A 112382-nucleotide genomic window follows, 5' to 3' on the forward strand; every position below is an offset into this window, starting at 1 on the left:
CCTAAAAATAGATGAGATTTAAGCGTGTTTATTTGCGAAAATAACTATATTATGTAATCTTAGGTTATATTAATCTTAATAGGAAAATATTAGCTATGGATTTGAACACATTCTAGAGAATATCTCGGACTTATCCTTGTAATAAAAGTAAGACTAGGAGTTTTTCTAATTCTTAGGCCGGTGTCTATACACTGTTCACCTCTCCCATAACTAATCCTTTTATAGATGAAGGCATAATAACCTCATTAGGCGATTGTGATTTGGGAGATCCAGATTTTCTAAGGAACATCGCAAGCAGAATATTGACTCCTACGACCCTTGACCTGAAAAGATTGGATGATGTGAGAAGATTGTTGGCAGCAGCCGAATCTAAGTACAAGTTTTCGTCATATGGAGGCGACCCTAAGAGGCTTGTTGAATACTTCCAGAGCCCTGATTTTACGGAACTTGTACTTGTCTTAGGTGTAGATCTTTCTAAGAAGTTACTTCAAGAAGTGATATCCAGTTATTCTGATAAGGATATTCAGGCTGCGGCCAAAAAGGCTTTAGACGAGATAGATGGATACAAAGACTTGGAAGATTCAGATACTCTTCTAATGTATAAAAAATTTTGAGCTTTAGCCGAAGGAAGGAGCTCCTCCCATTCCAGCTCCTTCTCCTTCTTCTCCGCCAGGACTCTTACCTTTGCCACCCTCGGACTTCAACTGAGATGCGGCAATCAGATCATCAATCTTCAGCACTGAGGTAGCTGCCTCTGTTGAGCTCTTGAGAACTTGCCTCTTCACCCTAACCGGCTCTAGTACATTGATGGAGAACATGTCGTCGACTATCTTTCCGTTTATCACATCCACACCGGCATTGGCAATTCCCTTAACGTGCCTAGCCCTCAGGTCCATTAGGGTGGATATGGGCTCCATTCCGGCAGTTTCAGCCAATATGCTTGGGATCTCCTCTAGGGCATCAGCGTAAGCCTCTATGGCAAGCTGCTCCTTTCCTCCAACTGTCCTAGCATATTCCCTCAGCTTCATTGCAAGTTCCACCTCTATTGCTCCACCGCCTGGCACTATCATGGGCTCCAATAGGATGTTTCTAAGTGCGTGAAGCGCGTCATTTATACTTCTCTCGGCCTCATCGAGGGCCATGTCATTGGATCCTCTCAATAGGATGTTCACAGCTCTTGGGTTCTTGGCGCCCTCAATGAAGACCATCTTGTCATTTCCAATTCTTCTCTCCTCAACCAATTCAGCGTATCCTAGGTCCTCGGGAGTTGCATCCTTGATACTACTGATTATCCTAGCTCCCAACGCCTTCTCTAGCTTCTCAATATCGCTCCTCTTAACCCTTCTAACAGCCAGGATTCCCTTCTTGGCAAGGAAGTGCTGAGCTATATCATCAATTCCCTTCTGGCACACTACCACATTGGCCCCAATGCTGGCCAGCTTGTCAACCATCTCCTTGAGGTACTTGGTCTCCTCGTCTAAGAAGGACTTAATCTGCTCCGGGCTAGTGATGCTTATCTTAGCCGAAATCTCCGGCTTCTCTACCTCTAGGGCTGCGTCTAGAACGGCTATCTTGGCCTTCTCTACTCTCCTGGGCATGCCAGGGTGAACAACTTCCTTGTCAAGAACTAGACCGTGGACTAGGATGCTGTCCTCTATTGTTCCTCCCTTCTTCTTGTCTATCTTAACCAGGTCAAGGCTCACATTGTAACCACCGTTGGGTAGGGGCTCAGCTACCTTGGAAACTGCATCAATGATTATGTCCATGATCTTGTTCATTTCGGCCTCAGATTCTGCAATGAACTTGCTTGCCATTGTGGTGTAAACTATCTTCTTGAGGTTGGCCTTAACTGCAGGATCCTGAAGGTTCTTAACATCTATCTTGGTGGAAATCTGAGTCAGGAGCTCAAGGGCCTTATTGAAGGCCTTCTTGTACCCCTCAATAATTATGGTGGGATGAATGTTCTGATCTAGAAGGGCCTCCGCCTTCTCCAAGAGAAGGCCTGCGAGAACCACTGCACTGGTTGTCCCGTCACCCACTTCAGCGTCCTGTGCCTTTGCGGCCTCGACTAGAAGCTTGGCAGCTGGATGCTGAATCTCCATTTCCTTGACAATTGTAGCTCCGTCGTTGGTAATGGTCACGTCGTTGAAGCTGTCAATCAGCATCTTGTCCAATCCCTTTGGACCCAAACTCGATCTGAGCATTTCAGCCAAAGTTCTTGCAGCAAGTATGTTATTCCTAAGGGCATCCCTGCCGGTTGACCTTGAAGTGCCTTCCTTGAATAGAAGAACTGGAACTCCAGCCATTCATTATCACCTTTTCTGGTGTCCATTCAGATCGCTTATATATAAATCTAACTCATCCTTAACAACCGTGTTCCTATGCCTAACTAAGTTGAGGAGCTTACGAGAATTTTTTTCCTAGTGTTCATGGAAATGGATGTGAAATGCGTAAGTTGCGGAGAAGATGGGGCGGAGATACTAATAAGCGGTAAACTGCTCTGTCCCAGATGCTCCAGGCAGGAGATCTTACACAGGGTCAGGAAGAACCTTGGGAAGGCAGGAGTAAATCTAAGGGGGTCACAGGTCATTCTGGCTTATCCAAAATTCTACTCTGAAATAAGTCAATTTCTAAAATACCTGATAGAAAAGGTTTGTCAAAATTGTAACTTTATGATTAGTGAAGTTATTGTGGAAAATGGAAGGGAAATAAATTCTGTGATCAGGAACCTGATCCTAGAGGTCGAGAGACACCCAGAAAACCTGGTTATCCTACCCTTTACCGCAGACTTCTACGGAGCCTATCTGGTTTACTCTTCATCTTCTCTTGAAAACTCCTATCTCTCGTTATATGGCCTGAAATCTGAGGTGGCTGGCAAAACCCTGGTCTCTCCCCTTTACGACACCCCAATCACGGAGTTGAGGGGGTTTCAGGAGTTAACCGGGGAGTTAAAGACTGGGGATGAGGTGTTCGACACGATCTTGAAATGGCTTCACTCGAGCTTCGGCGATAACGAGGTTTTTCACACCTTCCCTCCCTCTATTCTGGCGATTCTAGGTAAGTTCTCAAGGTGTAGAAGGTGTGGAGCTGTGATTAGACCTGATTCTGGTGAATATTGTAAAGCTTGTTTAACTGAGCTTTCTCTTGGGAGGTAAGGGTTATCTCGTAATAGATCTCCGAACCCGATGGTTTAAACCTGGATGGGGGAATAGGTCCCGTGGAAATGTAAATCAAGTAGCCGGAAGTGACTATCTCCTTCAATCCCTCTGGATCATATGAGTACATCTCCTCCAGCTGCGACATGAGATTAATTGCCTCCTTTATCTCCCTCGTTGATAGGGAGTAACCACAGACTCTACATGAGTAGTCAGGCATGACTGCCTCAAACCCGCATTTTGGGCACTTCACGGGGGATCTAAGTCCAAACAAGTTCCAGTTATACTGAAGAATGTCTATCAGATCCTTCCTCCCCCTCTTCTTGGCCTCGGCGTATAACTGGGGGGCCAGATCCACGATCGGCTTCTTGATATTTACCACAACGAATTCCAGCTGATCGTCAGACAGTTTACTTACCTCGACCTCCCTGATTATTCTAACAGCAAGGTACTCCATCATTTCGTCCTTGGAGGCATTTAGCCTGTTTATGATCGTCCTCGCCTTAGGTTTGGACTTCACCTGGCCTACTGCCGAGATAAAGGGCTCCTTTAGGATCTCCTTAAGGAGCTCCTTGTCCAAGTTGAGATGTGAAATTCCCAGTCCTACCTCAACCTCATCAAGGTACTCGTCGAGAAGCTTCTCGGCGTCCACATACTTCTCTTTCTTAGCCTTCTTCTCCTTCTTTGGTTCTTCCTCTTCTTCCTCCTCTCTTTCTTCCTCTTCGGCTTTCTTTCTAGGCACTTTTAATTACACGCCTCTTCCTTAAACCGATTGAGCCAAATCCAGAAAGTCCAATGGCAAAATTTTCTTCTTGGAAGTGAACTCTTGGTATTTATTGTCCAGAAACTCCAGAAATACTGGACAATTCTCGTATTTTCCATCTCTATTACATTTGTTTGAAAGTGACAGGAAACATTTTGAAGTTTTCTTATCGTAATAGGGACAAACCTTATAGTAGGCCTTTGCGCTCTTCATTATCTTCTCGACCCAGATCTTCTTATGATCCTTCTTCTCCGCCTCCTTTTCCGCCTTCGCTAAGGCCTTATTGATCTCGTCTTCAGACATTTTTATCGATTTATTTGACGACAACGGAAACACCTCTTTACATTACCATCTCTTCAACTGGACCAGTTATATAGATTACTACTACTCTTTTCATATTTTCTTGTCAGAGCAATCATATCACGTTTGTATAATAGTTAGTAAAACAGCTTAGAAGTCAACAAAACTTCACAGCTGGTAGAAGTAAATATTAGCAGTTTTCGAGTTTCCTTTTAACGTTTTGAGAGAAGCCTATTCTAAACCCTAGCTTAGGGTCATTATACAGGTAAAGGATCTTCTTGGTCTGGAGGCCCCTCAAGACCTTGAACAGCCATGCCGAATCCGCCTTATACTCCTCCTGCAATTGATCGATGTATATATATGTGGAACCCCATTGTTTATATCTCTCTAGAAGGAACATCAGAATATCTCTCTCTTCTTTATCTAATTTTTCTGAAATATCCGATAGACAAACCGTCGGATCCTTGTTTTGTGATTTATTGTCTCTAGATCTGGTTTTGGAGTCAATAAACGACAAGACTTCCTTCTCCTGTTTTTCCGAACTTTGTTTACCTTTGTTGTTTATTGTCTCCTTAACCTGTTCACCAAGCATTTGTTTAGCTATGACGAGCATTTCCTTAAACCTAGAGTTGGAGTACGATTCAATGATAGCAGTTGCGAGGGACTCTCCTTGAGGGGTAAGGTACCATCTTCCACCCTCAAGGTATATGAGGCCTTTCTTCTTCCAGTAGCTCAAGTAACTGCTCACGTACTTGGTCTCGTACCCCAGGTTTGAGGAGATCTCCGAGGTCCTCAGGGGCCTAGCGTGGAGCAAAACTAGGATAGCCTCCATAAGCTTAGATCTGGGAGATCCTCCAGCCTCCCGCGAGACCTGAATATCCTCCACGCTATGCTCCCTATCGGACACTGCAGTAAAGTATGTGCGAGTTTGCTTTTAATGGATAGCCAAATTATCCCCTAGGGAATACCATGGCTTTTTTGTCTAAGTGATACTGCACGTGGATATGGCCACATACTCATCATATCCCACAATTACCCTGTACACTCCACTGAACTTGAGGTCTAGAGATAGGTCCCCTGTGTCAAATCTGAGACAGTCTAACTTGTTTATCTTTGCCCTAGAGGAGACAAGAATCAGATCCTCTTTCCCTACTCTCCTTAACACCTCTGGCCCCAGCTCCTGGTTACCTCTACCTATAACGAAACCTTGTCCTCCGATAGGCGTTAGGACCAGCTTTAACTCCCCGGTTAATGACTTCAAATCCTCATAGTTTGCGTTGTATTTTACCACTTTCTTTCCCTTGATGATATCAATAGACAGAAAATTTGGTGAAAGCCCTAGAATCTGTTCTATTCTTTTAACCGTGGCTCCCGGTCCCATGATGTAGGTGACGTCGTCTTTCATTATTTTTTCTAGAAAAAAATAGGCAATCGAGTCTATTTCGTCTGAATAGTTGTATTCTTCCTTACTTGGAGTAAGTAAATTTGCAAATGAAATAGTGTTAGCCACATGAAACAGTTTAACCACATATCTACCTTTCCTATATTCCTCTTCGTCCAGGTCCAAAACCTCAGCCTTTACAACCCTAGCCTTTCCTTGAACGAATAGGGTTAGGAGGGTTCCAGCACTCTCGGGGGTAGTGGCAAACACCCCGCTATGCATCTTGACCCCGGCCGGAACGCCAAGGATTGGTAAACTCCCGGCGACCTCAGCTACGTCCCTGGCAGTACCGTCTCCGCCGACGAAGGTTATTATGTCCACGCCTTTCTCCTTCATCTCCTCTACGGCAATCAACGTGTCTTGCCTGGTTGAGTCGTCCCTGCCGGAGTTGAGGAGAGTGTATCTTTTCCTGAGTTTCACGTATTCCTCTCCCATTTTCCCCCTTGGGACCAAGTACTCGACGTCTGGGGCTCTGGACAGGAACCTGTAAACCCTACCTGGGATTTCGGGATTCAGTAGCCTAATTCCATCGCTTCCCTTGAGGCCTATTCTACCGCCTGAGCCGGCGTATGGATTAACTAGAAATCCTACTCTCATGTTCTAGGAGAGAAATTCCCACCTTATATGCCAAATGAATGTCCTGTGGGATAAGGTAAATGATGAGACTGCCCACAGGTAATGAGGAGGAGAGAAGGCTTACCTCCTGTAAAAGGGATTTTATGGAGAAGTCCTCAGTCTTTGGTGGAATCTCTATTCCCTGGTTCTCCTTAATGGTGATCAGGGTAGCCTCAGCTCCAGTTCTAATAATGAGATCTCTCAACTGGATTACCCCCTCCCTCTCCACTAGGTTTTTCCCACCTAGAATCACCAGTTGGATAGCCTTCCAGTTAAGCGAGTTAATGTAGACCTCAGATATTCTTACCCTCGATCTCCACCCTTCCACCAGTCTCTTCCCACCCTCCGTTAATTCAGTTCCCCCGATCCTATCAACAGTTATCAGGCCCATCTCCCTCAATCTCTTCAACATGGTTTTCACCGAGGCCTCGCTCAACCCAAGCTTCTTCATGAGGGTTAACCTACCCATTGGCGGTTCGTCATGAATCAAGTTCAAAGCCCACATAACGTAAGCCTCATCGTAGCTGGGCCTATTTCCCTGCCTGGGTTTGGTGGCCTCTTGGAGGGCGGAGATACCACTCATACTTTATAATTGCCGTCCTTGACTTTTAAATGATGCTAAAAGGGAATAATCTTCTGTGCCTGCTAGATCTTGATAGATACGATCTGCAGAGGTTACTTGACGTCTCCTTCTCCATGAAGGAGAAGGTGATGACTAACTCCGTCCCAAAGGCGTTAGAGGGAAAGAGAATCGCACTTTATTTCGAGAAACCCAGCACCAGGACCAGGATTAGCTCAGAGTTAGCCATCTCGATGATGGGTGGAACGGCAATAGTCCTGAGTAAGAACGATGTTCAGCTTTCCAGGGGAGAGCCCATAGAGGATACTGCAAGAATACTGGGAAGAATGGTTCACGGAATAGGTGCGAGAGTCCTGAAACATGATACCCTTCAGAAACTCGCGGAGTACTCAGGAAGGCCCACGGTAAACCTGCTAAGTGACCTGTCACATCCTCTTCAGGCAATTACCGACTTCATGACCATAAAGGAGATATTCGGGACACTTGACAAGCCCATAGCCTTCGTAGGTGATGGCGGAGATAACGTTCTTGTTAGCCTGATGGCCTTTGTGGCCAAGTTCGGGCTAGAGCTCAGGGTTGCCTCCCCGAAGGAGATGAGACCAAGGCCTGAGATATGGAAGAGAATAGAGGAGGAGGCCGAGGCCAGTCAAGCTATCATAGAGTTCTACGAGGATCCTTACGATGCAGTGAAGGGAGTATCAGTGGTCTACACTGACGTGTGGGTAAGCATGGGCCAGGAGGCCGAGGCACAAAGGAGAAAGGAGATCCTCTCCAGGTATAGGGTTACTGAGGACCTCATGAGATACACCTCCTCAGACTCCATTTTCCTCCATTGCCTCCCTGCTGTTAGGGGAGAGGAGGTGGAGCAAAGCGTCATTGACGGGAAAAAGAGCAAAGTTTGGGATCAGGCTGAGAACAGGTTATATACAGCAATGTCCGCGTTTTCCCTAATTTATTGAAAGAACTCGTCTATCTTTCTCTGCGAGAGGATACTCCTAATGGTTCTGATCTCCCTAAGGTTTACCCTTTTCTCCTTGAGCCTGGACTGAACAAGGTCTAAGGCTTCGCCCAAGCTAGATGTTTTAGCTATCCTGTTCTGAAAAGCCCTTTTCACAGTCTCCCTGATGTGCCAGTTTCCCAGTGGCGCAAAATAGTCCTTTGTGATCTCTCTTATAATTATGACTCCCGCAGACCTTGAGATCGAGTTAAGATACTCGAGCACCGATGTTCTGGCTGCCATGTATCCCCCGTCGAGGGTGTCATAGTTTCCCCAGTAATCTTCTTGAAGGTCAGTTATCACGAGCTCGCTGGACCAGAGGGCCATCTGATGCCAGATCTCTACCCATGAGGTTGAGTAGGAGGAGGGGTAAAGGATCACGTGAAAGTGATTTCCTAGATATCCTTGATAGAACACCAACACCTCGTTTATTGCCGGCAGTGACACGACGCGATCATGAAGTTCCTTCCCCACGATTGAATCCACAGCCGTAATTGCCCATCTAGTGGGGACTAGCTTCCTCCCCTTTCTGGTGCCCAACAATCCCAGTGATAGGGCATCAATAATCCTGTATACATCCTGCCCGCTTTCGTAAAGTGAAACTACTCCTTCTATAGCCTTCACGTCGTCTTGTATCAGTTTCTCAAGCATCCTAGGGACTTTAGGGTTCTCCACCACCCTGATCTCCTCAGCCTTAACCGAGGGTCCTCGAGGTAACACGTAACCATCGAATCTCAACTTGGCCTCAAGCTTACCAGAGATCTTGCTCTCGGATTGAACAGGTCTCTCAGATACCACGGCTAGGGAAAGCTCCCTTTCATACAACTTCCACACGTCTGTTATCTGAATTGAAGAGAAATTAGAAATAAGAGACGAGCGGTAATTTATAATATCATATATGGTCGCCTTACCCCACCAATTCACGGGATCTTCGTAAACCCTGGCCTGTTCGCCCACTACACCGGGGGCAAGGTTGAAACTGAGGGATACCCTTGGATAACCCTTCTCTCCAACCACTGCACTTGGAGGCGTGGATCCGTCTACAACACCCTTATCCAGGGATATCCTTGACGTGGCATTAACCACTGCCCTAAATCTCTCGGTGATGGGGCACGAGGAGAGGCCACACAAGAACTTAGTTCCCTTGCACCTGATGCATAGTTCTGCGGGAATCTTTCTCAAATCCCAGTTTCCTCTCTATATACCATTGGGCTATCTTCAATTTAGCGGTTACTGTGAGCCCCACAGGTACGGGTGACATTTCCCCCTTTCTCAACTTCTCAAGTATTTCGTCCACGTTAAACTCCTCCAGAGCTACCTGATTGTACGCGGAGCCCAACGACTCCTTCACGTGAGCGTCACTGTTGGCAAGCCCAGGTAAGGAGAGCGTTCTAGCAACGCTCTCTGCCTTCATGTTTGCCCTTCGTGGGGCCTTTGAATTATATATCTCAATAGCATTAAACTTGAATTTATACACCTGCTCCCCTATTCCATCCCTGAAAATATCGAAGGGATGCGAAGGGAAAACTATGCACGAGTTATCGCGCGAATAGTCCACGAGAAGGGAGAGGTCTTTCGGAGGATTTGGAGGGAAGTTACAAAGGACCACTACATGTCCAAATTGCGTCGTAACTTCCTGTCCAGGTATAACCTCTCCCTCAACGCGGGCAATACCCCTGGAGGTATCGTGATCTGTTAGGGCAATAACCAGGTTCAGTTTCTTGGCGTACTTAACTAAGGTTTCAGGGTCGTGCTTTCCATCGCTAAAAAATGAGTGAACGTGAAAATCCACTCTCATACGTAGCCCAGCTCTTTCATGACCTCCAAAGTGAGAATGGTTATTCCTGCTGCGCCCCTAACCAAGTTATCCCCTAGCACAACCATTCTGAGAGTCCCATTTTCGTTCTTTACTCTCCCTACGCTAATGGCCATTCCCCTCTCCGCATTAACGTCTATCTCAGGTTGAGGCCTATCCTCGCCCTCAAGTACTCTGATTGGGGTCTTGGGAGCCGTGGGTAAGTTCCTCTCTTGGGGCAAGGATTTGAAAGAGGAAAGGTCCCTCTTAACCTCCTCAGCATTAACCGGGGAGTCAAAGAACAGGTACATTACCCCCATATGTCCCACCTTGACCGGAACCCTCGTGGAGGTTACCAATGCTTTGAGCTCCACGTGGCGGATCGAGTCGTTCACTAGCGTCCCAAGCATCTTCCCAGATTCCTTGGGGATCTTTTCCTCCTCCCCCTTTATGAAGGGTATAACGTTGTTTGTGATCGACATGAAGGAAAGACCGTTATATCCTGCACCGCTTACCGCCTGGAGGGTGGTTATGATCATGTGATTTAAGCGGTACTTAAGAAGGGGTTTGATTGGCATGCTCATTATGGCAGCGGTACAATTGGGGTTCTTTACCAGAAGACCCTTCCAACCCCTTTTCTGTCTTTGGGTTTCGAGAAGCTTCAGATGATCCCAGTTTACCTCAGGATTTATGAGTGGAACCTCTGGGTCCATTCTGAATGGACTCGCATTTGAGACCACGGTTATCCCTTCCCTAACAAGTTTGAGCTCTATCCCCTCAGCTAGCTCATTGGGTAAGGCCGAAAGGACAACGTCTACGTCTTTATGATCCTCTGGCTCGGTAGACACTATTCTGAGGTCCCTAGCTTGTTCTGGTACCTCTCCGCCCTCAACCCACTTCACTGCCTCAATGTATCTTTTCCCTATCTTGCCCGGGGAAGCGCTAACCTTGGTGAGTTCTATATAGGGATGGGAAGAGAGCAACCTAACCATCTTTTGCCCTACCATCCCCGTAGCTCCCAGAAGAGATACCTTCAGTTTATCCATTTTACAACAACCTCATGTAAGTCTTTAGCAAGATTAAAACCTTCATCTTTTTTCACCACAAAGGTAGCGCTCACATTCCTAAGTCCCCTGGATATGGAGGCCACCTCAAAGGACGAAGCCTCCCTCAACACTTCCCTGAATAGCTCCTTGTTTCTCAGTCCACATCCCACAACGCTTACTGCACTCGCGTCTTGGATGTTAATGCTATCCACATCCCTTAGCTCCTGTAGCCTAGAGGATAGCCTTTCTGCATTCTTGGAGTCAACCACGATGTGAATGGTGGTCTCTGAAGCTGGCTGAGATAACGAAATGATGTTAACTCCCGCCTCTCTAGCCTTTTCCATTACCCTAGCTGCCGAACCTATCTTCCCCACAATGTTTGTACTCTCCACAGAGATCAACTTTAAGTCGTCGAGGACCGCTATTCCCTTCAATTTATCTGACGAGTCGCACGTTCCCTGGACCAGGGTGTAACCCTCGTCGTAGAGTCCCTCTATGTAAACCCTTATATCCCTATCGAACATGGGCTCGAATGTTCTTGGATGAAGCCTCTTGGCACCCATTTGCGCCAGCTCCATGGCCTCCTCTAGGGAGAGCCTAGATATGGTCTTGGCCCCAGGGAACTTCCTAGGATCTGCAGTCATGATACCTGGAACCTCGGTTACTAGCCTAACCTCCGGAAATCCTAGTAACTTACCGAGAAGAGTAGCAGTATAGTCGCTTCCTCCCCTCCCAACAGTAGTGTATCTCTCCGTTGGGGTCTTGCCTATGAAACCTGGAACCACAACAATCTTAGATGGGATATCTAGGACCTTCCTCGCCTCCATGGCAGAGAGATCCTCTATAACGTTGGCCTCTCCGAACGAGTCATCCGTTACAAGTAGTGGTTCTGGGTAGGATTGAGCGTCCATTTTCTTGCTTCTTAACATGGCCCCTAAGGTTATGCTAGCCATCCTTTCACCAAAGGAGAGGATGTAATCCCTCACTCTCGCCGATATCTCATCGAGCACCTTGATGGACCAAGCTATCCTGAATAGCTCGTCCGCCAGCTTCGATATGGACTTGAACGCATTGTCAAATTCAGGTCCGTCCACAATCTTGGACAAGAGCTTGACGTGTCTATCATATATCTCGCTAACTATTTCCACCGCCTTATCCCTATTCTCCGTGGCTTCAATCAAGCTGTTGGTTACTCCCTTGAGGGCCGAGGTTACCACAATGGTCCTATCCCTCGATGAGTATTGGCTTATCCTGTCGGCTATGAGTTCGAAGTCCCTTTCATCCTTCTGAATTGATCCGCCAATCTTAACCACTAACATTCAGATCACCTAGAATTATATTTTCTAAATGATCAGGATTTACAATTATACGTCTTGCTGAAGACTTTATCATGGAATCGGGGTCCTTTAATGCATGTCCAGTTAGTATCATGACGGTCTTGCTTGTCTTGTCCACAAGTCCGTGTTCCAAGGCCTTCTTATATCCAGCGAAGGACGCGACCGATGCCGGTTCAGCCCCTATTCCCTCCTTCCTGGCCAGTTCCCTCTGTGCCTCCATTATCTCGTTATCGCTGACGTAGATTGCAGTTCCCTGCGATTCCTTGATGGCCTTCATAGCCTTCTTCCAATTTACTGGTTTCCCTATCCTGATTGCTGTTGCCACGGTTTCTGGGTTCTCCACAAACTGGGGCGTGTCCTGGTTGTTTAGAATTGCCTTGGCAATTGGTGAAGCCCCTTCAGCTTGTACTCCAATCATTCTTGGTACCCTGTCAATTACTCCGGCATCCCTTAATTCTGTGAAGCCCTTCCAAATTGCATAAATATTCCCAGCATTCCCAACTGGTACGAACACGTAATCGGGAACACCTATCTCCTCCGTAATCTCATACGCAATAGTCTTCTGGCCCTCAAGTCTCCAGGGATTGAATGAGTTCAGCGGATAAACTATTCCCACGTCCTTATACAGTTTCATCACTGCCTTCATACCGACGTCGAAACTCCCCTCGACCTCTAGGATCGTAGCACCATATAGGATAGATTGGGCCAACTTACCTATGGCAACTTTGTCCTTAGGTAGAACAAGGTAAATCTTGAGTCCAGCCCTCGCCGAGTAAGCTGCGGCTGAGGCTGCAGTGTTTCCCGTGGACGCTGCAACCACAATCTTGTATCCCTCGCTTACCGCGGAGCTTATGGCAACTGTCATTCCCCTATCCTTGAAGCTACCAGTGGGGTTTGCGCCCTCAAACTTATAATACACCTCACTGTTCTCCCTTGATCTGATTAGGGGTGTTCCGCCTTCACTTATACTCACAATCTTCTTGTAATTTCCAGCTATAGCAGGGGAGTATCTCCAGACTCCTCTACCTCTTAACTTCGAGAACGAGAATGTAGGGGGTAACTTTACTGATATCTCGAGTATCCCCCCACATCTTGGGCAAGTGATCATTTTTTGATCCAATTCGCTCTGGAACCCACATTCAATACAACGCATGGATCCCTCTAGTTTGTTTCCAACGACATGTCACCAGCCTGCATGATCGCTGTATGTAAAAATTTAAACTTTATGGGACCTTAGACTCCAATGGGCTTCAAGGATCTTCGAGACTATCTAGAGAATATGCGTTCCAAGGGCAAACTTATCGAAGTGGAGCACGAGGTTGATGTGAACCTGGAAATAGCCGAGCTAGGGAGAAGGGCCACATATTCTCATCTCCCACCGCTACTCTTCACCAGGGTTAAGGGTTACCCTGGCTGGAAAGTGCTCACTAACGTTTACTATTCAATGGAGGGAATCTATGAGTTGTTTGGGACCAAGAACCTTGAGGGGATAGCGGACAACTTTCTAGCGAGTTTCGGGGAGGTACCAGTCACAATTCTCGATAAAGCGAAATCTCTCCCATCACTTCTGAAGATGGGAAAGTACATGCCGAAGGGTAAGAAGGCCTTGTTCAAAGAGGACAAGAGCCTGAACCTGGAGGCATTGCCTGCAACAAAAACTTGGCCAAAGGATGCAGGCCGATACATGACGTTTTCTATTGTAATAACGAAGGATCCAGAAAAAAACACAAATAACTTAAGTATATATAGAGTACAAATATTGAATGAAAGGGAAGCGTTAGTACACTGGCAAGCGTTCAAGAGAGGATCCCTGGCAGCCTCCAAGTACAGGGATCTGGGCTTGTCTAAGGTACCGGTGGCGATAGTCAATGGAGTGGACCCCATCATAACTTTCACTGCTGCGTCTCCTGTGCCTCCTGGACTAGACAAGTATCTGTTTGCCGGGATACTGAGGGATGAGGGCGTGGATGTGGTAGAGTTGGACAACGGAATGCTGGTTCCAGCCCACGCCGAGTCAGTACTTGAGGGTTACGTAGATTTAAACGATATGAGGCCCGAAGGACCCTTTGGGGATCACCTAGGATACTACACTCCTCAGGATTACTACCCAGTGTTTAAGCTTGAGAAAGCCTACGTAAGGGAGAACCCCATCTACCATGTAACTTCTGTGGGAAAACCACCGCTCGAGGACACTTGGATAGGGAAGGGTGTTGAGAGGATATTCCTGCCTTTCCTGAAGATGATAATTCCAGACCTAGTTGACATGAACCTGCCAGAGTATGGTCTTTTCACTAGTATAGGAATATTTTCAATACGGAAAAGGTATCCAGGACAGGCCAGGAGGGCCATGATGTCAATTTGGGGTACTGGGCAACTTAGCTTCCTAAAGCTGGTGATCATTGTCGATAGCGACGTTAACATTCATGATATGAACCAGGTTCTTTACGCCATTGCCAGTACGGTGGATCCTCAACGCGACGTCATGATAGTTACCAATGCCCTAAATGACAGTTTAGATCATACAGTTCCTAATCCCCCTCTTGGGAGCAAAATGGGGATAGACGCAACTAGAAAGTTTAAGGAGGAGTTAGGGAAGGACTGGCCAGAGCCTGTAGAGAGTGATCCAGGCGTGGTTAAGAGGATATCCGAGGTCTGGGAGAAGATAGCCTCTAAATGGCCAAGTCCTCCCTCAAGGTAGACTCACCCTTCTTGTAGATCACTGTAACCTCTACTACGTCCAGACCCCTTGTGGGAATTTCGAGCCTATTGGTCACCTTCTCCACCCTAGTTTCGTCGGTAATTGTTCTCCTACTCCTCTCGTCCGATGGAGAGAGCGAGGTAACGCTATACTTTACTATTACCTCCCTGATAAGGAGGGGAGCCCCACTAACCGTTTCCAATATAATCCTTTCCCCATCTAACCTAGCCTTAAACTCGGTCATATTATCACGCACAAGCTAGCCTGTATTATGTATATTCTATCTTAAACGTTATTTTTCCTTAAGATAAGTAGTAGAGCTTACATGACCAGTAAAGTAGAGGATTTCGTGAGGAACTGGAATGGAAGACAGGAAGCTGGTATCGGAGAGAGAGTTAAGAATGCCTTCAAGCCTAAGCAACCCCTGAAGTACAAGCTGGTCACTGCAAATTACAAGCTAAGGACTACAATTAACAGACTAGAAGTGTATATCTCCAAGATGCAGGAGAGAGATAGAGTTCTATTTGAAAGAGTTATCTCGGCGCAAATGGCTAAGGACAACGCTAGAGCCTCAATGTATGCCAATGAGATAGCTGAGATTAGAAAGATGACTAAGCAAATAATGGGTGTACAGATCGCCCTTGAACAGGTTCAGCTCAGGTTGGAGACAGTAACTGAGGTTGCTGATGTGTTCAACAACCTTATCCCAGTGATTGGCGTAGTTAGGGAGCTCAAGAATGCAATAAAGGGAGTTATGCCTGAGATCAGCATGGAGCTGGCGGAAGTAGAGGAAGGATTGCAGGAAGTAGTAATTGAGGCGGGAGACTTCACTGGAACAAGTGTAGAGCAGGCCGCTACGAGTCCAGAGGCAAGGAAGATATTGCAGGAAGCTAGCATGATAGCTGAGCAGAGAATGAAGGAGAACTTCCCTGACCTTCCTGCCTTGGTCACCACAACTCAGAAGGCAGAGAACGGGAACGGTTCTAAATAACTCTCATTCTTTTAATCTTTTCGTGTTTTATATCATCTATTTTTTATTCGCTTTAACCTTCTAAGCAGATTTTTAAGTTTTGATGCGAAAATGATAGTGGGGATATCTTATTGGTTACTCAAATTTTGAAAGAAGAGGGTATCCTTCCGCTATCGAGAGTAAGGAAAGAAATGGTAGAATTGGCTGGAGGAAAGGGAGCTAATCTCGGGGAGCTCCTTAGCCAGGGGATCCGCGTACCCCCTGGCTTCGTTATTACCTCAAAAGCTTACTCGTACTTCTTGGATTATAATGGTTTAAGGGATAAGATTGTTTCAATTTTGAAGGAAGAAGACTCGTCTGAAAAGGCGAGCGAGAGGATAAAACACCTGATTCTCACCTCTCAAGTTCCCCATGACCTGGAGGAAATGATATACGATTCCTTTGACGAACTTTCTAGGGCTGTGGGTAAGGAGATACTTGTAGCTGTCAGGTCATCAGCCACTGCAGAGGATATAGAGAGCGCAAGCTTCGCTGGCCAGCAGGACACCTACCTTAATGTTAAGAGGGCAAACCTAATCAATATGGTCAAGGCAGTTTGGGCTAGTCTCTATAACGAGAGGGCCATAGAGTACAGGAAGAGTAAGGGCATTGATTCCTCCAAGGTAGAGATGGCTGTAGTTGTACAGAAAATGGTGAACTCCAGGTCCTCCGGGGTCATGTTTACGCTTAATCCTTCAAACGGTGATAGGAATTTCATTGTAATAGAGTCGTCTTGGGGACTAGGTGAGGCAGTGGTTGGAGGTAAGGTCACGCCTGATGAGGTTATTATCTCCAAACACGATCTCAAGATCCTGGACAAGAGGATAGCCAAGAAAAATATGAAAATCGTATATAACCAGGGCAATAACGTTGAGGTTCCGCTTAACGGTGAGGAGAGCGAGAGCCCAAGTATCTCCGATGAGGAGGCCTTGGAATTAGCTAAACTGGCCCTAAAAATTGAGAGTCATTACGGGATGCCCATGGATATTGAATGGGCAATAGATGCTGACCTGAAGTTCCCCGACAACGTTTTCATAGTGCAGGCTAGGCCTGAAACCTTCTGGGCTTCTAAGGAAAAGGAGAAGGTAAAGACCACAAGCGCGACCCAACCCACCGAGAGAAAGATCCTCGTTAAGGGTCTGGCAGCCAGTCCAGGTATAGCTAGCGGAAAGGCCAGGGTTCTTATGGATGTAAAGGAATCCAAGGATTTCCAGAAGGGAGAGATCCTTGTGACCAGAATGACCGACCCTGACTGGGTTCCAGTGATGAAGATTGCTTCCGCAATAGTTACGGATGAAGGCGGGATCACTAGTCATGCAGCAATAGTTTCTAGGGAGCTTGGGATACCGGCCATTGTAGGGGCCAAGGACGCTACGAAGGTTCTAGAGACTGGCCAAGAGATCACCGTAGATGCCACAAGGGGAGTCGTGTATGAGGGCAGGATAATTGCAGAGGAACCAAAACAGGAGCACCAGGGTACCTCAATTTCCGGATTGTCTAGGGATGTACTCCTAAGCCTCTTCCCAGTCACTGGTACTAAGATATACATGAATTTGGGCCAACCGGACGTGATTGAGAAATATCTGGACCTTCCCTTCGATGGAATTGGACTCATGAGGATAGAGTTCATCGTAAGCGAATGGATAAAGCATCATCCTCTCTACCTCATCAAAATAGGTAAACCTGAGGAGTTTGTGAATAAGCTCGCTGATGGAATTGCTAGGGTCGCTTCCGCAATATATCCTAGACCGGTGGTGGTGAGATTCTCCGATTTCAAGACCAACGAGTATAGGGGACTGATAGGAGGAGAGGAGTTTGAACCCGAGGAGAGAAACCCAATGATAGGATGGAGGGGAGTCTCGCGTTACGTGAGCCAGCAGTACGAACCAGCCTTTAGACTAGAGGTTAGGGCAATTAGAAAGGCTAGGGAGGAGATGGGTCTTAAGAACGTCTGGGTTATGTTCCCCTTTGTCAGAACCACGTGGGAGTTGAACAAGGCAATAGGGATAATGGAGGATGAGGGTCTCAGGAGGACTGCCGACTTCAAGGTCTGGATAATGGCAGAGGTTCCCTCAGTTATAACCATGGCCGATGAGTTCTCCAAGATGATAGATGGGTTCAGCATAGGTAGTAACGACTTAGCTCAGCTGACTCTAGGTGTGGACAGGGACTCAGAAATCCTAGGAAGAATGGGTTACTATGACGAAAGGGATCCAGCAGTATTGAGATCGATGAAAAGATTGATCAGAATAGCCCACAAGTATGGAAGGACAGTTTCCATATGCGGGCAGGCTCCTAGCGTATACCCAGAGGTAACCGAGTTCCTGGTGAAGGAGGGAATAGATAGCGTAAGTATAAACCCAGACACCGTTATATACACAAGGAGACTGGTGGCCAGCATAGAGCAGAAGCTTCTTCTAAGAAGGAGGTAAACCTGCACATTTTTTGCATATCCTTCTGGAACCGTTGGAATAGGCAACACATTCCTCGCAGATCAAGCTTCCGCAGGACTCGCAGTAACCTATGGAAAGGTTTTTCTTGCAGAGTTCACACATGGACATTTCGCAAATGGAGCATATCCCTTCCTTGAAATGAAGATCACATACTGACCTACCGCAGATACTGCACGTGTTTCTAGCTTCTCTTTCCTCGCAGATTTCACATTTCAATGAACTTCTTAAACCAAAGATAGGCCTCCTCATCATCCTTAGCCTGCTTAGGTGGATGTTTGAAGTAGAATGCAGACACCTCGTTCAGGGGACCTCCTATTCCCCTGTCCTTAGCTAACTTTACTGCCCTTATTACATCTACCAGTACTGAGGCACAGTTAGCCTTATCGTCAACCTCTAGTGTTGCCTCCACCTTCACTGGCCTTCCAGCGAACCCAGACCCGTTAACGTAGATGTATGCCACCTTAGTGTTTCCCAGGAATGGAACGTAATCACTGGGCCCTATCCTTATCCTTCCTTGGATCTCTATTTCCTGTTCATTTTCAAGGGTACTCGTTACGGCCTTGGTCTTGCTGATCCTCTTGGAGTGAAGCCTCTCTTCAGTTTTCATGTTGAGGAAATCCGTGTTCCCTCCTACGTTTAGCTGATAAGTCTCCTCTACCTTAACCCCCCTTAATCTGAATAGCGAGGTGATGGCCCTATGAAATATGGTTGCGCCAACTTGTCCCTTCACGTCGTCACCAGCAATGGGTAATCCAAGCTCTCTGAACCTCCTTGGGAATTCACCTGTGGGGTCGCTCGCTATGAAGACGGGGATAGCGTTAACAAACCCTATTCTGGCCTCAAGTGATGCCCTCGCATATGCCCTCGAGGCCATCTCGCTACCCACTGGCAACATGTTGACGAGCAGATCTGCTCCACTACTTTTGAGTTTGTCCACAACGGACTCAATCTTCCCCTCGCTTGAGGGATTAAACACGTTCATCATGTGTGGGGCAACGCCATCCAATACAGGACCTGGAGAGACCTCAACTCCCAGCTTGTCCATCTCAACTATTCTAGGAGTTATGTTAGGCTTCTCAAATATCGCCTCAGCCACATCCTTTCCTATCTTGTTGACTGAGACATCAAAGGCAGCTACCACCTTAATGTCAGTTACCTTGTAACCGCCTATGATGGGTGTAATCAATCCATCAAAGTAATTCTCGCCCATTTTCCTGTAGTACTCTATTCCTTGCACAAGCATGGATGCACAATTTCCAAGGCCAGCGATTGCTATCTTGATCATTGGCTTTTTAGGTTTGTTAGGCAGTTAAAAATATAGTGATGAAAGGGATTTAGCCGAGTAGTGAGGAAGTGGAGCGACTCTGAGGTGATATAGTGGGCTTAGCAAGGCTTCACGCAATAGTCGAAGGAGAAGTGCAAGGGGTAGGCTTCAGGAGGTATGTGCAAATTCACGCAGTTAGGCTTGGGCTAAAGGGCTATGCAAAGAACCTGCCAGACGGAACAGTTGAGGTTGTGGCCGAGGGTTATGAGGAATCCATTCAGCAATTTCTAAACTATTTGTGGAAAGGACCACCTCTAGCTCTTGTAACTAAGGTGACGCATAAACTCGAGAGTTATAAGGGTGAGTTTACTTCCTTCGACACGTATTAGCCGGAAATCCTATACATTTAAAAAGGACAAAATTATTTAATACGCGGTGTTCTTGTTGCACCAATGGCAAATAGTGAGGAAATAATACCAAGCTATTGGTATAACATAATACCCGATTTACCCAAACCTTTACCTCCTCCTAGGGATCCCCCAGATGCGGAGTTCTCTAGGATTGACCTTTTGAGAAAGATAATGCCTAGTGAGGTTCTAAGACAGCAGTTTACAGTGGAGAGGTTTGTTCCAATTCCTAAAGAAGTAAGGGAGGCTTACATCAATATAGGCAGACCTACGCCTTTAGTCAGAGCTAGAAGGCTTGAGGAATTCCTGAACACTCCGGCTAAAATATATTTCAAGTATGAAGGGGCAACTCCCACTGGTTCCCATAAGATAAACACAGCCCTGCCGCAGGCTTACTTTTCCATGAAGGAGGGAGTGGACCACCTGGTCACTGAGACTGGGGCTGGCCAGTGGGGAACAGCTGTAGCTCTATCCGCGAGAATGTATGGACTAAATTCCACTATTTTCATGGTAAAGGTGAGTTATGAACAGAAACCGCAAAGGAGAACCATCATGCAATTGTATGGTGCACGAGTTTTCGCCAGCCCAACCTCACATACTGAGTACGGCAAGAAGGTTCTAAACGAGAACCCGAATCATCCAGGCTCCCTTGGAATAGCAATGAGCGAGGCAATAGAGTACGCTCTCTCCAACGGCTATAAGTATCTCGTCGGGAGCGTGTTAGATGTTGTGGTGTTGCATCAAAGCGTAATAGGGCTTGAGGCTATGAAGCAGTTGCAGGAACTAGACGAGGAACCAGACGTGTTAGTGGGCTGTGTGGGAGGAGGGAGTAACTTTGGAGGCTTTACCTTCCCGTTCATCGGGTCCAAGAAGGGATCGAAGTACATTGCAGTTGGATCTTACGAGATACCAAAGTTCAGTAAGGGGGCCTATAACTACGATTTCCCAGACAGTGCTGGGCTGTTACCCCTTGTCAAGATGATTACCCTAGGAAGGGATTACGTACCTCCACCAATATATTCGGGCGGGCTCAGATATCATGGGGCTGCGCCCTCCCTAAGCATGCTAATCAAGGAAGGGATAGTGAATTGGAGGGAGTACAATGAGAAGGAGATATTCGAAGCAGCTCAAATATTCCTTCAAACCCAAGGAATAGTTCCAGCACCAGAATCCTCTCATGCAATTAGGGCAGTGATAGAGGAGGCACGCGAGGCCAAGATCAAGAACGAGAAAAAGGTGATCGTATTCAACCTGAGTGGTCATGGATTACTGGATCTACCCAACTACGAGTCTATGATGAAGAGGATTGGTCAAGATTGAAGATGTTGGTATCCTATGCAACGTTGGGTTACCCCAACAAGGAGGATTATCTGAGACTAGTGAAGGGACTAGTGGAAGCGGGATCAGATATCCTTGAAATTGGTCTCCTTCCCAAATACGCTAAATATGACGGACCCGTAATAAGGAGGAGTTATAAACAGGTTTCTACGTGGTTGACCGATTTCTGGTCACTTCTTGAGGAAACCAGGAGAGCAGTGGATGTTCCTCTAGTGATTCTAACCTACCTAGAAGACTGGGTGACATCTCTTCCCGACACTCTCGCCAGAATGAAAGATGTGGGAATTAACGGCGTGCTATTTCCAGATCTTCTCATAGACTTCGTTGACGAGTACGAAAAATACGTTAATGAGATAAAGAGCCATGGACTGAATGCAGTAATTTTTACCTCTCCCTCAGTTCCCGATCCCCTGATACACAAGGTATCCAAGATCTCAGATATGTTTCTCTACTACGGCGTTAGACCCACCACTGGAGTTCCCCTACCCGTCAGTGTAGATTCCCTCATAACTAGGGTGAGGACCCTGGTTAACAACAAGTTGGTGGTGGGATTCGGCCTTTCTGACATAGAGGACATGAAGAAGGCCCTTAGGGCTGGGGCAGATGGAGTAGCCATAGGCACGGTTTACATCGAGGAGATAGAGAGGAATGGAGTGGAATCCGCGATTTCATTAGCGAGGAAGTTCAGGGGGATATTGGATGGATCCTAAGGAGGTCCTCAAGAGATTAACTGAAGGCGTATCCTTGTCCCAAGAGGAGGCAAAGAAGTTAGCCGATTTAATCATGGAGGGATCAATACCAGAACCCTTAGTTGCTGGTATCTTAGTTGCACTAAAGATGAAAGGAGAGACCCCAGACGAGATAATAGGATTTGCCAATTCCATGAGGCAACATGCGCTAAAACTGGACTTGAGGAACACCCTCGACACGGCTGGCACGGGAGGAGACGGTATAGGAACAATTAACGTTAGCACGGCCACTGCTCTGGCCGTTAGCTCTGTCTTTCCTGTGGCGAAACATGGTAATAGGGCTGCAAGTAGTAGAAGCGGAAGCGCGGACTTCCTTGAATCCCTTGGGTACAATATCCAAGTTCCTCCAGAGAAGGCCAAGGATCTACTTTCGCGGGACAATTTCGTGTTTCTCTTTGCTCAGCTATATCATCCTTCCATGAAGAACGTTGCACCTGTAAGGAAGGTTCTAGGAGTCAGGACTATCTTCAATCTCCTGGGCCCTCTCACCAACCCAGCAGGATCCGAGAGGCAGGTCATGGGAGTATACTCTCTGCCTTTCATGAGAAAGCTAGCTGAAGCAGCACTTAAGCTAGGTTACGTCAAGCTTGTACTTGTTCACGGGGAGCCTGGACTGGATGAGGTCAGCCCTCAAGGGAAGACATATATCACAGAGGTAACGGGGAGTAAGGTTGAGGAATATACCTATGATTTCTCTGAAATTATAGGTCAACCAGTTCCTGTTTCCAGATTGACGACCACAGATCCTCTCGACTCCGTGAGAAGAGTTCTGATGGCGTCCATGGGGAGGGATGAAGCCGTAGAGAAGTTCATCAGAATAAACGTGAGCGTCGCACTTTACACTGCGGGACTTGTTTCTGATTTTAAGGATGGATTTGAATTATCAGAGGAACTTGTAAGAAAGTTGCCAGATCGAATTGAGACTTTGGTAAGGGACAATGGAGATCCTAGTAAGATCAAGGCCATAAAGGGATCCCTATGACCAAAGTAAAGATTTGCGGAATAGCTACACTGGATGATGCTGTGGACATATCTAGGCTAGGAGTTGATATGCTTGGTTTCCTAGAGGACCCAGTTAGCCCTAGGTACGTTAAGCCCGATTTCTTGAGGATTGTGAGAGACAATGTTTCTGTCCCCCTTGTTTCGGTTAACGTTTTACGTCCGCTTCTCGTTGCCCTTAAGAACCCATACGCCGATATAGTTCAGATACATAGGGTCTTGAAGGAGGAAGAACTGGAACTACTTAGATCGTACTTTAGGAAGTTCATTCTCTATGTACCTTCGTCGGAGAGATACTTGGATTACCTAAGGAGGGTCCTAGATATCACCAACATGGTTCTGCTAGACTTGGAGAGGAAGGGAGATAGACCTAACTTTGGATTCTTAGCACAGGTTCTAAGGGACTACCCAGGACTAGGCGTTGGAGGAGGTATCTCCCCTGATAACGTTCACGATTTCCTGAAACTTGAGCCTGGTTGGTTGGACATATCCCGGGGAGTTGAGGACTATCCGGGGAAGAAGAACTTGGGTAAGGTAAGAAAGATTTTGGAGGCGATTAGATGAAGACCTACCCTATCACGGCATTTGCTCAGCCCTATGAGGTTTATCAGTGCATTGAGAGAGATCAGGAGATTGCTGCTCTCATGGAGAGTGTAGAGGGCTCTCAAAACACCGCCAGATATAGCGTAATTGCCTGGGGGGTTAAGAGGAAGGTACAGGTGAACAGGGGAGATGACCTGGAGGAATCGATACTGAACGCTCTAAGAGGTGTAGAGGAGGGCGAGCTTAGGTTTTCAGGTGGTCTTCTAGGTTACATATCGTACGACGCGGTGAGAAGATGGGAAACAGTTAGGGACTTGAAGCCTGCAATAGAGGATTGGCCAGACGCCGAGTTCTTCCTTCCAGAGAACGTTTTGGTCTTCGATCATGCACTGGGAAAGGTGTTTGTGGAGGGAGATATACCATCAATAGCTGGATGTTTTGAACAGGGGGAATTCAAGGTGACTCCCCATGACGAGTCGATGACTAAACAAGAGTATGAGTCAGGGGTTAACTCGATACTAGAATACATCAAGTCAGGATACGCATTTCAGGTTGTCCTCTCCAGGTTCTATAGATACGCTGTCCAGGGTGACCCAATGAGACTTTACAGAAACTTGCGAAAGATTAATCCATCTCCCTACATGTTTTACATTAAATTTGGGGAGAGGAAACTCATTGGATCCAGTCCGGAGCTTCTATTCTCAGTTCAAAGGGGGATCGCTGAAACTTTCCCGATCGCGGGCACTAGACCTAGGGGAAAGACCAGTGAAGAGGATTTTGAACTGGAACAGGAACTTCTATCCTCTGAGAAGGAGATGGCCGAGCACCTAATGCTTGTGGATTTGGCCAGAAACGACATAGGAAAGTCCTGTGTACCAGGAACTGTGAAGGTCCCAGAATTCGCCTACGTCGAGAAGTACAGCCACGTACAACACATTGTTAGTAGAGTGGTGGGAACCCTGAGGAAGGATGCAAATTCCTTGGATGTTCTAAAGTCTATGTTCCCTGCCGGTACAGTCAGCGGTGCTCCAAAGCCCATGGCAATGAACATAATAGAGTTGCTAGAGCCTTACAAGAGGGGCCCCTATGCTGGTGCAGTGGGTTTCATCTCAAGGAATTCAGCGGAGTTTGCAATCACCATCAGAACCGCAATGATTAACAGGGATATTCTTCGCATCCAGGCTGGAGCTGGGATAGTCTACGATTCAGTTCCTGAGCAGGAGTACTATGAAACTGAGCATAAAATGAGAGCCCTTAAGGTGGCACTTGGGGTGAGCTAATGGACATAACCCTGATAATAGACAATTACGACAGTTTCGTTTACAACATTGCGCAGAGCATAGGCGAACTTGGAAGTTATCCTCTAGTGGTTAGAAACGACGAGATATCTGTGAAAGGCGTGGAGAGATTAAGGCCTGATAGAATAGTGATATCGCCAGGGCCAGGATCCCCAGAGAAAGCTGAAGATGTAGGGATAGTTCCTGAGGTTATAAGGATCCTGGGAAAGAGAATCCCAATCCTGGGTGTCTGCTTAGGGCATCAGGCCATAGGCTATACGTTCGGTGCTAAAATTAGGAGGGCAAGGGTAATATATCACGGGAAACTGAGTACAGTGGTTAGGACTGGCGATAGTCCCCTATACACCGGCTTACCGACAGAGTTCAAGGCAACCAGGTATCACAGCCTAGTTGTGGACAATGTGAGCTCTCCTCTTATGGTGGACTCCGTTTCCAAGGAGGACGGAGAGATAATGGGTCTACATCACGCAGAGTACAGGATTTACGGGGTTCAGTTTCATCCTGAGAGCGTGGGAACTACGCTCGGACAAAAAATATTTTACAACTTCCTCAACAGAATCTGATAATGCCGAGATATCTTGAAGGATGGATCAAGGATGTGGTTGAAAATGCTAAGAGGAGGCCTTACGTTTCCAGGAGCAGAGAGAAACCGGTTCTACAGATAATTCCAAGAATAAGGGCAGTAAAGGGCGCGGGGCTAAATCCTGTCATTGCTGAGTATAAGAGGAAATCGCCCTCAGGATTTTCCGAGGACAGGGATCCCATATCCTATGCGAAGTCAATGGAGCAAGGAGGCGCTGTTGCGATCAGCGTGATTACCGAGAACACCGTGTTCGGAGGCTCTTACGAGTATCTGGAGAGGATAGCGAGGAACGTCAAGATTCCGTTACTCATGAAGGATTTCGTAGTCAGTGAGAACCAAGTGGATACTGCATATGACCTTGGAGCCGATTTTGTTCTACTAATTGTCAGAATTCTCACGGAAAGGGAACTCTCGGGCCTTCTAGAATACGTGAGATCTTACGGGATGGAGGCCTTAGTCGAGGTTCATGATAGGGAGGACTTAGATATAGCTTTAAGGTCTGGCGCAAGCCTCATAGGTGTTAACTCAAGGGATCTCTTCTCTCTCACAATTCAGAAGGAGATGGCCATGAAGCTACTGGAACAGATACCTTCCACAGTTACCAAGGTGGCCGAGAGTGGGATAGAGTCCGCCGAAGAGATCAGGCTCTTGAGGGAGAAGGGAGCGGACGCCTTTCTCATAGGATCCAGTCTAATGCGCAATCCAGATAAGATTAAAGAGTTTGTTCAAGGGTAATAAAAGGGGAAAAATGGAAAATTTCGCTGGTTCGCTTTCAAGATTAACTGGAGAGTCAACCCTCCTTTATCAGGAAATAGCCAGAAACGTGGAGAGGACCAAGGGAATAAATACCATCAACTTCGGCATAGGCCAACCTGATCTACCAACTCCTCAGAGAATAAGGGAAGAGGCTAAACTGGCACTGGATAAGGGTTTCACCGCATACACCCCAGCACTGGGGTTAGACGAGTTAAGATCCAAGATAGCGGAATTTCTTACCCAGAGATACGGGGATCAAATAAGGAAGGAAGAGGTAGCTGTTACGCCTGGGGCTAAGACTGCACTCTTCCTGGCATTTCTTATGTATGTTAACCCTGGCGATGAGGTAATCCTATTCGATCCTTCCTTCTACTCCTATGGAGAAGTGGTTAACCTTCTAGGGGGGAAACCAGTTTATGTCCCTCTCAGCTTTAACGAGAACTCGGGTTTCAGTGTCGACATGGATGAGTTAGTTTCCAAGATCACTCCCAGGACCAAGATGATAGTTTACAATAACCCTCATAACCCGACTGGAATGAACTTCAACGATAAACTTGCGAGGGAACTAGTTGAGATAGCTAGGGAGAAGAGGTTAATCCTTCTTTCAGACGAAATTTACGACTACTTCGTCTATGACGGCGGTTTCAGGAGCGTGCTTCAGGAAGCTTGGAGAGATAACGTGATTTACATAAACGGGTTCAGCAAGACCTTCAGCATGACAGGTTGGAGACTGGGATATATTGTTGCCAAAAGGGAGGTCATTAACAAGGTTGGCATATTAGCGTCCAATATATACACATGTCCCACTAGCTTTGCCCAAAGGGGTGCATTAGCCTCCTTTGATACCTTCGACGAGGTGAGACGCATGATAGACCTGTTCAAGAGAAGGAGAGACGTTATGTTCTCGGAGCTTAAGACCCTCAAGGGAATTAGGGTTTACAAGTCGTCTGGGGCATTCTACATGTTTCCAGACGTTAGCGAAATCCTGAAGACGACTGGAATGGATTCAAAGGCCTTAGCGGTGAAAATAATTGAGGAGGGGGGTGTGGTAACTATCCCAGGTGAGGTGTTTCCAGAAAAGGTTGGGAGAAACTTCCTGAGATTGAGCTTTGCCCTAGATGAGGAGAAAATTAAAGAGGGCGTGTCAAGGATGAAAATGGCACTGGAGAAACTCACAGGTTGATGAAAAAGTTACGGGTGATCGATGATCAAAACTCCCATGGTCTGAATTAGGTGGGAGATATCTTCACGTCGAGTTGGTCCGCCTCACGGTAGGCGATCTCAGTTATTTTCAGCGTTTTCTTCAGGTCGTCTTCGACCTTCATTACATCCTCTAGGAACTGCTTAGGTCCCTGTAGTTCCACCCTTATTTGGGAGTTCATGGACATTCTCATTTTTACCTTGTTGGTTCTCACCAGCGAGTTGAACTTCTTGACAGAGTCCCCCATTCTCACAACTTCCTCCGCTATCTTGATATCTTCAGTTGACGGTAAGGTCTCCAGAAGGACGCTCTGCTTCTCACCGAAGATAAGGGAATAGATTTCCTCTGTTATGTGGGGGGCAATTGGGTGTAGTAAGATAATTAGATCCTTGAGTATTCTCCCCAAGGTATAGGTGGCAGATCTATCATCGCTGAACAATCTATGCTTGATAAGCTCAAGGTATTCATCTGCTATGGTCTCCCAGAAGTACTCATAAAGCATGGAAAGGATCACGAAGAAGTCCTGGTTCTCATAGGCCTGGATAGCCTTCTCCACAAATTCCTTGTGTTTAGCCAGTATCCATTGGTCAATTGGATGCAACACCTCAGGTTTCTCCAATTTCCTACCGTGTATGAACGGATATGCTAGCCTGCTCGCGTTCCATAACTTCTGAAGGAGTAGTTTCTTCCCCTTGACCGTATCCCACTTGAAGGGGAAATCGTCGCCTATTGAGGCGTCCAGCAGGGTCATCCTAATCGCATCAGCTCCAAACTCATCTATTCTGTCCATTGGAGATACGCTGTTACCCTTACTCTTGCTCATCCTCGTCCCATCTGGACCTAGAACCTGTCCGTGAACTATTACTCTCTTGAATGGCACATTCCCTGCCAACATCAGGGTTCTAAAGAAGGTATAGAATAGCCAGGTTCTAATTATGTCAGTACCCTGAAGTCTCACATCAGCCGGAAAGGTCTTGCTAAACCTCAACTTATTCTCATAGAACCCAGAGAGGTATAGCACAGTCACACTTGAGTCTACCCACACATCAGCCACATGAGTAAGTGGTTTTAGGGGAAGTCCGCAATGCGGGCACTTTTCCACAGGCGGGTTACTCTTGGTGGGATCCACAGGTAAAGACGATATGTCGGCCGGAACTAGGTGAAGGTTATCGCAATACCAGAAGGGTAAGGGGGTCCCGTAAAGCCTTTGTCTGCTTATGTTCCAGTCCCACTCAATGTTATTTATCCACTCCTCAAGTTTGCTTGCCATTCTCTGTGGCTTAAAGTTCATTTTCTTATACTCCTCAAGGAGTTTTCCTTTGTAGGGAACAACATCTATGTACACCTGCTCCTTCACCAGGAACTCTATTGGCGAGAGGCAGTCGCTTCTCTCAGTGTGAGAAAGCACGTTGTGTTTTATGCTTTCAATTTTCCTAACGTATCCCCGCTCTTTTAATAGTTCGACGATCTTCTTCTTAGCCTCTTCTACTTTCAATCCATCCAGGAAACCAGTTCCCTTTATTCTACCTCTCTCATCCACGAGTTCCGTGACGGGAAGATTATACTTTAGTTGCCACCTTATGTCCTGGGGGTCACCGTAGGTGCTTATCATCACTGCCCCGGTTCCGAAGTCCTTTTCCACGTCTGGATCAGCTATTATCTGAACTTCCTTTCCAAAGAGCGGAAGAATTGCCTTCTTTCCCACGAGGTGCTTGTAACGTTCATCCTGAGGATTTACTGCAACGGCCTGAGTGGCCCCTAGAAGTTCTGGACGTGTAGTGGCAATAACTATCTCCCCACCTTCTTTCAGAGGGAAGCCAATGTACACAAGGATACCCTGCTTCTCTAGGTATCCAACCTCGCTCTGTGCCACAGCAGTCTCACATTTGGGACACCAATACACTGGTCCTTGTTTCATCCTTATCATGCCCTTTTGATGCATCTCAATGAGGCTTCTCTGTATGACCCTCCTGTAATTGGGGTGATATGTTCTATACTCAAACTGCTCCCAGTTGGGCCTATATCCCAGTCTAATCATGGCAGACTTCATTTTTCCTATCATGTCCTCGGTCCATTCCACGCACTTCTTTAGGAAGAGGTCCCTGTTCTCCTTGGGTATCCCGAGCTTATACTGAACCTTGAGCTCAGTTGGTAATCCTTGGGTATCCCACCCCTGAGGGAATAGAACGTTATAACCCTGAAGCTTCTTGAACCTCGCCATTGCGTCAGCTATGGTAACCCAATAGGCGTGGCCCATGTGCAGTTCTCCGCTGGTAAATGGCGGAGGGGTATCAATGAAGAAGACTGGTTTTTCAGAGTTCTCATCAAACTTGAAGATCTTTTCCCAGTACTCCTGGGTCAACCAGAGCTTCTGCCACTTTGGTTCAATATCCTTGGGATTATAATGCTTGGGCCATTCCTCCATTCTCTTTAAAATCTCATCCTGGGACAACAATAACGGATCACCGCTAACTAGAATATAAAAACGAGCTTACAAAGAACCTTTTATACTTTTCGACAATGTATAGTTGATGTTAAGGGTTGCCGTAATAGGTGGAGGAGTTGGTGGGTCTCTGATAGGTTCCCTCCTTCATGATGCCGGTCACGACGTTACCCTTTTCGACATTAAGGACAAGTACTTCAAACCTTGCGGTGATATAGTTCCCAATGTTTACAGACCTCCGTTCCCTTGGAGGGTTGAATATGAGATTAAGGACTTTGCGTTCTACCTCGATGGGGAAAGGGTTTATGACGTGAGTTATAGGAGTCCCAAGTGGTTGACGATTAACAAGAGCGAATGGATTAACTCCATGAGAGCTAAGTTAAGACAGGTGGTGGGGAATGAAAAACCCAAGCTTGATAACTACGACGTAGTCCTGGATTCCAGAGGCCCCTATCCCATGGATAGGGAAGTGGTCTACACAACCAGGGTAATAATGAAGGTAGAAAATTTCAACCCTGAGGCCATCCTAGAGTTTAACACAAGACTGACGGGGTTCTATTGGATATTTCCGGCTGGAGAGGGTTTACTGAACGTTGGAGCTGGCTTCCTTGAGGACAAGAATTCAAGGAAACTCCTCTTGGAGTACTTAAGGGAAAGGTTCACCAAGTATGAGATCCTCGATATTAGAGGCGCCCCCATCTCCATAGGTAAGGTTGCCAAGAAAGAGGGCAGAATTGGGGAGGCCAGGGGGCTGGTCTTTCCCCTAAGCGGGGAAGGGATAAGGCCCTCGGCTATCTCTGCTGAGATAGCCTTCGGCGCACTGAATAAGGGAAAGCCTTTGGAGCAGGAATTGAGGAAGGGACTGTCCACAATCGAGTCCAGAATATCCATTCAATCCCTGTTGCTTAACTGGTACAGAAGCTCCAATATCTCCATGAGGAGAACCATGTTGAGGCACTTCCTCAAGAGTGAAATCTTAATAGATGCATTCCTCGAGGATAAACTAGATTTTCAGGGGATCAAGGAATCTATGGAGTTGATTAAAAGTGGTGGAATTAGTACTTGAGCAATCTAAGAGTAAGTCAGGAAAACATGCTGTAAGATCCTTGTTATTCAAATGGGATAATGAGCCAAAACAGGTTAATCCTAAGGGAACTAAGATATCCCCACTTTACAGGGACGGCGAGGCAGTGTTAGTTAACCTCAAGGAGAAGGGAATATTCATCTATGCAAGGTTCGTCAGGAACCTCAGGGGAAGAGTCAAGGGCAAGTTAGTGGTGATCAAGGATGGTGCGGTGTCCCTCGAGATGAATTATAGAAAACTTAAGCTAAAGAGAGTATCAGGCGACGCCAATCTTTACCCCTATGTTAAGGCAGTGATGGATTCACTCAAAATACCCATAAAGAGATCTAACCTAAAGTGAGGGGAAAGATTTGTTCGAAGTTCTTTTAGGAGTTCAGACTGACCCTCAGCGTATAAGGGACATCTTCAAGGATATGGTTAATGTTCTCGAGGGCATTTGCTCTCCTGTGAGGATTGGAGCGTCTTTCCTGTGTTCCCCTTCACCTTCATCCTTGATTACGGTTTATCTTGCTGAGCAGGAAATGAGACCCATGTATTTGGCATTTAGAATAAAATCCAAGGATTCGCAGGATATCGTCAATTTCTCAGAGAAGATTAACCTCAAACTCAAGGATTACGGGGTACATCCAACTCTCATTAATTCTGATTCCACTTCCCTATGAATCTCCTCCGCTGAAGGACTCGAGGAGTTCAACTCAACAACTGCGTTACATATAAACGCTACCCCGTTCACGGGACAAATCACTACCTTTCTAACTGTGCCATACTTGGTTTCGATAGAAGTATCTAAATATTCAAGTTCCTTTATTCTTCTATTGCAAGGTATGGAGAGGTCTAGAAAAACCAGCCTTTTGTCCCCATCCGTAATGAATGAAACCTTAAAATGATTCACGTAAAAATTCTCTATCATACTGCAGGTACCAGTTCAGTGTTGCAGTATGGGCATCTTCCCTTTAACCCTCTCTTATCGGCTTCACAGAAATATGCCCTATATTTTTTCTCGCACTTAGGGCATTTGTATACCACGTCTATACCAAGCCTCAAAGTTCTGTCGCATATGGAACAGTAAACCTCAAACCATCCAAGATGACCATAAGCGTTAGTTCCCTTTAACCTCAAGCTCATTTTTATCGTGAATGTATGAAATCTCTCCTGGTATAAAAGTTTCCGGGTGTGGTATACAAAGACTCATGAAGGAGAAATAGAGTCTTCACATTCGTATCCCTTATTAGTAGTGGGCACAAGTCCTTATTGGAAGTTCACGAGTCTCACGTGCCGATCAGAAAAGTCTGAAGAAGTGTTGATCCTATTTCTAATCACGTGGGCTCAAGATCTTCAAGCCTTAACACCTGCTGGCCTTCACGCGTCAAGACCCTTATTACGTTCAGATTTTACTTTATTGAGATGTCCCGAAGGTCTTACCAACTAGTTACATGAGAAGTTTAATTACACACATTTGCTGTTGTTATTTTGAGTCAGTTTGGATGCTACTATAATTTACTATGATCCAGTGACTGTGCCAGTCTTTCCTGATGTCTCCCTTATAGGGATTAAGTATGAGCGAGAGGAGAAGAGGTCAGTTAATTCTGTTGAGGAAATGGAGCAACTAGCTGTAGAGGGAAAAGTAGTATTGGTGAGAGCAAAGGGTACAATAGTCCTTAACATAGGTCTTAAGGTTACTTACCCTTTCAATGAGATAGTAAATGTGAAACGGGTTGGTGTTCCGCGCGAGTTTACCAATGATGGAGTAAAGGTAGAGTATAAGGAGGTCCTTGAACCCTATGGATATGTAGGCGTGAACATCAATTTCTCACCATCACTTCCGTTTATAATTGTGGAAACGGAGCAAGGTGGCAGAATAATCTCGCTCTCCTCTATACAGGACACCAAACCCGAAGTACCGAGAGAATCTAAAACCCCAGAGAAGAAGAGAAAGAAACGTGCTAAGAAAAGTCGTAAGAGACGCAAGGTTAAGAGCAAGGGTTCTAGAAAGAGTAGAGGAGTTTAGACTAAATAAAAGGGCAAGCGAAAGGGTTTGGTTTAGGGAACTGGTGCTCTGTATACTCACCGCCAATTCTAGTTTCATCGGCGCTTTCACAGCGCTTCAGTACTTGGGGGATCTCATACTATATGGGTCTATAGAGGAGATCTCCAGTGCTCTGAAAAATGCGGGCTATAGGTTTCCAAACCTTAAGGCGAGGTATATCGTCGAGAGCAGATCTTACTACGGTAAACTTAGGGAGATTGGGCGAGTAGCTGACAGAGATCAGATTGAGGCAAGGGAAATGTTACTTGAAATTAAAGGACTTGGAATGAAGGAAGCGAGTCACTTTCTCAGGAACATGGGTTATCTGGACTTGGCGATAATTGACAGGCACATCCTGCGCTTTTTCTCTGACTACCTAGAGGATCAGAAGATCTCCTCGAAATCCAAGTACTTGGAACTGGAATCTGTGTTCAGGAGTATCGCGTCTGCCCTGGACCTTCCAGTGGGCGTCCTGGACCTATACGTCTGGTATCTCAAAACGGGTAAGCTAGCTAAGTAGACTGCTCATTTACTCTAGTTAGAAAAAAGTATATAAACTAGTGAATATCGATTAAAGTGACTAAACATGAATGGTGAATTAGTTACTGCGAGAGGTCAACGTGATTTTAACCAAGTTTATGTTTCTGGATACTTCTATTTCTCTATTTCTCTTTCATCTATTTCATCATCACTCTCATCCTGTTAAATAAATTCTTTACAAGGTGAACCAGAATGGCAGACAACTTTATGGATGTTTCTCTAAATAAAGAAAATCTAGCCATATTAATAACAGATCCTATAGACGAGTATATGATCAGGACGCTGAAGACTAAAGGGCTAAAGATTAACTATCAACCTGACATAGAAAGGGAGGAGCTACTTAAGGTAGTCGAGAACTACGACGTACTTGTAGTAAGGAGCAGAACTAAGGTTGACAAGGAGGTCATAGAGAGGGGAAAGAGGCTAAAGGTTATAGCGAGGGCAGGAATCGGAGTGGATAACATCGACACGGAGGAGGCGGAAAAGAGAAAAATTAGGGTAGTATACGCTCCAGGAGCTTCCACCGATTCTGCAGCAGAGTTAACCATAGGTCTCATGCTAGCTGGAGCTCGCAACATGTTTACGTCTATGACCTTAGCGAAATCTGGAATCTACAAGAAGACTGAAGGCGTGGAGTTGAGCGGAAAAACAATTGGAATAATTGGATTCGGAAGAATAGGGTATAAGGTTGGGCTGATCGCAAGGGCAATGGGAATGAATGTTTTGGCATACGACGTAGTCGATGTTTCCAAAAGAGCTGCGGAGATAGGGGCAAGAGCAGTTTCCCTTGACGAATTGGTTACCCAATCTGACGTGATTAGTATTCATGTGACTGTGGGGAAGGACGCCAAACCAATACTAACCTCCAGAGAGTTCGAAATGATGAAAAAGGGTGTTATAATAGTTAACACGAGCAGGGCAGTCGCTGTTGACGGAAAGGCCCTCCTCCATTACATAAAGGAGGGGAAGGTAATGTCCTACGCTACAGATGTATTCTGGCACGAACCCCCGAAGGAAGAGTGGGAATTGGAGTTACTTAGGCATGAGAGAGTTACTGTTACCACCCATATAGGAGCCCAGACCAAGGAGGCCCAATACAGGGTAGCTGTTATGACCACGGAAAACCTACTGAAGACTCTTCAGGAGCTCGGTGTTAAACTTTGATGTTAATTCCAGGTCCAGTAAACGTTCCTAGAAGTGTAGCCCAGAACTCCACGGTTATAGTTAATCATAGATCCGAGAAGTTCAGGGGAGTAGTAGCCCAGCTTGAGCAATTGTTGAAGGGCGCATTTTTCTCCTCTAGGGTTGCCTTGCTCTCGGGATCGGGAACTCTCGCTGTGGAGTCGATGGTGTTCTCCCTTCTAAAGAGGGGAGAGAAAGTTATTGTGTTAACCTATGGAGAGTTCAGCGAGAGGTTATTGGACTCAGTGGTGAAAAGGGGAGCCTCCCCAGTTGTGTATAGGAAACCCTTTGGGGAAATATTTTCGGAAGATGAGATCAAGGAGATCCTTGACACCAATAAGGACGCTACGGCCATTGCCTTTGTTCATAATGAGACTAGCACTGGAATGGCCTTCAGGAACTTAAGGAGAGTTGTGGGATTAGCTAAGGATAGGGGGCTAAAGGTTCTCGTGGACTCCGTTTCTGGTTTCGGCGCATACGAGATAAGGGTGAACGACTGGAACATAGACGCAGTTGCAACGGGTAGCCAGAAGGCGCTAGCCTCTGTACCAGGGATGGGTTTAGTGGGTTTATCAGAGGAGGGTATCCGTAACTTGCAGGATGATGCGCCGAATTATCTCAATCTAAAGCTTCACCTTAAGTTTCAGGACAGGAGAGAGACGCCATTCACTCCAGCAGTAGGCGTGTTCTTTTCTACGCTAAGAGCTACGGAGCTTCTACATCAAGAAGGTGTTGAAAGGAGATGGAAGAGACATGAGGCCTGCGCTAGGTTCGTAAGGAGCATAACAAGCAAGGCAGGTTTCTCGTTGCTTGGAAATGAGAGTAACTTTTCCAACACTGTAGTAGCTGGAAGTCCCCCAATTTCTCCCAAATCCATGATAGACGAACTTGCGAAAAGGGGAATAGAGATCTCTGGGGGTATGGGTGAGCTAAAGGATAAGATTGTAAGGATAGGGACTTTAGGCATGATAGACGACAGGGCTGTGCTTAGGCTAAAATACGCACTGTCTGATATACTTAAGCTGGACTTGAACGAGGTTCCCACATCGGATTGTAAGCTTCCAGAGGTTATAGCCCAGGAAATCGATTGGGATAACTAATTTTTTATTTATTTAAAACAGGTGTTCCGTATGAGTCAAGACGAAGGCAAAGGAATTAATCCTTTGACAGAGGTTTATGTGGAGAGCTGGAGAAATAGGCTCACTTCTTACGAGAGGGCTAGAATAATAAGCGCTAGGGCACTTCAGTTAGCCATGGGCGCTTCACCTCTTATTGATGTTTCCTCGACAGGACTAGAGGGGGCAAGTTCCATTAGAATAGCCGAGGAAGAGTTTAGATCTAACCTCCTACCCATAAGTGTAAGGAGGAGGTTCCCCAATGGGAAAGTTGAGCTTATATCTGTAATGAAGATTATCTCAAAAAAGTCCTAGGCCTTTAGCTGATGATGTGAGTCATGCCGAATGATCGGTGAAGACAAACCTGGGGTATCTGATTTTAACTAACCCCAGTAAGGTCAAGAAGACTCGAAGGTATCTTAAAAGAAAGTTATAATGCCTTAAACTTTTCGTGCCACGCTGCGTATGCCTTCAGCATATCTTGATTTACGCTTGGTTTTCTCACCTTTAGTACTTCTCTAAAGTCGTCCATGTTTATTGCTCTAGGCTCCTGAAGGTTCTTCTCAAACATTTCCTTTACAACCCTCATATGAGCTGACTGCACTATGTCCCTGATGTCGCTTGCAGTGTATCCATCAGTTAGCTCGGCTAGTTCCTCAAGATTCACATTTGGATCTAGCTTCACCTTGGAAGAGTAGTGCTTCAATAGTTCTAGCCTATGAGCCTTATCTGGAAGGGTAATGTATATCCTCTTCTGGAATCTCCTCAAGAAGGGTTCATCCAATCTCCATGGCTTGTTAGTAGCTCCTATCACGTACACCTTAGAGATCTCGTTCTTATCAGCCAGTCCGTCCATCTCCTTGAGGAATTGGTTTCTCACCCTAGCTTCTCCTCCTACCTCTGATGTGTAAGAGGCCAATAATGCGTCAAGTTCGTCAATGAAGATGATAGCTGGTTTGTTCTCCTTCTTGGAGAGCTCCCTGGCAGTCTTAAATATCTTCGCTACGTTCTTCTCTGCCTCTCCAAGCCATTTTGACATAATTGACGCAGCATCTACGTGGATGAACTCAGAGTCCAGCTCGTTGGCCACTGCGGCAGCTATCATGGTTTTCCCACATCCCGGAGGTCCGTATAGCAGTATTCCCCTTGGCCAACCTAACGGGAATAGGTCGGGTCTCTTACTGGGATAGACCACCGCTTCCTTCAGTGCCTCCTTTACATCCTCAAGTCCCACAATCTCGTTTAGCGTTACCTTGGGCTTCTCCTTCATTACTATGTCTTCTTCGGCTTTTTCGGTCTCTTCTCCCCCTTCAGGAACCATCTGGTTTAGGGTCTCTAGTCTCTTCTTGTATTCGTTAATCATCTGCTCATATGCGTTCCTCGCAACCATGTCGGGGTATAGGGTTACAATCTGGGTCAGGACTTCTATGGCCTTCTTGTAATTGTTAATGGCGTCCTCCCTTCTGCCCTCCTTATCTGCCCTGACTGCAGCGATAGCATATTTTCTAGCCATTTCCTCGAGCATTACTTGGGCACTCATCTGGATTACGCCTCCAGTGCAATCAGACCCTTTCTGGCCAGATTGTTCAGTATCCCGAGTACCTCCTCCTTATCTACGCCGTATTCGGCTGCCACTAGGGACACATCCAGTATACCTCCACTGTTCCTGATAAGGTTCAGCAGTTCCTGCTCTCCTATCTTTCTTCTGACTATCTTGGGTTCAGATGAGGGAGGATGGGGAAGCCCTATTGCGCTGGGCACAGGAACGTCCTTGGGGGGGTGAGGCAAATCTAGTTTGGGCATTCTTTCGCTGATCTTAGTCTCTGCAGTCTTCCTTGCCTCATCAAGGATTCTCCTAGCCTCATCGTCCACTGTGGGGACTAGAGTTCTGTCGCTCACTGCAGTTCCTGTTTCCACCGCAATGCTGTTTACGCTACTGATAATTGAGTCCAAAGATATGGCCACTTCTGGAGCCACTCCCCTTACCTGCTCCTTTAGACTCTCCAAAGTCCTTCCCACAGGTCCAATAACCAAAGATACCCCTTGGATATCATGGATGGTTTCCAATCTAATCCTGACCTTCTCTATGGCCAGTCTGGCAGTGTAAACTATTTTCATGATTTTTCTTATCTCGGAGATTTCCTGGGCGTAGATTGTGGCCCTGGTCATCTCTCCATTCTCTTGTGATCGCACCACCTTATCGAAAAGATCTCTGTCCCTTTCCTCCAGCTTCCTCATGGTCTCATCAAGCTTGTCCTGTTGATCTTTCAATTTAATAGAAATTTCAGTTATTTTAGAAGCTAACAATCCCTGTTCATCCTTCTTTCTTGTAATGTTGAAAAGTGAGCTTAACTTCATCCTAAAGAAATAGGTTGATCACTGTGTGCTTAAGACTTTAACAGGTATTGGTGTTGGTAATTCCGTCCTGCTAAGATCGGGTTTTGCTGACGACTCTGCTCCATTAGTTAGGGACCCTGCTCCTTTTATATCTAACCCGGTATCCCTATCACTTAAGTCTAGTTTCTCCATGGTCTTTCTTATATCGTCCTTCTCTATGATGTAACTCTCCTTAGCCTGCCTCAGTATCTCAATGGAGCCTTTATAGGCACTTTCAGTCAGCTCAGCAGCTATGTAGCTCATCTTAACGGCAATCATTGCCCTATCTATATGCGTGATCTGGTCCTCTACTTCGTTTAGTCTACTCTTCAGCTTGCTCTTAATTTTCGCGTAATCCTCCCTAATTTTCACCATTTCAGAATCAAGTTTTCTTTTCATATCATCATAGGAAGATTTTGGAATTTCTTGCTTAGCGTATAATTCTTCTAGGGCCCTTTGCCTCTTCCTTATTTTTTCCATTTGCATGATGGATTTCATAGAGTCGGCCTTCCAGTCAGGTAAGATGGCCAGTACATCATTAACTAAGGATATTCTAGAAGGGTCCAACGTGGAGAAGGTATTTCCATAAGCCACCTCTATCCCAGTGACAGTTCCATCAACCTCGGTGTACACGTGGACTATGTACCCAACTTCTCTTCCATAGACATCCTTCACCTTTTGACCTATAAATTTCATTAAATTATCATACGATATAGCCATAGGTATTACTCCTCAAAAATACTGGTTACTCCAAGAATAGTTTAAAAGGCTTAGTGCCCCTCAGAGTAGGTTTTTCTTCATCCAATACGCGCTTTTAACCTTCATCACTGGCAGACGTAATTCCGGGGGGCAATTTAAATAAACTTTCCATGAACAATCTATGGTTTGATCATGACGTTACAGACGCTTGTAAACGTAACAAACCAGTTATTCCATCCCTTAAGCTTCAACACTGAACCGTTATCAATAACGCTGATAGCAATGGGATTAATAGTACTGTTCCTCGTGGCCATAGGAGGAATGGTCTACGGTCTCTTCAAGGCAGTTAAGGCAGTACCCAATCTTACCACTAAACAATTCATCCTCTTCCTCCTACTATTGGCCGCTGGCTTAGTCGTAGTCGGAATATTATTGCCATAACTAGAGCCTTCTACCGAGATATTCAAGTCCGAACTCATTTTCAATTTCAAGTAATCTATTATATTTTGATGTCCTTTCTCCTCTGGAGGGGGCTCCTGTTTTTATGAAGTCGCTGTTTAGGCCTACGGCGAGGTCGGCAATGAAGCTGTCTTCGGTTTCACCGCTCCTATGACTAACTACGGTCTTAATGGAGTTGTCCTTAGCTAGATCGAAGAATTGAATGGTTTCAGTCAGCGTTCCAATCTGGTTAGCCTTAACAATAACTCCTCTAGCGGATTTCATCTCGATTCCCTTTCTAAGGTATCTCACGTTAGTGGTGAACAGGTCATCCCCAGTGACTATCACGTTCTTAATTCTGCTCTGCAACTCTGAATATCTGCTGAAATCGTTCTCCTCGAAAGGATCTTCCAGATATAGTAAGGGGTAACGGCTAGCTATATCAACATAAAACTCTATCATTTCGTCCGGGGACTTAGTTACGTTATCTATTTCATACACTCCTTTCTCGGGGTTGTAAAAATCTGAGGCAGCAGCGTCCATCCCCATGAAGACCCTACCCTCCATTCCTGACCTCTTAATAGCTTCATGCACCAGCTTTAGCGCGTCCTCAGTAACGCTGAGCGGTGGGGAGATACCCCCTTCATCTCCTAAAGCTGTGTATATCTTTCCGTATCTCTCTGTAACAAGCGACTTCAGGGTCTTGTAAATCTTGGTGGATGCGATTAAGGCCTCTTTTAGCGTGTCAAATTTCACTGGAATAATCATGAACTCCTGGATCTTTAACATGTTACCAGCGTGCAGACCCCCGTTTAAGATGTTGAGGAGGGGTACAGGCAAGGTATGCGTCCTGGCTCCGCCAATATACATGAAAGGTTCCAATCCCATGGAAATTGACGCAGTTTTGGCGACTGCGATAGACGTAGCTATGGTTGCATTGGCTCCCAGCCTGGACTTATTCTCGGTCCCGTCCAACTCTATCATTATCCTGTCTATTTTTCCCTGTTCCCTCACATCTAGACCCATGAGGGCAGGTGAAATGTAGTAGTTTATGGAATCCACGGCTCCCTTAACCGAGCCGTCCTTGTCCCTAAGTTCCACGGCCTCCCGAGTCCCCTTTGACGCTCCTGAGGGCGCATCTCCAGTAGCCCTTATCCCGGACTCCAAGGTAACCCTGGCCCTAACAGTTAAATTTCCTCTAGAATCAATAATTTCATATCCCTGGACCTTAGCTATCGAGAAACCGTTCATCATTTTAATTCATCTCAACTCACCATACATAGGCTAAAATGTTAATGGTACCAATAGCTCTCTTCCTGTTTTACGGCATTATGTCACCCATTTACTATCATCTGTTGAAGGACAAGATGAGCAATCAGACCGCGTTTGCGGTAACATGGGTTACAGCTCCTTTTTTAGCCTCTTATCCTTATCTTTCATCTTATCTGTACATTCTTCCAATTATTCTAGCATTAAATATAATAGGTTATATCCTAATAATAAAAAAGAGCTACAAATATATTTATAATGGATTACTTTTCCTTACTGCATCCGTTATAACGATACTATTTTTTAAACTGTTACCTTACATATAACCCCGTATGCCCAAGAAGAAACAAAGTGAACCGGACGTTTGTCCTAACTGTGGGACTAAGGTTGAGAAGCCAATAAAGACGTGGAACCTAGTGTCACCCCTTCCTGATGCCTACGGTAGAATAACCATAACAGTGATGGGTTCATACGAGTGCCCCAATTGTGGTCATAGATGGAGGGCAGTGGTTTCCAAAATAAGGGCAGGCGGATCGGAGGTAGAGGTTGAGGGTAAGAAAGGCGTGAAGAAGTTCGGTGGGGAGAAGAAGGAACAGAGGACAGATGAAGGGGAAATAATAGAGCTGGATCTAGGCGATCTGGATGAAGAAGAGTGATATAGCGATCATCATTCTTATCGCCCTAGTTTATATCGTGTTCTATTCTAACATTGTAAGCTCCGCGAGCGTAGAGGGAGTATCAATGTATCCCATTTTTCAGAATGGCGCCCTCACTTTCTATCAGTCTCCCACACACATTACGTATCACTCAATCATAATATACAGGTCACCCCAACTACACACCTATGTGATCCATAGGGTCATTAGAGTAGACGGAACGTATTACGTAACCCAGGGGGTAGATAAGATATCAAACCCGCAACCTGATAATCAAATAGGGTTAGAACCGGCCCCTGGCGTTCCCTCGAGTGATGTAATAGGAAAAGTTACTGAGATAGATGGGTATGTGATTTCCATTCCTTACTTGGGTTACCTATCCATTCTGCTTTCTTCCTTGGCTCGCTAACCTAGACTTGAGAACCCTATAGGTTGGGGTCAGAGTGCTCGGATGATTTGCCTTAACCTGATCAAGTCTACCCACTGACGTGTTTTGGGGAGCTGAGGTAATGGAGGAAGGGTTGGAATATGCTTTCTCCACAATATCCTTGATTGCGTTGGCGAACTGATCCAGGACTTCTATGGGCTCAGTTTCTGTGGGCTCGATCATCAGAGCCTCCTCCACATTGGGCGGGAAGTATATGGTGGGCGCATAGAAGCCCCTGTCGAGTAAAGCCTTGGCTATATCAAACGCAGTCACCCCAGTTTCCTCTGCCAGTTTCTTTGCACTGAATACTGCCTCATGTTTTCTGAACCGGTGAGGAGCCATCAACTCCAGTCCCCTCACTCCTCTAAGTTTCGCTATCAGGTAGTTTGTGGCCAGTGTACTCATTCTCCCAATCATGGAGACTCCCTTTCCGCCAAGACCAAGAATGTAGGCATAGGACCTCATCAGGTTACCAAAATTTCCGTTAAACACCGAGATCTTCCCTATGGACCTCTCAGGCTTAACAAGATAGTATCTCTCTCCCTTGGACACTATGGGGTACGGGAGATACTTAGTCATCTTACCCTTGGCACACACGGCTCCAGCCCCTGGACCTCCACCCCCATGGGGGACTCCGAAGGTCTTGTGAAGATTGAGATGAACTATATCAAATCCCATGTCCCCTGGTCTCACTATTCCCAGGATTCCGTTTAGGTTAGCGCCATCATAGTAGAGGACTCCATCCACTGAGTGAACCAGTTCGGCTATCTTCTTGATGTTTTCCTCAAAGAGCCCCAGGGTATTAGGATTCGTCAACATGAACCCTGCAACGTTATCTGATATTGTCCCTTTGAGCACGTTGAGGTCAACCAAGCCCTCCTGGTTAGACTTGATATAGATCACTGAGAAGCCAGCCATCGCCGCGCTTGCCGGATTTGTTCCGTGGGCTGAGTCAGCAACAAGCATCTCCTCCCTCCTCCTATTCTGATCCCTGTGGTATTTCCTGATCATGAGCACGCCAGCCAGTTCACCAGCTGATCCCGCCGGAACCTGTAAGCTACATTCGTCCATTCCCGTGGCCTCAGCAAGCCACCTTTGCATTTCGTACATTACCTCTAGGTTCCCCTGAACGGTGTCCTGATCCTGTAATGGGTGAGTCCTCTCTGCAACCCCTGTCTCTTCCTCTATCTTTGGATTGTACTTCATGGTGCATGATCCCAAAGGCATCATTCCAGTGTCAACGCCAAAGCTCATCTGGGATAGTCTCACGAAGTGCCTAACGACCTCAAGCTCCGAAACCTCGGGAAGTTCAGGCTCCTTTCCCCTCTTGATCTTTTCAGGTAACTTAATTTCCACGTCTAGGTCTTCCTTAGGTACGAGGAAGCCTTGTCTTCCCTTCCCCTTATACTCCGTGATTAGAGGTTCATCCCAATATGCCTGCCTCCACATTTAGGCCACCTCCTTCATGGCATTAACTAGATCATCTATTGCCCGCTTGGTATGAACTTCAGTCACACAGAACAGGGCTTCCCTAGGACCTAGTCTCAACCCGCCGTGGATGCCCCTCCTGAGCAACTCGGAGTGAATCCTATCATAATCTGACCTAAACATAAATGTGAACTCCTCAAAGAAATCCGACTCCCACTTCCTCTTGCCCAGTTCCTCATCCTCCATCCTCTTTAGGGCGTAATGAGACCTCTTATAAATTTCCGTAGCTAACTCCCTGATACCCTCTTTCCCAAGGAGGGATAGGTACACGGCGTTGGCCAGAGCAATCAGGGCCTCATTTGTGGTAATGTTGGATGTTGCCTTCTCTCTTCTCGCGAACTGTTCCCTGGTCTGGAGAATTAGGGTGAAACCCCTTCTCCCTTGAGAGTCCTGTGTCATACCCACGATCCTTCCGGGCATCTGTCTCACGAGTTTCATGTCCATCCTGGTGGCGAGAATACCGCTATACGGGCCTCCAAAGTTGAGCGGTATTCCTAGTTCTTGTCCATCTCCAACAGCTATATCGAATCCAAGTTCACCTGGCGTCTTTATTAATCCCAGAGAGAGTGGACTAACCCCCATGATGCTCACCACATTATTTTTCCTGGCCCAGTCGGTAATGTACTCCAGCTCTGTCTCAACTACTCCAAAGAAGTTGGGTTGTTGAATGTAAATCGAGGATATCTCGTCCGAGTTGAGCGATGACAGGAAATCCAGGTCTATTTTACCGTCCTTCCCAACAGGGATCTTGACCACTTCTAGCTCTCTCCCTGATATCCAAGTCCTCAGAACTTCTTCGTGAAGCGGGTTGATGGATTCTGGGATTACTACCTTTCTTTTGCCATTGATTCTGTACCCCATCAGGACTGCTTCAGCCAGACTACCTCCCCAATCATAATGCGACGAGTTTACCACGTCCATCTCGAGGAGCTCAGCCATGAGGCTCTGGTACTCAAATAGGCCCTGCAGAAGACCTTGATTGACCTCAGGTTGATAGGGAGTGTAGGCAGTGTAAAACTCAGACCTGGATAGGATGAACCTTATTACCGAAGGAATCGAGTGGGGATAGGCTCCAGCCCCAAGAAAAGGGGGATATCTTAACTTTAGGTTCCTTTCGGCCACTTGGTTTAGTCTCCATCTTATATCCTCCTCCGGCAAGGGAGAGTCGTAGCCTACCTTCAATTCCCTCTGCAGTATCAAATCCCTTGGAACGTCTTGAAAGAGCTGTTCTACGTCGTCTATCCCAATCTCCCTCAACATATCTTTAATCCTAGATATATTTGGAAGCCAGGGATGGTTGTCCATTTAAACTCCATCAGCAAATATCAAACAATAGAAGGCGGTTATGAATGTTTTGGACTCCCTTGATTAACTTTGAGGAAAAGTTAGGAGCAAATCTAGGTGAGTTTGCAGGCTGGAAAATGCCCATGACCTACACCTCCTACCAAGAGGAGCATATGGCGGTCAGGACAAAATCTGCCTTTTTCGATTTGTCCCACATGGGTAGGCTAAGGATAACTGGAAAACTCCAAGAGTTTGAAAATCTTGTTGCAAAAAAGGTTTCAGATTCCTCACCTGGGACCATGGTTGGTCCCACGGCCTTTCTCAACGATAGGGCAGGCTTTGTGGATGACGTGATGACCTACAAGGTATCAGAATCCGAGTTCCTTGTGGTGACCAACGCGATAAACAGGGAGAAGGTAATAAACTGGATCAGGAAGAACTCCTCCCTCGAGGTTGAGGACTTAACCTTTGACCTAGTCATGATAGCTCTTCAAGGACGTGGGATCTGGGAAGTGGCGGAGAAACCTGATCTGTCTCCTCTGCAGTTTAAGCTGAACGCTAAGTTTGAGGGACATGAGGTTTTCCTTTTGAGTAGGTCAGGTTGGACTGGAGAGGATGGATTAGAGTTCTGGGCTAAACCCGAAGTAGCTCAATCCATCCTGGAGAGGCTCATAGCTCGAGGAGTGAAGGGGGCTGGCCTAGTAGCTAGAGATAGCTTAAGGCAGGAGATGGGTTTCGTCCTCTACGGAGAGGACATAGGAGAGGATGTGAACCCCGTGGAAGCTAGGTACTGGGTTTACTCGCTGGATAAGGACTTCATAGGGAAAGGTGCCCTTTTGGATATCCTGAGGACGGGTGTGGACAGATTAAGAATTGGTATAAAACTACCCAAGAACCAGAGGGTGATTCCTAGGAACTCCTCCAAGATCAAGATAGCAGGGAAAGAAGTAGGTTACGTGACCAGTTCGACCTTTTCTCCCTATCTATCAAGGGTTATAGGCATGGGCTACCTAAGTTCCAGGCATTTCCTCATGGGTGGAAACGCAGAAGTTGAGGTAAGAGGGAAGGATTATAGCGTTAAATTGTCGGATTTCCCACTATTTAAGTGAGGCGCTTAATTTGAGCGAAATAAGGGTTGGTAAATACGTTCTCAAAACTGATCTGCTTTACACTGAAAGTGATGAGTGGGTTAAGCTAAACGGTGTGGAAGCAGTAGTTGGGATAACGGATTATGCTCAAAAGAAGCTAAGGGATATCGTGGGAGTGGATTTACCTAAGAGAGGGCAGAAGGTAACCCTTGGGGAGGTGGTAGCGGTCGTGGAGTCTGTTAAGGCTGCTGCCGACATATACTCACCGCTTTCAGGGGAAGTAACTGACGTTAACGAGGAGCTAACTTCGAGCCCAGAGCTAATAAACAAGGATCCTTACGGCTCTGGTTGGCTATTCAAGTTAAGGATCAGTAACCCAGAGGAAAGTAAAAAGCTTCTCTCTCCAGAATTATATGCAGAGAAGATTAAGGGTGATTAATGTGGAGGAAGGATTTGAGATAGAGGAAAATTATGTCCCTGATATAAGGAAACCCGCGTACATGATCGTAGGTATACCTGATGCTGGTCTAGTTGGGGAGATAGCCACAGAGTATATGATCGGTAAGGGTCTAGTTCAAGAATACGGCCAGGTGTTTTCCAGAAAGTATCTTCCACCAATACTTCACGTTGATGATGGTGTTGCTAAGTCTCCCCTAAGGCTCTATTACGGAAAGGATATCAACGTCATAGTCCTTCACTCGTGGACCGCCCTCCCGGTGAATTCAGCCTATCCCCTAGCTAGGTTCATTACAGATTATGCAATAAGGTATGGCATCAGCTCAATAATTTCCATTACGGGACTTCCCATACCCAACAGACTCGATATAGATAAACCATCAGCTTACTGGATAGCTAACTCGAAGGATTTAGCTTCTAGTTTGAGCGGGCTCGACAATGTTCAGAAATTTGGTCAGGGTTATATCTCCGGTCCATATGCCCCCATTCTCTATGAGACTGCCAAGAAAAACATTGGCAACTTCGCCATTGTGGTGGAGTCTTTTCTGGACATACCGGATCCGGAGGCCTCAGCTGTAGCCCTAGAAATAGTCGGAAAATACCTGGGCTTCACCATTGATACGAGCGCTCTCTTGCAGGAGGCAGAAGAGATAAGGTCCAGGATCAAGGGTCTAATGGAGCAAACCAAGAGGGAGCTTCCCACCTACTCCTCAGGAAAACCAATGACCTACGCGTGAAAGACATGCCAGCATATAAGGATCTATACGACATGGTAAAGAAGGCGATAGAGTTCGAAATGAGAGAGATGGAAAACTTGGTAGAGTTAATGTCAAACGAAATAAGGGAGTCTGTGGAGAGGGAGAGTTGCCTTGTCCCACTCTACAGTGAACAGAGAAGGGAAAACGAGCTGATCTACATTGTGGATGTGCCCTACCTGAAGGAGGAAACCGTTTACGTCAAATTGGACGGACAGAACCTTGAACTTTCCTGCACTAACTCGAGGGGAGTAAAGTATAGATTGAAGGTAAAAATTCCCAAGGAACTCGAAGGATCAGAGGTTAAGGTCTCCAGGGTAAAGGGACGTATAACCCTAAGGTTACTCAAGAGAGAAACTAAATGACAATTTCAAAGTTTCAAGGTTACTTTAAATTTACTTTCTAACTTTATTTGCGATCATATAAAGTATCAAAACTTTACGAGTAATAATAAAAGCCCCTTTTTCAAAGTCTTATGAAGACGTTGCAACATGTTTATAAACGGCGTTTAAGATAACTAGTTAAGGGATCATTTTGGAGGAGCTTAACAACGCCAAGGACATAGAGACCAGGAAGGTACAGAAGCTTGGTTCATCTTCCCTGTTCATTACTCTGCCCAAAAAGTGGATTAACAAGTGGAACGTGAAACCAGGCGATAAAATCTTGATCGAGGTCTCAAGCGACGGTTCACTTAAGCTGATTGCAGAGAAGATAAAGATGGAGAACAACCATAGGTCCATTAAGATCGACGTTGACTCACTGAAGCAACCCATCCCCAGTATAATCCCGTGCCTCTATACTCTTGGATATGACGAAATTATCCTGGAATCCAAGAAATCTATCCAGCAAAAGGACGTTGAGGACCTAATTCAGGTAACAAAGCAGATAGTTGGAGTCGAGGTAACTGAAACCTCGGAGACAAGAATTAAGGTGGAATGCCTTTTAGACACCGAAAAGGTGGGGATAGAGTCTCTCCTCAGGAGGATGTTAAATACCGTGGCCAAGAGGGTAGACGAGGTTATTGCACTCATATCAGGGGAAACGCCAAAGGAGAACGCGGGTAACCACGAGGATCTACGAAGGCTCTATTACATGCTAATGAGGAGAGTTATGGGAAGCAAATATGAGACCGCCAAGAACATGACCAAGAACTCGCTCATAGTGATAAATACGACTACGCTTCTCAACGTGGATACTGTAATAGATAAGTTGATGGAAGCTGTGAGGTCCTCTAACTTGGACAAAGAGGAGTCTAAGATTCTAGTCGAGACCTTGAAGAAGGTTAACGATCTCCTGGATGAGGTCATCATGACCGTTCTCTTCCCCAGCACCAAGAGGGTTCTAAATGGTCTCAACCTAGTCAAGGAATCCAGGTCTAACTTATCTCAACTTAACAACACGCCAGTTGTGGAGTATATCAAGCAGATAGTGGGGCTTTTGGAAAGCGCCCTAGAGAATTCCTCCTGCACCCTGTTCTTGGAGGATATGCCTTGGATAGAAAGAAACTTAACTTAAGATGTAATAAATGGTGTGTGGTGAATTGACAATGTCAACACTTAAAGTTGAAAACCTTCACGTTGAGGTTGAGGGTAAGGAAGTCCTTAAGGGGGTTACGTTCGAGGTCAAGAGCGGAGAGATACATGCTTTGATGGGTCCTAACGGAAGCGGTAAAACCACCCTTTCCTTGGCTCTCATGGGACACCCCAAGTATAAGATAACCAAGGGTTCAATCATACTCGACGGTGAGGACATAACAAACCTAGAGACAGACGAGAAGGTCAAGAGGGGGCTATTTCTAGCCTTTCAGAACCCCATAGAGATAAGCGGGGTCAAGTTGTCCACCCTTCTCGTGGCCGAGTATAACAGGATATCAGGCTCCAATAAGTCCGTGTCAGAGATAGTTGGTGATGTTAGGAACATTGCCAAGTCTGTTGGACTTAACGAGACCCTTCTGAACAGGGGAGTCTTTGACGGCTTTAGCGGTGGTGAGAAGAAAAGGACCGAGATTCTTCAGATGTTGCTCATGAAACCCAAGTTTGCTATCTTGGACGAGCCCGACTCAGGAGTTGATGTTGACGGATTGAGGATAATTTCAGAAGGCATAAAGAAACTCAGGGCCGAAAACAACACAGGCTACGTGATAATCACGCATTACAGGAGGATCCTAGATTACGTCAATGCCGATAAGGTCCATGTTCTATATAGGGGAACAATAATAGCCAGCGGTGGAATGGAACTGGCAAAGCTCATTGACGAGAAGGGTTATGAGGGAGTAATTAAATCTCGCAACTGATTTTTAAACTTTAATTTTCATTTAGCTTAATTTAGTTGAGAAGATATAATAGAAAGGCTTATAGCTTATCTTTAACACAGTTAAAGATGGTAAGAAAGATGACAGAAGAGAAACTATCGCTAGACATGAACGAAATTCTCAACGCGTCCATAGAGGCGAAGTATGAGAAATTGGACCAACATGAGTTTCACAGGAGGATAGTTGAGTCAGGGCTAACCAAGAGCACAATTGAGGAGATCTCCAAGATAAAGAAGGAACCAGAGTGGATGTTGAGGCTTAGGCTAAAGTCCCTTGAGCTCTTTGAGAAGATTCCAACTCCAAACTGGTTACCTGATGTGTTAGGCTCACTTAACGTCTCAAGCCTTGAGCTCTATGTGAAACCTGACGTTGATCAGACCAACAATTGGGATCAGATTCCAAAGGAGATAAGGGATTACTACGATGTCCTTGGGATACCAGAGTCCGAAAAGAAGTATCTCGGCGGGTTAGTGGCAGTCTTTGAGTCCGAACCCATTTACTCCAACGTGAAGGAGGAGCTGACCAAGAAAGGTGTAATAATGATGCCACCAGAGGATGCCCTAAGGAAGTATCCAGACTTCATGAAGGATTACTTCATGAAGATCTTTCCAGCATCGGATCATAAGTTCGCTGCGCTACACGGTGCCCTCTGGAGCGGGGGAGTCTTCGTTTACGTGCCCAAGGGAGTTAAGATAACGACTCCGGTGGAAGGCTTCTTCATCATTGGAAGGGAGATGGAGGGACAGTTTGAGCACACGTTGATAGTTGCCGATGAGGGGTCTTATCTGCACTTCATTGAGGGCTGTAGCGCCCCACAGCTTAGGAAGTTCTCCTTCCACGACGGCATGGTTGAGCTTTATGCCAAGAGGAACGCTAAGATAAAGTTTACCACCATCCAGAACTGGAGCAAGAACGTGATTAACTTCAATAACAAGAGGGCATGGGCAGACGAGAGTGCCAACATTGAGTGGGTTGAGGGATCTCTAGGTTCCAAGTATAGTTTCGTATATCCAACTACGATCCTGAGAGGCCAAAACGCAAGTTCCACCAGCCTTGTGGTCACCCTAGCCTCGGGTGAAGGTGAGTGGAAGGATAGCGGTTCCAAGATGATACACGCGGCGCCCAACACAAAGAGCAAGATCGTCAACAAGAACATAGGTTTTGGCGGAGGTGTAAACATATACCGTGGGCTAATTAAGGTCAACAAGGGAGCCAAGGGAGCTAAGGCATTTGTAAAGTGTGACTCACTCATGCTAGACGAAAGGACCAAGGCCTACACCTTCCCGCATAACCAGGTCCTTGAGGATGACGCTGACGTAGCCCACGAGGCTCATACCTTCAGAATGAGTGAAGATCAGCTATTCTACTTGATGAACAGGGGAATAGGAGAGAAGGAGGCCACATCAATGCTAGTACTAGGCTTCATTGACGAAATCATGAAGGAGCTACCCTTCGAGTATGCCACGATGCTTAACAAGGTTATTAAGCTGGAGCTGGATAAGCTGGGAGCAGTGGCATGAATGCCTGTCGTGGATCAAGATAGCTTCCTCAAGTATATTTCGTCCTTGGGCTCGAAAGCAGAACGAGAAGAGATTTTTCAGAAATATCTAACCTTACCCTATCAGGTAATCAGCGACTCCCCCACCATAAAGCACTACACTGAGTGGTCTGTTTTTGATGCCCTCAATTTAGGTATAGAGGGCACTCCCATCAAGGACCTCTCTGTCCCGCTTGAGGGCTATAATTCATTTGTTATTGGGAATAACATACCCCTGAATTTCTCACCACTTGACTCCGTAAGCTCAGGCCTGGTTAAGCCAGAGGACCACAAGCTCGTGGCTTTAACCCTGGCGGGTTCCAGGAAGATATTGATTAACAAGGGAGGGAAATACCTCGTTTATAACAGATGTCAAGGAAAAATCTTTTGTCCAGTTCTCGTAGAGGTCAGCGTTCCAGATGGGGACAACGTGGACTTGATCTACTATTCCGACGGTTCGGAGGGAGCTATGCCTTCCGCTGTGATCTCCCTGGACGTTCCAAGGGGCTCCTCTATGTCTTTCTCCATAGTCAACTCAAGCCGGGATTCCTATGCCTTTACCTACACCAAGGGATCGATCAAGGGAGAGATCAATTCCTCGATTTTCTCCGTGGGTCAATCCCTAGGGCACACGGAGTATCATGTGGAACTGGCAGATGAGGCGGTTGCCAACTTTAACGCTAAGAGCCTCGGAATAGGAAATAATAGGGTCAATGTTCTCGCCAACGTGAATCACGTGGGAAGAAAGAGCGTTAGTAACGGGGTACTGAAAGCAGTTGCCTCCGGTAGCTCCTACACGGTGATTAGGGGAGACGCGGTCATAGGAGAGAACGCCATTGACTCCTCCACAACAATACTGGGAAGGGCGCTCATCATAGGCGACGATGCCAAGGCCGTGGTTGCGCCAATGCTTGAGGTAAAGACTGGGAAAATTATCACAGCGAAGCACTCGGCCTCAGCCTCAAAAGTGAATGAGGATCTCATTTTCTATTTGGAGAACAGGGGGCTAGACAAGAAGAGTGCCGAGGGACTCATAATCAGGGGCTTCCTAACCGACGATAATGACAACGACATAATCAGGAAGCTTGTTGAGGACGCGATTACCAAGATGGGATACTAATACTTTCAGTTATCTCCCTGTTTCTTTCCCGCGGGAAAATCCTGAATATATTCTAGCTTTTCAAGGTAGTAATACCGAGAAAATGAGAGTAATCACGTTTAAAGCGGAAGAGGATCTCCTGCTGAAGCTGGATCTCTACGCTATGAACAAGAGAACTCCAAGGAGTGAGATTATCAGGGACGCACTCAGGAAGTATCTAGAAGCCGCTGGCGGGATTTGAACCCGCGACCGCCGGCTGACTTGGGAAACCTTACAAGGCCGGCGCTCTGGCCAGGCTGAGCTACAGCGGCACGTTATAACTATTTTTTGAACCCATTAAAATCTAACTCATGGCCCGCTAACTAGTTTTCTAAGAGTCTTTAGTTACATACATCGGTAGAGATTAACGGATCCTTGCACTTTAAGTATACTCTCCGTACGTGTAATCGTGAAGAACCTGCTTGTCATGATTTCTGGAAGGTGGTTATCTAGCTCAGGTAATGTTCTAAAATTACCACGCGGAGATGGTGCCGCCGCGGGGATTTGAACCCCGGACGACCGGATGACCCAGCATCCGTATGAGTCCGGCGCTCTGGCCAGGCTGAGCTACGGCGGCACGTTATAACTATTTTTTGAACCCATTAAAATCTAACTCATTGAGTATGCGACCAGAGCGTTGTACTCTCTCAAGTCTATTGAGATTAGTTGATGCCCGCGTGACGAACTTCGTCAATCCACGCTAGTGTATGGATATCTAAAATTAATGCGCTTCACTCAATCAGAACTATCTGTAAGGATAGGCGTCAAGTAATTAGATATTGGATACTAATTCCACGCTATAATCGAAGAGAACCCAGGTTAGCAAGATCTATGTTTAGAAAGCCGTTATTTCAGGACTTACATGACAATCTCCTTAAACCTTAACCTCACGTGTACTATCGCAAGGACTAAGCCCAGAGTTAATGAGAGTAGTCCCAACTCCAAAAACCTGGAGTTCAGGGTCATAGGGGAATAGAGTGTGGCTCCTTGGATCAAGATTAGGACTAGCCCAAGTATCATTCCACCCAAGATGACTGACTTGGTCACCATGCTTACCTGTCTAAACTGAAGCCTTCTCCTCCATAGTTCACCCAAGGCGTAAAAGATCACTATTCCGACATCTATGAGAAGGTATTTCACAAACACGGTGTACAGGAAATTTTCCCACCAACTTAACAGGTTGTTAATCTCGTAGAGCTGAATAAAGATGAAGCTGCCGTAGAAGATTGTCCAATCCACCAACCTGCTGTTCTTGAATGGGCCATAGACCCTTATCCATGGCATCCTTTCTATCTCCCTAAGTCCGGGATCCGCAGTCCTATTGACGAGGGTAGAAGGATCCTCTAGGTACCACATTATCCCCTTTTCCCTGGATACCTTCCCGTCATAGTGAAGCTTAAACGTCTTAACTAGTCTTCCAAGGGGGAAGAAAAGTTCGATACCTCTATCTGTGGGAGAGGTTAACAAGTCTAATCCAAAGTGGAGAAACATCCCTAGTCCCAGATAGAAGTCGAAGTACATCACTGCTAGTCCAACAAAAACGTTATGAAAGAGTGCCCTGTGTAGTTGGTACTTTGCAAATATCTTTCGTCTGGTGAAGATGTATTCCCTGTCTAGGTCAGGCAAAGCTGCGCCGATTCCAACGAGAACCGCCAGGGGTATGTTGTGGAATAGAGCCAGACCTACCGCCAGTGCAAAGGCTATATGTGAATTTAGATTCATGAGAGGAGAAATTGCCTCCGCTTTTTAGTTTTCTCACAGTAAAGTCCGAGAACTAGATGAAAGATCCTCTGAAAGGATCGTGACCCATGTTATAGGTATCCCTTTATCTCCTTGAGGGTTAACAGAATTGGAAGTTTACTTATGGATTACCTTTTGGGTAATCGTAGCTAGATGCGAGGATAGACCCTCGTGGATATGTTCAGATGGGTAAGAGACCCCTAAGGTAGAACATAACGTAAACCCCAAGTTGAAGAGATCGTCTGAAAGAAGGTAGCCGGGCCCGGATTCGAACCGGGGTCCCAGGGGCCAGAGCCCTGGATCCTTGGCCGCTAGACTACCCGGCTAAGTTAAGTAATTGAATTCCACGTTATAAAGCTTCCTTAATATCCCGTCAAGTCGTTCTGCGTGATGATTAACTGTCCACAAGAAGTTCTGTGGTCGTTCTTTCTCAAGGTTTTTATTGTAGCCATCTAAACATTAATGAATGCCCTGGAATATCTTCAGGAAAGATAAGCGACGATTTGAAAGGGATAAGTTTGGCGAATGGGCCATAGTTGGATCAAATAGGGAGCTCTCCTTTCTTGCCAATACAGTCTCCAAGGCCATTTCGAAGGCAGGCTCCAGGAAGAACGAGATATATATTCTCCAATACCTCAAGGATCCAGTTATTCCAAATCTCTTCTCGTTGAAGGGAATGGTAGAGACTAGCTATAACGTGTCCGAGATGACCTTTCAAGACTCGTTAAGGAAGGTCTTTGACGACATTGGAAACGTGGGCGAGATAAGGACCGTGAAGCTCAGATTATGTAACGACGTCTTCCTTTTCTTCAACTTCAACTTTATTGCAAGGAAGATTAAGAACTCAACAGGAGACGTTAAGCTTCTCATCCCTCCACTAGGCGTCTCCAGTTCTCAAATTCCCTACACTGTTGAACATCTCTTCAATGCCATGATGGGGAGCGAAGGAGACCAATGCACCGTCGAGACAGACTTCATGGATTCCAGGATAGCCAAGGTAACCTTTAACTGCAGAAAAGTTCACCTGGACCACTTCAGGATAAAGGAATCCTTTTCCTACTTTCTTGATAGCTCTCTAGGTTTAAGGCTAAAGACTAGGACCCCAAATCCTCAGACAACTGAGGTGGAGATAGTTCTCCTCAACCTTAGGAAGGAGTCCCTGATCCCCTTGCTCTGGGATAACTTTCTTTCGATCTATCCATCGTGCTAAAATTTTAATCCCCTTGTTTAAAATGATCGCGGGGATCAATTCTGATTAAAGTAAATGACATGAATATTCCCACACTGGATGATCTCAACTTCACCAACAGCAAGGTTCTTGTGAGGATTGACATAAACTCACCCGTTGATTCAAAGACGGGCAAACTTCTAGACGATTCCAGGATTAAGGCTCACGTTGAGACAATTCGTGAACTCGTGAGCCGAGGGAATGGGGTGGTCCTGGTCTCGCATCAGGGAAGACCAGGCGACAATGACTTTACGGATCTCGAGGAACACTCGAGACTACTACAGAAACATCTCGATATGGAAGTTGAGTTCGTGGGGGACGTTATGGGGCCCTATGCCAGGGAGAGGATAAAGAACATGAAATTAGGGTCCGTCCTTCTTCTAGACAATGTCAGGTTCGTGTCGGAGGAGTTAATAGAGGCCTCTCCCCTTCAACACTCGAGGAGCTTTCTGGTTCGCAGACTTCAACCACTCTTCCAGGGTTACGTGAACGACGCCTTCGCCACGGCCCACAGAAGCCAGGCTAGCCTCGTGGGTTTCCCACTTGTCCTAAGATCCAGTGCAGGAAGGGTCATGGAGAAGGAGGTATCAGCTCTAGCCAAGGTCTTCAACGAGGGAGAGGAGCCCAAGGTCTTCATCATGGGTGGCGGGAAGGTTCTGGATAGCCTCAGGATAATTGAGAATCTCGTGAAAAGGAGACTAGCTGATAGGATATTGACTGGCGGGCTCATTGCTGAGCTCTTCGCGGTTGCCAAGGGACTAGACCTGGGGAAAGACAATCTTCAGGTTCTTGAGAAGGCCGGAGTTCTTAGCTTAGTTCCAAGGGCGAGAAAACTTCTCTTGTCTGGAGCTCCCGTGGAGATTCCCGTAGACTTCAAGGTGGAGAAGGGAGGTCAGGTATACGAAGAACCTGCAAACAAGGTCACAGCAGTAATCAAGGACGTAGGCTCAACTACAGTTGGGATATATTCGTCATTTATAAGGGACGCGAAGATCATTGTCATGAGGGGACCAATGGGGGTAATAGAGGACGAAAGGTTCAGGGAATCTAGTAGAACGCTTCTCAAGAACTCACTGGAGAGTCCCGGTTACCTCATTGTTGGGGGTGGTCACATGATCAGCCTCCTTGGGGGAATAGGACCCCTAGATAGTTCCAAGGTTCACGTATCCACAGGAGGTGGAGCTCTGCTCCTTTTCCTTGCAGGCGAAAGGTTACCGGCCCTTGAGGCCCTAGACATTTCAGCCAGGGAGGTGCTCAAGAAATGATCAAGGTAGCAGTTAACGGTTACGGAACCATTGGTAAGAGGGTCGCAAGTGCGATCCTTGCACAACCTGACATGACCTTGGTAGGGGTATCTAAGACCTCACCTAACTACGAAGCATATCAGGCCCAGAAGATGGGGATAAACCTCTATGTGACTAAGGAGTCGTTGAAGGAGTTTGAGGAGGCAGGGATCAAGGTAAGGGGAGTCCTAGAGGACATGATCAAGGAAGCTGACGTTGTGGTAGACGCCACTCCAAACGGCGTTGGTGCCCAATATAAGCAGGTTTACTCGTCCATGGGTAAGAGGGCACTATTTCAGGGAGGAGAGAAGGCCAATGTGGCTGACGTTTCCTTCTCAGCTCTTTGCAACTATGATGAGGCAGTGGATAAGCGGTACGTAAGAGTCGTGTCCTGTAATACCACTGGGCTATTGAGGACGCTGTGCACCCTGAACAGGGTAAGCAAGATTGCGAAAGTCAGGGGAACCATAGTGAGGAGAGCTGCTGACCCAAAGGAAGTGAAGAAGGGACCTATCAATTCCCTTGTGCCTGATCCAGCCTCGATCCCAAGCCATCATGCAAAGGACGTTAATACAGTGCTCAAGGACCTGGACATTGTAACCATGGCAGTGGTGGCTCCCACGACGCTGATGCACGTTCACCTCCTAGACGTCACGGTGAGTAACCCAGTTACGAGGGAGGACGTCCTCTCGGTGCTCAGCTCAACCCCCAGGATACTTCTGGCATCTGGGAAATCTAAGGTGTCCTCTACCGCTGAGATAGTTGAAGTTGCCAGGGACATGGGGAGACCCAGAAATGACCTATACGAGCTGGTGGTCTTTGAGGACTCCGTCTCAGTCAGGGGAAATGAGGTCTTCTTAATGTACGCAGTTCACCAGGAATCTATCGTTGTCCCTGAGAACGTGGACGCAATCAGGGCGGTCTCAGGTTTCGCAGACGGAAGGAAGTCAATCGAGATGACCAACGCCTCCATGGGAATTGGAAAGGGATACCTGGTGTGATGATATGGGGTCTCCAACTTACACCGTAAGTATGTGGTTTAGGAAGATCTTGGTTCCCGTGGACGGCTCGGAGAACAGCATGAGGGCGCTGGAACTAGCTGTTGACTTCAGCCTGAGATACGGGTCCAGGGTCACAGTGTTCTACGCATGTGATAGGTGCTCAGATAAGGAGTCTATACAGAAGCTGGTAAGGGAGAAAATTGAGGATAGAATAGACTATGACTTTCGTGTGGCCGACGTGTCAAAGGATAGTAGCACCTCCAACGAGATCATCAAGGTTCTATCGGAAGGCGTGTTTGACGCCGTGATAATGGGAGCCAGGGGGAACACGACGAACAGTGACATCAACACAGGTTCAAATGCCCTCTCCGTTGTCGTTAATGCGCCTGTAACAGTTATAGTTGTAAGGTAAGTTTAGGGACTCTATTACGTTAACGTTCAAAGTGCCTAGAACGTGTAATAGAGGACCTGGTCTAAAGTTAGCTCTTTTTAGCTGAGTAGTGAGATATTTTGCCAAGGAATTCGGTTTAGTGTGACGCAGAAGAGTATATCGCTGAAATTTCTTATGAGTCTTAACACTATTCTGAATCTAGAGTCGAGATTGATTCAAGTTGAAGTCATCCAGCACATCTTCCAAGACGGGGTGCAAACTCCTGGTTATACTTTCTCAGTAAAGTGAGAAAGATTCTCGTCTTACTTTATCAGTATACTGATAAGACTTCGTGACTCCAAATGGATTCCTCCGGGTGAACTATGCGAGCAGGAAAGATGAGGTACCTAGAAGAGAAATAGAGAACATTAAGGAGGTGAAGGGAAAAAGGAAAGTCATCACTTGGGACTACGAGGACGAGATTGATGGAATTAGCTTTGTTCCGCTATGGAGATTTCTCCTGAAGTGAATTTGAAAAAGACCTTTGACCTAGAGTATCATCGGGATCAGCTTTGAGTTATACTTGGACAGATCATATGTTAGCGCGTACTTAACCTCAAGGAATCTGGATCTCATCTCGGTTACCTTCCTCCTCATCTCGTTAATGTCCCTCTTATCCACGAGGATCTGCTTCATCAATTCTGCTATCTCTTCCATCTCACCCTCCTTCATCCCGAATCTCGTCATTTCCTGAACCCCAATTCTTATTCCGCTTGGATCATTAACTGCCTCCGGTGGATCGTGAGGTAAGAGGTTCTTATTCACTATGATGTTAGCACTCTCGAGCGTCTTCGCAACGTAGGCTCCTCCTCCAAGGTTCTTCACGTCGACAGCAACCTGGTGACTCTTGGTGTATCCCAGATGTTCTCCTATCACCTTGAAGCCGAAAGAGGCTAGGGCCTCCGCCAAGGCTTTCGAGTTCCTGGTTATCTGCTTAGCGTAATCCTCCCCGTAAACCTTCATCTCGAGCGCAGTCACAGCCGTGGAGGGTAACCTATGTAGATGGTGGTTACTCACGAACCAGGGGAAGATTGTCCTAGACACCTTCTTGAACTCCTCCTCTTCGTTCGAGAATATGGCTCCGCCTTGAGGTCCTGGAAAAGTTTTGTGGGTAGAAACATTAAGGAAGTCAGCTCCCTCATCAAGAGGATTACTCCAGACCTTACCAGTCATGAGCCCATAAACGTGGGCTGCATCGTACACCAGCTTTGCCCCCACCGAGTGAACGTGAGGCGCGAGCTCCTTAGTGGGATGCGGGAAGAGGTAAAGGCTACCTCCTAGAACAACGAACTTGGGCTTAATCTGCTCTATCATTTTCACTGCCCTATCTACGTCAACATTCATGTTCTCCTCGTCGTATGGCATCTCTATGTGCTCTATTCCAAGGGCCCCAAGGGTTCCAAACTTGGTGTGACTAACGTGAGCCCCAGCCTGAACCGGTGCGATTAAAGCCTTGTCTCCAGGATTGGCCAGAACCCTGAATACTGCGGCGTTGGCCAACGTACCACTTGTGGGTCTCAGGTCGCAGAACTTGCTCCCCGTGACCTGGTTCATGTAGTCCATGGCCAGAGTCTCGACCTCATCCACGTACTTTGTTCCCTGATAGAACCTCTTGAAGGGTTTTCCCTCAGCGTATCTTGACATGAAATCGCTCATGTAGAGGGCTTCAGCCAAGGGACTCATAACGTTCTCGGAGGCAATCAGGTTGATGGTCTCAGTCCTTCTCCACCTGTTCTGACTTCTGGTGAGCTCAATCACTTTTTCGAGTTCCTTTTGGACGTCCATGAGTCTAGATTATTTCCAAAAAATTAAGTCTTCATGCCCCTACCCAAGCGCAGGTGTGCTTTCCCTAGCTCCCTTGTGGAGAGAGCAGACAGAAGGTTCAGCTCGCCAGCCAAAACGGCGGCGGAGATTATCTCTGCAAGTTTTCTGGCATTACTCCCAGGTGGATTGCCACCTCCGTCTACCCCCATCATAGAGAGGGCCTCCCTTTGTGTGGGTAGCCTCGTCCCCCCTCCAACAGTACCCACCTCGAGGGAGGGAAGAGTGACGGAGATGTATAGATCACCGTTCCTGTTCTCTACCCAGGTATAACCCGTACTGCTCTCAACCACCTGTGCAACATCCTGTCCTGTTGCGATGAAGATAGCAGCGATGATGTTTGCGAAGTGGGCATTGAACTGGAAGATTGTACCAGCCCTAGCTCCACCCAACCAGTTCTTTCTCAGGTTGACCTCCTGAATCCTGTCTGCAGTAGTTCTCAGGTGAGTCTCGAGTACTCTCGAGGGTATTAATGCCTCAGCCACTACGCTCTTACCCCTTCCCAGGAGTTCGTTCGTCATCGACTGTTTCTTGTCACTGCAGGCATTTCCGCTAACCGCAACACACCTCGCCCCGGGAAACTTCTCCTCCAGGTAGGAGCACGCGGTCTCGGTAGCCACGGTAACCATGTTCATTCCCATGGCGTCGCCGGTCTCATACTCAAACCTCAACCAGACGTTGTTCCCGAGCTGTAGTGGGTCTATCTTGATAAGTCTAGCGTGAGACGAGGTGGACTCGGCAACCCTCTTTACCTCCTGAAAGTTGCTCTTGACCCATTCCGTGAACCTGAAGGCGTCCAGCGCGGACTCAAAGGTAAACACTGGAGCCCTTGTCATTCCATCTCTCAGGACCTTTGTCCTAACGGGGCCGGCAAGTCTCAGGACCTTCATTCCCCTGTTAACGCTAGCAATTAACGCCCCTTCCGTTGTGGCAAGGGGAACGAAAAATGACCCCTTAGCGTAATCTCCCTCAACCATGATGGGACCGGCAACTCCTAGAGGTACCTGCGCAGCCCCTATCACGTTCTCGGCGTTTCTTCCCTTAACGTCAAGGTAGTCTATGATCGTTGCCCCAATCGAAGGAAAGCTCTTTCCCGTGAGCCTCTCTATGGCCATCCTCCTGGCTACTACGGCAGCGTTTCCGTCGAGGTGCTCGTCAACCCTGTGAAGCTCTATCTCTCCCTTAACTACCTTCTCCACGACTTCATCAATTTTGTCCATCACTTACCAACCTAAATTTCGTGCCGTACTCTATAAGCCCATTGCTCGAGTCAACCCTTAACCTCCTTATTGTGGCCTCAACCCTCTGTCCTTCCCTAGGTTCCTCATCGACGTCAACCAGGGGAGCCACGAGCTCCACTCCCTCGTCAAGCCTTATGAGACCGTAATAGACTGGGGATTCCTTCTCGTGGCCAGTCCTGACCTGGTGGGAAACTGTGTAGGACACAAGCACACCCTTCCCCGAAAGCCTCTTGGTGGTTACCCTGAAGGAACCGCAGTTACTGCAGACAGTCCTGGCCGGAAAGTTCACGTGACCGCACTTCTCGCAGACTGAGGCCACGAGAGAGTAGTGGGTGTCCTTGTTTCTCCAGATCTTAGGTGGTAGAATTCTCATGTTCTCACCTCGAAAGAGCTACGGTAACCGCAACTGAACCCAGGTCGTCCATGGACACAACGAGTCCCCTCCTTGCGTCCTTCACCCTTCTCCCCTTGAATGTCCCCGTGAGCTGGGCATATCCCTCGGCAACTTGGTAAACTCCCGTGGCACCTCCCGGGTAACCTCTCGCCTTCAGGCCTCCGGAGTAGTTAACCTGAACTTGATCCAGGTGAAGAAGGGATTTTCCCCTCTCAAGACCTAGCTCGTCTAGGATCATGGCCGCGGTCACGCTGTAGGAATCGTGGATTTCGTAGAAGTCAGGCTTAAACTCCCTCCATGGGGATACGGCATCCCTAACGGAGAGCAATTCCCTCAGGTTAACCCCAGCAGTTGAGAAGCTAACCCCCTCTACCTTCACAGGGGCCTCGCTAACCTTCCTCGCGACCTCCTCATTCGTGATCAGGACCGCTGAGGCGCCATCTGCCCTCGCAGCCGTGTCGAAGAGCCTGAGCGGGTCAGACACAACCTGTGATGAAAGGATTGTCTCCTTATCCACGGGGAATTTCAGGTAAGCGTAATGATTCTCAGAAGCATACTTATGCATGAGGTAGGGCCACTCAGCGAAGTATTCCCTGGGAACGTTGTACCTCTTCATGTAGAGCTTCATCTGGATTGCAGCGAAGGCCTGAGGGATTACCCCGGCCCTGTAGGAGAACTCCTCATCTAGATTCTCAGCCAGTATGTCGTTTAGGTGAGATGCAGGGAAATCGCCGAGTTTCTCGGCTCCAACCACCAACACTGACTTAGCTGTGCCCGACTTCACTAGGGAGTAAGCGGAGTAGATTGCAGATCCTCCGCTTGCGTCTCCGTTCTCGACACGGATAGCCGGGATCCTGTAACCTAGGGCTCTCGCAAGTTTCCCCGCGAGCTGAACCTGCTCCTCGGTACTTTCACCATAGGCGTTGGCCAGGAGGAGAACGTCGGGTTTGTGCTCGCTGAGCTCCTCCTCGAGCTCCGAGACCGCAGCTATGGCAAGGTCTAGGAGGCTGTTCTCGTAATACCTATCAATGCGGAGAGTGGATCCTGTGGCAACGAAAACGTTCATGGGGTTCACCTAGTTAGTCGTAAACCTTGAACTTGTGGGTTGTCTTTGCGTAACTCGCGTAATCCACGAGCTTCTTTCTTTGGATGTAGTAGTCCGTGGTGTGGGCTAACTTCTGTCTCTCGAGGATCTTGTCAGTTATCATGAAGCTATATGCGTCACTTCCAGCACCACTCCCGAAGGGAGCCACGAGGATCCTCTGGCCAGGCTTGGCCACATCTAGTACCCTCGCGAATCCGAGGAGAGCCGAGGCATTGTAGGGGTTCCCAATCAGGGTTGAGACCATTCCCTGCTTCACCTTCTCAAGGGGTACTCCAAGTTTCTTGGCCATCTGGAACGGGAACTTTCCGTTGGGTTGGTGAAACACAAAGTAGTCAAAGTCAGAAACCTTGAGCCCGGTGTCCTGAAGTAACCTATTCACGGCCTCATAAATGTGGGCGAAGTAAGCAGGTTCTCCTGTGAAGGCCTCCCCGTGAAGCGGATACGGCATCCCATCCCTCCTCCAGAAGTCCGGGGTGTCAGTAACGTAGGACGTACTCGCCTCAACCACAGCTGAGGCCTCCTCCGCCCTTCCGACGACGAAGGCCACCGCAGCTGCGGCTGAGCTCAACTCGAGAACGTCACCAGGATTGGATTGCGCTGTATCAGATCCAACCACGAGTGAGTAGGAAACCTGACCGCTCTCAACCATGGAGAAAGCCATCCTGAGTCCCGCTGAAGCAGCCCTGCAGGCGAACTCTAGGTCCGCCGTCAAGGAGAACTTGGACAGACCCAGCGCGTCGATCAGGATCGCCGAGGTTGACTTGACTGCGTAAACCTTGGACTCAGAACCAAAGAGCGCCATCTCAACTTCCCTGGGGTCAATCATCGCCCTTGTGAGGGCGTCCCTCGAAGCCTCAATTGCCATCGTCGTCGAGTCCTCATCGGCTGCCGGAACCGACTTCTCCGTGAGACCTAGTGCCTTAACAACTCCCTCCTCCTTGCCCCACACAGAGGCAATATCGCTTACCTTTATCCTGTACTTCGGAACGTAAGAGCCCCATCCAATGATACCTGTGTGCATCCTGTCCCTTAATTCATCATGATTATAAAGGTTTTCGGTAATTGTCTATAGGGTTATAGACAAGAGTCGAAAAAAGATTAACTGGAGCTTCTATCTGCGAAGAAGACTTGGTATCGTCTAGGCTTCAGGGCCTCGACGATGAACTTGAAAGCAGCCTGGGGGTCGCTGTCCTCTCCGCAGGTGTAAACGTCTAGAGTGGCGTAGTTGTATTCGTTCCATGTGTGAAGTGCGATGTGGCTCTCCTCAATTAGGGCTATGACCGAGACTCCGCCCTTCTTTCCACCGAAGCTCCAGGACTTAGCCTCGACCAGGTTCATGTGAGCGATCTCAACTGCCTTCAGAACTAGATCCTTGAGGAGTTGCTCGTTGTTCAGGTCTTCCGGGTCAATGTCGTATAGATTTCCGAAAACGTGTTTTCCTATTATTCTGTCTTCAGGGGATTGGAACGTGACCTGTTCAGACATCTCCTGTTCTTGTACCCTCCGTCATGAAGATGGATCTAGGATTAATAAATGTAACTAGAGGTTTTGAGGTAGAAAGAAGGGATGAAGGAAAAGGGAATTACTATGCAAAGGCAGTCTCATTTGGGAGAACGGTGGCGAAAACTGAGACGTTGTAACCTGAGATCTCGAGGAGAAGGGTTCTGTTCCATACGTAGGAGGGGAGGGTGAAGTTGTAGATGAGGGGGGCTGGGACAGTGTGAGGTGACGTGATCTGGTTGGAGATATTGATCCATTGGCCATGATAGTCATAGAATATGCCCTCTAGAGTGTAGTTACTCCCTCCTCTTATCGTGAGCAGGGTTGATTTAGAGGGCGTGGAGTTGAAGAAGAGGAGGATAGATCCTCCATCTATCTGTCTCCTGAGTACTGAGATTTCGTCTACCTGTTGAGCTGAGGGTTTTGAAAAGTCGAGAACTAGGAAGGCTAGAGGTACTAGGATGACGACGATTAGGATTATTGCGATGATGAAGGCAATGAATTCAGATTGAGCTTTCATGGAATCACCTAAAGTTTATCCCAACCTATATCCCATGTATATATAACAGTGATGTTCGTGGGATAATTTATCGTGACTATAGGCTGTAACAGTGAATTATTTTGATCAGTAGTATTTAAAAACTCGCAGGGCGACCAAGTAAGACCACCATTGAATATATGATAGGTGAGATTAGTATAAGTTACGTTTACATAACAATTACTTATGATTAAATGCTCATATGGCTGATTTGTAACTAAACAATATAAATCAGTAATATTCATAAAATCTCCTATTCCACTAATATAGTACGTTCCATTTTTAATCCAGATTGGCTGATTAGAATAATTATATAAACTACTATTAAGTTGAAAGTATAGGCCATATTCGCTAGGATTATTAGTCAAAGGAGGTATGTTATAAACGTGTTGTAAAGCGTCTGCAAAACAATAATAATATTCGATACTTTTGACATTATTCGGAATATCTTTCGCAGAATATAAGGCAAAAATTCTAATATAGTTAAAAACATTTACATAACTGATTTTTAATGTAGAATAACTACTTGATGGGTTAACGAACGCGATAAACTCATAAGAAGGATAGTTTGTCGTGTCTATAGACGAAGACTCATAGGCGTAATGATATATAATACCTTTATTCTCGTATTTTGTATTATTAAATTGCAATGTATTAACGGTTACGTTAATAAAACCAGCAAGTACTGATATATTTTCATTCCCATTTATTGTGTATCTAATTCCGTTAACTGTAACATTAATGGTGGTAAAAGGATAAGTAGTGATTTCTAACTTAATTGTTTTAGTTAAGGGCGTATAGTTAGCAATGAGGGACATTGAACCTCCACCTAAGGAAACATTGGCCACTCTATACGAGGTGCTGTTCAGGGTTAGCCCACTAGCGATCCAGTTGTGAAACACTCCTGTTACAATAGATCCATTAGGTCTCTCATAAAACACATACTCAGGAGCCTTGACCACAAAAGTTCCCGTCTGATTTGGAAACGCTACGGGTGTGGTGTAGTTCTTGTAGGTCCCATCAATGTTTGTGGTCACGTTAGTGGCTACTCCAATAGGTCCATTAGGCTCAGCGATCTCAGCTGCGATAACTAGACCACCTTTAGCTGAGGTGGAGTATGGTCCAATAGACGATTTAGGTGTTAGGAAGAAAAAGTTACCCAGGGAGGTCACAATGATGATGGGTTTCCCCTGAACGTAACTGGGAAGGGTCAGATTTGTGAACGCGTTGACCGTGATAGGGTAATTATAAGAAAGGTTTAGCCATACTCCACCTTGTAGGTAAAGGATCTTCACAATGGTGAGGTTGGTAGGAGGAACGAAGGTGCCGTTGGTGTAGTAGAACTCTATGGAGGAGTTCGCGTAGTAAATTGCAGGATGTCCATATTCGACTTGCTTAACCTGAAGGTTCTTGAGGAAAATGTAGTTATTGACTAGTGCCAGTTTCTCGGTACCTGCTTGTTGGCTGTTTGTGAAGAATGTAATCATGGGAATGGAGATTACCAAGACTACTATGATAAGCATCAGAATTGCAATGGCATTAGTTAAACCTCTTGAGAGTTTCATAACTCATTACCTCCATATTCCCACCGTTGGAAGTCTGTTATATAAAAGGGATAGTTTATGGTAAATGGCGAACTCTTAATTATTTCATCATTATAAATCTTATAAACCACTTTTCCAGCAGGACTAACCACTGTAATATTGAGGGGATTTGATAAGAGCTGAGAGAAATTTCCTGTTGAGGTTTTAAATTGCCCACTTAGCCCACATAAGTAAACATATGTAAAATCAAGAGTAGTCCCATTCTTAAAATACAGTCTTTCCACACCATCATTAGTTGTAGGCCCTATTACAAAACTGTTGTTTACTTGAATCAGCTGTCCCGCAATATCTCCAATTGCAGCCGTACTCCCGGGTTTAAGACTAACACCATTTGGAAATGAAAAACTATTATTCACCAGGATGGCATAATATACGTTAGATAGAGCATAGACTCCATAAACCTTGCCAGTTCCGTTGACGAAGATAATGTCTGTCCCCTTGATCGAAACATTTAACTTAGATAACTTAGAGGAAGATAGTCCATCAAATTTGTAACAATTAATCTCTCCGGCATACATGAAAAAGTTATTTTTATTATTATTGCTAGTGTTGGCATAATCGAACGAAATGTTATAATAAGATGGGAACTGTATAAGATGGTATCCGTAGGTTAAGTTTAGCTCAATACCAGAGGAGGTTAAGATGTATTTCTTGTTGTCTATTTTTACAGGAATTGTTTTATTTAGAGATGTCAGATTTAAACATGTGTTTTTATAATTTTTTATAGTTACGTTAGGGGCCAATGGAATATTCTTAGGCACTATCTGAACCTCATACTTAGTAGTCTGAGCTTTATAAATCGCAGTTATTACAGTTGCAGAGAACACGGTGACGGACGTTGAAAGCTGATTCGTTGCACTAAGCGTTCCTCCCACTATGGACCAGTTCTGGAAGGTTCCAGTCAGTCCGTACTGAGGTAGGAAAACAGTCTGGTTCTTATCAGTTAGGGGATAGGTCCCAGGCGTAACATAGTAAACCTGAGGTGTAATCGAGCTACTTCCCGTGGTCGGAAAAATGACCTGAACCGACACAGGTATGAAGTTAGACCCATTCTCGACAAAGGAGGCAATATACACCGGGAGTTTCCCTGCTGGTCCCTGCACATTTACTGTGTTGATCGAGGTATTTGGGTTCAGGAAATACACATTACCTTCGCCCGACACCATGATGATAGGTTTATCAAACGCCTTACTTGGAAGCGGTATGAACGTGTTTCCCGCAACAACCAGGGAACCCTTTAGCACAGGGCTCCAAGTTGTTCCGTTGTAGTAGTAGATCTGCGTCACGTTTAACGGGTATGGAATTGACGTGAAGATAACCTCAAGATATGGTGACTTGCTTGAGTTATAGTAGACGTTTGGATTCCCCCTAAATACCTGGTTCACCTCCTGTGTCTGTCCCTCGAGGTATCCGGTTGCCTGTTGTGATCCCTGGTTCGAGTAGATTTGTGTCGAGCTCATAAAAAGATAGGCTGGAACTATGACTGCCACAAGTAAAATAAACATGAGGACCATGAAAATGGGCACGGATATGGCTCTCCTGATCATGAGGAGGGCACCCCCGTGAAAGTGTAACCTATCCTGAAGGTGTCCCCTTGACCGTAGAGAACCCATATCACGATTATATCCCCCTGTTGGTACCCCTTCGCAAACACAGTGACTGGGGTATTGAAGGGGGTGGTATACGCGGTCAAGGGAGAATTATACAGAACTTGACCATTCAAGTCATATATTCTCGAGATGTCCTCTGGCCTATCTGGAGCCCCAGTAATCGAGTAGACCTTAAAGGTTGAGGGGCCTGGAGGACTGGTAGGTGTAACTAAGGAGATTGAAGGCTCAAAACTTTGTGGAACATAAAAGGCAACTATGGAAACGTTTCCGCTCTCGGCTGGATCATAAACTTCCAGGACCAAGCTACCCGACGTTGAATTGACAAGGAGAGGTCCAACGCTGAGAGTCGTTTGTGAAGCTATATTGCTCGCAGTCTGTTCCTCAGATGTTAGAATTATCTGAGGATAGAGCACAGAGATCGAGAAAGCGACTACAGCAATTCCCAAAGCCACAACTATGGAAATTAATATTATCTCTTGGACAATGTTTTCGGGCATGAACTTCTATATAAATAGCTATCTACAGTGTAAAAAAGTTTTAATGAATGAAGATATAAACTTGGCTACGGGGTTGGCTGTGTGTGTCCAACAATTTATTTCTCCCTCCAAATTTCCAATAGATTGTAGACCGTGAAGAAGGCCGAGAACCAGGATTCAAGGCTTCTCTTGCTCGCGTTCCACGGGAAGTGGAAGTCCATGGTCGAGAGCCTATGCTTCGCGGTTCTAAACACCTGCTCAACCCTGTTCCTAATCCCGAAGGTGACGTGCTCGTGGTCGACCCCCGCTATCGAGAGGAAGTTGTACGCGGGGAGGCCGTCGTGTATGTACTTGGCCCTCAGGAACTCTCCTCTCGTCCTTATCTCCACCTGCCTCACTCGCTTCACGAGGATAATCACGTCGAGGCCCGACCTGGCCTTCGTGATCATGAAGAACGGGATAACTCCCGTGTTGACGTCCCTCACGACCCACAGGTAGTACATCACCCCCTTCACCAGAAGTACCTTCGTCTCGTCCACCGCGTACTCCCCGGTCAAGGGGAGGTCGAGCGTCGTCCTCGTCGCTCTTCTCCAATAATAGTGAACCGTGCTCCTCGGGACCCTGAACCTCCTGAGGGATAGTCCAAGGAAATAACTAGCTAACGCTTCCGCCAACTCCTGAAGGGACCAGAACCGGGGCTTAAGGTTATTAAGTTGGAGAAGGTAGATCATTACCTGGGTCAGGACGGGAAGAGGTACGCTCCTCTTCACGTCTGCTCACGTGATAGACCCGTCCTGACCCTTAAATATTATTTTGTCTAATTTAGCAATATTGTTGGACACACACGGGTTGGCTTTTCGAAATTAGTCCACGAAACTATCCCTGATCATTTTCAGGGCGAGTTAAATTGAATTCTAGCGGTGATATAAAAAATTAACAAATCTGACCACTATTTAAGAAGGTATGATCTGGTGACTCAGGGTTCGGGCACAAATTTCGCGTGAAATCTCTTCATTGACTTAAATACTGGCTAGCTGATTTTATAATATGCCTTCAGTGGTGGTAACTCTTCTAGTGGTCCTTGTTACATTAATGCTAGCGATAGGAGTATTTGGTCTCTATAATTCTTACTTTTCTACTCAGGGCTCAACCATTGCGGGGAACGAGATTGTAGTATCTCAATCAAAGCAAACCGAGATCTTCGTGTCACCTATAACGTTCAAGGGAATAGGGCCCAGCTACACTTATTTTAACATATCATTTCTACTGTGGTACTCTGCCCCAGTGAAGAACGTGGTTCTAGTCCCATTCGTGGTTAATCCTTTGCCTGGTCTGGGAACTTACCTATATAGTCCCCAAGGAAATCCTAACGCAACCATTTTCATGAATTATTCGGGAGGCCTTAAGATATTGCCCCATTTCACGCTAAATTCGCCTGTTTATACTCCGCAGGGACAACAACTTCAGTCAGGGGTACCCGCATACAACGCGTCAAGCACCGGGACTTATATTGCGCATTTCGTTGCGAAGACAGGTCAGATCGTCGTGGTCTGGGTCTTGACGCATGAGTTTGGGAAATGGTATAGGCTCGGCTACTTCTTCGTGAATCCAGCCGATGCCGGTTTAGGACTTTATGTTGTGACGCACACGGGTAGTTATCTAGGAAATAGTCAACAAGTGAATTTCCAAGCACCTCTTCTGTTCACCAATAATAAGGGAGTCCAGACAGGTCTATGGTTTGAACCGCTGGGCAATGCTACAACGAATTCTACCATATTTTATGCCATAATAAATACTACAAACAATCAATTTTACTATCTAAAAATATATCAAAGTGGATATAATATTTACGTTAGTACCAATGAGAATAGTGGAAGCCACCTCTTAGGTTCAGTATCTCCATTTAATTGGTATTTTCTAAACTTTACTTACGGCCATCAAACAGGTAATAATGTAACACTTTTTTACAGTAATAGAACAATTATTGGAAATATTTCTTTTCCCATTGGTGAAGCTAATGGGTACGAGATAAAAATTACTTTTGGTTCCAATAGTTTTACAGACGCTATATCTCAAGCGTTCTTGGTGACAAAACAAAACAAAAATAATGTCACGGATACATGTTTCTATAACATATCTACCACTATGCTCAAGCATGGCCCATATTATAATAATACTATGGCGTATAATTTAACTATCAATAATGCTAAACATTCTCTATACGGAATAGTCTATTGGAACTTTGTGTATCCATCCTCCTCTCCACCAGCTACATTATCTGCTATAGCTTGGTATTGGCCGTCAGGATCAGGTCAATATAAATATGCTAACATCACGTACTTGATGGAGTCTGGGCCTAATACTTGGATAATAGGATAGTCTTTTTTAAAGACTTCGCTAAAACCAACTCCTTTCATGTGGTTACAAGGTAAATGTCTGCATCGCTGATGAGAGTAAATCTTTTTTGATGTATCCCCCTTTACTTGTAGGGACCCGTAGCTCAGCCAGGATAGAGCGCCGGCCTCCTAAGCGGAGGCAAGAGTGAGCCGAGGGTCGGGGGTCCGAATCCCCCCGGGTCCGCTTTTCACCTTGTCATTCCAGAAAGTCTTGAACCCTATTCACGTCAAAACCGTCAATCATGAAAGATCCCACAAGGTCAAAAACCTTAGTAGATTTACGGAGGATAACGAAGTCGCTCGTCACCGACGTTCCCTGAGACGCGATAATCTCCTTGTCTGCCCTGTTCACTACACTCACATCTAAACCTAGACCCCTCAACTTTCCCGCTATCTCACCGCTCATACTAACCTGAGAATCTAAAACTATCCTAAACTTTAGTCCAAGCGAGATCAAGAGCTCCCCCACAGACACTAAGGCGTTCACTAACCTTGAGTCACCTTTCTTTCTCCCGAGTCCGAGGTCCCTCACAAAGTTGTCGTCACAGAGGAAGAGCTGTTCCCCATCCCAGGCGTTCACCAGACTTAGGCCAACGTTGAATCCATCCAGGATCAAGGGTTCCTTCAACCCCACTTTCCCCTTGATCATCTCAACCTCCTTCTCGGGATGAATACATCTAAAAAGGAGAAGTCTTTCCTCCCTGCTCAGTCCATATCTCCCGGTTACCAGATCCAGCGAGGGCTTGCTTCCATATCCCCTGTCTAGAAGGTACCTATAATCAAGAATTGCCTCCCTTAATTGCTCTCTCCACGATATCAATTACCTCCTCCCTTGTTCCCTTCTCCATCATCACCGATCCAAAGGTCCCTCTTCCTCCTCCCTTTCCTCCTGCCTTCACAAGCTCCGTTACAACGGTGGACACGTTAAGGTCCTTGCTAGTTCCAATCTCTACCTGGAGCTTCCCATTAACCTGGTTAACGTGAATCACAACAACTCCCTGAGTTGAAGTCAATCTCCTCATTGCCTCCCTCTCCAGATCCTCATCCTTCAGACTTGGTAGTATCATGATCTTGACTTTCCCAACGTTCCTGGTTTCCACGCGTTTCTCAAGGTCATCTAGGTATTGCCTTCTGTAGAAGGCTATTAACTCCTTCATCCTCTCGTTCTCTTCCTTCAATTTCTCAACTCTGCTCTCAATCTGCGAGGTTGACGTCTCAAGTTTGCTCGCTAACCCCTCCAGCTTGTCCTCTAGGTTCCCCGCATAAGACGAGATGACGTCCCCAGCCACGTACTCTAGCCTAATGATTCCATCCTGTATTTTCTCAACGTTGACTATCTTGATTCCGCCAATGTCAGCAGTGTTCGCAACGTGTGTTCCTCCACAGCTCTCCACATCCCAGTCCTTTATCTCGAGGAGCCTGATCACTGCCTTGTTGGGCACTCCTCCCTCGTAAATTGAGACCCCGTACTTGGTCTCGGCCTCGGTTCTGTTTATCTCAAATGGAGTCACGGGTCTCCTATCATTCACGACGAGGTTAGCCATCTCCTCTATCCTTTTCACCTCCTCCCTTGTGAGGTTCCTGTGATGGGTTATGTCAAGCCTGGCCTTCTCTGGGGTTTTCTCTGCGCCAGCCTGCCATACGTGATCGCCGAGGAGCTTTTTCGCGGCTGCTAGAACAACGTGAGTTCCAGTGTGATGTCTCATCATCCTGAACCTCCTCACCCAGTCTATCTCGCCCTTGACCTTTTCCCCTTCCTTCGCTGAGATCTCCCTTTCTAGAACATGAACTACTACATCACCAACCTTCTGTGTATCCGCAACTTTCACCCTTTGTCCCTCCAGTAGAAGCCATCCCTGATCTCCCAACTGTCCACCGCCCTCCGGGTAGAACACGGTCCTATCCAGGACGAGATACTTACCCAGAGACTTAACGACAACACCCTCAAAGTTCCTGGCATACTGATCCTTGTAGTACAACTTCTCCGTTGGAGGTAAGTCCTTCACCTGTTTCACAACCTCTGGCGGTAACTTCGTGGTATCCCATTCCTTTTTGACAGGAGCACTCTGGTGCCTCTTCGCGACTATTGAGTAGAAGTTGTGTGGAACTTCAACCTTGAGACCTTTCGACTTCATCTCCTCAGCCATTAGGTCTGGGGGAATTCCCTGAGAGTCGTACAGCTGGATCAGGTCCTCAACCCCAATCTCCCTCTTCTTGGTAAGCGAGCTAACCACAGAGCTCATCCTGTTGAGTATCTCGTTAAACTTCTCCTGTTCAAGGTTGACTGCGTCCAGTATGTAGTCCCTGTTCCTCATGAGCTGGGTGAAGTCCTTTCCCCAGAAGCCTATCTGCATATCCACTAGCTCTGAGAGTCTCACATCCACGTTCAAGAGCTTCAGGGTCCTGAGAGCCCTCCTTATCAACAGCCTTCCAAGGTATCCTTCACCTCCGCTTGAGGGGACAAGCCCATCCCCAAGCATGAGCGCAATCGTCTTTGTGTGGTCAAGTACTTGAAACACCCTGGCAGCCCTGGTTAATTCCTCACTAACCTCCTTAACGGGGAGACCCATTGCCTTTGCGACCTGTTCCCTATGTCCCTGGATCGTGGAAGGAACGTCAGGGTCAATCTTTCCTGCAAACCTTGAGGCTACCTTCAGCATATCTGGATTCAAGCTGGGTAGACCGAGTTTTTCAAGAAACTTGTTCACCAACTCCCCATATATTGCGTGGAAAGCAGTTGGCGTTTTCTGGGTAAACCAAGCGAGCCTCTCTATCCCGTATCCTGTATCCACGATCTTGAGCTTCAGGGGTACGTACTCTCCCTCTCTTATCTCGTATTGCATGAACACAAGAGTGGCTAGCTCAAGTCCTCCAACGGTTACCTCAAATGACGGTCCTGCATTTCCTCCTCCCTCCCACCAGGACTCCTTGAAATTCAGCAGTTCCTCAGGTATTCCCATCTCCTTCGTGAAGAACTCCTTGGCGTAGGCAACAGTCTCATCCTTCCAGTACAGGAACTTATCGGGGTAGTTGAACGCGTGATGACCACCCATCTCGAAGGTCGTGAGATGTCTCCCGAAGGTTATCCCAACGTTATCAACGTCGTCCATTCTAATGCAGGGCTGTGAAACCACTAGTGGATTAGCAGGTGGTGGAGAGATCCCGCTCGTAATATATGGTTGAAAATCAACTATGCTTGCAATCGTGAGGTAGAGGTCCTCTCTCCATCTTGCTAGCACCGGTTTCGGTGGGATTATCTCGTGCCCATTCCTCCTGAAGAAGTCTAGGAACCTCCTCCTAGCCTCACTCACGCTCCAATTGAGGTTGCTCTCCTTCATGTCCAGGAAGTAGTAGTCTGAACATGGGATATCTGCACAGTCCTCCCTGGTCTTGTCCTTGCTCCAGAAAGGAGTTTTACATACCTTACATTCCCTTCTTAGGTAATCGTGATCAAGAAAGAACTTGAGCCTGTACTCTTCTTGATTTCCCTTCATATCGAGTAGAATAAAAACCCGAGAGGATTAAAACGTCTTCTAAAAAACTACTAATTTATCCGAACAGAGAGGAGAGTCCTCCAGCAATTTCCTCGTCGCTTGGACCCTTCTTCTCTTCCTCTTCCTTCTTCTCCTCCTTCTTTGCCTCCTGTGCTGGAGCTGCAGCTGGTGCAGCGGCGACGGGCATTGCGGTAGCGTTCTTTAGAACTTCGTCAATGTTTACCTCCTTTAGGGCAGCCACTACTGCCTTCACTCTGACCTCGTCAACCTCAACTCCAGCAGCGCTGAGTACGCTTTTCACTGCATCCTCAGTTATTTCCTTCTTTGCTGTGTGCAAAAGCAAACTTGCGTATATGTATTCCATTTCGATCACCTATGAAGTGGTGGATCCGCTTTAAAAAACTAATTTATCCGAACAGAGAGGAGAGTCCTCCAGCAATTTCCTCGTCGCTTGGACCCTTCTTCTCTTCCTCTTCCTTCTTCTCCTCCTTCTCTTGCTGAACTGGTTGTTGCTTTGGAACCTCTACCCCTAGATCTACCTTCCCACCCAAGGCCGAGACCAATGCGTAGGCCTTGGCTACTGCTCTGCTTAGGACTGCGTTGGCAGTGTCTGGAGTTAGGAAGCCCGACTCTCCAGCAAGGGCTAATGCTCTCATGTGGGCCTTCCCTATGGTCAACTTGAGGACCTCTGGTACTGGGTAGGCTATCTCGACGCCTAGAGCTAGGGAATTTCTTGAGGCCTCTGCGACCATGGAGGAGTATTGATCTAGGTTGATCTCTAGTTCACTTACTGGTATAACTAACCCTTCGTGATACGCAGCCTTAAGTTTCAGCTTGACGTAGACTGGCATTATTCCCAGCTTCTGAAGTATTGGGGCAGCCTCAGGAGGTATTGGATCTCCAGGCTTCGCGATCACGGTGTCCTTCACTACGTGAACCTTACCGTCCTGTACCTTAGTCTGAACCTTAAGCTTTCCGAAGGTGCTTAGGATTGGGCCTGCGGTCATTCCCGTGTCTCCAGCAGGAATCACGACCTCCTCGTCCGCCTTGTCTCCGGGCATTGGATACCTCTTTAGCTTAAACTTGGATAGGAAGATTGAGATCGCGAAGGGGTTGTCATTGGAGAAAATGAAGGCGTTACTCCCCGTGATATAGTTCTCGATTTTACTGACGTCAATCCCTGCCCTCTTCGCAGCAATTAGGAAGAGGGTGTTCTTGGTCACTTTGATCTCTGCCTTTCCCCTTAACTTTTTCCTAATCTCGTGGAGCTTGTCTGTGGGGAATCCTTGGATGTCAGCAATCATGACGGTGCTAGAGTTCTTGATCTTTTCCTCTAGCTCAGCTACTTCGTCAATCTTCCATTTCGGGATTTTCCTTTCCTCTGTTATGCTCATGGTGATCACTTCAGATTAATCTGAACTGGTTTACCCATAGAGGTTTTCACGTATATAGCTTTGATGTAGGCTGGCCCCTTTATCTTTCCCTCTATGCTATTGAGGACAGCGAACACATTCTCCGCAATGTCCCCAGCTGGCTGATCCTCGGTTCCAACGAAGGTCTGCGTCTGTGGCTGGTCCTTTGTTTTCACTAGGGTGGATCTCTTATACCTGAGAATGTACTCAGAAACGTCTGAAGACGAGGGTAAGGGAGTTGGAAACTTCCCCCTGGGTCCTAGGGACGGACCCAAGATCCTACCTGCTAGGGACATGGAGTCCTGAGCTATGAGGAACCATTGATTCTTACTTGCTAGCTTCTTTACGGCCCTCTTTGCGCCCTGGAGTTTCTGAAGTTCCTCCTTGGACAGGACAACGTTGGGTTCAGCCCTCTTTGCCGATTCCATCTGTTCCAGCGACGGAACCACAAGGACGTTCCTGGGCTTTGATGGCGGTTTTGGTAGGACTATTGCCTCCCTGAGCTTTATGTCACCCCTCTTCATGTCCACGTCCTTAAAGGCGATGATCAACTCGACGCTTTGGGTGAACTCCCTCTTGGGATTGTTCTCCTTAGAGAGTGCCTGCTTAACTGCTTCCTCAATTTTCTCCTTTGGGACTATCATTTAATCACCCTGAAGACCACTTTTCCTCCATTTCCTTTATCTTATCGTTATATTTACCTTCTTCTACTTCTCTCACCACTAGCTTGGGATCCTTGTTATCTACTGTTAGGCCAATTGATTTAGCTGTTCCCAGGATACTCTTCACAGCTCCCTTCAGTTCCTTGGCTGTTAGGGATGGCTTCTTCGAGATGGCGACCTCAATCACATCATCCATGGAGATGTTACCTATTTTCTTGTGCTCTGGATCCCCAGATGGACCGCTTGCTCCTGCCTTCTTCACAAGGAGAGAAGTAGTGGTCGGAACTCCCACGGACACCTCATACTTCTTAGTGTCCGTGTCCACGTCCAGTGTGACGGGGACTGTCATCCCCTTGAACTGAGACGTGGCCTCATTTATCTTCTTGACCACTTCCCCAACGTTTAACCCAAGTTGGGATAGGGTTGGGGCGAGGGGTGGACCGGGTTTTACGTTCCCTCCCTCTACCACTACTTTTATGGATTTTTTAGCCATGAAATTTCACCTTACGTCTTTTTAACGGGTCTAATTTGGTCTACAGGTATTGTTACCTGTAGAGGAAAGGCCGATTCCAGTATATTTAAAACTACTTCTCCGCGATCCGCATTATAACTCATGACCTGGGCCTGCATTCCCCTGAATGGGCCTGACACGACCTCCACCATGTCCCCTGTCTTTATGGAAGGACCTGTCTGCTTCTTTGATACCATCTTCATAATGTCATCCTTGGGAACAAGCCCAGGGGCAACGCCTCTCACGTGCCTGATACCAGCGATGATGAACTTCACCACATGTGGACCAGAACTCTCCACAATAACATATCCCTTGAGTCCTGGCGGGACTATGATGGAGTAAACGTCTCCAATACCGTTTGTCTTAATTCTCTCCTCAAGCATAATTGCGACACTTATTTCCTGACCCCCTGTAACCTTCACGGCATAGAAGTTCCTAACTTTCGGTGCTTCCACTTAGCATCCCTCTAACCTAGAAGAATAGAGAAGGCTAATTGGACTAGAAATGCCAGTAAGCCTACGAAGAGAAGGACAATAAGTGTTACTCTCAAGTTCAGGTAGAACATGCTTTTGTCTGGTTTCTTGGCGACGCTGATTATCCTTTTCCAATCTTCCCTGAGTTTCTTTATCCTATCAGCTAAGCCCATACTCACTATCTTTCCAGTGAAAATATTAATTTAACTGAGAGGCCGTGGAATGAACTACTTGCCTAGGTATACGAAAATGGATCTTAACTTAATAATCTGTCCGCGAACCAATCTGGGTCAAACTTAATAAGGGAATCGTAATCCTGACCCATTCCCAGATAGATCACGGGTTTCCCCAGCTTATATGCCAGAGAAAGGGCTACTCCTCCCTTGGCGTCTGCGTCAACCTTCGTGAGGATAACTGCGTCATACCCCACGTTCTTCTCGAAATACTCAGCCTGTTGTAGTGCATCATTTCCTGCCAGCGAATCTAGAACAAGGATCTTGAGGTCTGGCTTGGCTACCCTTACCACTCTCTTGAGTTCCTCCGTTAGGTCCTTGTCGGTATGCATCCTTCCGGCCGTGTCCACTAGGACTACGTCTATACCTCTACTCTTGGCGGACTGGATTGCGTCAAAGGCCACTGAGGCTGGATCTCCCCCATATTTTCCCTTGACTAGTGGAACCTCGAGTTTAGTTGCATGATAGGCGAGCTGTTCCTGAGCCGCTGCCCTGAAGGTGTCTGAAGCAGCTATGATCACGGATAACCCATTCTTCCTAAGTAACATGGCGAACTTTGCGATTGTCGTTGTCTTCCCCACGCCGTTAACTCCAAAGAACACTATGACGTAGGGTTTCTTGGAACTCTTAATGGTTTCAATCACGTCTCTTTCTCTGTAATTTTTTCTTAGAATCTCCCTTAGTGATTTTTTTAGTGACTCCTGTATAAGCTCCTCAAGGTTTTCCCTTCTTGAGATCTTCTGACCCACAAGGGTGTTCTTCAGGTCCTCTAAGATCTTATCCGTTACCTCGAGGGAGACGTCATCCTCAAGGAGCTCTATCCTGAGCTCCTCAATGAGGTCAGAGATGTCCTCCTCCTTAATTTCCCTATACTTGAAGAAACTAAAGAAGCCAGACTTGGACTCCTTCTCCTTGGGTTTTTCCTCAACCTCTTTCCTAGACTGTACCGGTTGAGCTGGTTGAGGTGTTGGTTCCTGTGGTGGCTGAGGCACAGTCTCTTGTGAGGGTTGAGCTTGAGAAGGAGAGATTTGAGGAACATTTTCCTCCTGTTTTTGTTCCTCCCTAGGTTCCTCTTTCTCGAACTTATTGGAAAGTTTCTCTGTAAAGGACGAAAAGGCTTTCTTTAACCTGTCGAAACAGTTCACTCACCTTGCTGTTGCTGAGCCCTGTTCAGAATCTCGGCTATCTGGGTGTAGGCATTAACTGCATTGTTAAGCCGGGCCGTAATGTCCTGGAGGCTCTTATTTAGCTGTTCTTCCCTCTCGTCGAGTATCTTGGAAGCCTGATCTGGCTCGATCTCGGCGTAATAGCCTAAACCCAAGTTAACCAAGACCTTTGAGGAAGGAATCTCTGTGACCTTCAACAGAACAAACCCTCTTCTATCTGCAGATAACAGGAGGTCCTTCCCCTGTCCCTTTATTAGGTTAATTGCCTCCTTTGCACTCCTTGCTGCATTAAGCGACTCCGCTATCTCGTCCCTAAGCTTCTGAAGAGCGTCTATCTCCTTTCTGAGGGCATCTGCTTGAGCCAGCAAATCCTCTAGGCTAACCACCATTCTGTTGTTGGATTCAGCCATTTCTATCACAATATTATCTTATCTATCTTAGATAGTTCTTTTATCCTTTTTTCTTTAACCGTTGACGGATCTACTTCCTTGATCTCTAGGATGGTTATGTTCCTCCTCTTGATCTTGTTTTTGCTTCCCAGATCCATGTAAACCTTCTCTTTCGCTTGTTCCTCGTTAAGCGCCCTCACGTACTTAGTGAAGCTCTGCCTTACTGGAAATTCGCTCTCGTTGAAGAGAGCAGTCCCCTTAACCATGAAAGTTTTAACTTCAGTCATCTCAATCACTAAAGGCTCTTTGTATTCTTAAAATCTCTGGCCCGGTAGTTGAGGAGCCAACGAGTATTCCATGGCTATTTGCCACCATTCCGCTTCTGATGAAAGCGCTTCCAAAGTTCACAGTTCCCACGTCTAGGTTAACCTTGAAAAATGAACTTAATGACTTAACCTCCTCCTCTGTCGCCTCAACATGAAGGAGACCTCCCTTGGATGTGACAACTCCTGCTGACCCAACAACCAAAACTTGAGCAATAGTTCCTTTCCTTATCTCCTTAACGTTCAAGGCCTTACCAATGATGTTCATCTCAGCATCGGAAAATTCAGGATAGACCAGGGCCGCATTATCATTAGCCAAGATAACATTGCCGAGGGCAGTGGCTCTAACGTCAACTACTTCAATGTTTACGTCCTTAGCAACGCTCTTAATTGCGTTAATTTCAACGTCTCTGACGATCCTAGGAAGGAGAATGGTTTCATTATTTCCAGCTACAAATATCCCCGTCAGGAAACTGTCAGCGACGGTGGTCTCGATAAGTTCTGTATTAAGGTTCTCCTGTATTATGCTTTTGCTTTGCTTATCTAAATTGGTTGGGATAATGGTGTACTTATCATTTGTAAAAATGTAAACTCCGATGTTGTCGCTACCGAATATGCTAAATCTTTGTAGATTCATTAAGGCTTCACTGCTAGCTTCACAAGAAAAGTCTTTTCTCCTATCTTAGTGACTACCACTCTCACTCTTCTCGCTATTTTATCCTTAGAGTTTGAAGAGATATAGCTAAGTAGAAATGGATCTAGAATCACTTTTTCTGCACCAAAGTGCCTCGATACGGTCTCCCTTATCAGGTTGACCGCACCCTTGAACTTCTTTGGCCTTTTGGACTCGTGCGCTTTCCTTAAATTTATAACCATCTCAAAATTATCCTTCTGCTCCATGGTTTACACCTTAAGGTCGTTTCTTCTCCAGTTCCTTCTCTTTGGATTAAATCTAACTTCGCCGTTGGTCTTAAGAATGACCCAGGCTGGTACGGAGGAGTTTGACTTTAGTGCCTTGTTTAACCTCTTCTTTAGACCAGATGGTTTGTATCTGCTCATTTCCAACCCCTCTCCCTTATCTGGATCTTAAAGTCTCTCTTTGACTGACCCGCTATTTGGGATAAGATCTCCTTAAGCTCTTCGTCTGTAACAGGCACCCTTATCCTTCCGCTTTGAGCTAGGGCAATTAGCTGGTCCTCCAGCGATTCTGCTAGTTCTGGTTTGACTAACTTTACGTTACTTAGCCTCTGTCTTGCCTCTGGCGTCAAAATGGAACGAAGTAAAGCATCCTTCCTTGCCTCTAGTTCTGCTTTCCTTTGTCTCTCCTCAGCAGCCCTCCTGCTCTCTGTTTGAGCCCTTCTCCTTAGAAGTTCCTCAAGCTCTGGATCAGAATAGTCATCCTGCGACATTTATCCTCTCACTCCAAGTATTTCTTCAAAGCAGGATTATTGTTTGCTAGATCTATAAAGATTTCGTGAGCCATTTTATCTAAGAGAGACCTTCCCTTAGGTGTTAGGACCCTACCTTTCCTAGCTCCCCTTGTCTTAGCAACTAGGCCGGCCCTTTCCAGTTGCTGAAATATTAACCTAGTTGAGTGACCTGGGGCTCTGGCTGAAACTGGTGGCTTTGTTCCCCTTCTCTTAAGACCTCCATATAACCTAGTGGACTCAGAGACTCCAAAGTGCTCCAGAACGTAAAGTTTCCTGAGGATAGATGCTGCCCTCATATACCACCAGGACTGTGGGTCGTCCGGAATTCTCTCCTTGAAGGAGGCTGTCTTTGTGATGAGTGACCAATCTGGAGGTTGAACCTCACTAACATTATTCTTAATGTAATCTGATAATCTTTTGACCAGCAAGTCTGGCGGTACCATGTTAGCTGTGATCATATTAGATTCAGTAGTAGCTCTTCCTCAAGGTTTAAAAATTAACCTCATCAATATGGTCCCGTGAAGTTACATATAGCTACATCTCAGGAAATAAGGGAGGGAAAGATAACTGACATATATTTCGAAAGAACCTCAAGGGCGTTGGAGAAGGCTGGAATAACCGACGTGAAGGTTAGGATGGAGTTCCACTCTTACGGATTGCCGAAGGGCTACGAATGGGGAGTTTTTGCGGGTTTGGAGGAGGCACTGTACCTCTTGGAAGGTAGGAATGTAGATGTTTATGCAATGGATGAGGGAACATTGTTCAGGGAAATCGAGCCCGTCCTGGTAATAGAGGGGAACTATCTGGACTTTGGGATCTTGGAGACAGCACTTCTTGGCGTTTTAAGGCATGCCAGCAGTATTGCGACCAAGGCTGCTAGGATAAAGAGCCTTGCCATGGACAAGCAGGTCATATTTTTCGGTCTCAGATCAGTTCATCCAGCTATAGCGCCCATGGTTGATAGGTCGGCCTATATAGGCGGAATGGATGGAGTTTCAGGCGCATTTAGTGAGAGGGAATTGGGAGTTAAGCCCTCCGGTACCATGCCCCATGCGCTAATGCTTGCTGTGGGGGATAATGTAGAGGCTTGGAAGATATTTGATGCTGGCGTTGAATCTGACGTTCCGAGGATAATCCTAGTGGATACCTTTGAGGATGAAAGAACTGAGGCTCTCAAGGCAGCTCGACTTCTGGGCAAAAAGCTATACGGAATTAGACTCGATACTCCCTCAAGTAGGAGGGGGAACTTTAAGAAAATTATCCAGGAAGTTAGATGGACCCTTAACCTTCACGGCTTTACTGATGTAAAGATCATAGTGAGTGGAGGCTTAGATGAGGCTCAAGTAGTTGAGTTGCGGGACTACGTAGACGGCTTTGGGGTTGGGACAAGCGTTGCCTTCCCGGAGAGCGTGGACTTCAGTGCGGACATCGTTGAGAAATTTGTAGACGGGAAATGGATCCCCATCACAAAGAGGGGTAAGTGGCCTGGATTCAAGCAAGTGTATCGATGTGGAACGGAGGATCATATAGTTCCTTGGGGGAAGGAAATGGAATGCGAGCCTCTTCTCAAAAAGTATATGGAGAAAGGAAAACTAACTAGAAGCTTACCAACTCCTTCAGAGATAAGAGAAAAGGTCCTATCCCAGCTCAAGAAAATTTCAGTGCCCTCGCAACAGGAGAGATAGCTTACTCTATTACAACTTCTTTTAGGTTCTCTATACCTCTGTTGAACGCTATCTCAGCAATGGGTTCCATCCTTCTTATGGCATTATATAGTCTGAGGTTCAGGGTTCTAATTGCAGTTGCCACCTTGGGAGCGTTCATTCTCTGTATTCTTTCCTCAAGGATCAGAGCGTCGGAGAGAAGAACTCTTCTCAATGTCCTCAACTCTTCCAATGCCTCATTCACTAGTTTAATATCCTCCTTGTTCAAGACCTTAACTACGTGATCTATTACAACAGCGGTTTGATCTATGAGCATGTCCATCTTATCCCACGACATTTTGAGTAGGGCTAGATCCTCAGGATGCAAACTGAGTAAGTCATTGGCAGCTTCACTGATCTCATCAGCTGCTTCCTCCGCCGCCTTCATCAGTATCCTATTGCCCACAATTTGTATCCTCTTGACTCCTATCATGTAGGCGAGGCTCCTGTTCACTTGAGCCAGAAGTAATTGTCTGAGGGAAAGGTAATAGAGCCTATCAACTTCCTTTTCCAGTTCCACAACCTCCTGTAGGAAGGTTCTACTAGCCTCCCTGATTCCAAGGTTTAGGTAGTGTAGCATTTGCTTGAGCGTGTTGGTTAACCTGTTTATCAGGCTACCTATGTTGTACTTGGTTGGATCTAGAAATGATTGTATCTGGATGCTAGTTACATCCTGTGAAACTATCTCTAGGCCTATTAAACTCCTGGCTGTCTCCTTTATCTTTCTCAGAAGGTCCTCATTAAACGGTCCATTAGTTGTCTCTATTAGTATTCTGTCGAATCCTAGAATATATAAACTGTAAATTATCCTGGTTACAAGTTCAGGTGAAGTTGTTACTGAGATCTTCACCTTCATTTCCCTTGGGGCATTCTCTGTCTTCAGGTTCGGTGGGTAAACCTTCAGACTGCCATCCTCATCTACCTCAAGGTAAATACTCTCTCCTGGGTTAAGGCTGACTTCCTTTACCCAATCAGCAGGAAGTGAAACCATAAGGGTAGATTTCCCGAATTTTTGAACTCTTCTAACTTCCATATAACTCTCTATATAGTTCAAGAGTATATAAAAGTAATTTAAACTGAGTCTATACTGTTTTGATCACTGGTATAATGCCAAAACTTTTGGTGAATATTTTTTCTTCTCCCCAGGAAGGTATGATTCTAATGCCGTATGGTCTCTTTTTCAAGAAATGAATAACCATCAAATCTTTAATAAGATCGGTATAAAGTTTCAAGTCATATTCTATTCCAGCCATATCCAGTCCGGCGACACAGGCAGTGCTCATGGCGACTAGGTGAGTCAACGTGATTTTACCCTCAAGTACTCTGTTTCTCAAGATATCGTCTTCCGCCACGGGAAGCATTAGTTCTGAGAAGCCAAGTGGCTCGATACCTGCTTCCACGGAGCTTGCCAATATCTCGTTATTTAGCTCCCTAATTAGCGAGAGCGAACCTGGGGAAAACAGTTCTTTTCCCAGTCTTGATTCAATAAGTTCCCCCACGCTCTCCTCCATCCAAGGTGAGATAGAGGGGTCAATCCCAAGGAAACGTAGTCCGACGTCCTTCTCAACCTTTTCTCCTATCTCTTTGGCCTTGATCAGGGAGGTGGTCATCTCGCCCTTCATGATTTCGTTAACGTATATCAGAGATACTGCAAAGCCAGTGTGAACTCCATCTCCAGACGAGGTTGGGTAATATGGACTCAGGAGAAACTCCTCATTGAGAAGAATGGCGAACCTAGTCGCCTGTTCAGGTTCCAGTCTAGACATCATCTTAACAATGGGGGAGACGTTGTCCCGATTTGTAAGGAGAACATGAACGAACGTGTTGTTAGAGGTACTCAAAACATCTGGGATCTGTGATATTCTAGGATCGTTGTCCCTAAGTCCTCCCAATGAATAAAGAATGTCTCCCTGAGGTAAAATATCAACTACCTTGTCCAAGGAGATGTCCTTAGGAGATTGAGGAAGCGTTAATCTCTTGGAAAAAGCGTCAATCTTTATTGAGGTTAGCTTATGTACATTCTCTTCCACCATCTCACGTGATATCTTGTTCAAGAAAGCCGTGAAGGCTCTAATCCTCATGACTAATGCTTCTGTTGGATCAAAATAAATCTATCAAGTTTCGGTGAGGTGTCTATTCAAAATTAGGGTTGCTAGCTTCAAGGGATTATGAAGAGGGTAAAGGGAATCTCAGGAATAATATCAAGCCTAATTTTGGTAATTATCTTTGTATCCGCAGTAAGTGTAATTCTATATATACAGAACTCCACCTTTAAGGGTATTTCTTACGTTGCGTCCCATCTCGATAATGCGCCAGCGTCAATAGTACAGCTACCTGGAGGCCAGGTTTATTCCAATAATCCAGTTAACATATCATACGTGATATTTCCTAACGGGCAATTTGAAAAAATCAACATTAGAATTGGGTCTCAACCTAGGTCAATTAGCTCCTTGCTGGGAGGTTACGGCTGGCTCCTTGTCGTCACAGATCAAGGACAAGTCTTTAACATCTCTAACATTGCGGAGTCGGTGGGCAGTTCGCAGTCGATATATCCGTGGCTTCCTTCAGGATCTTTAGTAGGCGGATATTCCTACCAATATGAGGGTAAAGTATACTACTACATACCTGGGCAGTATGACATAGGCTCCATAATACCCTCATCCTTTCAGGGTTATGTTTCCTCATCTTTCACTGGATTCGATCCAGAGATGACTCAAGGTTTCACCTATACTTACCCTAATCACTATCTCTATGGGTACATCTATAACTCCTCGATTCTCTTCCCGTTCTATAATGGATCATCAATAGAATTACAATATTCTTGGACACTTGGTAGGATATGGGAAACGGGATGGTATAGCAACCCTTACGAGTCTGGACCCATCAATGGTTACCTTGACTTAGGCTACGCTACCCTTCCTTTATCCCTTGTAATATATACCCCACAACAGACACAAGTGATATGGATAGAGTATCATAGTTACCCTGTATCATTTCTAACTCCCTTAGCCTTTGTGGCTGCTTTCTCACCGGCTAATGTCATGGACAATCCTAATATAGGATACTATACGGTAAAGATCAACTCCATTACCGCAACCTCTCACGCCCAGTCATTTACTGGGAGTGCGGACATGTCCATCCAGGATACGCCAGAGGGTATAGAGATTCTAATAAACGGCCAACCTTTGATGTTTAACACAGTAGTTGGAAACGGGGTTGAGGAATTCGATACCCCATTTATACCTGGACATCTCCTGCATGGGGAGGCCATACTGAACCTCCCTGCTGGAGAGGAAGCGTCGTGCGGAAACTACGTTGTGACAAACGATCCGGGATCTCTTTCCAACGGTCCTTATACAGTGGTCTTGCTGAGCAAACTCAGTGTTTCTAACGGTACTCCTGTGGATGGACCTGTTGGGTCAGTATTTCAAGTGGGTGGTGGAGGAATAACTCTGGTAAATACTAACATCTTTTGCTGGAACACAGAGGGCACCATATATTTCTACAAAGTTAATGTAACCTTAGACTCAACCTATCCCTCAGTAGTTTATGCCGAATCTGTTAACCTCAATGGAAATCAGTATTACACTGGTTATTGGTCTTACTTTTCACCATACGAGCAGAGGCTTGCAATTTATCCAGGCATCCATAACTATACGTTCTACTTTGGGACGATTTATTCCTATGTTGCCCCAGGAGGTCATCTAGTTACGCCATCTCTAAACCAAGGACAACTCTACTCCGCTTCCTTGCCCTTGTCCAGTGGAGGTGAGTTATACCTAAGCCTCAAGGCGTACTAGTATCGTGGCACTCCGGCTTTTATCGTGTTACACTCAAGTACTTTCTTATGAAACTTCAGCTTGGTGAGCCACCCACTGATGCAGATCCCTTCATTTATTTCATGGAGTCACTAAAGTTTTCTGGTGCTGGTCAGGGAACAATAAAGCTATACTCAACCGCTATCCAGGACTTTTTACAGTTCGTCAAGAAGGATCCTAGGAATGTTACCACTCAGGACGTGATAGACTGGATCGGTTCCCTTAACTCCAGAAAGGGGAGATCGAGGGTAGTGGATAAAAGGGGCAGGTCGGCAACGATCAGAAGCTACGTAATCGCGGTGAGAAGATTTCTGAAGTGGCTGGGGGTAAACGTGAAACCTCCTGTGCCCAGAATAAGGAGCCCTGAAAGGGTGGCCTTGAGAGAGGAAGATATTATGGCTCTTCTCTCGGCCTGCAGGAGGTTGAGGGACAAGGTCATAGTTTCACTCTTGGTGGACACTGGTCTTCGTTCCTCTGAGCTACTCTCGTTGAGGAGAAGCGACGTAGATCTGGAAAGAATGCTCATTAGGGTTCGAGAGACCAAGAACGGAGAGGAAAGGATAGTCTTCTTCACCTCTAGAACGGCAACCCTACTTAGGCAATACTTAAGGAAGACCCAAGATAAGGAAAGTGATAACGCTCCCTTGTTTAACCTCTCTTACCAAGCATTGTACAAGCTCATAAAGAGGCTTGGCAGGAAGACCGGGTTAACCTGGTTGAGGCCACATATACTCCGTCACACATTTGCCACCAACGCCATAAGGAGAGGAGTTCCACTTCCTGCAGTGCAGAGGTTAATGGGACACAAGGATATCAAAACTACGCAAATCTACACGCACTTGGTCACAGAGGACCTAGAGAACGCCTACAGGAGAGCCTTTGAGACTTAGGCCTTATGTTCTCCTAGCATTATTAATAGTTCTTCAACGTATTCCATTGCGTTCGCCTCAATCATGTGAATCTCCTCTTCGGTAAGTTTTCTAACTACTCTGGCTGGCACTCCCAGGACCAAGCTATTGGAGGGTATCTCCTTTCCCTCCGTCACTACCGCACCTGCTCCAATGATAACGTTATCCCCTATCTTGGCCCCGTTTAGGAGGATAGCCCCCATTCCCACTATGACGTTGTTACCTATTCTTGCCCCGTGAACCACGGCGTTATGGCCTACGCTCACCAAGTCGCCAATCTCTATCTTGTATCCCTTGTCCGTATGAAGGGAACAGTTCTCTTGGATGTTTGTTCTTTTTCCAATTGATATACTGTCATTGTCGCCCCTTATAACAGCGTAATGCCACACGCTAGTTAGTTCCCCTATTGTTACATCCCCTATAACATAAGATGTGGGGTGAAGGTAGACCTTAGGAGATATCCTTGGTTTCTTACCTAGGAACTCTTCAGTGGGCATACTCACCTTTTGATCAACTTTGCTATAAAGAAACCGGTCATCTGATGCACGTTGGGGTGAAACCTGATCATGAACTCTATCTCGAAGCGCGGATCTGTAACTACTTCTTCGTTTTCGGCTAAAGTTGTGGTACACGTCGAGTAGATGACCGTTCCTCCCGCCTTCAGTATTTTGTACGCCGAGTTAAGAAATTGCTTCTGATAGGAGGAGAAGTTTTGTATGTCCTCCTTGGTCTTTCTGTCAAAGATTTTCGGTCTAACACCTAGGGCAGAACAGGGTGGATCGATCATAACCTTGTCCACGTTCCTGATACCCAGATCCTCGTACAGATATCTGGAGTCAGCCACATACACGTTCACATTCATCTTTAGGATATCCAGAATATTTCTTAATTTATCTATCTTTTTTCTTGTATGGTCAAATCCCATGATTTTTGCCTTAGGTTGTAGCTGATAAACATGGGTGAGTTTCCCTCCCGGATACGCATTCATATCAACTATTATTTCGTCAGGCCTCGGATCCAGAAGCTTGGCAACGTACATTGAGGCTTTCCCTTGAGAGATCGCCAACCCCCTCTTTACCACATCAAGTTCCGCAACCTTTATCGACGAGTACAGGGACTCAGTGACCTCTACTGTCATGTTATCTCTCCTTAGAATCCCGTTGGCCACATGGTATCCTGTCTCCGACACAACAGAAACCCTAGAGCCATTCCCCTCGATCCTCTTTATTCCAGGTTTGTACACGTTGGAACCTAGCATTGCGCTTTCGGCCGTCTTCTTATCAACCACTACCTTGGTATCGTACATTTCAAGGAAGTTTGGTCCCCTCACCTCAACGAAATAGGCTTCCTCAAAGTCCTCATCCTGCTTGAAGTCACGGAGTTCTTCTTTCAATTCTTCTTTTCTCAACGTGTTGAGCCTGATGTAGAGTCTAGGATTTGGCTTTCCCAGAGATTCTAGGTACTCGTTGACCGAACTCCCGTATACCCTCCTCAACTCTTCCATCACGAATTCGTCATATATCAGTTCAGGACCATTCAACCTCTGCACCTCTATTATTGGGCTCGGTTACCCATCCTCCGAATCTGGATACTAGTTCCTCTCCTTCCCTCCTAGAGGAAACAAAGGTGAAAATGGCAGGCCCAAATGACGAGAGGCCTGAGGGAAATCCCATTTTGTAAAGTCTTATCATGTACTCCCTAACGGTATCAGTCTGAAGACTTACCTCCACCTTTTTAAAACCTAAACCCTGTATCTTCCAAAGTCCCTCCAAAGCACCCGACAGGTCCCTCTCAACCACAGATGGAATGAACTCCATGAGGACAACCCTAGCTAACTCATCAAACCCTGAGGCATTTTGCCTGAAAGCCTTGATCTCCTCTGCTCCAAATATCCTTTTGCCCGAAGGAATATTGACGTAAATATACCAAGGGAAGTTCACCCTGAGTAATAAGGGGGGAGGAGGAGCACTTGAGTAGTCAGAGGGTAAGGGCGAGTCTTTAACCCTGGTAGAATGCCCTCCATCCACCACGAACCCTCCCCTATCAAAGAGATGTACTCCAACACCAGAAGTTCCGCCTCTTCCAACCAACCTGGCCAGTTCGTACGAGTTTCTCTTCTCGAAATTGAGCTCTGATGCCATTTTGGCCACGGAAAGGTAGTACTGTGTAGTATGTCCAAGCCCCACATGCGCTTCATAATCTTCCTCGACGCAAATCGACGTCTCAATCTTTCCTACCTTTACCTCCTTACATTTACCTGAGTTCACCACTATCCTGGGATATTTCAGCGCGACTCCCATACCTCCATCAATTCTTCCATGCTTTCCCTCTAAGTCGAAGAGAGTGATGTGAATTCTCGAAAGACCCCTGATTGTTAGCATCCTTGAAGATCAGGGAGAGAGAAAAATCTTAAACCCTTCCTTTATCGTTCCTGTGAGGATGCGTTCACAATATAGGATTAAGTTACGCTCGCCTAGGAACTGACAAGATAGGTTGTACCACGATTGTGTTTAGAACAAGCGTGACTCAAAGGCTAGAATTAAAAAGCTATTCGGAGAGAATGAAAGTAGATCCCAATGAGTATCGCAAAGCTCCTTGAGAAGTGGAGTAAAGTCAGACCCAATAGTTACCTCATACCTGGAGTAATGACCTATGAACAGGCTAGGGACAGGGTAGCTAGGCTTGCCTCTAAGATACCGGAACGTGGCGTTGTTGCACACTTTATGTTCAACTCAGCGGAATCGGTACTTTCCTACATTGCTGGGTTTTGGGCAGGTACTAAAGTGGTGGCAATAGATCCTTTGACCTCAGCGGAGGACCTTAGGTTCATCCTAGAGGACAGCTCTCCAGACATGATTCTAGTTGATCAGGAAACCTTGAGTAGGGAGAAGGAAGTACTCAAGGATTTCAAGGCAGTAATACCATCCTTTGAGGGCGAAGTTAAGGAGAGACCTGAGGAGTACAACGATAACATCCCGGGTCTATCCTACTACTACGCGGGGATAGCCGGGAGAACGATGGAGGTTATTCATAGCGGATCCAGGGTTGAGTTCAATGATAGAGTTCTTTACGAGTCAATTGGACTTTCTCGTATTTCAACCATTCTCACTGTTCCCATAGCACACGTCCTAGGAAATAGCGTCCTAGGTGTAACGCTTGAGGCTGGAGGACAGCTTATACCAATCAAGAAGTTCGATCCCGTGCAGGCTAGCGAAATGATCAACATGAATGACGTCAATTTCCTGGCAACCGTTCCCATGGTTTATGACTCCCTCATAGAGAAGGGGCATGGTTTACAATCCCTTGAAGTTTGCATAAGCACTGCTGCGCCTCTCTTTCCCAATACAGTCAAGGGATTCAAGGAAAAGTTCGGCAAGGACATTATTCAGCAATACGGTTTCACCGAGGGATTGGTTCTTACGCTCCAACCTAGGGACATCACAGAGATAATAACCATCGGGAAGCCCCTCAAACACGTGGATATCAAGGTGGTCAAGGAGGACGGTAAGGATGCAATGCCTGGAGAGGTTGGCGAGTTGTGGGTTAAGGCGCCTTGGCTCATGCTTGGATACAAGGACACTAAGGAGAACGACCGTGTCTGGTATAATGGTTGGCTTAAAACTGGAGATTTAGTATCCATTGACGAACGTGGTCTGCTTTTCTTTAAGGGCGTGAAGAAAAGGATGCTCAAATACAAGGGCTATCCAATATTTCCCAGGGATCTTGAGTCTATTCTTCTGACTCATCCAGCGGTGGAGAAAGCTGAAGTTGTTGGAGAAGATGCGGGCAACCTAGGACAGGAACCGGTCGCCAAGGTCACATTAAGGAAGAAGGTGAGCGAACAGGAGCTTCTAGATTACGTTAACTCGAAGGTAGCATTTTATAAGAAGTTAAAGAGAATCTACATAGTGAACAAACTTGAGTGAACTTGAACAGTTAGCTAAGGAGATTTCAGAGAGATTGAATAAGAAGGCGTTGTCCCTAGAGAGGAGGACCGAGGAAAAGATAGTGGCCATAACGGATGACGGCCTGGAAGAGGTACTTTCCAAGAATAAGGTTGTAGTTATAGACTTCTGGGCACAATGGTGTGCTCCCTGTCATCTTTATGAGCCCGTGTTCAAGAGAGTGGCCTCAAAGTACAGCGACAAGGCACTATTTGGAAGGTTAAACGTCGATGAGAATCCAAAGACTGCAGATAAGTTCGGGATAATGAACATACCTACCACTCTCATTCTGGTGGATGGTCAAGTTAAGGAAACCCTTGTGGGGGCGGTGGACGAAGACACCTTGGAGAACGCTTTAAAGAAATACATTTAGTCTCTACTCATTGTAGGATTATTCAATAAAGATTTTTACCTCTTTCTTACTAATTAAGTGTAAAATGATAGATGTTATGGTGACTAAGAGACTTGGAAATTTTACTTTAAATGCACAATTAAATGATCAGGGCACCATTTGTGTAACTGGTCCCAATGGATCTGGTAAATCTACCCTATTGAACATTATTGCTGGTTTCATCAAACCTGATAAGGGTTATGTGAAGTTGTATGGAAAAGACGTAACCCAGCTTCCTCCTGAAAAGAGAGGGATAGTCTTAGTTACTCAAGACTCCTTCATCCCCTCCATGAAAGTTGACGATCATTTACGTTTTGGCCTTAAACTCAGCACTTCTCCAGTAACAGACGCTGAACTTGAGAAAATTAAGAGCCAGTTTTCCATTAACTTCACTGGCAAGGTCAGACAGCTAAGTCTAGGTCAAAGGGAGAGGGTCTCAATAGTGACGGCTATATTAAGAAGGCCACATTTGCTCTTGCTGGACGAGGCAATGGCAAATATTAGCGACAAAGAGATTTTTCTTAAGAACCTCATCGATATAAGAAAGTCCTTCGGTTTCGATTTGATCTTTACCACGCAGGACGTTTCGGACTCTAATTATGCAGACCATCACTATGTGATGAGCAATGGTTCTCTCTTGAAAAGATTCTAGTTTCTTGCTTTATAGATTACGGTAGAACATGAGTACTTTTCAATTTAGAATTTAAGTTCCTGAATTCTTTTTATTATAAATACAAACAGACTTTTATACCCAGCTAATTATGCCAAATACATGCCTAAGACACCTGAAGAAGCCGTAGAATACGTAAAACAGAATAAGGTAGAATGGATAGACTTACAGTTTACCGACCTACCCGGAAGGCTACAGCATGTTACTATACCCGCCTCCGATTTCACGGTCGAGGAGATAAAGAACGGTTTCGGTAAGCTTGATGGAAGTAGCATCAAGGGTTTCACCACAATATACGAAAGCGATATGGTTCTTTCACCTGTCCTAGAGAGTCTGGTTGCTTTACCATGGTCCCCTTCAGTGGCGAGAGTTTTAACTAAAGTGTACTGGGGAGGTGGAAAGGGAAGATTTGAGAGGGATCCTAGATACGTTGCAGAGACTGCGGAGAGCGTCTTATCAGGTGAAGGTTACATTTCCTATTATGGGCCTGAGCTAGAGTTCTTCCTATTTGACCGTGTTGATGTGGACGTTAAGACCCCTCAACAGGGTACAGGTTACAAGATAACCGCTAGAGAGGCTCCATGGAACGGTGGTGGAGGCTACATCATCAGATACAAGGAAGGTTACTATCCAGCTCCGCCAGTGGATCAGCTCATGGATGTAAGGTTAGATATCATCCAGACCCTTACTAAGTACTTTGGCTTTACAATTGAGGCAGCACATCATGAAGTAGCTACTGCAGGTCAAGGAGAGATAGATTTCAGATTCTCGACAATGGTTGATGCTGCCGATAAGCTGCAAACCTTGAAGTATGTTATCAGAAACGTAGCCGCTAAATACGGTCTCGTTGCGACGTTTATGCCAAAGCCCATGTTTGGCGATAATGGAACAGGAATGCACACTCACTTTAGCCTGTGGACCAAGAATGGTAAGAACTTAATGTATGACCCCAATGACGAATATGCGGAGCTTAGCCAGTTCGGGAGATATGTAATAGGCGGAATTTTATCTCATGCAAGATCGTTATCGGCCATAGTCTCTCCCACTGTTAACAGTTATAGAAGGCTAATTCCTGGATTTGAGGCTCCTGTCTACGTTGCATGGAGTAAGGGTAATAGGAGCGCCGTGATAAGGGTTCCATCGTACTACAAGGGGATGGAGAAAGCCAAGAGGATAGAGTACAGGGCTCCCGATCCCTCAACCAATCCTTACTTAGCCTTCGCTGCCATAGCTGCTGCAGCATTGGACGGAGTGAAGAAGAAGATCGATCCCGGTAACCCTGTAGATACTAACATTTATCATCTAACTCCTGAAAAGAGAAAGGAGCTGGGGATCAAAGAGTTACCACGCTCGCTAGACGAAGCATTGGATGAGCTAGAATCTGATACTGAGTTCCTAAAACCAATCTTCAACTCGTCTATACTGGAGACTTATATAGACTTGAAGAGGGAGGAAAGCAGAACTCTTCAGATGTACCCACATCCAATGGAAATATACTATTACCTGGATGTGTAATTTCTTTTATTTCTTTATATGGTTTTATTTATTCTATTTTCTTTTATTTAGGCTAGCCCAACCTAAATCCTCTTCTGTTTGACACCTCTAGCATTCTAAATACATGGTTTCTTAGAGCTCTATTCGTCTTGAATACTCCTCTGCTAGCTATTGACAGCAACTTAGCTTCCTTATCCTTGACTCCTCTAACGTAAGAGCACATGTGAACCGCATCTCCTATCACTATTACACCCTTTGGATGTAGATCGCTCTGCATTAAGGCATCTGCAATTTCACTAACTAACCTCTCCTGGATCTGCGGTTTAGAGGCGTAATAGTTCACAATCCTTATTATCTTACTAAATCCAGCAACCTTACCCTCCTCACCGACTACGTAGGCAACATGTATTTTCCCAACAAAGGGTAAAAGATGGTGTTCGCATAGGGAGGAGAACTGAATATCTGAGGCTAATACTATCTGGTCCTCCTCATATGTCACTCCATCCTCTCCTAGCTTGAACACCTTTATTTCCGGCTGATGAGTCCTCAGGGCGGAAGTCATCTCTAGAAATGCTCTGGCTACTCTGTTTGGTGTCTCAACCAATCCTTCTCTATCAGGATTTTCCCCCAGAAGTTCTAGAATTTCTCTAACTCTCTTAGCTATTTCTTCCTCTAGTTTTTCTTTGCTTAATGAAGTTTCCATGGCCAAACAGGTATCATAAGACACATCTACTAAAAATTCTTATATTAAATAGACTTACAAGGTCTTATAAAGGGTCTCAAGGACCTCCGGTTTATCCTTTCTGACAAGGATTGTATCTTCTATTCTAACGCCCAGTTCACCTTGGAAGTATATACCTGGTTCTACCGTTATTACCATACCTTCCCTTAGGATGTCTTTAGACTTCATGGAAATTGCTGGACTTTCATGGACCTCGATTCCCACCCCATGTCCCGTGGAGTGAACGAATAGTTTTCCGAAACCCTCCTTCTCAATCCTGGATCTGGCTATCCTATCGATTTGAGACGCCTCTATTCCTTCCTGGACTGCGTCAATGGCCTCTAGCTGTGCCTCAAGAACCACGTCATATATCCTCTTGTTTTTATCTGTGATTCCGTACAGGAATGTCCTTGTGCTGTCAAAGGAATATCCATTGTATTTAGCCCCTATATCTACCACTACTGTATCACCCTTTCTCAGCCTTCTTTCGGATGGAATATGGTGAGGTTCAGCCGAATTTTCACCAAAGGCGACTATAGAGGGAAAAGCATAGTCCTCAGCACCACCCTTTCTCATGGTCTCGTCAATTATGCCTGCGAGTTCAATTTCGGATATTCCCTCTAGCAGAGACTCGCTTGCCATCTTCATGGCCATGGCGGTTGCCCTCTGAGCATGCCTGATAGCCTCAATTTCCTTTTCCTCCTTTATTGCCCTTGTCTGAAGTATATCTTCTGTGATGTTCTTCGCTTCATACTTAGAACTCAACTGAAGGAATAGATCCACAGAGGTGTAACCCAAATCTATCAAGAGCTTTTTATCTGTGGTGGAAGGACAGAGTTTTTCCACTGCTGAAACTAAGGTTCCTTCTATCACGTTCTCCTCGAGCTTTACCGGGTAATATACCTTCACATCCAAGTCCTTGATTCCCAAGGCCCTATTCCTTTCCAGTAATGGCACCAGTAGGGTCCTTGTACCATCACAGTCCAGTAAGCCACCAACTCCCCTATATCCCGTGAAATAGAATAGGTTAGGCTCCCCGACAATTAGCAGGTTTTTCGCGTTAGACTTTTCCTTTATTTTCTCAAGCTTGTTGAGCCTCAATTTTCATCATGTACTTAAAGTTGGGCTCCCTAATAGAAATAGCTGCCTCAAATCCATGTCTTATGAGCTCCAATCTCTCCTCAAGGGTCAGGTCCTCGTTGGACAAGGCGTACATCACGTCTATTACCTTATCATCCCTGTAGAGGCATGTCTTCAACTTGCCGTCTACAGTAAGCCTTACCCTATTACACCCTGCACAGAAGATCGGGTTTGCGTAAGGTTTAACTATCTCCACCACGAGTCCTGAGGGCAAGGTATACCTTGGTCTGAAATGTTTCTCTCTTATCTCTGACTTCACAGCAATCTTGGCGATTTCCTTCTCCAATTCTTCCATTCCCTGGTGAAAGGAGAAGGTTGATCTACCAAGACCCACAGGGTGAAGCTCTATGAGATGCAACTCGTCTATTCCGATCTCCTCACTAAACTCTATTACCCTTTTAGCCTCCTCGCTATTTCTCTTGGTTAACACGAAATTCAGTTTTATGGGCTTAAAACCCTGGTTCTTTGCCTCTCTTATCCCAGCTATGACCCTATCCATTACGTCCACCCCTGTAACGTCCTTGAACTTCTCCCTCGTAAGGGCATGCAGGCTAATATTTATTCTATCTAGTCCTGCATCTTTCAGTTTACCAGCTATATTTGCGAGGAGGAACCCGTTGGTGGTCATGGAGATATCCCTAACTCCTGAGGACCTAATTTCCCTAATGATCTCTGGTAAGTCCCTTCTTAGGGTAGGCTCCCCACCCGTTAATTTCACGCTTTTCACGCCAAACTCAACAGCCACCCTAGAGACTAGACCTATCTGGTGAGGGGATAATCCCTGCATGGACTCCGTATCCTCACCTTCCATATGACAGAAGAAGCAGGAGAAGTTGCACACGTGAGTTAGGGTGACCCTCAAGTCCTCTAAAGGCCTTCCATACCTGTCAATCATTAAGTTTTATACCTGTGTGGGATCTTATAAACTCGAATATGAACGAGGTAATTTGTCCCAGATGCGGTGTAAGGATGGAATTCATATCTGAGGCGGAGACAACAAATAACAGGAAAGTTATCAGATATTTCTACAGATGTCCCGCCTGCGGTACTAAGCTAACAGACTCGGAGATAGCTTTGGAGAGAGCAGATAACACGGTTCTGATTAAAATTCGGAAATGATTTTTCTAAGTATGCCTAGGTGTATGGGTGGGAATAGGGATAAGAGTTGAACATTTCTCAAGCTCATCACATTAAGGGCTACCTCTCTGCTCGGTTTATATAAATCTAAAAATCCATGCACGACTTTTTCGAAACCTTTAAGATCTTGTATATATTTATATGCAACAAAAAGGAAATATACTAGAATATCCCATGCCCTTAATTCAGGTTCGTCGTTCATTATGGCCTCTTCCGCATCTATTACATAAATTGAATCGTTTATCAGAAAATTTTCAAATTTTGTGTCGCCCATGACAAAGCCGTTATCATGTATTTCTCTCAGTACTACTCCTAGATTAATGAAATCATTCTCCTCCTCAGGGATCTTTCCCTCGATGAACTCCCTGATCACGCACTTCTCCTTAATGTCAAAGTCTATTATTTTGGGCACCTTTAGGTTCTTCCAGGGATAGGTCATGAACTCCATCTCCCTGCTCATCCTAGTTAGGGGGTTAGCCACATAGGGAAAAGGTCTGAACATGGAAGAAATGAAGTACCACTTTAACGCTACGCTAGAGTCATAGCACTTAACCACGTACTTTTGACCCTGTGTCTCTAATACCTTGGTTTGAGCGTAAAGCACTCTGATGGCATCCTCTATTTTCATGTCAGTGTATAGGATTCACGACCTTTTAACCTTGGGGGTTAAGGGGGCGGAAGTCCCCATCCGCAAGGGTGGGGATAGATAGCCCCTAGAAAAGTTTTTGTATCCAAAAGAAACTAATTTCAAACAGCGTTGAAATCAAAAGATAGCAAGCTAATCCTCTCATTCAAGTATAGGGCATATCCAACACCAGAGATAGAGAGAAAACTCATCAACATGATGGAAATAGAGGCGAAAGTGTACAATAAACTACTGAACTACATCGCGGAGAGAAGAAGACAGGGAATGAAGGTAACACAGTTCGACACTCAAAAACTACTCAAGGACATGGACGAAAAACACGAGGTATACTCTAAAGCCCTACAAATGGTCAATAACGTGCTCTGGTACAACATCAAGGTCTTATCAGAACTGAAGAGAAATGGAAAGAAAGTGGGTAAACTTAGGCACAAGAAGGTGTTCAAGATAGTCTGGTATAATCAGTCAGGATTCAGAGTAGAAGGGGATAGACTTCATCTATCTAAGATAGGAGAGATCAAGCTCCTCCTACATAGGCCAATACAGGGAGAAGTGAAGGGAGTAATCGTGAAGAGAAGCAAAACAAACAAGTGGTACGCTATCTTTCAAGTTGAACGAGAGAAGCAACCACTCGAGATGACTGGTAGAGTCGTGGGGATTGACCTAGGTGTAGAGAAATTTGTTACGACGAGTGATGGTGACGTAATCGAGAACCCTAAACTCCTAGATAGGAGGGAAGAAAGAATCAAATTACTGCAGAGGAGACTAGCGAGAAAAAGAAAAGGTTCAAGGAATCACGAAAAGGCCAGAGTTAAGCTAGCTAAGGCCTATGAGAGGCTTGAGAACACTCTAAATGATTACATACACAAGATAACCACATGGCTAGTGAATAATTATGACATAGTAGTGGTTGAGAAACTGAATACACGAGAAATGGTACAGAGCTCTTTCGGCAGGTTGAGGAAGCACATCCTTTACTCCAAGTTCTCCACCTTCCTCCATCACCTCTCCTACAAGGCTGAAAGAGCTGGTAGGAGGGTGGTGGAGGTGGATCCAGGATACACGTCGCAGACCTGTTCCAGGTGTGGGTACAGGGTAAAACTTGCATTATCTGATAGGGTACTTCACTGTCCTAACTGTGGCCTTGTTATTGATCGAGATTATAACGCTTCTCTAAACATCTTGAGGGATGGGGTTGGGACTGCCCCTCTGCCTGTGGAGGGGGAACCTCTACTGTTCATCACCTCTCGCGAGGTGGTGTACAGCAAGTTCCCCCAAAGAAACAGGAAATCCCCATCGCGAGGTGGGGATGCTCCGTCCGTAAGGGCGGAGTAGTTCACCTCATGGTGTTTTCCTTCAACTTAAGAAGGGGTTGCCAACTAGTTTTATCCGCTTAAAGATCTTCCTGTTATGGACATGGAAAACAAGTGTAAATTGATAACAGGACGAAATTTCTAAGTGTTTAGGACTGAAGAAATCTTTCAAGCTCATCAAGGTATTTGAAGCCGTCATCTGGGAAAATGAGGATAGTGGTCTTTTCATCGTTAAACCTGTTATAAGCTGCGACTGTTGCACCCGAGCTAAGTCCTATAAGTATTCCTGAGCTCCTTGCTACCTTAATAACACCTTCTATTGCTTCCTTTGAGGTGACGTCAATCACCCTATCTACCTTGGCTGAGGAGACCAGTGTATCACCGTTTTGCCTCTTTATTCCAGGTATTCTGTCATTCTCCGCGGGTTGAACCCCTATAATCTCTACCTCTTCACCGTATTTTTCCTTGAAATATTTGGATATCCCTGCAATATGGCCCCCAGTTCCCATGGTTGCGATTATCCTCTCCGGGAACTTGTTCACAGACTTCAGTTGTTCATCAAGTTCCTTAGCGGTAGTCTCCATGTGAGCCTTGATGTTGAGGGGGTTGTTAAACTGGTTTAGATGGTAGCTTCCCGAGGTTTTAGCGAAGCTCTTTACGAGCGGAATTAGATCATTCGTAGATTTCCCGGCTTCTATTACCTCAGTTCCCAACACTTTCATTGCAATCTTGAATGCCCTCGGGGCCTGCGTGGGGATGAAGGCAACGAATTTCTTGCCGTATATGGCTGAAAGCGAAGACAGGGCTACCCCCACATTTCCTGAAGTTGCTTCCGTTATCTGAGTCGCATCTGCCTTAAGTGCCTCTCTAAATAGGAAAAGGGCTGTCCTATCTTTTATACTTCTGCTGAAGGGATTGAAGAACTCAAGTTTGGCCCACACGTCTTGGCCAATGGATAATTTAAGAAGAGGAGTAGGCCAATTCTCCTCTAGTAGCTGGATTGGGTTATAATATACCTTTTCTGAGGACACAATACGCATCTACCCTTAGAAAAGGAGATCTGGGTGATATAATAATCTATCTTTTTAATTTCAACCTAATTACGAACTTTCCTTTCTCCTTGGTGTAACCTAGGAACTGATTCCCGGTCTCATTGCACCACTTCTCGAGTTCTTGTGTAACTGCTTCCCAAGGAGTTCTAATCACTAGCTCTTCCTCCCCCTTAATGCTTCTCCACTCCCTCATTACCTTAAGGATCACCACAGGGCAGACTTCGTTTGTCTCAATTTCTTTCATAATGTGACCACCACGTCAGAGTCTTGAGCCTCCTTCAGATACGTAATTCCTCCAGAGAGTTTCACGTTATCCAGCAGATCCTCCTTCCCTAAATGAGCTATCTTTAGCCCTACTTCATCCACGTAAAACTCCACACCCTCCTTTATGGCCTCCTCTATGAGCACAGAAGTATCTGGAAGCTTCATTCTTTTCATTTCCGATTCCACGAAAAGCCTAGCCAGAAAACCAAGCCTCAGTTTAGACTTACCCTTGAACTTCTTTGTAAAGATCGAGACAGCCTGCGATGTCACAAAGAACTTCACAGTCCAGTCTATGGATCTGGCGTCAAGTGCCAGCACAAGCCCATGATATAACTTGTCCATACTGTTGTCCGCGAGAAGAATTGTCAGTTTCGGCATAACTCTATGATGGATGGCCAAATTAAAAAGATGCAGAAAGATGGGCTGGTTATTAAGACTCCTAGAGCCGTAGCTGGTCTATTTCCTGTAGGAGGGCCCAATCACTACCCCGTGCGGTATACTCTCATCTGGAGAGACTAAAGCGCCAAACTTTCCAGAGACCTGCCTTTTCACAGTTGCGGGATAGCTAGCTGTTATGACAGATGCTCCCACCCTAGTTCTGTCTCCTATGATACTGTGAGTAATGTACGACTTAGACCCTACGACAGAGTAGGGGCCCAACAATGAATGGGCTATTTCCGAGTAAGCTCCAATGATTGCGCCCTCCTCAATCGACGAGAAATCCCTAACAAGGGAGAACGAGCCCACATACGCATTTCTTCCAATGTATGCTGGACCCTTTATTATCGCAAAATCCTCGATCGTGGCCCCATCCTCCACTATTACACTCTTTCCTATCACTGCAGTGCTAGCTATGCTAGCCTTGTTGGATATCCTTGACGACTCGGATTTCAGTAGCTCCTCAACTGCTTGAATTAAGTCTTCCGGATATCCTATGTCTACCCACGATCCTGTCCATACAAAATAGTCAGCGTCCCTGGCCACTTCATCTAGGTACTGGAGAAAGTCATTGAACGGTTTCTTGGGAATTACGTAGGCTCCTGCCAATGCAAGCGTGGATCCCTCGCGCACAACCCGCAGTCCCTGATTAACCTTCACGAGCCCGTAGGTGTCTAGACCCGTTGATACGGGAACTGTGGAAAATACAGGGGAACCAGATCTGTGGTACGTGGTAATCAGTTCCCTGTAAAAGTCCTTGGGCGTTACTATATCTCCAAAGGCCAGAACAAACATGTCATCCATGTACTCCATCCCATCCTGTACAGCCCCAGAGATTCCAGGGGACCTCTGCCTAACTGTCTCAATCCTCACGTTCAAGTCCTTCACTGCCTGCAATACCTGCTCCTCCTTTTCGTTCACGACGATTACGAATTCTGTAACTCCAACTGAAGCAAGTCCTTCTATTACGTATTGTATTACAGGTTTACCCACAATGCGGATTGTCTCCTTCTGCACCTTATCACTGTAGGGGCTTAGTCCTTCTCCTTTTCCTGCGGCGAGTATCAGTGCTTTCATCTAACAGTCACCGTCTTAGCCAAGTTTCTGGGTCTATCGGGATTCAGCCCCCTTTCCTTCGCTGCATAATACGCAATTAGTTGCAATGGAGGTGCCAAAGCTAGAGGTGCCAGTCTAGCGTCGTTAATGTCGATCATGATCTCAGTAACCTCCTGGTCGCTTCTTAGCTCAGAGCCTGCACTGACCACATATACCCTGGCCTTTCTGCTCTGCATCTCTTTCAAATTGTTTCTTAGTTCGTCTACGTGCTCGCTAGTATTCACAAAGATCACAGGAAAGTCCTTCTCTACCAACGCAATGGGCCCATGTTTGCTCTCTCCTGCAGGATAAGCCTCTGCGTGAATGTATGCTATCTCCTTAATTTTCAGCGCTCCCTCCATGGCCATGGGCACTCCAAGTCCCTTTCCAAGGTAGTATAAGCTTTGCTTCTTTGAAACATCCACCCCTATTTTTTCTGCATAACCAATGGACTTAGAGAAGCTACTTGATACTGTACTCTCAGCTTCCTTAAGGTAATCTAGGTTTTCTCCAATCATTAAGGAGGAAATAAGGAGTAAAGCCCCAACCTGAGAGGTAAAGGTCTTAGTTGCAGCAACACCTATCTCAGGTCCTGCCCTGGTATGGAGGGCGATATCACTGTAGTATGAGATACTATTTCCAAGGGTGTTGGTTAGGGATACAACGAAAGACCCACTGTTCTTGAAGCTTTTCATCGCTAGAAGTGAGTCCATGGTTTCCCCGCTCTGACTAATGACTAGAACAACGTCTTCCCCGCTAGCCTTAACGTTTTCATACTCAGAGGCTATAACTGGGATAACGGTCTTCCCAGTCCTCATCAACCTAGAGGCGAAAATTAACCCTGCATGATAACTTGTCCCAGCTGCCACCACAAGTATCCTGCGTGCCTTGTCCATAGCCTTCACGGCCTTACCAAGCTTCTCCATGTCATTCATGAGTCCAACTATGGTATCCCTAACTGCTCCCCAGCTCTCCCTAATTTCTTTCATCATGAAGGACTCATATCCTTGAAGGGAAGTTGCGGAACTATCTATTTGCTGAATAATGAGCCTGGAGGTCAGGTTGACCTTTTCCCCAGTAATCTTTTCTGCGTAAACCGAGGTAGCGGTTATGTATCCAAGTTCGTCGTCACCTATGGTTATGGTCCTGTTAGTAACCTTAACCAGGCTCCAAACATCGCTGGATATAAGGTTCATGTCGTCTCCTAATCCTATTACCAGAGGGTTGTTCTTCTTCGAGAAAAATATCCTATTATCTCCCTTTATTATGGCTAGAACTGCGTGGTCTCCCTGTATGCTGAATATGGCCTGTTTAAACGCAGTGAAGTTGTCCATTCCAAGCTTCCTGTAGTGCTCAATGAGATGGGCAATCACCTCGGTATCTGTATCACTTACGAACCTATGCCCCTTGGCAATCAAGTCTTGTTTAAGTTCTAGAAAGTTGAGCACAGTTCCGTTATGTATAACCGCTATTTCCCCTGTGCAGTCTAGATGGGGATGAGCATTAATATCATTTGGCTCACCGTGAGTAGCCCACCTGGTGTGGCCCAGGAAAATGTTTCCCTTCATGCTCAAGGGATTCTTTAACCTCTCGAACTTCTCCACGTTACCTGCAGCCTTTCTCACCTCTAGGTGAGAGCTATCCATCGAGGCCATTCCTACACTGTCGTATCCCCTATACTCCAAGCTCTTTAACGCGTCCAAAGTTATCTTGGCTAAGGCAGCGTCCTTGGCTCCGATAGATGCTACTCCAATAATTCCGCACATGATACATGGTTAACGTTCAGTCATTTATTTCCTTTATCACCACACCCGTTTGATTTGGTTCAGTATTGACAAGTCTGAAGCCCCTTGACTCTAAAAGGAGTTCAGCCTTTTGCGACTTGAGACAGACAACTGATCCTCCACCCCCACCACCACTCATCTTGCAACCCGGAAGGCCCATGTTTCTGGCCGTGGAAACCAGTTCGTCTATTGCAGGCGAGGTAACTCCAAGGGACATCAAAAGACCGTGATTGATGTACATTAACTGTCCCACAGTTTCCATGTCCTCCCTCTCTATTCCCCACCTGGCTTCGTCTACCAATTTCCCTATGAGGTGAAGTATATCGTCGAATTCCCTACTCTTATCCTTCACTGCCTTAACCCTTCTCAAGATCTCCGCAGTAGAGGAGATTCGTCTTATGTATCCTCCGGAGATGCTCAAAGACGAGTTTACCCTTTCCACGTCTTCCGAATTCCTAGGAAAGTACAGAACCCCTCCCAGTGAGGTAGTGAAGGTATCCATCCTGCTACCCAGGCCTTGAACCTTTTTCTCGATATGCCTAGATACCTTGGCAATCTCCAAGTTAGTCATGTCGTAACCTAGAAACTTCGAGTATGCAGATACTACTCCCACGATCACTGCCGCGCTGGTTCCCAACCCAACCGAGGGATCGACGGAGGATTCTATGGAGATCAGGGCTGGTTTTTTCTCCTCAAAATAGTTGAGGGCCTCCAGGGCAAACGATAGTGCCTTACCAGTCTGTTCGCTCTCCACCCTCATGTCCCTCAAATCCACCTTTATGTTCCCAATGTTAAGGGAAGAAGAGGAGATAACGGTTCTATCGCTTTCTGTGACGGTAACTTTCATAGTCTCCGAAATTGCCATGGCTATGGCAGGTTCCCCGTAAACTACGGCATGTTCCCCGAACAGGGTGAGCTTAAGGGGTACTATGGCCTCAACTCTCCTCATTATTTGACCTCTCCTTCAGGCTCAGGGGCAGGTTAGATGGCAGAAGAAGGTCATCTGCTGACTTAACAACTCTCTCTATCTCGTCCACAGTCATGGGTTTTTGCTCTGAGGTCTCTCTCACCCTTACGGTCAGGTTCCCTGTCTTGAGCTCCCTCTCTCCCGCTATGGCTACAAAGGGGATCCAGTCCATTCCTGCCCTACGTATCTTATTTCCCAAACCCTCTTCAAGGTCGTCAACTTGAACCCTGATACCCCTTTCCCTCAAGGATTTCGCAAAGTCCTCAACGTTATCCTCCTTTCTGACCTTTAGTATCCTCACGTGGATTGGCGATAGCCAAAGGGGTAAAGTGGGTGTCTGCTTCTCCCTAGACTTCAAGAGTATGTAGTATAGCAGAACCCCTACGTCTACCCTAACAAGGTTCCCATTCCGGCTCCAGATCTGAAACCTGTTAACCGAGTCCTGAAATTCCCTGGGAAAGTCAGGGTCCCTATCACCCTCGTAAACTACCTCAATACGAGGGTCCTCGTTGACGCAGGGGAGTGCCCTGCCCTCTGGTCTAGAGAATCTAACATTCAAGAAGCCCTTGATTCTAGTTTCACCGTAGACAACCCCATTAGCGCCCAAATCTCTCTTTAACCTCTCCAGAACTGCCATCTTCATGAAAGTTGACTCAGGAGATCCTGGGAACCCAAACTTGGTACATATCTCCATTTCCTTGCTCTTCTGGTATTCTACGGCCTTAGTTATCCTCCTCGAGAGCTCGCTTAGTGGATGACCATAACAGCTCACTGTGAAGGCCTTATACCATCCGAAGGGTGCCTTAACCACCTTCTCTTTCTCCGCCTTAAGCCTTTCGTAAAGCGAATTAAGTGCCTGGATCGCCGTTTTTGGCTCAGCCAGGTTCGAGGATAGATGGGCATAGGGGTATAACACAAGCGTATCTGGCTTGGTTTTACTCATTACGTCGCGAATGTTCTCCAGGGCCCTCTCCAATATCTCCTGGTCATCTCCCTTCTCCACAGAGATGAATGTAACTAACGTATTTTGAGAAGAAAAGGACCCAGGATTGGGATCCTCAGCCGTTTCCAATGCCTTCTGCTTTACCTCAAAGGAGAAATCGGACGCATGTATGAACAATAGTATCATAGTCGGATTTCTTGTCCATTTTCTGGTACTAAAACTTCTACCCCCAACTTCTCCTTCACGTAGTCCGAGAAAGCCTGGGCACTATCTGGAGACGCATGCACTACAACTATCTTCTCAAGGGCTTCTGAGGTCTTAACTATGTCCAGTAGCTGATTTTTTCCTGCATGACTGGAGAAGTCGAACATCTGTAGCCTTGCCTTTAACAATGGTGAGGAGTCGTCAAATTTACCTAGCTCCAATAGCTTCCTTCCGGGAGTATTCTCAGCCTGATAGCTCACGAGGAACACCGCGTTCTTTTGACTGTCAGCTATCTTCTTGAAATAGTATACAGCTGGTCCGCCCTTGAGCATTCCTGCGCTAGCAACTATAACTCCATTTGATCTCCATGCCTTTCTCCTATCCTCCCACCCCTTCACGTATTGGAACTCATCATAGGCCTTCCTCAATGCCTCCTTGTTATTTATGTATTGACTATTATCAATCATGATCTCCATTATTGTCCTAGCAAGCCCGTCATAATACACAGGGTAGGGTATGTTCTTCTCGGCAAGAATTGAAAGTATCTCCTGGCTTCTGGAAAGGCTGAACGCTGGGACAAGGACCGTCCCTCCGCCCTCAAGTACTTCCATTACAGAGGCATAAAACTCCTCCTCAACACTTTTCCTGGTGGGATGGTTAAACTTGCCGTACGTGGCCTCGGTGATGATAACCCTAGACTTTCTCATTACTTCCAGTTCAGCTGGTTTCACAAGTTTTGCCATGGTCACGTTTATGTCTCCAGTATAGGCTATGTCTCCCTTCTCCGTTTTCACAACTGTGATGGCACTACCGGGTATGTGTCCCGCGCTTGAAGTTGTTACAGTGAACCCTCCTATCTCCACTTCCTCACCGTAATTGAACGTCCTAAAGTTATCCATAGTCTTCTTCACTTCAACCCACTCAAAGGGGACCTTTGGTCCAGACAGTTTGATGAAATCCTTCAACATTAACTCAGTAATGTACTTCGAGATCCCAGTTCCGTAAACCGGTTTACTACTGGATATCTGGTAAATGGGTAAGGCCCCAACGTGGTCCAAGTGGGCATGTGAGACCACAAATCCCTTAACCTTGGAAGGTGACTCCTGAAGGGGGAAGTTTGGTTCATCCTTTTGATTAAAATTTACTCCGTAGTCAAGAATTAGGCTCTCGCTAGAATTGGATATTTCTATCCCAGCTCTGCCTACTTCGTTGCCTCCGCCAAGTATCTTTATACTATAGTCCATATCTGTTAGTAAAGGTTAACCGCAAATATTAAGTTTGAGTAATAGCATAAAATGTCTAATGAAAGTCAGTCCCAAGGATCTTAAGAAGCTTGAGAAAATGGGCATAAAAACTCAGAACATAGACGCGCTACGAGTAATAATTGAGACGCCCAATGAGAGGATAGTGATCGAGTCTCCCATGGTGACCAAGGCTAACGTGATGGGCCAGGAGGCAATTACTGTAGTCGGAGGAACTACGAGGGTCGAGAGCAAAGCTGAACCCAAGGCTGAAATCAACGAGGATGACGTTAGGTTCGTTATGGAGCAGACAGGGAAGCCAGAGGCGGAAGTCAGGGAGGCATTGAGTAAGGCCAACGGGGATATAGCTAAGGCAATTTTATCTCTGACCGAAGGGCAAGGCTCTTAAGCCCGTTAAGAAGTTCATCTTCAGTTCTCTTGGTGGAAACTATTACGTTTATGCCCTCCTTGTTGGCTATGTATATGGAAAGGGGATCCATCTTAACCGGCCTATGCAGGATTACGAGTTTAGGTCTTATGGGGGCAATCTTAAGGGCTATCATGGGCGACCTTCCGCTTGACACCTTTGTGAAGACGAGGATCCTGTTGAACACTATGGAAAGGAACTGGTAGAACTCCATCCCGCTTAATGCCGTGATAGCCCTAATACTGTCTGTGATCACGTAGCCGTAGACCTGTATGTTGCTCAGGTCTGCCATCACGGGTATCCCGTCCACGGCCATCACGACGTCCTGGAGCGTTATTGGAGACACGAAGTCGGCCATATCTAGTATGAAGGGAAAGTTCAGGGAGAAGAGTTTCCCTAGCTCATTTATTACCCTATAACCCCTTTTGGAGTCGGCCTCTATTAACCCTTCCACGAACTTCTTGACTACGTAGCTTCCAGGTTGCCTCCTATTCCTTTCATAATCAGCTATGACCGACTGGGACATTCCAAGTATTCGAGCCAGTTCTGACTGGGAAACCCCAAAGGTCTCCCTCCACTTCCTCATTGCGAGACCTGGGTTCTCGCTCCACACTATGTCCCCGGCTATTCTCTTGGCAATGCTCTCTATAACGTATTCAGTGGCCATTGAAAACTTTTATAACGCGCATATTATAACTTCACTTGAGACGAGGGCCCGTAGTCTAGCTTGGATTAGGATGCGACGTTCGGGTCGTCGTGATCCCGGGTTCAAATCCCGGCGGGCCCATCCGTCTCCGATCTGTCATTTAGTGACTTTATCTATCATGATGATAACATGTAAATATTAAATCCTATTACACTTAACACAATTAATAGTATTTATCTTTATAAGTTTACATGTAAAGTTTATCACGATAGTTATGTTAGTTGTTAAGCCCAAGCTAATGTTAGGCAATGAGGCCATAGCTTACGGTGCTCTAGCGTCTGGCGTTGCGGTTACGGCAGGTTACCCCGGAACTCCGTCAACCGAGATAATTGAGACCCTTATGAGGTTCAAGGATGTTTACACAGAGTGGAGTTCCAATGAGAAGGTAGCCTTTGAGACAGGATTCGGGGCCGCAATGGTGGGTGCCCGGGCGCTGGTCACCATGAAGCACGTGGGAATGAACGTCGCCTCAGATTCGCTTATGTCATCGTCGTACACGGGATTATCGGGGGCACTTGTGGTGGTCTCTGCCGGAGATCCTGGCATGTGGTCTTCGCAGAGTGAGCAGGACACCAGGTATTATGGGCTTATGGGAATGATACCAGTCCTTGAGCCCTTCAACCCCCAATCTGCTCACGATCTCACAGTTGAGGCGTTTAACCTGAGCTCTGAGGTTGGTCACCCAGTCATTATTTCCACGAATACCAGGATTAGCCATGTTAGGTCACAGGTTAATGTACTTCCCAGGAGGGAACCCGTGTACGGGAAATTCCAGAAAAACCCTGGAAGATACTCCCTTGTACCTGAGGTCTCCAGAAAGGATAGGGAGGAACAACTTAACAGATGGGAGAAGATCAAGTCGCTTACTACCCATCTCGTGGAGTCTCGCGGGGAAGGTAAGGTCGCAGTGGTTGGGGTAGGAATTTCGTATTCCTATGCCTTGGAGGCCTTGAGGGAACTTAAGGTTGAGCAAGTTAAGGTAATAGGTGTATCCTGCTCTGTGCCATTGCCTGAGAAGATTCTAGATTACCTTACTGACGTCGAGAAAGTCCTTGTGATTGAGGAGCTGGATCCTGTGGTGGAGAATCAGTTGAAATCCATGATACTTGACCAAGGACTTCACGTTAAGGTGGATGGAAAGAAACTTACGGGATATGTGGGAGAAATGTCCCTTGAAAGGGTATCAAAAGCCATAGCTAAATTCCTTGGTATTGAGGAGGAACCTCAACTGGACCAGATCCTAACGGCCCCCGTAGACGTACCCAAGAGACCCCCCGCCATGTGTCCGGGTTGCCCGCATAGGTCAAGCTTCTTCTTCCTCAAGAAGGGGCTATCCCTGGGCGGGATCTCAAGCACCTTCTATTCTGGGGATATAGGTTGCTACTCATTGGGAGTCCTCCCGCCTTTCAACGAGCAAGATAGCTTGATATCCATGGGAAGCAGTTTAGGAATAGCTAATGGAGTTTATAGGTCGACGCACACGATCCCCGTGGCAATCATAGGAGATTCAACGTTCTTCCATACAGGACTTCCAGGCCTCGCAAATGCCGTCTATAACAAGTTCCCAGTTCTCGTGATCGTGTTAGATAATCGCTCCACCGCCATGACAGGCCAACAGGGTAGCCCATCAACCAGTATTGATATAGCGAACGTAGCTAAGGGCCTAGGCGTTGAGTATGTGGAAGTTGGGGATCCCTTTAGTCCTGATTTTGCCAAGGTTATAGCTAGGGCATCTGAATGGGTAAAGAGGAATCAGGCACCAGCAGTCGTCGTAGCAAAAAGGGCCTGTGCCCTCGAGGTCATAGATAGGGTAAAACCCACACAGGTAGCCGTGGTGGATTACGATAAATGTACAGGCTGTACTATCTGCTATGATTACTTTACGTGTCCTGCAATCCTGAAAAGGAGTGACAAGAAGGCGGTAATTAATCCTCAGGACTGTATTGGGTGTGGTGCATGCGTTCCCGTGTGCCCCTTTAACGCTATCAAACTCGAGGGCGAGAAACCTATGGGGTGGGATGAGGCATGGACAAGCTAAGCGTGTTAATAGCTGGAATAGGGGGTCAGGGAGTTATTACGTTGGGTAAAATGATAGCTGAGGCCTTTGCGAGTAAGGGTTACAGGGTCTTTGAGGCTGAGACTCACGGTCTTTCCCAGAGAGGTGGTGCAGTTAACGTTCACGTTAGGATTGGAAACGTGGAGGCTCCACTCATACCCCGCGGAGGGGCAGATATAATGATAGCATTAGAGGCAACGGAGGCGCTCAGGAATGTAGAGTATCTTTCAAGGGAAGGGGAGATTTTCCTAAATGCGTCAGTGAAACCGCCTTCCCTCCCTAAGGTCCAGGAATATGACGTTAAAATGATAATCGAGAGGTTAAGGGACTGGAAAGTACATGTCTTGGAGTGCAATGAACTCGTGGGGAAAGCAGGTAAGTGTAACACTGCTCTTCTTGGAGTAGTTTATCAAGCGAGGTTCTCTCAGTATCTAGAGAGGGATGATTTCCTCTCGGTCTTGAGGGATGAAAATAACAGGAACTCCTTCCTGGCTGGGGTCAGGTTCTGGGAAAGAAGCAAGGAACAGGCCTTAATGACGCAGTAGCGAGGATGGACCGGCCGGGATTTGAACCCGGGACCTCCTGGGTGCGAACCAGGCACTCTTCCAGGCTGAGCTACCGGCCCACCACCATCAATTCCGTTTATCTAGTTTTATTTTTACCCTTTTAGGAAGATTAGCGTTCTTCCTGAAGAGAGAAGGAGACATGACTAGTCTAACTCAGTCATAGTATTGCCTCATCTACAATTGGTAAAACTATAAGAGAGGAGGGTCTCCTCGCTATCTTTCTATATTCCCTACACTAAAAGTACCTAGTCTTTTTAAGTCCCAAGAGTTGATGATCCATGGCCTCGCACATTGTCGGGAAAGTGGTACACGGGCACAGGTGATTCAGGTCTCACAAGGATCCCATCCATAGGACAAGTCTGGAAAGACGACAAGCTTGTGGAAGCGTTGGGCAACCTAGACGAGTTAAACTCGGTCCTGGGGGTGGTGGTATCCCTATACCCTGATCTAAGAGATCCAATTCAAGATATACAGAAGGATATCTTTGAGATCTCTTCAGAAATTGCTGGATTTGACATGGGATTTGAGAAGGATAAAATCGAGAAGATAGAGAAATTAATTGATATCTACGGAAATCAGCTTGATCCCCTAAAGAACTTCGTCTTACCCGGTGGGCATCTTGCCTCATCCTTTCTACATTTAGCCAGAGCTGTGTGTAGGAGGGCAGAGAGAAGTGTAGTGAGTCTTTATCGAGAGAATAGAACCAGAGAGAGCCACGTTATTTACCTGAATAGACTTTCAAGCTTGCTGTTCGTTCTAGGACTCTGGGTTAACAAGAAGACCGGAAACCAGGACGTGATCTGGAAAGGTAAAAGCAAATGATCAATTATCTAGGTTAGGAAGAACTACCTTTACCTCAAATCCTTCCCGTTTCAGCTTGTTGAGTTCCCTCGTGAGTTTGCCCTTTTTCTCAAGTCTTATGATTAAAGGCTCCATGGTGTCCAGATCCGTGGACTTTATGTATTCCACTAATTTGCTGTGACTTAAGGGAATAATCACTATATCAGCACTGGTTCTCTTAAGTATGGAAGTGATGTTCAATTTCTGCTCAGTTAACGTCGCTCTCCTCCAGTTGACAAGTTTAACCATGTGATACTGTGCCCTCTGGTTCCAAATATTAATATTGCCATCGTGTTACCACCACTATCTCCTTCTAGACAAAAGGAGGTGTTACAGCTTTTAAAGGTGTTTTGAGGTGGACGTGGCGACAGACATTTCGAGGGATTACGTGTTGCTAACAGGTAGTAAAAGAAATACATCGCCTTAGAAAGATCTGATGAGTACTCGGCCTTTAAGATCAGGTTGTAAACTATGACTTTTGTTTTCGCATCAGAAGGAGGAGTACTAACACTAAAGGAGAATTCTTTCCAATTTCTACCTCAACGCTTTTCAAGGTCAAAGAGAAAGCGGAAATATTTTCTTTGCTAGATGTTATAGACCAAGAAAATGATTAGGATAGCCGTCATCGGAGCTAAGGGCGGTGTAGGGAAATCAACTGTAGTAAATGGAATTGCAAGGGTGCTATCGGCAAGACATAGGGTAACAATACTGGATATCAGTTCATCTCGGACATTATGTAATATTCATGGGATTCGGGGTAGTTTGGAGGATGGTCACGATTACATGATAGACCAGGGGAACCTTAAGATAGTTTCCATGTCCTCTCAGCTTTCTTCCTCTTTTAACTTGAGTAAAATTAAAGATAAGTATGATGAAATAATCTCAGAGACAGACTATTTAATTATCGATTACGGTGTTCACATATATGACAAAATAGTTTCCGGAGAGATGCTCGCATTTTATGGTGTTAAGAGTGATCCTACGCATGTTATAGCTGTCAGTAGTCCTCAAGAGTTTGTAATAATGTCCACTGAAAAAATGATCGAATCATATATTGAGTTAGTCAGAAATAGTAGTGACTCTGCTAGGGGAATCCTAGACTTTATTGTAATTAATATGGCAAGAGAAGAGCGTAATTTTAAAATCAATTCTAAGCCCGTATTTGGTATGTTAATAATACCTTTCTACAGAGATTTATCATTTAATGGATTTTGGAATGCAGATATTCCAAAAGAAATAGTAAACATGGCAAAGATGATAGAGGACAACATGCATTAGTCACAGTATATTGTTATAGAAAGTAATTTCGGGATATAATTTCGATCTAGATCTTTAACTTCATATCTAGAAGCTAGTAAGCTTGACCTTAAGTTCACGTGAAGGAGAATCACTCCCATTTATTCCTTCATACATTCGTACCATTATTCTTCAAAGTGTAGGTTTCTCGAATCCTTTACCAATAACTATATGAATAGACCAATATTAAATGATACTGTGAAAATAATTAGCAGTTCACTTGTCTTTAAAACAGTATCAGTAATAGTGCAGATTCTGCTCCTAGTAGGCTTAGGGTTCACAGTTGTCAGCACAGCAGTTCAGATAGTTACGGCTTTTCAAGCAGGGTTGATCTACGTTGCCTCTGTGATTCTCGAGAACGTGCTCTTAATTATCGTCTTCCTAGAAGTATATCTAAGTGCCCTAGACTTCTTTAGAGGAAAAGGAAGGAGCGTTGTTTATGTTATAGACGCGATGATATCCTTTGTATCTAGAGAAATTATCATCGAGATACTTGCTCCCCCCTTTAACTATACCGATCTG

General features: G+C 46.1%; 124 protein-coding genes and 6 tRNA genes (1 of these 130 cut by a window edge). 58 read left to right on the forward strand and 72 right to left on the reverse strand.

Translation table 11 applies throughout. The features are described 5' to 3' along the window. The first annotated feature begins 260 nt into the window (after positions 1 to 260). Positions 261 to 614, forward strand: coding sequence for a hypothetical protein (locus tag ACI49J_RS02830; RefSeq protein ID WP_012021653.1), 354 nt, complete (start codon positions 261 to 263; stop codon positions 612 to 614). A gap of 3 nt (positions 615 to 617) precedes the next feature. On the opposite strand, the gene thsA is transcribed toward ACI49J_RS02830, so the two are convergent. Next, positions 618 to 2306, reverse strand: coding sequence for a thermosome subunit alpha (gene thsA, locus ACI49J_RS02835; RefSeq protein WP_240254538.1), 1689 nt, complete (start codon positions 2304 to 2306; stop codon positions 618 to 620). A gap of 129 nt (positions 2307 to 2435) precedes the next feature. On the opposite strand from thsA, the gene ACI49J_RS02840 reads away from it, so the two are divergent. Next, positions 2436 to 3155: a hypothetical protein gene (locus ACI49J_RS02840; RefSeq protein ID WP_240254649.1), complete on the forward strand. Its 720-nt coding sequence runs from the start codon at positions 2436 to 2438 to the stop codon at positions 3153 to 3155. Here the strand turns inward: ACI49J_RS02840 and ACI49J_RS02845 are convergent. The 5 genes from ACI49J_RS02845 to ACI49J_RS02865 all read right to left on the reverse strand — a co-directional run bounded on the left by ACI49J_RS02845 (position 3094) and on the right by ACI49J_RS02865 (position 6857). Beyond that, positions 3094 to 3897, reverse strand: coding sequence for a hypothetical protein (locus tag ACI49J_RS02845; RefSeq protein WP_240254537.1), 804 nt, complete (start codon positions 3895 to 3897; stop codon positions 3094 to 3096). The two genes, ACI49J_RS02840 and ACI49J_RS02845, sit on opposite strands and share 62 nt — an antisense overlap. A gap of 21 nt (positions 3898 to 3918) precedes the next feature. Further along, positions 3919 to 4245 (reverse strand): hypothetical protein, encoded by a 327-nt coding sequence (locus ACI49J_RS02850; RefSeq protein WP_012021649.1) that lies wholly within the window; start codon positions 4243 to 4245, stop codon positions 3919 to 3921. A 163-nt stretch (positions 4246 to 4408) separates the two neighbouring features. Next, a complete protein-coding gene (locus ACI49J_RS02855; protein ID WP_275691946.1) occupies positions 4409 to 5050 on the reverse strand; it encodes a replication initiator protein WhiP in 642 nt (213 codons plus the stop codon). Positions 5051 to 5200: 150 nt separating this feature from the next. Then, the gene (locus ACI49J_RS02860) at positions 5201 to 6256 is read right to left on the reverse strand and encodes an ATP-NAD kinase family protein (RefSeq protein ID WP_240254535.1); all 1056 of its coding nucleotides are present in this window, start codon (positions 6254 to 6256) and stop codon (positions 5201 to 5203) included. Further along, positions 6234 to 6857, reverse strand: coding sequence for a DUF4443 domain-containing protein (locus tag ACI49J_RS02865; protein ID WP_240254534.1), 624 nt, complete (start codon positions 6855 to 6857; stop codon positions 6234 to 6236). The genes ACI49J_RS02860 and ACI49J_RS02865 overlap by 23 nt, the downstream gene beginning before the upstream one ends. Positions 6858 to 6889: 32 nt before the next feature. Between ACI49J_RS02865 and argF the strand changes: the two genes are divergently transcribed. After that, complete coding sequence (argF, locus tag ACI49J_RS02870; RefSeq protein WP_048060130.1) at positions 6890 to 7813, forward strand: ornithine carbamoyltransferase; 924 nt, start codon at positions 6890 to 6892, stop codon at positions 7811 to 7813. On the opposite strand, the gene ACI49J_RS02875 is transcribed toward argF, so the two are convergent. Genes ACI49J_RS02875 through thrC form a run of 5 tightly spaced genes read right to left on the reverse strand, consistent with a single transcriptional unit; the run spans position 7807 to position 13182 of the window. Then, positions 7807 to 9033, reverse strand: coding sequence for an Nre family DNA repair protein (locus ACI49J_RS02875; protein ID WP_240254532.1), 1227 nt, complete (start codon positions 9031 to 9033; stop codon positions 7807 to 7809). The two genes, argF and ACI49J_RS02875, sit on opposite strands and share 7 nt — an antisense overlap. Beyond that, positions 8987 to 9649, reverse strand: a complete 663-nt coding sequence (locus ACI49J_RS02880) for a PHP domain-containing protein (protein WP_240254530.1) — start codon at positions 9647 to 9649, stop codon at positions 8987 to 8989. The genes ACI49J_RS02875 and ACI49J_RS02880 overlap by 47 nt, the downstream gene beginning before the upstream one ends. Beyond that, positions 9646 to 10692: an aspartate-semialdehyde dehydrogenase gene (gene asd / locus ACI49J_RS02885; RefSeq protein ID WP_240254527.1), complete on the reverse strand. Its 1047-nt coding sequence runs from the start codon at positions 10690 to 10692 to the stop codon at positions 9646 to 9648. Before asd ends, ACI49J_RS02880 begins: the two co-directional genes overlap by 4 nt. Next, positions 10680 to 12011: an aspartate kinase gene (locus tag ACI49J_RS02890; RefSeq protein WP_240254525.1), complete on the reverse strand. Its 1332-nt coding sequence runs from the start codon at positions 12009 to 12011 to the stop codon at positions 10680 to 10682. The genes asd and ACI49J_RS02890 overlap by 13 nt, the downstream gene beginning before the upstream one ends. Continuing rightward, positions 11998 to 13182 (reverse strand): threonine synthase, encoded by a 1185-nt coding sequence (thrC, locus tag ACI49J_RS02895; RefSeq protein ID WP_240254523.1) that lies wholly within the window; start codon positions 13180 to 13182, stop codon positions 11998 to 12000. The genes ACI49J_RS02890 and thrC overlap by 14 nt, the downstream gene beginning before the upstream one ends. 90 nt (positions 13183 to 13272) lie before the next feature. On the opposite strand from thrC, the gene ACI49J_RS02900 reads away from it, so the two are divergent. Beyond that, on the forward strand, positions 13273 to 14727 hold the full coding sequence (locus tag ACI49J_RS02900) for a UbiD family decarboxylase (protein ID WP_240254521.1): 1455 nt from the start codon (positions 13273 to 13275) through the stop codon (positions 14725 to 14727). Here ACI49J_RS02900 and ACI49J_RS02905 read toward each other — a convergent pair. Then, complete coding sequence (locus tag ACI49J_RS02905; RefSeq protein WP_240254519.1) at positions 14699 to 14971, reverse strand: hypothetical protein; 273 nt, start codon at positions 14969 to 14971, stop codon at positions 14699 to 14701. The genes ACI49J_RS02900 and ACI49J_RS02905 overlap by 29 nt on opposite strands. Positions 14972 to 15052: 81 nt before the next feature. Between ACI49J_RS02905 and cdvB1/B2 the strand changes: the two genes are divergently transcribed. Together cdvB1/B2 and ppsA are read left to right on the forward strand one after the other, a co-directional pair. Further along, entirely contained in the window at positions 15053 to 15718 is a 666-nt protein-coding gene (gene cdvB1/B2, locus ACI49J_RS02910) for a cell division protein CdvB1/B2 (RefSeq protein WP_240254517.1), read from the forward strand. A gap of 110 nt (positions 15719 to 15828) precedes the next feature. Then, entirely contained in the window at positions 15829 to 18168 is a 2340-nt protein-coding gene (gene ppsA, locus ACI49J_RS02915; protein ID WP_275691942.1) for a pyruvate, water dikinase, read from the forward strand. A 226-nt stretch (positions 18169 to 18394) separates the two neighbouring features. Here the strand turns inward: ppsA and ACI49J_RS02920 are convergent, their stop codons facing one another. Continuing rightward, a complete protein-coding gene (locus ACI49J_RS02920) occupies positions 18395 to 19474 on the reverse strand; it encodes an inositol-3-phosphate synthase (RefSeq protein WP_240254515.1) in 1080 nt (359 codons plus the stop codon). A 92-nt stretch (positions 19475 to 19566) separates the two neighbouring features. On the opposite strand from ACI49J_RS02920, the gene ACI49J_RS02925 reads away from it, so the two are divergent. The 9 genes from ACI49J_RS02925 (at position 19567) to ACI49J_RS02965 (ending at position 27309) form a co-directional block, all read left to right on the forward strand. Further along, positions 19567 to 19842 (forward strand): acylphosphatase, encoded by a 276-nt coding sequence (locus ACI49J_RS02925; RefSeq protein ID WP_012021634.1) that lies wholly within the window; start codon positions 19567 to 19569, stop codon positions 19840 to 19842. A 63-nt stretch (positions 19843 to 19905) separates the two neighbouring features. Then, on the forward strand, positions 19906 to 21180 hold the full coding sequence (locus tag ACI49J_RS02930; protein ID WP_240254513.1) for a TrpB-like pyridoxal phosphate-dependent enzyme: 1275 nt from the start codon (positions 19906 to 19908) through the stop codon (positions 21178 to 21180). Between the two features lie 2 nt (positions 21181 to 21182). Beyond that, positions 21183 to 21908 (forward strand): tryptophan synthase subunit alpha, encoded by a 726-nt coding sequence (gene trpA, locus ACI49J_RS02935; protein ID WP_240254647.1) that lies wholly within the window; start codon positions 21183 to 21185, stop codon positions 21906 to 21908. Beyond that, positions 21898 to 22929: an anthranilate phosphoribosyltransferase gene (gene trpD / locus ACI49J_RS02940; protein ID WP_240254512.1), complete on the forward strand. Its 1032-nt coding sequence runs from the start codon at positions 21898 to 21900 to the stop codon at positions 22927 to 22929. Before trpA ends, trpD begins: the two co-directional genes overlap by 11 nt. Continuing rightward, positions 22926 to 23510, forward strand: a complete 585-nt coding sequence (locus tag ACI49J_RS02945; protein WP_240254511.1) for a phosphoribosylanthranilate isomerase — start codon at positions 22926 to 22928, stop codon at positions 23508 to 23510. Before trpD ends, ACI49J_RS02945 begins: the two co-directional genes overlap by 4 nt. Continuing rightward, a complete protein-coding gene (locus tag ACI49J_RS02950; protein WP_012021629.1) occupies positions 23507 to 24769 on the forward strand; it encodes an anthranilate synthase component I in 1263 nt (420 codons plus the stop codon). The genes ACI49J_RS02945 and ACI49J_RS02950 overlap by 4 nt, the downstream gene beginning before the upstream one ends. Further along, positions 24769 to 25350, forward strand: a complete 582-nt coding sequence (locus ACI49J_RS02955; protein ID WP_240254510.1) for an aminodeoxychorismate/anthranilate synthase component II — start codon at positions 24769 to 24771, stop codon at positions 25348 to 25350. Before ACI49J_RS02950 ends, ACI49J_RS02955 begins: the two co-directional genes overlap by 1 nt. Positions 25351 to 25352: 2 nt before the next feature. Further along, positions 25353 to 26105, forward strand: coding sequence for an indole-3-glycerol phosphate synthase TrpC (gene trpC, locus ACI49J_RS02960; RefSeq protein ID WP_012021627.1), 753 nt, complete (start codon positions 25353 to 25355; stop codon positions 26103 to 26105). Between the two features lie 13 nt (positions 26106 to 26118). After that, entirely contained in the window at positions 26119 to 27309 is a 1191-nt protein-coding gene (locus ACI49J_RS02965; protein ID WP_240254509.1) for a pyridoxal phosphate-dependent aminotransferase, read from the forward strand. A gap of 46 nt (positions 27310 to 27355) precedes the next feature. Here the strand turns inward: ACI49J_RS02965 and ACI49J_RS02970 are convergent, their stop codons facing one another. Further along, positions 27356 to 29752: a valine--tRNA ligase gene (locus ACI49J_RS02970; RefSeq protein ID WP_318552119.1), complete on the reverse strand. Its 2397-nt coding sequence runs from the start codon at positions 29750 to 29752 to the stop codon at positions 27356 to 27358. Between the two features lie 106 nt (positions 29753 to 29858). Here ACI49J_RS02970 and ACI49J_RS02975 point away from each other — a divergent pair, with 106 nt between their 5' ends. Genes ACI49J_RS02975 through ACI49J_RS02985 form a run of 3 tightly spaced genes read left to right on the forward strand, consistent with a single transcriptional unit; the run spans position 29859 to position 31516 of the window. Continuing rightward, positions 29859 to 30836, forward strand: a complete 978-nt coding sequence (locus ACI49J_RS02975) for an NAD(P)/FAD-dependent oxidoreductase (protein WP_240254508.1) — start codon at positions 29859 to 29861, stop codon at positions 30834 to 30836. Next, positions 30817 to 31194, forward strand: coding sequence for a hypothetical protein (locus ACI49J_RS02980; RefSeq protein ID WP_012021623.1), 378 nt, complete (start codon positions 30817 to 30819; stop codon positions 31192 to 31194). Before ACI49J_RS02975 ends, ACI49J_RS02980 begins: the two co-directional genes overlap by 20 nt. Before the next feature lie 10 nt (positions 31195 to 31204). After that, positions 31205 to 31516, forward strand: a complete 312-nt coding sequence (locus ACI49J_RS02985) for a hypothetical protein (protein ID WP_012021622.1) — start codon at positions 31205 to 31207, stop codon at positions 31514 to 31516. 244 nt (positions 31517 to 31760) lie between these two features. On the opposite strand, the gene ACI49J_RS02990 is transcribed toward ACI49J_RS02985, so the two are convergent. Further along, complete coding sequence (locus tag ACI49J_RS02990; protein WP_012021620.1) at positions 31761 to 31979, reverse strand: hypothetical protein; 219 nt, start codon at positions 31977 to 31979, stop codon at positions 31761 to 31763. A gap of 355 nt (positions 31980 to 32334) precedes the next feature. Here ACI49J_RS02990 and ACI49J_RS02995 point away from each other — a divergent pair, with 355 nt between their 5' ends. The 5 genes from ACI49J_RS02995 (at position 32335) to ACI49J_RS03015 (ending at position 36032) form a co-directional block, all read left to right on the forward strand. Next, the gene (locus tag ACI49J_RS02995) at positions 32335 to 32862 is read left to right on the forward strand and encodes a hypothetical protein (protein ID WP_240254507.1); all 528 of its coding nucleotides are present in this window, start codon (positions 32335 to 32337) and stop codon (positions 32860 to 32862) included. Then, on the forward strand, positions 32795 to 33400 hold the full coding sequence (locus ACI49J_RS03000) for an N-glycosylase/DNA lyase (protein WP_240254505.1): 606 nt from the start codon (positions 32795 to 32797) through the stop codon (positions 33398 to 33400). The genes ACI49J_RS02995 and ACI49J_RS03000 overlap by 68 nt, the downstream gene beginning before the upstream one ends. A gap of 212 nt (positions 33401 to 33612) precedes the next feature. Then, positions 33613 to 34584, forward strand: coding sequence for an NAD(P)-dependent oxidoreductase (locus ACI49J_RS03005; protein WP_240254503.1), 972 nt, complete (start codon positions 33613 to 33615; stop codon positions 34582 to 34584). After that, positions 34581 to 35702, forward strand: a complete 1122-nt coding sequence (locus ACI49J_RS03010; RefSeq protein WP_240254501.1) for an alanine--glyoxylate aminotransferase family protein — start codon at positions 34581 to 34583, stop codon at positions 35700 to 35702. The genes ACI49J_RS03005 and ACI49J_RS03010 overlap by 4 nt, the downstream gene beginning before the upstream one ends. 30 nt (positions 35703 to 35732) lie before the next feature. After that, on the forward strand, positions 35733 to 36032 hold the full coding sequence (locus ACI49J_RS03015) for a DNA-directed RNA polymerase subunit K (protein ID WP_240254499.1): 300 nt from the start codon (positions 35733 to 35735) through the stop codon (positions 36030 to 36032). Positions 36033 to 36147: 115 nt separating this feature from the next. Here ACI49J_RS03015 and cdvC read toward each other — a convergent pair whose 3' ends face one another. The 3 genes from cdvC to cdvA are packed head-to-tail and all read right to left on the reverse strand — an operon-like array spanning position 36148 to position 38813. After that, a complete protein-coding gene (cdvC, locus tag ACI49J_RS03020; RefSeq protein WP_012021614.1) occupies positions 36148 to 37257 on the reverse strand; it encodes a cell division protein CdvC in 1110 nt (369 codons plus the stop codon). 5 nt (positions 37258 to 37262) lie between these two features. Further along, positions 37263 to 38075, reverse strand: a complete 813-nt coding sequence (gene cdvB / locus ACI49J_RS03025; RefSeq protein ID WP_275691940.1) for a cell division protein CdvB — start codon at positions 38073 to 38075, stop codon at positions 37263 to 37265. Between the two features lie 18 nt (positions 38076 to 38093). Further along, the gene (cdvA, locus tag ACI49J_RS03030) at positions 38094 to 38813 is read right to left on the reverse strand and encodes a cell division protein CdvA (RefSeq protein ID WP_012021612.1); all 720 of its coding nucleotides are present in this window, start codon (positions 38811 to 38813) and stop codon (positions 38094 to 38096) included. A 261-nt stretch (positions 38814 to 39074) separates the two neighbouring features. Here cdvA and ACI49J_RS03035 point away from each other — a divergent pair, with 261 nt between their 5' ends. Continuing rightward, complete coding sequence (locus ACI49J_RS03035) at positions 39075 to 39233, forward strand: hypothetical protein (RefSeq protein ID WP_240254495.1); 159 nt, start codon at positions 39075 to 39077, stop codon at positions 39231 to 39233. Here ACI49J_RS03035 and eno read toward each other — a convergent pair whose 3' ends face one another. Beyond that, positions 39234 to 40484 carry a phosphopyruvate hydratase gene (gene eno / locus ACI49J_RS03040; protein WP_240254493.1) on the reverse strand — a complete coding sequence of 417 codons (1251 nt, stop codon included), beginning with the start codon at positions 40482 to 40484 and terminating at the stop codon, positions 39234 to 39236. Positions 40485 to 40831: 347 nt separating this feature from the next. Here eno and ACI49J_RS03045 point away from each other — a divergent pair, with 347 nt between their 5' ends. Beyond that, a complete protein-coding gene (locus ACI49J_RS03045) occupies positions 40832 to 41155 on the forward strand; it encodes a hypothetical protein (RefSeq protein ID WP_012021609.1) in 324 nt (107 codons plus the stop codon). Next, the gene (locus tag ACI49J_RS03050; RefSeq protein WP_048060124.1) at positions 41136 to 41564 is read left to right on the forward strand and encodes a signal peptidase I; all 429 of its coding nucleotides are present in this window, start codon (positions 41136 to 41138) and stop codon (positions 41562 to 41564) included. The genes ACI49J_RS03045 and ACI49J_RS03050 overlap by 20 nt, the downstream gene beginning before the upstream one ends. Here the strand turns inward: ACI49J_RS03050 and gcvPB are convergent. Both gcvPB and gcvPA read right to left on the reverse strand, forming a co-directional pair. After that, positions 41532 to 43031 carry an aminomethyl-transferring glycine dehydrogenase subunit GcvPB gene (gene gcvPB, locus ACI49J_RS03055; protein ID WP_240254491.1) on the reverse strand — a complete coding sequence of 500 codons (1500 nt, stop codon included), beginning with the start codon at positions 43029 to 43031 and terminating at the stop codon, positions 41532 to 41534. The two genes, ACI49J_RS03050 and gcvPB, sit on opposite strands and share 33 nt — an antisense overlap. Beyond that, complete coding sequence (gene gcvPA / locus ACI49J_RS03060; protein ID WP_240254489.1) at positions 43032 to 44375, reverse strand: aminomethyl-transferring glycine dehydrogenase subunit GcvPA; 1344 nt, start codon at positions 44373 to 44375, stop codon at positions 43032 to 43034. It abuts the gene before it with no gap. A 44-nt stretch (positions 44376 to 44419) separates the two neighbouring features. On the opposite strand from gcvPA, the gene gcvT reads away from it, so the two are divergent. From gcvT to ACI49J_RS03105, 9 genes are all read left to right on the forward strand, one after another. Beyond that, a complete protein-coding gene (gene gcvT, locus ACI49J_RS03065) occupies positions 44420 to 45463 on the forward strand; it encodes a glycine cleavage system aminomethyltransferase GcvT (RefSeq protein ID WP_240254488.1) in 1044 nt (347 codons plus the stop codon). A gap of 10 nt (positions 45464 to 45473) precedes the next feature. Continuing rightward, positions 45474 to 45881: a glycine cleavage system protein GcvH gene (gene gcvH, locus ACI49J_RS03070; protein WP_240254487.1), complete on the forward strand. Its 408-nt coding sequence runs from the start codon at positions 45474 to 45476 to the stop codon at positions 45879 to 45881. Continuing rightward, positions 45874 to 46635, forward strand: a complete 762-nt coding sequence (locus tag ACI49J_RS03075; RefSeq protein WP_012021603.1) for a proteasome assembly chaperone family protein — start codon at positions 45874 to 45876, stop codon at positions 46633 to 46635. Before gcvH ends, ACI49J_RS03075 begins: the two co-directional genes overlap by 8 nt. Positions 46636 to 46640: 5 nt before the next feature. Continuing rightward, positions 46641 to 47018, forward strand: a complete 378-nt coding sequence (locus tag ACI49J_RS03080) for a hypothetical protein (RefSeq protein WP_240254486.1) — start codon at positions 46641 to 46643, stop codon at positions 47016 to 47018. Positions 47019 to 47187: 169 nt separating this feature from the next. Further along, positions 47188 to 48168 (forward strand): AbrB/MazE/SpoVT family DNA-binding domain-containing protein, encoded by a 981-nt coding sequence (locus tag ACI49J_RS03085; RefSeq protein ID WP_240254485.1) that lies wholly within the window; start codon positions 47188 to 47190, stop codon positions 48166 to 48168. A 31-nt stretch (positions 48169 to 48199) separates the two neighbouring features. Beyond that, positions 48200 to 48946: a Fe-S cluster assembly ATPase SufC gene (gene sufC, locus ACI49J_RS03090; protein ID WP_012021600.1), complete on the forward strand. Its 747-nt coding sequence runs from the start codon at positions 48200 to 48202 to the stop codon at positions 48944 to 48946. 98 nt (positions 48947 to 49044) lie between these two features. Continuing rightward, on the forward strand, positions 49045 to 50484 hold the full coding sequence (gene sufB, locus ACI49J_RS03095) for a Fe-S cluster assembly protein SufB (protein ID WP_048060340.1): 1440 nt from the start codon (positions 49045 to 49047) through the stop codon (positions 50482 to 50484). Next, positions 50485 to 51621 (forward strand): SufD family Fe-S cluster assembly protein, encoded by a 1137-nt coding sequence (locus tag ACI49J_RS03100; protein ID WP_240254484.1) that lies wholly within the window; start codon positions 50485 to 50487, stop codon positions 51619 to 51621. A 142-nt stretch (positions 51622 to 51763) separates the two neighbouring features. Further along, positions 51764 to 51841 carry a ribbon-helix-helix protein, CopG family gene (locus ACI49J_RS03105; RefSeq protein ID WP_264080560.1) on the forward strand — a complete coding sequence of 26 codons (78 nt, stop codon included), beginning with the start codon at positions 51764 to 51766 and terminating at the stop codon, positions 51839 to 51841. Here the strand turns inward: ACI49J_RS03105 and ACI49J_RS03110 are convergent. The 4 genes from ACI49J_RS03110 to ACI49J_RS03125 form a co-directional block, all read right to left on the reverse strand. Further along, positions 51823 to 51911 (reverse strand) — tRNA-Thr (locus ACI49J_RS03110). The two genes, ACI49J_RS03105 and ACI49J_RS03110, sit on opposite strands and share 19 nt — an antisense overlap. A gap of 214 nt (positions 51912 to 52125) precedes the next feature. After that, a tRNA-Met gene (locus ACI49J_RS03115) sits at positions 52126 to 52216 on the reverse strand. 281 nt (positions 52217 to 52497) lie between these two features. Continuing rightward, positions 52498 to 53361, reverse strand: coding sequence for a metal-dependent hydrolase (locus tag ACI49J_RS03120; RefSeq protein ID WP_240254483.1), 864 nt, complete (start codon positions 53359 to 53361; stop codon positions 52498 to 52500). A 271-nt stretch (positions 53362 to 53632) separates the two neighbouring features. Beyond that, positions 53633 to 53705 (reverse strand) — tRNA-Gln (locus ACI49J_RS03125). A gap of 140 nt (positions 53706 to 53845) precedes the next feature. Here ACI49J_RS03125 and ACI49J_RS03130 point away from each other — a divergent pair. The 5 genes from ACI49J_RS03130 (at position 53846) to ACI49J_RS03150 (ending at position 57790) form a co-directional block, all read left to right on the forward strand. After that, a complete protein-coding gene (locus ACI49J_RS03130; protein WP_240254482.1) occupies positions 53846 to 54589 on the forward strand; it encodes a hypothetical protein in 744 nt (247 codons plus the stop codon). 41 nt (positions 54590 to 54630) lie between these two features. After that, positions 54631 to 55872 (forward strand): phosphoglycerate kinase, encoded by a 1242-nt coding sequence (locus tag ACI49J_RS03135; RefSeq protein ID WP_240254645.1) that lies wholly within the window; start codon positions 54631 to 54633, stop codon positions 55870 to 55872. After that, complete coding sequence (locus ACI49J_RS03140; protein WP_240254480.1) at positions 55869 to 56891, forward strand: phosphorylating glyceraldehyde-3-phosphate dehydrogenase; 1023 nt, start codon at positions 55869 to 55871, stop codon at positions 56889 to 56891. Before ACI49J_RS03135 ends, ACI49J_RS03140 begins: the two co-directional genes overlap by 4 nt. Positions 56892 to 56895: 4 nt before the next feature. Continuing rightward, entirely contained in the window at positions 56896 to 57303 is a 408-nt protein-coding gene (locus ACI49J_RS03145) for a universal stress protein (RefSeq protein ID WP_240254478.1), read from the forward strand. Positions 57304 to 57637: 334 nt separating this feature from the next. Beyond that, complete coding sequence (locus tag ACI49J_RS03150; protein WP_240254476.1) at positions 57638 to 57790, forward strand: hypothetical protein; 153 nt, start codon at positions 57638 to 57640, stop codon at positions 57788 to 57790. A 20-nt stretch (positions 57791 to 57810) separates the two neighbouring features. Here the strand turns inward: ACI49J_RS03150 and glyA are convergent, their stop codons facing one another. The 11 genes from glyA to ACI49J_RS03205 form a co-directional block, all read right to left on the reverse strand. Then, positions 57811 to 59106: a serine hydroxymethyltransferase gene (gene glyA, locus ACI49J_RS03155; protein WP_240254475.1), complete on the reverse strand. Its 1296-nt coding sequence runs from the start codon at positions 59104 to 59106 to the stop codon at positions 57811 to 57813. 23 nt (positions 59107 to 59129) lie between these two features. After that, positions 59130 to 60362, reverse strand: coding sequence for a hydroxymethylglutaryl-CoA reductase (NADPH) (hmgA, locus tag ACI49J_RS03160; protein WP_240254473.1), 1233 nt, complete (start codon positions 60360 to 60362; stop codon positions 59130 to 59132). Next, positions 60349 to 60756: a Zn-ribbon domain-containing OB-fold protein gene (locus ACI49J_RS03165; protein WP_012021590.1), complete on the reverse strand. Its 408-nt coding sequence runs from the start codon at positions 60754 to 60756 to the stop codon at positions 60349 to 60351. Before ACI49J_RS03165 ends, hmgA begins: the two co-directional genes overlap by 14 nt. Positions 60757 to 60760: 4 nt before the next feature. Then, complete coding sequence (locus tag ACI49J_RS03170) at positions 60761 to 61843, reverse strand: thiolase family protein (protein ID WP_240254471.1); 1083 nt, start codon at positions 61841 to 61843, stop codon at positions 60761 to 60763. Between the two features lie 13 nt (positions 61844 to 61856). Further along, on the reverse strand, positions 61857 to 62903 hold the full coding sequence (locus tag ACI49J_RS03175; protein ID WP_240254469.1) for a hydroxymethylglutaryl-CoA synthase: 1047 nt from the start codon (positions 62901 to 62903) through the stop codon (positions 61857 to 61859). Positions 62904 to 62980: 77 nt separating this feature from the next. Then, positions 62981 to 63367 carry an adenosylmethionine decarboxylase gene (gene speD / locus ACI49J_RS03180; protein WP_240254468.1) on the reverse strand — a complete coding sequence of 129 codons (387 nt, stop codon included), beginning with the start codon at positions 63365 to 63367 and terminating at the stop codon, positions 62981 to 62983. A 100-nt stretch (positions 63368 to 63467) separates the two neighbouring features. Beyond that, complete coding sequence (locus tag ACI49J_RS03185) at positions 63468 to 63902, reverse strand: hypothetical protein (RefSeq protein WP_240254467.1); 435 nt, start codon at positions 63900 to 63902, stop codon at positions 63468 to 63470. A gap of 8 nt (positions 63903 to 63910) precedes the next feature. Beyond that, positions 63911 to 65485: a hypothetical protein gene (locus tag ACI49J_RS03190; protein ID WP_409366462.1), complete on the reverse strand. Its 1575-nt coding sequence runs from the start codon at positions 65483 to 65485 to the stop codon at positions 63911 to 63913. Continuing rightward, positions 65482 to 67071 carry a hypothetical protein gene (locus ACI49J_RS03195; protein WP_240254465.1) on the reverse strand — a complete coding sequence of 530 codons (1590 nt, stop codon included), beginning with the start codon at positions 67069 to 67071 and terminating at the stop codon, positions 65482 to 65484. Before ACI49J_RS03195 ends, ACI49J_RS03190 begins: the two co-directional genes overlap by 4 nt. Then, complete coding sequence (locus ACI49J_RS03200) at positions 67068 to 67631, reverse strand: hypothetical protein (protein ID WP_240254464.1); 564 nt, start codon at positions 67629 to 67631, stop codon at positions 67068 to 67070. Before ACI49J_RS03200 ends, ACI49J_RS03195 begins: the two co-directional genes overlap by 4 nt. Before the next feature lie 95 nt (positions 67632 to 67726). After that, the gene (locus ACI49J_RS03205) at positions 67727 to 68380 is read right to left on the reverse strand and encodes an IS6-like element ISSte1 family transposase (protein ID WP_011182870.1); all 654 of its coding nucleotides are present in this window, start codon (positions 68378 to 68380) and stop codon (positions 67727 to 67729) included. Positions 68381 to 68657: 277 nt separating this feature from the next. On the opposite strand from ACI49J_RS03205, the gene ACI49J_RS03210 reads away from it, so the two are divergent. After that, a complete protein-coding gene (locus ACI49J_RS03210; protein ID WP_240252507.1) occupies positions 68658 to 69989 on the forward strand; it encodes a hypothetical protein in 1332 nt (443 codons plus the stop codon). 110 nt (positions 69990 to 70099) lie between these two features. Further along, positions 70100 to 70190, forward strand: a tRNA-Arg gene (locus ACI49J_RS03215). A gap of 12 nt (positions 70191 to 70202) precedes the next feature. Here ACI49J_RS03215 and ACI49J_RS03220 read toward each other — a convergent pair. The 16 genes from ACI49J_RS03220 to ACI49J_RS03295 all read right to left on the reverse strand — a co-directional run bounded on the left by ACI49J_RS03220 (position 70203) and on the right by ACI49J_RS03295 (position 80557). Beyond that, on the reverse strand, positions 70203 to 70826 hold the full coding sequence (locus ACI49J_RS03220; protein WP_240252510.1) for a DUF434 domain-containing protein: 624 nt from the start codon (positions 70824 to 70826) through the stop codon (positions 70203 to 70205). Next, positions 70786 to 73500, reverse strand: coding sequence for an alanine--tRNA ligase (alaS, locus tag ACI49J_RS03225; RefSeq protein ID WP_240252516.1), 2715 nt, complete (start codon positions 73498 to 73500; stop codon positions 70786 to 70788). The genes ACI49J_RS03220 and alaS overlap by 41 nt, the downstream gene beginning before the upstream one ends. A gap of 55 nt (positions 73501 to 73555) precedes the next feature. Continuing rightward, the gene (rpl12p, locus tag ACI49J_RS03230; protein ID WP_012021579.1) at positions 73556 to 73864 is read right to left on the reverse strand and encodes a 50S ribosomal protein P1; all 309 of its coding nucleotides are present in this window, start codon (positions 73862 to 73864) and stop codon (positions 73556 to 73558) included. 43 nt (positions 73865 to 73907) lie between these two features. After that, the gene (locus tag ACI49J_RS03235; RefSeq protein WP_240252517.1) at positions 73908 to 74903 is read right to left on the reverse strand and encodes a 50S ribosomal protein L10; all 996 of its coding nucleotides are present in this window, start codon (positions 74901 to 74903) and stop codon (positions 73908 to 73910) included. Beyond that, a complete protein-coding gene (locus ACI49J_RS03240) occupies positions 74900 to 75556 on the reverse strand; it encodes a 50S ribosomal protein L1 (RefSeq protein WP_240252520.1) in 657 nt (218 codons plus the stop codon). The genes ACI49J_RS03235 and ACI49J_RS03240 overlap by 4 nt, the downstream gene beginning before the upstream one ends. 4 nt (positions 75557 to 75560) lie before the next feature. Continuing rightward, complete coding sequence (locus ACI49J_RS03245; RefSeq protein ID WP_240252521.1) at positions 75561 to 76067, reverse strand: 50S ribosomal protein L11; 507 nt, start codon at positions 76065 to 76067, stop codon at positions 75561 to 75563. An 11-nt stretch (positions 76068 to 76078) separates the two neighbouring features. Further along, the gene (locus ACI49J_RS03250) at positions 76079 to 76540 is read right to left on the reverse strand and encodes a transcription elongation factor Spt5 (RefSeq protein ID WP_012021575.1); all 462 of its coding nucleotides are present in this window, start codon (positions 76538 to 76540) and stop codon (positions 76079 to 76081) included. 11 nt (positions 76541 to 76551) lie between these two features. Further along, positions 76552 to 76731 (reverse strand): preprotein translocase subunit SecE, encoded by a 180-nt coding sequence (locus tag ACI49J_RS03255; RefSeq protein ID WP_012021574.1) that lies wholly within the window; start codon positions 76729 to 76731, stop codon positions 76552 to 76554. Positions 76732 to 76814: 83 nt separating this feature from the next. Beyond that, on the reverse strand, positions 76815 to 77936 hold the full coding sequence (gene ftsY / locus ACI49J_RS03260; protein WP_240252524.1) for a signal recognition particle-docking protein FtsY: 1122 nt from the start codon (positions 77934 to 77936) through the stop codon (positions 76815 to 76817). After that, the gene (gene pfdA / locus ACI49J_RS03265; RefSeq protein ID WP_012021572.1) at positions 77933 to 78367 is read right to left on the reverse strand and encodes a prefoldin subunit alpha; all 435 of its coding nucleotides are present in this window, start codon (positions 78365 to 78367) and stop codon (positions 77933 to 77935) included. The genes ftsY and pfdA overlap by 4 nt, the downstream gene beginning before the upstream one ends. Positions 78368 to 78372: 5 nt before the next feature. Next, a complete protein-coding gene (rpl18a, locus tag ACI49J_RS03270; protein ID WP_240252525.1) occupies positions 78373 to 78633 on the reverse strand; it encodes a 50S ribosomal protein L18Ae in 261 nt (86 codons plus the stop codon). Position 78634: 1 nt separating this feature from the next. Next, positions 78635 to 79306 carry a translation initiation factor IF-6 gene (locus ACI49J_RS03275; protein ID WP_012021570.1) on the reverse strand — a complete coding sequence of 224 codons (672 nt, stop codon included), beginning with the start codon at positions 79304 to 79306 and terminating at the stop codon, positions 78635 to 78637. Continuing rightward, positions 79306 to 79569, reverse strand: coding sequence for a 50S ribosomal protein L31e (locus ACI49J_RS03280; protein WP_240252527.1), 264 nt, complete (start codon positions 79567 to 79569; stop codon positions 79306 to 79308). The genes ACI49J_RS03275 and ACI49J_RS03280 overlap by 1 nt, the downstream gene beginning before the upstream one ends. Positions 79570 to 79572: 3 nt before the next feature. After that, positions 79573 to 79728, reverse strand: a complete 156-nt coding sequence (locus tag ACI49J_RS03285) for a 50S ribosomal protein L39e (RefSeq protein ID WP_012021568.1) — start codon at positions 79726 to 79728, stop codon at positions 79573 to 79575. Then, positions 79725 to 80078 (reverse strand): DNA-binding protein, encoded by a 354-nt coding sequence (locus ACI49J_RS03290; RefSeq protein WP_012021567.1) that lies wholly within the window; start codon positions 80076 to 80078, stop codon positions 79725 to 79727. The genes ACI49J_RS03285 and ACI49J_RS03290 overlap by 4 nt, the downstream gene beginning before the upstream one ends. Positions 80079 to 80086: 8 nt before the next feature. Continuing rightward, positions 80087 to 80557 carry a 30S ribosomal protein S19e gene (locus ACI49J_RS03295; RefSeq protein WP_012021566.1) on the reverse strand — a complete coding sequence of 157 codons (471 nt, stop codon included), beginning with the start codon at positions 80555 to 80557 and terminating at the stop codon, positions 80087 to 80089. Between the two features lie 60 nt (positions 80558 to 80617). Between ACI49J_RS03295 and ACI49J_RS03300 the strand changes: the two genes are divergently transcribed. After that, the gene (locus tag ACI49J_RS03300; protein WP_240252528.1) at positions 80618 to 81784 is read left to right on the forward strand and encodes a nicotinate phosphoribosyltransferase; all 1167 of its coding nucleotides are present in this window, start codon (positions 80618 to 80620) and stop codon (positions 81782 to 81784) included. Between the two features lies 1 nt (position 81785). Here ACI49J_RS03300 and ACI49J_RS03305 read toward each other — a convergent pair whose 3' ends face one another. After that, on the reverse strand, positions 81786 to 82835 hold the full coding sequence (locus ACI49J_RS03305; RefSeq protein WP_012021564.1) for a phosphate uptake regulator PhoU: 1050 nt from the start codon (positions 82833 to 82835) through the stop codon (positions 81786 to 81788). Positions 82836 to 82884: 49 nt separating this feature from the next. Beyond that, positions 82885 to 83883: a DUF711 family protein gene (locus ACI49J_RS03310; protein WP_240252529.1), complete on the reverse strand. Its 999-nt coding sequence runs from the start codon at positions 83881 to 83883 to the stop codon at positions 82885 to 82887. 87 nt (positions 83884 to 83970) lie between these two features. Here ACI49J_RS03310 and ACI49J_RS03315 point away from each other — a divergent pair, with 87 nt between their 5' ends. Together ACI49J_RS03315 and xerA are read left to right on the forward strand one after the other, a co-directional pair. Further along, positions 83971 to 85602 carry a hypothetical protein gene (locus ACI49J_RS03315; protein WP_240252530.1) on the forward strand — a complete coding sequence of 544 codons (1632 nt, stop codon included), beginning with the start codon at positions 83971 to 83973 and terminating at the stop codon, positions 85600 to 85602. 47 nt (positions 85603 to 85649) lie between these two features. Then, positions 85650 to 86510, forward strand: a complete 861-nt coding sequence (gene xerA / locus ACI49J_RS03320; protein WP_240252538.1) for a site-specific tyrosine recombinase/integron integrase — start codon at positions 85650 to 85652, stop codon at positions 86508 to 86510. Here xerA and ACI49J_RS03325 read toward each other — a convergent pair. Genes ACI49J_RS03325 through ACI49J_RS03335 form a run of 3 tightly spaced genes read right to left on the reverse strand, consistent with a single transcriptional unit; the run spans position 86507 to position 88909 of the window. Further along, the gene (locus ACI49J_RS03325; protein ID WP_240252540.1) at positions 86507 to 87025 is read right to left on the reverse strand and encodes a DapH/DapD/GlmU-related protein; all 519 of its coding nucleotides are present in this window, start codon (positions 87023 to 87025) and stop codon (positions 86507 to 86509) included. The two genes, xerA and ACI49J_RS03325, sit on opposite strands and share 4 nt — an antisense overlap. Positions 87026 to 87027: 2 nt before the next feature. Then, the gene (locus ACI49J_RS03330) at positions 87028 to 88023 is read right to left on the reverse strand and encodes an RsmB/NOP family class I SAM-dependent RNA methyltransferase (RefSeq protein ID WP_240253471.1); all 996 of its coding nucleotides are present in this window, start codon (positions 88021 to 88023) and stop codon (positions 87028 to 87030) included. A gap of 31 nt (positions 88024 to 88054) precedes the next feature. Continuing rightward, positions 88055 to 88909: a beta-ribofuranosylaminobenzene 5'-phosphate synthase family protein gene (locus ACI49J_RS03335; RefSeq protein ID WP_240252542.1), complete on the reverse strand. Its 855-nt coding sequence runs from the start codon at positions 88907 to 88909 to the stop codon at positions 88055 to 88057. A 195-nt stretch (positions 88910 to 89104) separates the two neighbouring features. On the opposite strand from ACI49J_RS03335, the gene ACI49J_RS03340 reads away from it, so the two are divergent. The 4 genes from ACI49J_RS03340 (at position 89105) to glnA (ending at position 93048) form a co-directional block, all read left to right on the forward strand. Continuing rightward, on the forward strand, positions 89105 to 90454 hold the full coding sequence (locus ACI49J_RS03340; protein ID WP_240252544.1) for a class I adenylate-forming enzyme family protein: 1350 nt from the start codon (positions 89105 to 89107) through the stop codon (positions 90452 to 90454). Next, positions 90447 to 90845, forward strand: a complete 399-nt coding sequence (gene trxA / locus ACI49J_RS03345; protein ID WP_012021556.1) for a thioredoxin — start codon at positions 90447 to 90449, stop codon at positions 90843 to 90845. The genes ACI49J_RS03340 and trxA overlap by 8 nt, the downstream gene beginning before the upstream one ends. Positions 90846 to 90909: 64 nt before the next feature. Further along, positions 90910 to 91515 (forward strand): ATP-binding cassette domain-containing protein, encoded by a 606-nt coding sequence (locus tag ACI49J_RS03350; protein ID WP_240252550.1) that lies wholly within the window; start codon positions 90910 to 90912, stop codon positions 91513 to 91515. A gap of 120 nt (positions 91516 to 91635) precedes the next feature. Next, positions 91636 to 93048, forward strand: a complete 1413-nt coding sequence (gene glnA / locus ACI49J_RS03355) for a type I glutamate--ammonia ligase (protein ID WP_240252551.1) — start codon at positions 91636 to 91638, stop codon at positions 93046 to 93048. Positions 93049 to 93100: 52 nt separating this feature from the next. On the opposite strand, the gene folE is transcribed toward glnA, so the two are convergent. From folE to moaA, 3 genes are read right to left on the reverse strand one after another with little or no spacing between them, the layout of a single operon-like run. Then, a complete protein-coding gene (folE, locus tag ACI49J_RS03360; protein WP_012021553.1) occupies positions 93101 to 93730 on the reverse strand; it encodes a GTP cyclohydrolase I in 630 nt (209 codons plus the stop codon). 54 nt (positions 93731 to 93784) lie between these two features. Continuing rightward, entirely contained in the window at positions 93785 to 94849 is a 1065-nt protein-coding gene (locus ACI49J_RS03365) for an aminopeptidase P family protein (protein WP_240252553.1), read from the reverse strand. After that, positions 94830 to 95783 carry a GTP 3',8-cyclase MoaA gene (gene moaA / locus ACI49J_RS03370; protein ID WP_240252555.1) on the reverse strand — a complete coding sequence of 318 codons (954 nt, stop codon included), beginning with the start codon at positions 95781 to 95783 and terminating at the stop codon, positions 94830 to 94832. The genes ACI49J_RS03365 and moaA overlap by 20 nt, the downstream gene beginning before the upstream one ends. A gap of 38 nt (positions 95784 to 95821) precedes the next feature. On the opposite strand from moaA, the gene ACI49J_RS03375 reads away from it, so the two are divergent. Then, entirely contained in the window at positions 95822 to 96007 is a 186-nt protein-coding gene (locus ACI49J_RS03375) for a hypothetical protein (protein ID WP_053092991.1), read from the forward strand. Here ACI49J_RS03375 and ACI49J_RS03380 read toward each other — a convergent pair. Continuing rightward, positions 95991 to 96653 (reverse strand): serine/threonine protein kinase, encoded by a 663-nt coding sequence (locus ACI49J_RS03380; RefSeq protein ID WP_240252556.1) that lies wholly within the window; start codon positions 96651 to 96653, stop codon positions 95991 to 95993. The two genes, ACI49J_RS03375 and ACI49J_RS03380, sit on opposite strands and share 17 nt — an antisense overlap. A 129-nt stretch (positions 96654 to 96782) precedes the next feature. On the opposite strand from ACI49J_RS03380, the gene ACI49J_RS03385 reads away from it, so the two are divergent. Continuing rightward, positions 96783 to 98003 carry a transposase gene (locus ACI49J_RS03385; protein WP_240252557.1) on the forward strand — a complete coding sequence of 407 codons (1221 nt, stop codon included), beginning with the start codon at positions 96783 to 96785 and terminating at the stop codon, positions 98001 to 98003. A 127-nt stretch (positions 98004 to 98130) separates the two neighbouring features. Here the strand turns inward: ACI49J_RS03385 and ACI49J_RS03390 are convergent, their stop codons facing one another. The 8 genes from ACI49J_RS03390 to ACI49J_RS03425 all read right to left on the reverse strand — a co-directional run bounded on the left by ACI49J_RS03390 (position 98131) and on the right by ACI49J_RS03425 (position 105972). Beyond that, positions 98131 to 99021 carry a cysteine synthase family protein gene (locus ACI49J_RS03390; RefSeq protein WP_240252558.1) on the reverse strand — a complete coding sequence of 297 codons (891 nt, stop codon included), beginning with the start codon at positions 99019 to 99021 and terminating at the stop codon, positions 98131 to 98133. A gap of 37 nt (positions 99022 to 99058) precedes the next feature. Next, on the reverse strand, positions 99059 to 99277 hold the full coding sequence (locus ACI49J_RS03395) for a sulfurtransferase TusA family protein (RefSeq protein WP_240252559.1): 219 nt from the start codon (positions 99275 to 99277) through the stop codon (positions 99059 to 99061). Further along, complete coding sequence (locus tag ACI49J_RS03400; protein WP_012021547.1) at positions 99274 to 99675, reverse strand: DsrE/DsrF/DrsH-like family protein; 402 nt, start codon at positions 99673 to 99675, stop codon at positions 99274 to 99276. Before ACI49J_RS03400 ends, ACI49J_RS03395 begins: the two co-directional genes overlap by 4 nt. A gap of 78 nt (positions 99676 to 99753) precedes the next feature. Beyond that, the gene (locus ACI49J_RS03405) at positions 99754 to 100812 is read right to left on the reverse strand and encodes a sugar phosphate nucleotidyltransferase (protein WP_240252560.1); all 1059 of its coding nucleotides are present in this window, start codon (positions 100810 to 100812) and stop codon (positions 99754 to 99756) included. Next, positions 100809 to 102596, reverse strand: coding sequence for a glutamine--fructose-6-phosphate transaminase (isomerizing) (glmS, locus tag ACI49J_RS03410; RefSeq protein WP_240252561.1), 1788 nt, complete (start codon positions 102594 to 102596; stop codon positions 100809 to 100811). The genes ACI49J_RS03405 and glmS overlap by 4 nt, the downstream gene beginning before the upstream one ends. Before the next feature lie 16 nt (positions 102597 to 102612). Further along, positions 102613 to 103563, reverse strand: a complete 951-nt coding sequence (gene mvk, locus ACI49J_RS03415) for a mevalonate kinase (protein WP_240252566.1) — start codon at positions 103561 to 103563, stop codon at positions 102613 to 102615. Then, positions 103550 to 104710, reverse strand: coding sequence for a threonyl-tRNA synthetase editing domain-containing protein (locus ACI49J_RS03420; protein WP_240252574.1), 1161 nt, complete (start codon positions 104708 to 104710; stop codon positions 103550 to 103552). The genes mvk and ACI49J_RS03420 overlap by 14 nt, the downstream gene beginning before the upstream one ends. Continuing rightward, positions 104707 to 105972, reverse strand: coding sequence for an MBL fold metallo-hydrolase (locus ACI49J_RS03425; RefSeq protein WP_012021542.1), 1266 nt, complete (start codon positions 105970 to 105972; stop codon positions 104707 to 104709). The genes ACI49J_RS03420 and ACI49J_RS03425 overlap by 4 nt, the downstream gene beginning before the upstream one ends. Before the next feature lie 58 nt (positions 105973 to 106030). On the opposite strand from ACI49J_RS03425, the gene ACI49J_RS03430 reads away from it, so the two are divergent. Beyond that, positions 106031 to 106378, forward strand: coding sequence for a nascent polypeptide-associated complex protein (locus ACI49J_RS03430; protein ID WP_240252576.1), 348 nt, complete (start codon positions 106031 to 106033; stop codon positions 106376 to 106378). Here ACI49J_RS03430 and ACI49J_RS03435 read toward each other — a convergent pair. Then, positions 106338 to 107063, reverse strand: coding sequence for a helix-turn-helix domain-containing protein (locus tag ACI49J_RS03435; RefSeq protein ID WP_240252578.1), 726 nt, complete (start codon positions 107061 to 107063; stop codon positions 106338 to 106340). The genes ACI49J_RS03430 and ACI49J_RS03435 overlap by 41 nt on opposite strands. A 44-nt stretch (positions 107064 to 107107) precedes the next feature. On the opposite strand from ACI49J_RS03435, the gene ACI49J_RS03440 reads away from it, so the two are divergent. The 3 genes from ACI49J_RS03440 to ACI49J_RS03450 all read left to right on the forward strand — a co-directional run bounded on the left by ACI49J_RS03440 (position 107108) and on the right by ACI49J_RS03450 (position 109703). Beyond that, a tRNA-Pro gene (locus ACI49J_RS03440) sits at positions 107108 to 107183 on the forward strand. 127 nt (positions 107184 to 107310) lie between these two features. Beyond that, positions 107311 to 109140, forward strand: coding sequence for a thiamine pyrophosphate-dependent enzyme (locus ACI49J_RS03445; protein WP_404809759.1), 1830 nt, complete (start codon positions 107311 to 107313; stop codon positions 109138 to 109140). Beyond that, entirely contained in the window at positions 109128 to 109703 is a 576-nt protein-coding gene (locus ACI49J_RS03450; RefSeq protein WP_240252586.1) for an indolepyruvate oxidoreductase subunit beta, read from the forward strand. Before ACI49J_RS03445 ends, ACI49J_RS03450 begins: the two co-directional genes overlap by 13 nt. A 6-nt stretch (positions 109704 to 109709) precedes the next feature. Here the strand turns inward: ACI49J_RS03450 and ACI49J_RS03455 are convergent. Continuing rightward, positions 109710 to 109783: transfer RNA gene (locus ACI49J_RS03455), tRNA-Ala, on the reverse strand. 232 nt (positions 109784 to 110015) lie between these two features. Here ACI49J_RS03455 and ACI49J_RS03460 point away from each other — a divergent pair. Next, the gene (locus tag ACI49J_RS03460) at positions 110016 to 110546 is read left to right on the forward strand and encodes a cob(I)yrinic acid a,c-diamide adenosyltransferase (RefSeq protein WP_240252589.1); all 531 of its coding nucleotides are present in this window, start codon (positions 110016 to 110018) and stop codon (positions 110544 to 110546) included. On the opposite strand, the gene ACI49J_RS03465 is transcribed toward ACI49J_RS03460, so the two are convergent. After that, positions 110547 to 110813 carry a hypothetical protein gene (locus tag ACI49J_RS03465; RefSeq protein ID WP_012021535.1) on the reverse strand — a complete coding sequence of 89 codons (267 nt, stop codon included), beginning with the start codon at positions 110811 to 110813 and terminating at the stop codon, positions 110547 to 110549. It abuts the gene before it with no gap. A 357-nt stretch (positions 110814 to 111170) separates the two neighbouring features. Between ACI49J_RS03465 and ACI49J_RS03470 the strand changes: the two genes are divergently transcribed. Further along, positions 111171 to 111842, forward strand: a complete 672-nt coding sequence (locus tag ACI49J_RS03470; protein WP_240252591.1) for a ParA family protein — start codon at positions 111171 to 111173, stop codon at positions 111840 to 111842. A gap of 216 nt (positions 111843 to 112058) precedes the next feature. After that, positions 112059 to 112382, forward strand: partial view of a phosphate-starvation-inducible PsiE family protein gene (locus ACI49J_RS03475; RefSeq protein ID WP_240252593.1) — the 5' portion only. The gene runs 111 nt beyond the window's last position; 324 of the gene's 435 nt are visible here — the first part of the coding sequence; the start codon lies at positions 112059 to 112061; its stop codon lies beyond the right edge, outside the window.

Source organism: Metallosphaera sp. D4-4 (assembly GCF_046245145.1).
Lineage (GTDB): Archaea > Thermoproteota > Thermoprotei_A > Sulfolobales > Sulfolobaceae > Metallosphaera > Metallosphaera sedula.

Bases quoted from the DNA above. Each gene is read 5' to 3' on its own strand.
- thsA (WP_240254538.1), bottom strand. From the start codon at position 2,306: ATGGCTGGAGTTCCAGTTCTTCTATTCAAGGAAGGCACTTCAAGGTCA.
- ACI49J_RS02840 (WP_240254649.1), top strand. From the start codon at position 2,436: ATGGATGTGAAATGCGTAAGTTGCGGAGAAGATGGGGCGGAGATACTA.
- ACI49J_RS02855 (WP_275691946.1), bottom strand. From the start codon at position 5,050: ATGGAGGCTATCCTAGTTTTGCTCCACGCTAGGCCCCTGAGGACCTCG.
- ACI49J_RS02860 (WP_240254535.1), bottom strand. From the start codon at position 6,256: ATGAGAGTAGGATTTCTAGTTAATCCATACGCCGGCTCAGGCGGTAGA.
- ACI49J_RS02865 (WP_240254534.1), bottom strand. From the start codon at position 6,857: ATGAGTGGTATCTCCGCCCTCCAAGAGGCCACCAAACCCAGGCAGGGA.
- argF (WP_048060130.1), top strand. From the start codon at position 6,890: ATGCTAAAAGGGAATAATCTTCTGTGCCTGCTAGATCTTGATAGATAC.
- ACI49J_RS02880 (WP_240254530.1), bottom strand. From the start codon at position 9,649: ATGAGAGTGGATTTTCACGTTCACTCATTTTTTAGCGATGGAAAGCAC.
- asd (WP_240254527.1), bottom strand. From the start codon at position 10,692: ATGGATAAACTGAAGGTATCTCTTCTGGGAGCTACGGGGATGGTAGGG.
- ACI49J_RS02890 (WP_240254525.1), bottom strand. From the start codon at position 12,011: ATGTTAGTGGTTAAGATTGGCGGATCAATTCAGAAGGATGAAAGGGAC.
- thrC (WP_240254523.1), bottom strand. From the start codon at position 13,182: ATGCGTTGTATTGAATGTGGGTTCCAGAGCGAATTGGATCAAAAAATG.
- ACI49J_RS02900 (WP_240254521.1), top strand. From the start codon at position 13,273: ATGGGCTTCAAGGATCTTCGAGACTATCTAGAGAATATGCGTTCCAAG.
- ACI49J_RS02905 (WP_240254519.1), bottom strand. From the start codon at position 14,971: ATGACCGAGTTTAAGGCTAGGTTAGATGGGGAAAGGATTATATTGGAA.
- cdvB1/B2 (WP_240254517.1), top strand. From the start codon at position 15,053: ATGACCAGTAAAGTAGAGGATTTCGTGAGGAACTGGAATGGAAGACAG.
- ACI49J_RS02920 (WP_240254515.1), bottom strand. From the start codon at position 19,474: ATGATCAAGATAGCAATCGCTGGCCTTGGAAATTGTGCATCCATGCTT.
- ACI49J_RS02930 (WP_240254513.1), top strand. From the start codon at position 19,906: ATGGCAAATAGTGAGGAAATAATACCAAGCTATTGGTATAACATAATA.
- trpA (WP_240254647.1), top strand. From the start codon at position 21,183: ATGTTGGTATCCTATGCAACGTTGGGTTACCCCAACAAGGAGGATTAT.
- trpD (WP_240254512.1), top strand. From the start codon at position 21,898: ATGGATCCTAAGGAGGTCCTCAAGAGATTAACTGAAGGCGTATCCTTG.
- ACI49J_RS02945 (WP_240254511.1), top strand. From the start codon at position 22,926: ATGACCAAAGTAAAGATTTGCGGAATAGCTACACTGGATGATGCTGTG.
- ACI49J_RS02950 (WP_012021629.1), top strand. From the start codon at position 23,507: ATGAAGACCTACCCTATCACGGCATTTGCTCAGCCCTATGAGGTTTAT.
- ACI49J_RS02955 (WP_240254510.1), top strand. From the start codon at position 24,769: ATGGACATAACCCTGATAATAGACAATTACGACAGTTTCGTTTACAAC.
- trpC (WP_012021627.1), top strand. From the start codon at position 25,353: ATGCCGAGATATCTTGAAGGATGGATCAAGGATGTGGTTGAAAATGCT.
- ACI49J_RS02965 (WP_240254509.1), top strand. From the start codon at position 26,119: ATGGAAAATTTCGCTGGTTCGCTTTCAAGATTAACTGGAGAGTCAACC.
- ACI49J_RS02970 (WP_318552119.1), bottom strand. From the start codon at position 29,752: ATGGAGGAATGGCCCAAGCATTATAATCCCAAGGATATTGAACCAAAG.
- ACI49J_RS02975 (WP_240254508.1), top strand. From the start codon at position 29,859: ATGTTAAGGGTTGCCGTAATAGGTGGAGGAGTTGGTGGGTCTCTGATA.
- ACI49J_RS02990 (WP_012021620.1), bottom strand. From the start codon at position 31,979: ATGAGCTTGAGGTTAAAGGGAACTAACGCTTATGGTCATCTTGGATGG.
- ACI49J_RS03005 (WP_240254503.1), top strand. From the start codon at position 33,613: ATGGCAGACAACTTTATGGATGTTTCTCTAAATAAAGAAAATCTAGCC.
- ACI49J_RS03015 (WP_240254499.1), top strand. From the start codon at position 35,733: ATGAGTCAAGACGAAGGCAAAGGAATTAATCCTTTGACAGAGGTTTAT.
- cdvC (WP_012021614.1), bottom strand. From the start codon at position 37,257: ATGAGTGCCCAAGTAATGCTCGAGGAAATGGCTAGAAAATATGCTATC.
- cdvB (WP_275691940.1), bottom strand. From the start codon at position 38,075: ATGAAGTTAAGCTCACTTTTCAACATTACAAGAAAGAAGGATGAACAG.
- cdvA (WP_012021612.1), bottom strand. From the start codon at position 38,813: ATGGCTATATCGTATGATAATTTAATGAAATTTATAGGTCAAAAGGTG.
- ACI49J_RS03035 (WP_240254495.1), top strand. From the start codon at position 39,075: ATGGGATTAATAGTACTGTTCCTCGTGGCCATAGGAGGAATGGTCTAC.
- eno (WP_240254493.1), bottom strand. From the start codon at position 40,484: ATGATGAACGGTTTCTCGATAGCTAAGGTCCAGGGATATGAAATTATT.
- ACI49J_RS03045 (WP_012021609.1), top strand. From the start codon at position 40,832: ATGCCCAAGAAGAAACAAAGTGAACCGGACGTTTGTCCTAACTGTGGG.
- gcvPB (WP_240254491.1), bottom strand. From the start codon at position 43,031: ATGTGGAGGCAGGCATATTGGGATGAACCTCTAATCACGGAGTATAAG.
- gcvPA (WP_240254489.1), bottom strand. From the start codon at position 44,375: ATGGACAACCATCCCTGGCTTCCAAATATATCTAGGATTAAAGATATG.
- gcvT (WP_240254488.1), top strand. From the start codon at position 44,420: ATGTTTTGGACTCCCTTGATTAACTTTGAGGAAAAGTTAGGAGCAAAT.
- ACI49J_RS03080 (WP_240254486.1), top strand. From the start codon at position 46,641: ATGCCAGCATATAAGGATCTATACGACATGGTAAAGAAGGCGATAGAG.
- sufC (WP_012021600.1), top strand. From the start codon at position 48,200: ATGTCAACACTTAAAGTTGAAAACCTTCACGTTGAGGTTGAGGGTAAG.
- sufB (WP_048060340.1), top strand. From the start codon at position 49,045: ATGACAGAAGAGAAACTATCGCTAGACATGAACGAAATTCTCAACGCG.
- ACI49J_RS03100 (WP_240254484.1), top strand. From the start codon at position 50,485: ATGCCTGTCGTGGATCAAGATAGCTTCCTCAAGTATATTTCGTCCTTG.
- ACI49J_RS03105 (WP_264080560.1), top strand. From the start codon at position 51,764: ATGAACAAGAGAACTCCAAGGAGTGAGATTATCAGGGACGCACTCAGG.
- ACI49J_RS03120 (WP_240254483.1), bottom strand. From the start codon at position 53,361: ATGAATCTAAATTCACATATAGCCTTTGCACTGGCGGTAGGTCTGGCT.
- ACI49J_RS03130 (WP_240254482.1), top strand. From the start codon at position 53,846: ATGCCCTGGAATATCTTCAGGAAAGATAAGCGACGATTTGAAAGGGAT.
- ACI49J_RS03140 (WP_240254480.1), top strand. From the start codon at position 55,869: ATGATCAAGGTAGCAGTTAACGGTTACGGAACCATTGGTAAGAGGGTC.
- ACI49J_RS03145 (WP_240254478.1), top strand. From the start codon at position 56,896: ATGGGGTCTCCAACTTACACCGTAAGTATGTGGTTTAGGAAGATCTTG.
- glyA (WP_240254475.1), bottom strand. From the start codon at position 59,106: ATGGACGTCCAAAAGGAACTCGAAAAAGTGATTGAGCTCACCAGAAGT.
- hmgA (WP_240254473.1), bottom strand. From the start codon at position 60,362: ATGGACAAAATTGATGAAGTCGTGGAGAAGGTAGTTAAGGGAGAGATA.
- ACI49J_RS03165 (WP_012021590.1), bottom strand. From the start codon at position 60,756: ATGAGAATTCTACCACCTAAGATCTGGAGAAACAAGGACACCCACTAC.
- ACI49J_RS03170 (WP_240254471.1), bottom strand. From the start codon at position 61,843: ATGAACGTTTTCGTTGCCACAGGATCCACTCTCCGCATTGATAGGTAT.
- ACI49J_RS03175 (WP_240254469.1), bottom strand. From the start codon at position 62,903: ATGCACACAGGTATCATTGGATGGGGCTCTTACGTTCCGAAGTACAGG.
- speD (WP_240254468.1), bottom strand. From the start codon at position 63,367: ATGTCTGAACAGGTCACGTTCCAATCCCCTGAAGACAGAATAATAGGA.
- ACI49J_RS03185 (WP_240254467.1), bottom strand. From the start codon at position 63,902: ATGAAAGCTCAATCTGAATTCATTGCCTTCATCATCGCAATAATCCTA.
- ACI49J_RS03190 (WP_409366462.1), bottom strand. From the start codon at position 65,485: ATGAAACTCTCAAGAGGTTTAACTAATGCCATTGCAATTCTGATGCTT.
- ACI49J_RS03195 (WP_240254465.1), bottom strand. From the start codon at position 67,071: ATGATCAGGAGAGCCATATCCGTGCCCATTTTCATGGTCCTCATGTTT.
- ACI49J_RS03200 (WP_240254464.1), bottom strand. From the start codon at position 67,631: ATGCCCGAAAACATTGTCCAAGAGATAATATTAATTTCCATAGTTGTG.
- ACI49J_RS03210 (WP_240252507.1), top strand. From the start codon at position 68,658: ATGCCTTCAGTGGTGGTAACTCTTCTAGTGGTCCTTGTTACATTAATG.
- alaS (WP_240252516.1), bottom strand. From the start codon at position 73,500: ATGAAGGGAAATCAAGAAGAGTACAGGCTCAAGTTCTTTCTTGATCAC.
- rpl12p (WP_012021579.1), bottom strand. From the start codon at position 73,864: ATGGAATACATATACGCAAGTTTGCTTTTGCACACAGCAAAGAAGGAA.
- ACI49J_RS03240 (WP_240252520.1), bottom strand. From the start codon at position 75,556: ATGATAGTCCCAAAGGAGAAAATTGAGGAAGCAGTTAAGCAGGCACTC.
- ACI49J_RS03245 (WP_240252521.1), bottom strand. From the start codon at position 76,067: ATGGCTAAAAAATCCATAAAAGTAGTGGTAGAGGGAGGGAACGTAAAA.
- ACI49J_RS03255 (WP_012021574.1), bottom strand. From the start codon at position 76,731: ATGGGCTTAGCTGATAGGATAAAGAAACTCAGGGAAGATTGGAAAAGG.
- pfdA (WP_012021572.1), bottom strand. From the start codon at position 78,367: ATGGCTGAATCCAACAACAGAATGGTGGTTAGCCTAGAGGATTTGCTG.
- rpl18a (WP_240252525.1), bottom strand. From the start codon at position 78,633: ATGACTGAAGTTAAAACTTTCATGGTTAAGGGGACTGCTCTCTTCAAC.
- ACI49J_RS03275 (WP_012021570.1), bottom strand. From the start codon at position 79,306: ATGAATCTACAAAGATTTAGCATATTCGGTAGCGACAACATCGGAGTT.
- ACI49J_RS03280 (WP_240252527.1), bottom strand. From the start codon at position 79,569: ATGGAGCAGAAGGATAATTTTGAGATGGTTATAAATTTAAGGAAAGCG.
- ACI49J_RS03285 (WP_012021568.1), bottom strand. From the start codon at position 79,728: ATGAGCAGATACAAACCATCTGGTCTAAAGAAGAGGTTAAACAAGGCA.
- ACI49J_RS03290 (WP_012021567.1), bottom strand. From the start codon at position 80,078: ATGTCGCAGGATGACTATTCTGATCCAGAGCTTGAGGAACTTCTAAGG.
- ACI49J_RS03295 (WP_012021566.1), bottom strand. From the start codon at position 80,557: ATGATCACAGCTAACATGGTACCGCCAGACTTGCTGGTCAAAAGATTA.
- ACI49J_RS03305 (WP_012021564.1), bottom strand. From the start codon at position 82,835: ATGGAAGTTAGAAGAGTTCAAAAATTCGGGAAATCTACCCTTATGGTT.
- ACI49J_RS03310 (WP_240252529.1), bottom strand. From the start codon at position 83,883: ATGAGGATTAGAGCCTTCACGGCTTTCTTGAACAAGATATCACGTGAG.
- ACI49J_RS03315 (WP_240252530.1), top strand. From the start codon at position 83,971: ATGAAGAGGGTAAAGGGAATCTCAGGAATAATATCAAGCCTAATTTTG.
- xerA (WP_240252538.1), top strand. From the start codon at position 85,650: ATGAAACTTCAGCTTGGTGAGCCACCCACTGATGCAGATCCCTTCATT.
- ACI49J_RS03325 (WP_240252540.1), bottom strand. From the start codon at position 87,025: ATGCCCACTGAAGAGTTCCTAGGTAAGAAACCAAGGATATCTCCTAAG.
- ACI49J_RS03335 (WP_240252542.1), bottom strand. From the start codon at position 88,909: ATGCTAACAATCAGGGGTCTTTCGAGAATTCACATCACTCTCTTCGAC.
- ACI49J_RS03340 (WP_240252544.1), top strand. From the start codon at position 89,105: ATGAGTATCGCAAAGCTCCTTGAGAAGTGGAGTAAAGTCAGACCCAAT.
- ACI49J_RS03350 (WP_240252550.1), top strand. From the start codon at position 90,910: ATGATAGATGTTATGGTGACTAAGAGACTTGGAAATTTTACTTTAAAT.
- glnA (WP_240252551.1), top strand. From the start codon at position 91,636: ATGCCTAAGACACCTGAAGAAGCCGTAGAATACGTAAAACAGAATAAG.
- folE (WP_012021553.1), bottom strand. From the start codon at position 93,730: ATGGAAACTTCATTAAGCAAAGAAAAACTAGAGGAAGAAATAGCTAAG.
- moaA (WP_240252555.1), bottom strand. From the start codon at position 95,783: ATGATTGACAGGTATGGAAGGCCTTTAGAGGACTTGAGGGTCACCCTA.
- ACI49J_RS03375 (WP_053092991.1), top strand. From the start codon at position 95,822: ATGAACGAGGTAATTTGTCCCAGATGCGGTGTAAGGATGGAATTCATA.
- ACI49J_RS03380 (WP_240252556.1), bottom strand. From the start codon at position 96,653: ATGAAAATAGAGGATGCCATCAGAGTGCTTTACGCTCAAACCAAGGTA.
- ACI49J_RS03390 (WP_240252558.1), bottom strand. From the start codon at position 99,021: ATGCGTATTGTGTCCTCAGAAAAGGTATATTATAACCCAATCCAGCTA.
- ACI49J_RS03395 (WP_240252559.1), bottom strand. From the start codon at position 99,277: ATGAAAGAAATTGAGACAAACGAAGTCTGCCCTGTGGTGATCCTTAAG.
- ACI49J_RS03400 (WP_012021547.1), bottom strand. From the start codon at position 99,675: ATGCCGAAACTGACAATTCTTCTCGCGGACAACAGTATGGACAAGTTA.
- ACI49J_RS03405 (WP_240252560.1), bottom strand. From the start codon at position 100,812: ATGAAAGCACTGATACTCGCCGCAGGAAAAGGAGAAGGACTAAGCCCC.
- glmS (WP_240252561.1), bottom strand. From the start codon at position 102,596: ATGTGCGGAATTATTGGAGTAGCATCTATCGGAGCCAAGGACGCTGCC.
- mvk (WP_240252566.1), bottom strand. From the start codon at position 103,563: ATGAGGAGAGTTGAGGCCATAGTACCCCTTAAGCTCACCCTGTTCGGG.
- ACI49J_RS03420 (WP_240252574.1), bottom strand. From the start codon at position 104,710: ATGATACTATTGTTCATACATGCGTCCGATTTCTCCTTTGAGGTAAAG.
- ACI49J_RS03425 (WP_012021542.1), bottom strand. From the start codon at position 105,972: ATGGACTATAGTATAAAGATACTTGGCGGAGGCAACGAAGTAGGCAGA.
- ACI49J_RS03430 (WP_240252576.1), top strand. From the start codon at position 106,031: ATGAAAGTCAGTCCCAAGGATCTTAAGAAGCTTGAGAAAATGGGCATA.
- ACI49J_RS03435 (WP_240252578.1), bottom strand. From the start codon at position 107,063: ATGGCCACTGAATACGTTATAGAGAGCATTGCCAAGAGAATAGCCGGG.
- ACI49J_RS03450 (WP_240252586.1), top strand. From the start codon at position 109,128: ATGGACAAGCTAAGCGTGTTAATAGCTGGAATAGGGGGTCAGGGAGTT.
- ACI49J_RS03465 (WP_012021535.1), bottom strand. From the start codon at position 110,813: ATGGTTAAACTTGTCAACTGGAGGAGAGCGACGTTAACTGAGCAGAAA.
- ACI49J_RS03470 (WP_240252591.1), top strand. From the start codon at position 111,171: ATGATTAGGATAGCCGTCATCGGAGCTAAGGGCGGTGTAGGGAAATCA.